The 114,178-nt window shown below is 71.5% G+C and carries 99 protein-coding genes, 1 tRNA gene and 3 pseudogenes (2 of these 103 running past the window's edge); 32 read left to right on the forward strand and 71 right to left on the reverse strand.

Annotated features, from left to right (window positions below; translation table 11 throughout):
* A protein-coding gene (gene murA, locus AC3CF1_RS13745) for a UDP-N-acetylglucosamine 1-carboxyvinyltransferase (RefSeq protein WP_088949906.1) crosses the window boundary here: on the reverse strand, window positions 1-215 show its 5' end (the start). 1,228 nt of this gene lie to the left of the window's left edge; only the first 215 of its 1,443 coding nucleotides appear in the window; it begins with the start codon at window positions 213-215; the stop codon falls past the left edge of the window.
* Here murA and AC3CF1_RS13750 point away from each other — a divergent pair.
* A complete protein-coding gene (locus tag AC3CF1_RS13750; protein WP_088949907.1) occupies window positions 214-786 on the forward strand; it encodes a cob(I)yrinic acid a,c-diamide adenosyltransferase in 573 nt (190 codons plus the stop codon). The genes murA and AC3CF1_RS13750 overlap by 2 nt on opposite strands.
* A 339-nt stretch (window positions 787-1,125) precedes the next feature.
* Here the strand turns inward: AC3CF1_RS13750 and AC3CF1_RS13755 are convergent, their stop codons facing one another.
* The 13 genes from AC3CF1_RS13755 to AC3CF1_RS13815 all read right to left on the reverse strand — a co-directional run bounded on the left by AC3CF1_RS13755 (window position 1,126) and on the right by AC3CF1_RS13815 (window position 12,124).
* Complete coding sequence (locus tag AC3CF1_RS13755; protein WP_088949908.1) at window positions 1,126-1,581, reverse strand: DUF2550 domain-containing protein; 456 nt, start codon at window positions 1,579-1,581, stop codon at window positions 1,126-1,128.
* A 12-nt stretch (window positions 1,582-1,593) separates the two neighbouring features.
* Window positions 1,594-1,875, reverse strand: a complete 282-nt coding sequence (locus AC3CF1_RS13760; protein WP_099848180.1) for a F0F1 ATP synthase subunit epsilon — start codon at window positions 1,873-1,875, stop codon at window positions 1,594-1,596.
* Window positions 1,876-1,963: 88 nt separating this feature from the next.
* The gene (locus tag AC3CF1_RS13765) at window positions 1,964-3,100 is read right to left on the reverse strand and encodes an LCP family protein (RefSeq protein WP_354982324.1); all 1,137 of its coding nucleotides are present in this window, start codon (window positions 3,098-3,100) and stop codon (window positions 1,964-1,966) included.
* A 228-nt stretch (window positions 3,101-3,328) separates the two neighbouring features.
* The gene (gene atpD / locus AC3CF1_RS13770) at window positions 3,329-4,765 is read right to left on the reverse strand and encodes a F0F1 ATP synthase subunit beta (RefSeq protein WP_099848184.1); all 1,437 of its coding nucleotides are present in this window, start codon (window positions 4,763-4,765) and stop codon (window positions 3,329-3,331) included.
* The gene (locus AC3CF1_RS13775) at window positions 4,765-5,694 is read right to left on the reverse strand and encodes a F0F1 ATP synthase subunit gamma (protein WP_088949912.1); all 930 of its coding nucleotides are present in this window, start codon (window positions 5,692-5,694) and stop codon (window positions 4,765-4,767) included. The genes atpD and AC3CF1_RS13775 overlap by 1 nt, the downstream gene beginning before the upstream one ends.
* A 4-nt stretch (window positions 5,695-5,698) precedes the next feature.
* Window positions 5,699-7,351 (reverse strand): F0F1 ATP synthase subunit alpha, encoded by a 1,653-nt coding sequence (gene atpA / locus AC3CF1_RS13780; protein WP_488450604.1) that lies wholly within the window; start codon window positions 7,349-7,351, stop codon window positions 5,699-5,701.
* A 143-nt stretch (window positions 7,352-7,494) separates the two neighbouring features.
* Entirely contained in the window at window positions 7,495-8,316 is an 822-nt protein-coding gene (locus AC3CF1_RS13785) for a F0F1 ATP synthase subunit delta (RefSeq protein WP_210795256.1), read from the reverse strand.
* Window positions 8,316-8,855 (reverse strand): F0F1 ATP synthase subunit B, encoded by a 540-nt coding sequence (locus tag AC3CF1_RS13790; protein ID WP_179780741.1) that lies wholly within the window; start codon window positions 8,853-8,855, stop codon window positions 8,316-8,318. The genes AC3CF1_RS13785 and AC3CF1_RS13790 overlap by 1 nt, the downstream gene beginning before the upstream one ends.
* Window positions 8,856-8,881: 26 nt before the next feature.
* Window positions 8,882-9,115 carry an ATP synthase subunit c family protein gene (locus AC3CF1_RS13795; protein ID WP_067312849.1) on the reverse strand — a complete coding sequence of 78 codons (234 nt, stop codon included), beginning with the start codon at window positions 9,113-9,115 and terminating at the stop codon, window positions 8,882-8,884.
* 66 nt (window positions 9,116-9,181) lie between these two features.
* Window positions 9,182-9,979, reverse strand: a complete 798-nt coding sequence (atpB, locus tag AC3CF1_RS13800) for a F0F1 ATP synthase subunit A (RefSeq protein ID WP_433649263.1) — start codon at window positions 9,977-9,979, stop codon at window positions 9,182-9,184.
* 11 nt (window positions 9,980-9,990) lie between these two features.
* A complete protein-coding gene (locus AC3CF1_RS13805; protein WP_433649262.1) occupies window positions 9,991-10,227 on the reverse strand; it encodes an AtpZ/AtpI family protein in 237 nt (78 codons plus the stop codon).
* Window positions 10,228-10,416: 189 nt separating this feature from the next.
* Window positions 10,417-10,842: a hypothetical protein gene (locus AC3CF1_RS13810; protein ID WP_488450605.1), complete on the reverse strand. Its 426-nt coding sequence runs from the start codon at window positions 10,840-10,842 to the stop codon at window positions 10,417-10,419.
* A complete protein-coding gene (locus tag AC3CF1_RS13815) occupies window positions 10,835-12,124 on the reverse strand; it encodes a serine hydroxymethyltransferase (protein ID WP_488450606.1) in 1,290 nt (429 codons plus the stop codon). The genes AC3CF1_RS13810 and AC3CF1_RS13815 overlap by 8 nt, the downstream gene beginning before the upstream one ends.
* Window positions 12,125-12,159: 35 nt before the next feature.
* On the opposite strand from AC3CF1_RS13815, the gene AC3CF1_RS13820 reads away from it, so the two are divergent.
* A complete protein-coding gene (locus AC3CF1_RS13820) occupies window positions 12,160-13,623 on the forward strand; it encodes an SDR family oxidoreductase (RefSeq protein ID WP_088949920.1) in 1,464 nt (487 codons plus the stop codon).
* A gap of 12 nt (window positions 13,624-13,635) precedes the next feature.
* On the opposite strand, the gene AC3CF1_RS13825 is transcribed toward AC3CF1_RS13820, so the two are convergent.
* The 4 genes from AC3CF1_RS13825 to prmC form a co-directional block, all read right to left on the reverse strand.
* Window positions 13,636-15,750, reverse strand: a complete 2,115-nt coding sequence (locus AC3CF1_RS13825; RefSeq protein ID WP_355160504.1) for a transglycosylase domain-containing protein — start codon at window positions 15,748-15,750, stop codon at window positions 13,636-13,638.
* A 107-nt stretch (window positions 15,751-15,857) separates the two neighbouring features.
* Window positions 15,858-16,469: an arsenate reductase/protein-tyrosine-phosphatase family protein gene (locus tag AC3CF1_RS13830; protein ID WP_354982333.1), complete on the reverse strand. Its 612-nt coding sequence runs from the start codon at window positions 16,467-16,469 to the stop codon at window positions 15,858-15,860.
* Entirely contained in the window at window positions 16,470-17,117 is a 648-nt protein-coding gene (locus tag AC3CF1_RS13835; RefSeq protein ID WP_088949923.1) for an L-threonylcarbamoyladenylate synthase, read from the reverse strand. It lies immediately after the preceding gene.
* On the reverse strand, window positions 17,117-18,064 hold the full coding sequence (prmC, locus tag AC3CF1_RS13840; RefSeq protein ID WP_488450607.1) for a peptide chain release factor N(5)-glutamine methyltransferase: 948 nt from the start codon (window positions 18,062-18,064) through the stop codon (window positions 17,117-17,119). The genes AC3CF1_RS13835 and prmC overlap by 1 nt, the downstream gene beginning before the upstream one ends.
* 71 nt (window positions 18,065-18,135) lie before the next feature.
* Here prmC and AC3CF1_RS13845 point away from each other — a divergent pair, with 71 nt between their 5' ends.
* Entirely contained in the window at window positions 18,136-19,683 is a 1,548-nt protein-coding gene (locus AC3CF1_RS13845; RefSeq protein WP_088949925.1) for a GGDEF domain-containing protein, read from the forward strand.
* Window positions 19,684-19,799: 116 nt separating this feature from the next.
* Here AC3CF1_RS13845 and prfA read toward each other — a convergent pair whose 3' ends face one another.
* Together prfA and rpmE are read right to left on the reverse strand one after the other, a co-directional pair.
* Entirely contained in the window at window positions 19,800-20,888 is a 1,089-nt protein-coding gene (gene prfA / locus AC3CF1_RS13850) for a peptide chain release factor 1 (RefSeq protein ID WP_355160507.1), read from the reverse strand.
* A gap of 127 nt (window positions 20,889-21,015) precedes the next feature.
* Window positions 21,016-21,240, reverse strand: a complete 225-nt coding sequence (gene rpmE, locus AC3CF1_RS13855; RefSeq protein WP_030333150.1) for a 50S ribosomal protein L31 — start codon at window positions 21,238-21,240, stop codon at window positions 21,016-21,018.
* 276 nt (window positions 21,241-21,516) lie between these two features.
* Here rpmE and AC3CF1_RS13860 point away from each other — a divergent pair, with 276 nt between their 5' ends.
* Window positions 21,517-22,413, forward strand: coding sequence for a phosphatase domain-containing protein (locus tag AC3CF1_RS13860; protein WP_488450608.1), 897 nt, complete (start codon window positions 21,517-21,519; stop codon window positions 22,411-22,413).
* Between the two features lie 43 nt (window positions 22,414-22,456).
* On the opposite strand, the gene AC3CF1_RS13865 is transcribed toward AC3CF1_RS13860, so the two are convergent.
* The 10 genes and pseudogenes from AC3CF1_RS13865 to argS form a co-directional block, all read right to left on the reverse strand.
* Window positions 22,457-25,951, reverse strand: a complete 3,495-nt coding sequence (locus tag AC3CF1_RS13865) for a phosphodiester glycosidase family protein (protein WP_488450609.1) — start codon at window positions 25,949-25,951, stop codon at window positions 22,457-22,459.
* A gap of 142 nt (window positions 25,952-26,093) precedes the next feature.
* Window positions 26,094-28,280 (reverse strand): transcription termination factor Rho, encoded by a 2,187-nt coding sequence (rho, locus tag AC3CF1_RS13870; RefSeq protein ID WP_488450610.1) that lies wholly within the window; start codon window positions 28,278-28,280, stop codon window positions 26,094-26,096.
* A 295-nt stretch (window positions 28,281-28,575) separates the two neighbouring features.
* A pseudogene (gene thrB / locus AC3CF1_RS13875) lies at window positions 28,576-29,519 on the reverse strand (homoserine kinase).
* Window positions 29,520-29,643: 124 nt separating this feature from the next.
* Window positions 29,644-30,876, reverse strand: coding sequence for an MFS transporter (locus AC3CF1_RS13880; protein ID WP_355162858.1), 1,233 nt, complete (start codon window positions 30,874-30,876; stop codon window positions 29,644-29,646).
* Window positions 30,877-30,887: 11 nt separating this feature from the next.
* Window positions 30,888-31,706 (reverse strand): polysaccharide deacetylase family protein, encoded by an 819-nt coding sequence (locus AC3CF1_RS13885; protein WP_488450611.1) that lies wholly within the window; start codon window positions 31,704-31,706, stop codon window positions 30,888-30,890.
* A gap of 157 nt (window positions 31,707-31,863) precedes the next feature.
* Window positions 31,864-35,139, reverse strand: coding sequence for an efflux RND transporter permease subunit (locus AC3CF1_RS13890; RefSeq protein ID WP_488450612.1), 3,276 nt, complete (start codon window positions 35,137-35,139; stop codon window positions 31,864-31,866).
* Between the two features lie 142 nt (window positions 35,140-35,281).
* Entirely contained in the window at window positions 35,282-36,331 is a 1,050-nt protein-coding gene (gene thrC / locus AC3CF1_RS13895; RefSeq protein ID WP_357411042.1) for a threonine synthase, read from the reverse strand.
* A gap of 137 nt (window positions 36,332-36,468) precedes the next feature.
* A complete protein-coding gene (locus tag AC3CF1_RS13900; RefSeq protein WP_172862230.1) occupies window positions 36,469-37,779 on the reverse strand; it encodes a homoserine dehydrogenase in 1,311 nt (436 codons plus the stop codon).
* An 8-nt stretch (window positions 37,780-37,787) separates the two neighbouring features.
* A complete protein-coding gene (lysA, locus tag AC3CF1_RS13905; RefSeq protein WP_328370774.1) occupies window positions 37,788-39,173 on the reverse strand; it encodes a diaminopimelate decarboxylase in 1,386 nt (461 codons plus the stop codon).
* Between the two features lies 1 nt (window position 39,174).
* Window positions 39,175-40,842 carry an arginine--tRNA ligase gene (argS, locus tag AC3CF1_RS13910; protein WP_355162429.1) on the reverse strand — a complete coding sequence of 556 codons (1,668 nt, stop codon included), beginning with the start codon at window positions 40,840-40,842 and terminating at the stop codon, window positions 39,175-39,177.
* Between the two features lie 97 nt (window positions 40,843-40,939).
* Between argS and AC3CF1_RS13915 the strand changes: the two genes are divergently transcribed.
* From AC3CF1_RS13915 to AC3CF1_RS13930, 4 genes are all read left to right on the forward strand, one after another.
* Window positions 40,940-41,749 (forward strand): thioredoxin-like domain-containing protein, encoded by an 810-nt coding sequence (locus tag AC3CF1_RS13915; RefSeq protein ID WP_141910951.1) that lies wholly within the window; start codon window positions 40,940-40,942, stop codon window positions 41,747-41,749.
* Window positions 41,750-41,757: 8 nt separating this feature from the next.
* Entirely contained in the window at window positions 41,758-42,426 is a 669-nt protein-coding gene (locus AC3CF1_RS13920; RefSeq protein WP_210795228.1) for a DUF305 domain-containing protein, read from the forward strand.
* A gap of 395 nt (window positions 42,427-42,821) precedes the next feature.
* The gene (locus AC3CF1_RS13925) at window positions 42,822-43,517 is read left to right on the forward strand and encodes a winged helix-turn-helix domain-containing protein (protein ID WP_088949940.1); all 696 of its coding nucleotides are present in this window, start codon (window positions 42,822-42,824) and stop codon (window positions 43,515-43,517) included.
* Between the two features lie 92 nt (window positions 43,518-43,609).
* Window positions 43,610-43,684, forward strand: a tRNA-Arg gene (locus tag AC3CF1_RS13930).
* A 98-nt stretch (window positions 43,685-43,782) separates the two neighbouring features.
* Here the strand turns inward: AC3CF1_RS13930 and AC3CF1_RS13935 are convergent.
* Window positions 43,783-44,751, reverse strand: a complete 969-nt coding sequence (locus AC3CF1_RS13935) for a helix-turn-helix transcriptional regulator (protein WP_488450613.1) — start codon at window positions 44,749-44,751, stop codon at window positions 43,783-43,785.
* 107 nt (window positions 44,752-44,858) lie between these two features.
* Here AC3CF1_RS13935 and AC3CF1_RS13940 point away from each other — a divergent pair, with 107 nt between their 5' ends.
* Window positions 44,859-45,284, forward strand: a complete 426-nt coding sequence (locus AC3CF1_RS13940) for a VOC family protein (protein WP_354982341.1) — start codon at window positions 44,859-44,861, stop codon at window positions 45,282-45,284.
* 57 nt (window positions 45,285-45,341) lie between these two features.
* On the opposite strand, the gene AC3CF1_RS13945 is transcribed toward AC3CF1_RS13940, so the two are convergent.
* On the reverse strand, window positions 45,342-47,477 hold the full coding sequence (locus AC3CF1_RS13945; protein WP_488450614.1) for an ABC transporter permease: 2,136 nt from the start codon (window positions 47,475-47,477) through the stop codon (window positions 45,342-45,344).
* A 124-nt stretch (window positions 47,478-47,601) separates the two neighbouring features.
* On the opposite strand from AC3CF1_RS13945, the gene AC3CF1_RS13950 reads away from it, so the two are divergent.
* Entirely contained in the window at window positions 47,602-48,228 is a 627-nt protein-coding gene (locus AC3CF1_RS13950) for a TetR/AcrR family transcriptional regulator (RefSeq protein ID WP_488450615.1), read from the forward strand.
* 8 nt (window positions 48,229-48,236) lie between these two features.
* Here the strand turns inward: AC3CF1_RS13950 and AC3CF1_RS13955 are convergent, their stop codons facing one another.
* The 5 genes and pseudogenes from AC3CF1_RS13955 to AC3CF1_RS13975 form a co-directional block, all read right to left on the reverse strand.
* The gene (locus AC3CF1_RS13955) at window positions 48,237-50,618 is read right to left on the reverse strand and encodes an ATP-binding cassette domain-containing protein (protein ID WP_488450616.1); all 2,382 of its coding nucleotides are present in this window, start codon (window positions 50,616-50,618) and stop codon (window positions 48,237-48,239) included.
* A gap of 28 nt (window positions 50,619-50,646) precedes the next feature.
* Window positions 50,647-51,057: a VOC family protein gene (locus tag AC3CF1_RS13960; RefSeq protein WP_088951985.1), complete on the reverse strand. Its 411-nt coding sequence runs from the start codon at window positions 51,055-51,057 to the stop codon at window positions 50,647-50,649.
* A 5-nt stretch (window positions 51,058-51,062) separates the two neighbouring features.
* A pseudogene (locus AC3CF1_RS13965) lies at window positions 51,063-51,541 on the reverse strand (helix-turn-helix transcriptional regulator).
* 41 nt (window positions 51,542-51,582) lie between these two features.
* Window positions 51,583-52,542: a DNA polymerase domain-containing protein gene (locus AC3CF1_RS13970; protein ID WP_088949946.1), complete on the reverse strand. Its 960-nt coding sequence runs from the start codon at window positions 52,540-52,542 to the stop codon at window positions 51,583-51,585.
* Between the two features lie 31 nt (window positions 52,543-52,573).
* The gene (locus AC3CF1_RS13975) at window positions 52,574-54,058 is read right to left on the reverse strand and encodes an MFS transporter (RefSeq protein ID WP_355160512.1); all 1,485 of its coding nucleotides are present in this window, start codon (window positions 54,056-54,058) and stop codon (window positions 52,574-52,576) included.
* Between the two features lie 123 nt (window positions 54,059-54,181).
* On the opposite strand from AC3CF1_RS13975, the gene AC3CF1_RS13980 reads away from it, so the two are divergent.
* From AC3CF1_RS13980 to AC3CF1_RS13990, 3 genes are all read left to right on the forward strand, one after another.
* A complete protein-coding gene (locus tag AC3CF1_RS13980; RefSeq protein WP_354982373.1) occupies window positions 54,182-54,568 on the forward strand; it encodes a winged helix-turn-helix transcriptional regulator in 387 nt (128 codons plus the stop codon).
* Between the two features lie 100 nt (window positions 54,569-54,668).
* On the forward strand, window positions 54,669-55,256 hold the full coding sequence (locus AC3CF1_RS13985) for a TetR/AcrR family transcriptional regulator (RefSeq protein ID WP_354982347.1): 588 nt from the start codon (window positions 54,669-54,671) through the stop codon (window positions 55,254-55,256).
* Window positions 55,256-57,457: an MMPL family transporter gene (locus AC3CF1_RS13990; protein ID WP_354982348.1), complete on the forward strand. Its 2,202-nt coding sequence runs from the start codon at window positions 55,256-55,258 to the stop codon at window positions 57,455-57,457. Before AC3CF1_RS13985 ends, AC3CF1_RS13990 begins: the two co-directional genes overlap by 1 nt.
* A gap of 100 nt (window positions 57,458-57,557) precedes the next feature.
* Here the strand turns inward: AC3CF1_RS13990 and AC3CF1_RS13995 are convergent, their stop codons facing one another.
* On the reverse strand, window positions 57,558-58,814 hold the full coding sequence (locus tag AC3CF1_RS13995) for an erythromycin esterase family protein (RefSeq protein ID WP_488450617.1): 1,257 nt from the start codon (window positions 58,812-58,814) through the stop codon (window positions 57,558-57,560).
* Window positions 58,815-58,941: 127 nt separating this feature from the next.
* On the opposite strand from AC3CF1_RS13995, the gene AC3CF1_RS14000 reads away from it, so the two are divergent.
* Window positions 58,942-59,133 (forward strand): DUF2795 domain-containing protein, encoded by a 192-nt coding sequence (locus AC3CF1_RS14000; protein ID WP_088949951.1) that lies wholly within the window; start codon window positions 58,942-58,944, stop codon window positions 59,131-59,133.
* A gap of 28 nt (window positions 59,134-59,161) precedes the next feature.
* Here the strand turns inward: AC3CF1_RS14000 and AC3CF1_RS14005 are convergent, their stop codons facing one another.
* A complete protein-coding gene (locus tag AC3CF1_RS14005; protein ID WP_185755410.1) occupies window positions 59,162-60,064 on the reverse strand; it encodes a Gfo/Idh/MocA family protein in 903 nt (300 codons plus the stop codon).
* A 600-nt stretch (window positions 60,065-60,664) separates the two neighbouring features.
* Here AC3CF1_RS14005 and AC3CF1_RS14010 point away from each other — a divergent pair.
* Window positions 60,665-61,057: a hypothetical protein gene (locus tag AC3CF1_RS14010; RefSeq protein WP_488450618.1), complete on the forward strand. Its 393-nt coding sequence runs from the start codon at window positions 60,665-60,667 to the stop codon at window positions 61,055-61,057.
* Window positions 61,050-61,466 carry a hypothetical protein gene (locus tag AC3CF1_RS14015; protein WP_488450619.1) on the forward strand — a complete coding sequence of 139 codons (417 nt, stop codon included), beginning with the start codon at window positions 61,050-61,052 and terminating at the stop codon, window positions 61,464-61,466. Before AC3CF1_RS14010 ends, AC3CF1_RS14015 begins: the two co-directional genes overlap by 8 nt.
* 54 nt (window positions 61,467-61,520) lie before the next feature.
* Here the strand turns inward: AC3CF1_RS14015 and fabG are convergent, their stop codons facing one another.
* Together fabG and AC3CF1_RS14025 are read right to left on the reverse strand one after the other, a co-directional pair.
* Window positions 61,521-62,279 carry a 3-oxoacyl-ACP reductase FabG gene (gene fabG, locus AC3CF1_RS14020; RefSeq protein WP_210795204.1) on the reverse strand — a complete coding sequence of 253 codons (759 nt, stop codon included), beginning with the start codon at window positions 62,277-62,279 and terminating at the stop codon, window positions 61,521-61,523.
* Between the two features lie 43 nt (window positions 62,280-62,322).
* Window positions 62,323-63,975, reverse strand: a complete 1,653-nt coding sequence (locus AC3CF1_RS14025) for an alpha-amylase family protein (RefSeq protein WP_179780778.1) — start codon at window positions 63,973-63,975, stop codon at window positions 62,323-62,325.
* Window positions 63,976-64,055: 80 nt separating this feature from the next.
* On the opposite strand from AC3CF1_RS14025, the gene AC3CF1_RS14030 reads away from it, so the two are divergent.
* Entirely contained in the window at window positions 64,056-64,670 is a 615-nt protein-coding gene (locus tag AC3CF1_RS14030) for a DUF1349 domain-containing protein (protein ID WP_210795200.1), read from the forward strand.
* A 69-nt stretch (window positions 64,671-64,739) separates the two neighbouring features.
* On the forward strand, window positions 64,740-65,411 hold the full coding sequence (locus AC3CF1_RS14035) for a DedA family protein (RefSeq protein ID WP_088949957.1): 672 nt from the start codon (window positions 64,740-64,742) through the stop codon (window positions 65,409-65,411).
* Window positions 65,412-65,461: 50 nt separating this feature from the next.
* Here AC3CF1_RS14035 and AC3CF1_RS14040 read toward each other — a convergent pair whose 3' ends face one another.
* The 4 genes from AC3CF1_RS14040 to AC3CF1_RS14055 all read right to left on the reverse strand — a co-directional run bounded on the left by AC3CF1_RS14040 (window position 65,462) and on the right by AC3CF1_RS14055 (window position 69,632).
* Window positions 65,462-66,847 carry a chitinase gene (locus AC3CF1_RS14040; protein ID WP_488450620.1) on the reverse strand — a complete coding sequence of 462 codons (1,386 nt, stop codon included), beginning with the start codon at window positions 66,845-66,847 and terminating at the stop codon, window positions 65,462-65,464.
* A gap of 152 nt (window positions 66,848-66,999) precedes the next feature.
* The gene (locus AC3CF1_RS14045) at window positions 67,000-68,409 is read right to left on the reverse strand and encodes a carbohydrate-binding protein (protein WP_355160517.1); all 1,410 of its coding nucleotides are present in this window, start codon (window positions 68,407-68,409) and stop codon (window positions 67,000-67,002) included.
* 71 nt (window positions 68,410-68,480) lie between these two features.
* Complete coding sequence (locus AC3CF1_RS14050; RefSeq protein WP_488450621.1) at window positions 68,481-69,236, reverse strand: YidC/Oxa1 family membrane protein insertase; 756 nt, start codon at window positions 69,234-69,236, stop codon at window positions 68,481-68,483.
* 102 nt (window positions 69,237-69,338) lie between these two features.
* On the reverse strand, window positions 69,339-69,632 hold the full coding sequence (locus tag AC3CF1_RS14055; protein ID WP_354982355.1) for a DUF6412 domain-containing protein: 294 nt from the start codon (window positions 69,630-69,632) through the stop codon (window positions 69,339-69,341).
* 173 nt (window positions 69,633-69,805) lie between these two features.
* On the opposite strand from AC3CF1_RS14055, the gene AC3CF1_RS14060 reads away from it, so the two are divergent.
* Genes AC3CF1_RS14060 through AC3CF1_RS14070 form a run of 3 tightly spaced genes read left to right on the forward strand, consistent with a single transcriptional unit; the run spans window position 69,806 to window position 73,393 of the window.
* Complete coding sequence (locus AC3CF1_RS14060; protein WP_354982356.1) at window positions 69,806-70,942, forward strand: carboxylate-amine ligase; 1,137 nt, start codon at window positions 69,806-69,808, stop codon at window positions 70,940-70,942.
* Between the two features lie 24 nt (window positions 70,943-70,966).
* Complete coding sequence (locus tag AC3CF1_RS14065; protein ID WP_488450622.1) at window positions 70,967-72,346, forward strand: FAD-dependent oxidoreductase; 1,380 nt, start codon at window positions 70,967-70,969, stop codon at window positions 72,344-72,346.
* 27 nt (window positions 72,347-72,373) lie between these two features.
* Window positions 72,374-73,393 (forward strand): LacI family DNA-binding transcriptional regulator, encoded by a 1,020-nt coding sequence (locus AC3CF1_RS14070; RefSeq protein ID WP_370453044.1) that lies wholly within the window; start codon window positions 72,374-72,376, stop codon window positions 73,391-73,393.
* Window positions 73,394-73,403: 10 nt separating this feature from the next.
* Here the strand turns inward: AC3CF1_RS14070 and AC3CF1_RS14075 are convergent, their stop codons facing one another.
* The 4 genes from AC3CF1_RS14075 to AC3CF1_RS14090 form a co-directional block, all read right to left on the reverse strand.
* Entirely contained in the window at window positions 73,404-74,357 is a 954-nt protein-coding gene (locus AC3CF1_RS14075; RefSeq protein ID WP_488450623.1) for a carbohydrate kinase family protein, read from the reverse strand.
* Window positions 74,354-75,619, reverse strand: coding sequence for an AGE family epimerase/isomerase (locus AC3CF1_RS14080; RefSeq protein WP_488450624.1), 1,266 nt, complete (start codon window positions 75,617-75,619; stop codon window positions 74,354-74,356). Before AC3CF1_RS14080 ends, AC3CF1_RS14075 begins: the two co-directional genes overlap by 4 nt.
* A 235-nt stretch (window positions 75,620-75,854) precedes the next feature.
* Entirely contained in the window at window positions 75,855-76,280 is a 426-nt protein-coding gene (locus AC3CF1_RS14085) for a nucleoside deaminase (RefSeq protein WP_088949965.1), read from the reverse strand.
* A 76-nt stretch (window positions 76,281-76,356) separates the two neighbouring features.
* Window positions 76,357-76,575: an LLM class oxidoreductase gene (locus tag AC3CF1_RS14090; RefSeq protein ID WP_354982361.1), complete on the reverse strand. Its 219-nt coding sequence runs from the start codon at window positions 76,573-76,575 to the stop codon at window positions 76,357-76,359.
* Between the two features lie 76 nt (window positions 76,576-76,651).
* Here AC3CF1_RS14090 and AC3CF1_RS14095 point away from each other — a divergent pair, with 76 nt between their 5' ends.
* Window positions 76,652-77,518, forward strand: a complete 867-nt coding sequence (locus AC3CF1_RS14095) for an aminoglycoside phosphotransferase family protein (RefSeq protein WP_488450625.1) — start codon at window positions 76,652-76,654, stop codon at window positions 77,516-77,518.
* Window positions 77,519-77,579: 61 nt separating this feature from the next.
* Here AC3CF1_RS14095 and AC3CF1_RS14100 read toward each other — a convergent pair whose 3' ends face one another.
* Window positions 77,580-78,389 carry an Fpg/Nei family DNA glycosylase gene (locus AC3CF1_RS14100; protein ID WP_488450626.1) on the reverse strand — a complete coding sequence of 270 codons (810 nt, stop codon included), beginning with the start codon at window positions 78,387-78,389 and terminating at the stop codon, window positions 77,580-77,582.
* Window positions 78,390-78,553: 164 nt separating this feature from the next.
* Here AC3CF1_RS14100 and AC3CF1_RS14105 point away from each other — a divergent pair, with 164 nt between their 5' ends.
* The 3 genes and pseudogenes from AC3CF1_RS14105 to rocD all read left to right on the forward strand — a co-directional run bounded on the left by AC3CF1_RS14105 (window position 78,554) and on the right by rocD (window position 81,784).
* Window positions 78,554-79,438, forward strand: coding sequence for a thrombospondin (locus AC3CF1_RS14105; protein ID WP_488450627.1), 885 nt, complete (start codon window positions 78,554-78,556; stop codon window positions 79,436-79,438).
* Window positions 79,439-79,755: 317 nt separating this feature from the next.
* On the forward strand, window positions 79,756-80,571 hold the full coding sequence (ddaH, locus tag AC3CF1_RS14110; RefSeq protein ID WP_172862232.1) for a dimethylargininase: 816 nt from the start codon (window positions 79,756-79,758) through the stop codon (window positions 80,569-80,571).
* Window positions 80,571-81,784: pseudogene (gene rocD / locus AC3CF1_RS14115) on the forward strand (ornithine--oxo-acid transaminase). Before ddaH ends, rocD begins: the two are co-directional and overlap by 1 nt.
* 165 nt (window positions 81,785-81,949) lie before the next feature.
* On the opposite strand, the gene AC3CF1_RS14120 reads toward rocD, so the two are convergent.
* The 7 genes from AC3CF1_RS14120 to AC3CF1_RS14150 form a co-directional block, all read right to left on the reverse strand.
* Window positions 81,950-83,104: an FHA domain-containing protein gene (locus AC3CF1_RS14120; protein ID WP_179780792.1), complete on the reverse strand. Its 1,155-nt coding sequence runs from the start codon at window positions 83,102-83,104 to the stop codon at window positions 81,950-81,952.
* Window positions 83,101-83,394 carry a 4a-hydroxytetrahydrobiopterin dehydratase gene (locus tag AC3CF1_RS14125; protein ID WP_354982376.1) on the reverse strand — a complete coding sequence of 98 codons (294 nt, stop codon included), beginning with the start codon at window positions 83,392-83,394 and terminating at the stop codon, window positions 83,101-83,103. The genes AC3CF1_RS14120 and AC3CF1_RS14125 overlap by 4 nt, the downstream gene beginning before the upstream one ends.
* Before the next feature lie 194 nt (window positions 83,395-83,588).
* A complete protein-coding gene (locus AC3CF1_RS14130) occupies window positions 83,589-84,641 on the reverse strand; it encodes a fatty acid desaturase family protein (RefSeq protein ID WP_210794400.1) in 1,053 nt (350 codons plus the stop codon).
* Between the two features lie 137 nt (window positions 84,642-84,778).
* Window positions 84,779-88,177, reverse strand: coding sequence for an SCO7613 C-terminal domain-containing membrane protein (locus tag AC3CF1_RS14135; RefSeq protein ID WP_488450628.1), 3,399 nt, complete (start codon window positions 88,175-88,177; stop codon window positions 84,779-84,781).
* A gap of 48 nt (window positions 88,178-88,225) precedes the next feature.
* Window positions 88,226-88,546, reverse strand: coding sequence for a divalent-cation tolerance protein CutA (gene cutA / locus AC3CF1_RS14140; RefSeq protein WP_354982378.1), 321 nt, complete (start codon window positions 88,544-88,546; stop codon window positions 88,226-88,228).
* 83 nt (window positions 88,547-88,629) lie between these two features.
* Window positions 88,630-89,634: a 1-acyl-sn-glycerol-3-phosphate acyltransferase gene (locus AC3CF1_RS14145; protein WP_488450629.1), complete on the reverse strand. Its 1,005-nt coding sequence runs from the start codon at window positions 89,632-89,634 to the stop codon at window positions 88,630-88,632.
* Window positions 89,634-90,467 carry a patatin-like phospholipase family protein gene (locus AC3CF1_RS14150; RefSeq protein ID WP_088949977.1) on the reverse strand — a complete coding sequence of 278 codons (834 nt, stop codon included), beginning with the start codon at window positions 90,465-90,467 and terminating at the stop codon, window positions 89,634-89,636. The genes AC3CF1_RS14145 and AC3CF1_RS14150 overlap by 1 nt, the downstream gene beginning before the upstream one ends.
* 166 nt (window positions 90,468-90,633) lie before the next feature.
* Between AC3CF1_RS14150 and AC3CF1_RS14155 the strand changes: the two genes are divergently transcribed.
* Window positions 90,634-92,058 carry a serine/threonine-protein kinase gene (locus tag AC3CF1_RS14155; RefSeq protein WP_488450630.1) on the forward strand — a complete coding sequence of 475 codons (1,425 nt, stop codon included), beginning with the start codon at window positions 90,634-90,636 and terminating at the stop codon, window positions 92,056-92,058.
* Window positions 92,059-92,085: 27 nt separating this feature from the next.
* Here the strand turns inward: AC3CF1_RS14155 and AC3CF1_RS14160 are convergent, their stop codons facing one another.
* The 9 genes from AC3CF1_RS14160 to AC3CF1_RS14200 all read right to left on the reverse strand — a co-directional run bounded on the left by AC3CF1_RS14160 (window position 92,086) and on the right by AC3CF1_RS14200 (window position 101,432).
* On the reverse strand, window positions 92,086-93,141 hold the full coding sequence (locus tag AC3CF1_RS14160; protein ID WP_488452080.1) for a glycosyltransferase family 4 protein: 1,056 nt from the start codon (window positions 93,139-93,141) through the stop codon (window positions 92,086-92,088).
* Between the two features lie 157 nt (window positions 93,142-93,298).
* The gene (locus AC3CF1_RS14165) at window positions 93,299-93,970 is read right to left on the reverse strand and encodes a BON domain-containing protein (RefSeq protein WP_488450631.1); all 672 of its coding nucleotides are present in this window, start codon (window positions 93,968-93,970) and stop codon (window positions 93,299-93,301) included.
* Window positions 93,971-94,153: 183 nt separating this feature from the next.
* Window positions 94,154-95,716: a trypsin-like peptidase domain-containing protein gene (locus AC3CF1_RS14170; protein WP_354982382.1), complete on the reverse strand. Its 1,563-nt coding sequence runs from the start codon at window positions 95,714-95,716 to the stop codon at window positions 94,154-94,156.
* A 62-nt stretch (window positions 95,717-95,778) separates the two neighbouring features.
* Window positions 95,779-97,341: a sensor histidine kinase gene (locus AC3CF1_RS14175; RefSeq protein ID WP_488450632.1), complete on the reverse strand. Its 1,563-nt coding sequence runs from the start codon at window positions 97,339-97,341 to the stop codon at window positions 95,779-95,781.
* Window positions 97,338-98,039 (reverse strand): response regulator transcription factor, encoded by a 702-nt coding sequence (locus AC3CF1_RS14180; protein WP_030336721.1) that lies wholly within the window; start codon window positions 98,037-98,039, stop codon window positions 97,338-97,340. Before AC3CF1_RS14180 ends, AC3CF1_RS14175 begins: the two co-directional genes overlap by 4 nt.
* Before the next feature lie 86 nt (window positions 98,040-98,125).
* The gene (locus AC3CF1_RS14185) at window positions 98,126-98,737 is read right to left on the reverse strand and encodes a PadR family transcriptional regulator (protein ID WP_488450633.1); all 612 of its coding nucleotides are present in this window, start codon (window positions 98,735-98,737) and stop codon (window positions 98,126-98,128) included.
* A complete protein-coding gene (locus tag AC3CF1_RS14190) occupies window positions 98,734-99,558 on the reverse strand; it encodes a DUF4097 family beta strand repeat-containing protein (protein ID WP_354982385.1) in 825 nt (274 codons plus the stop codon). Before AC3CF1_RS14190 ends, AC3CF1_RS14185 begins: the two co-directional genes overlap by 4 nt.
* Before the next feature lie 141 nt (window positions 99,559-99,699).
* Entirely contained in the window at window positions 99,700-100,641 is a 942-nt protein-coding gene (locus AC3CF1_RS14195) for a lysophospholipid acyltransferase family protein (protein ID WP_488450634.1), read from the reverse strand.
* A complete protein-coding gene (locus tag AC3CF1_RS14200; RefSeq protein ID WP_488450635.1) occupies window positions 100,638-101,432 on the reverse strand; it encodes a GNAT family N-acetyltransferase in 795 nt (264 codons plus the stop codon). Before AC3CF1_RS14200 ends, AC3CF1_RS14195 begins: the two co-directional genes overlap by 4 nt.
* A 158-nt stretch (window positions 101,433-101,590) precedes the next feature.
* Between AC3CF1_RS14200 and AC3CF1_RS14205 the strand changes: the two genes are divergently transcribed.
* From AC3CF1_RS14205 to AC3CF1_RS14215, 3 genes are all read left to right on the forward strand, one after another.
* Window positions 101,591-102,238 carry a hypothetical protein gene (locus AC3CF1_RS14205; protein WP_354982388.1) on the forward strand — a complete coding sequence of 216 codons (648 nt, stop codon included), beginning with the start codon at window positions 101,591-101,593 and terminating at the stop codon, window positions 102,236-102,238.
* A 141-nt stretch (window positions 102,239-102,379) separates the two neighbouring features.
* Entirely contained in the window at window positions 102,380-103,315 is a 936-nt protein-coding gene (locus AC3CF1_RS14210) for an ABC transporter ATP-binding protein (RefSeq protein WP_354982389.1), read from the forward strand.
* The gene (locus tag AC3CF1_RS14215; protein ID WP_354982390.1) at window positions 103,312-104,136 is read left to right on the forward strand and encodes an ABC transporter permease; all 825 of its coding nucleotides are present in this window, start codon (window positions 103,312-103,314) and stop codon (window positions 104,134-104,136) included. Before AC3CF1_RS14210 ends, AC3CF1_RS14215 begins: the two co-directional genes overlap by 4 nt.
* Window positions 104,137-104,193: 57 nt before the next feature.
* Here the strand turns inward: AC3CF1_RS14215 and AC3CF1_RS14220 are convergent, their stop codons facing one another.
* Together AC3CF1_RS14220 and AC3CF1_RS14225 are read right to left on the reverse strand one after the other, a co-directional pair.
* Window positions 104,194-104,589, reverse strand: a complete 396-nt coding sequence (locus AC3CF1_RS14220; protein WP_354982391.1) for a hypothetical protein — start codon at window positions 104,587-104,589, stop codon at window positions 104,194-104,196.
* Window positions 104,586-104,924: a hypothetical protein gene (locus AC3CF1_RS14225; protein ID WP_088949990.1), complete on the reverse strand. Its 339-nt coding sequence runs from the start codon at window positions 104,922-104,924 to the stop codon at window positions 104,586-104,588. Before AC3CF1_RS14225 ends, AC3CF1_RS14220 begins: the two co-directional genes overlap by 4 nt.
* 280 nt (window positions 104,925-105,204) lie before the next feature.
* On the opposite strand from AC3CF1_RS14225, the gene AC3CF1_RS14230 reads away from it, so the two are divergent.
* Together AC3CF1_RS14230 and AC3CF1_RS14235 are read left to right on the forward strand one after the other, a co-directional pair.
* Window positions 105,205-108,963, forward strand: a complete 3,759-nt coding sequence (locus tag AC3CF1_RS14230) for a multifunctional oxoglutarate decarboxylase/oxoglutarate dehydrogenase thiamine pyrophosphate-binding subunit/dihydrolipoyllysine-residue succinyltransferase subunit (RefSeq protein WP_354982393.1) — start codon at window positions 105,205-105,207, stop codon at window positions 108,961-108,963.
* Window positions 108,964-109,077: 114 nt separating this feature from the next.
* The gene (locus AC3CF1_RS14235; RefSeq protein ID WP_088949992.1) at window positions 109,078-109,257 is read left to right on the forward strand and encodes a DUF6104 family protein; all 180 of its coding nucleotides are present in this window, start codon (window positions 109,078-109,080) and stop codon (window positions 109,255-109,257) included.
* Window positions 109,258-109,337: 80 nt separating this feature from the next.
* On the opposite strand, the gene AC3CF1_RS14240 is transcribed toward AC3CF1_RS14235, so the two are convergent.
* From AC3CF1_RS14240 to AC3CF1_RS14250, 3 genes are all read right to left on the reverse strand, one after another.
* A complete protein-coding gene (locus AC3CF1_RS14240; protein WP_354982394.1) occupies window positions 109,338-111,500 on the reverse strand; it encodes a bifunctional polysaccharide deacetylase/glycosyltransferase family 2 protein in 2,163 nt (720 codons plus the stop codon).
* Window positions 111,493-112,158 (reverse strand): hypothetical protein, encoded by a 666-nt coding sequence (locus AC3CF1_RS14245; protein ID WP_488450636.1) that lies wholly within the window; start codon window positions 112,156-112,158, stop codon window positions 111,493-111,495. Before AC3CF1_RS14245 ends, AC3CF1_RS14240 begins: the two co-directional genes overlap by 8 nt.
* Window positions 112,159-112,285: 127 nt before the next feature.
* Window positions 112,286-113,404: an FAD-dependent oxidoreductase gene (locus AC3CF1_RS14250; protein ID WP_488450637.1), complete on the reverse strand. Its 1,119-nt coding sequence runs from the start codon at window positions 113,402-113,404 to the stop codon at window positions 112,286-112,288.
* A gap of 101 nt (window positions 113,405-113,505) precedes the next feature.
* On the opposite strand from AC3CF1_RS14250, the gene AC3CF1_RS14255 reads away from it, so the two are divergent.
* Window positions 113,506-114,178, forward strand: the 5' portion of a protein-coding gene (locus AC3CF1_RS14255) for a TetR/AcrR family transcriptional regulator (RefSeq protein WP_488450638.1). Its footprint extends 20 nt past the window's final position; 673 of the gene's 693 nt are visible here — the first part of the coding sequence; the start codon lies at window positions 113,506-113,508; its stop codon lies off the right edge, out of view.

Here is a 114,178-nt window from a genome sequence, read left to right on the forward strand (position 1 = left end):
AGCAGCGCGGCGGCCATCAGCTTCAGCGCCGAGTTCTTGGCACCGACCACGTGCACGGTGCCGGCCAGGCGGGCGTCACCGTGGACCCGGATGACGTCGACGTCGTTGACCGCCGTGTCGCCCGCGTCGCCGGGGCCCACCACCACAGGCCAACTGGCGGAGCTGTCCGGCCGCGCCGGGATCGTCAGGTCGGGAATCCGTAGGCTGTGCGTCATGGCCGTCCACCTCACGCGCATCTACACCAAGGCCGGCGATGCCGGCATGACCAGGCTGAGCAACAACGAGCAGGTGCCGAAGACCGATCCACGCATCGCCGCGTACGCGGATGTCGACGAGTGCAACGCGGCGATCGGCGTCGCGATCGCCATGGGCGAGCTCGACGAGGTGCTGCGGGGAGTGCTGGGGTCGGTGCAGAACGACCTGTTCGACGTCGGCGCCGACCTGTCCACCCCGGTCGAGCCGGAGCCGAAGTACCCGCCGCTGCGGGTGACCGAGGAGTACGTCGAGCGCCTGGAAGGCTGGTGCGACGAGTACAACGCACGCCTGAGCAAGCTCGACTCCTTCATCCTCCCCGGCGGCACCGCAGGCGCGGCGCTGCTGCATGTGGCGCGAACCATCGCCCGGCGTGCCGAACGGGCGGCGTGGGCGCTGGTGGCCCACGATCCGGACCGAACCAGCACGCTCCCGGCAAAGTATCTCAACCGGCTCTCCGATCTGCTCTTTATCCTGTCAAGAACGGCAAATCCGGCGGGAGACGTGCTATGGGTGCCAGGCGGCAAGCGCTGACCAGAGGGCTCTGCACCACGTCGGGCAGTGACTTCCCGATCTGACCGCCCCCACGCCTACGTGAACCGAGTGGGCGACGTGATCGACTCGGTTAAAGAAAAGCGGGGCACCCAGACCAGCAGGACACCCGACATCAAGAAAACCGAGTCGATCACCCGAACAAGCGACGCAAAAGGCGAAACCCAGCCTCACCGGTAACGGCAGGTGACAAAAACCGCGCCAGAACGACGCAGGGTGCCCACGAAGGGTTTCCGGGGAGCCCGCCCGGCGCAGGGATCAAGCCTGACCGCCCGGAGCCGGGCGGGCTCCCCGGAAACCCCAACGGCGACCAGAGACGGCTCAGGCAGCCGGCCAGTCCTGGGAGGCCAGACGCGGCGAGACCGCCCCCGGAGGGGCGGCCTCGAGCCAGGACAGGAAACCGGTCACTGTCGATCGCGCCATGGCGATCTCCACCGGTGCGTGGTGACTGGTACAGCGGAGGATCACCCAGTCGGCCGGCATGGAGAGCCGTTCCTGACCTTCGGGCAATCGGCGGCGCTCCACCGCCAACCCTTTGCGCGACAGCACCCGCTTGGGGCGGATCGCGAAGCTGAACATCCGGTACCAACGAAGCTCGTCATCGGCGAACCGACCGAAGCCGGGCGACCAGCCGCGGCCGTCGAGCATGGTGGAGACCCGGACGCTGAGCCGGATGATGCCACCGCTGCGGGTGACCAGAGCTCGCCGGACGAAGAGAATGAAAAGCGCGCCGAGGATGACGACTACGCCGATCCCGAACCCTTCGACGATCTCCATCCCCGGTGTGACTCAGCGGCTCGGTGCGGAAACCGGGGTTGCGCTCTCGGCCAGCACGGTGACACCGTCGGCGCTCACCGAGAGGAAGCCGCCGGCCACCTCGTAGGTGACCTGCTCACCACCGGCGAGCTTGATGCGCACCTGGCCGGGCTCGGCGAGCTGGCCGAGCAGCGGCGCGTGCCCCGGCAGAACACCCAGCTCGCCCTCGGTCGTGCGAGCGACGACCATCTCGGCGTCACCCGACCAGACCTTCTCCTCGACGGCGACGAGCTCGACGTGAAGCTGCTGTGCCACGCTGTCTCCTTGCTGCGGCTACGGATTGCCGAAAGTCTAGCCTGACGCCGGCGCGCGCCCCACGCGGGTGGGGAGAACCGCGCCCCGGCTACTTGGTCTTGTTGACGAAATCGGGGTGCTCCAGCAGGAACGGGTCGAGTTGCTCGTTCTTCAGCGCGGCGAAGAAGTCCGGAACCCCCGGCTGGAACTGCTCACCCAGGTATCTCTTGCCGTCGTACACGCCACCACCGGGCAGTTTGATCATCTGGATCGTGTTGGGGCGGATGTCCTTCAGGGCGAGCCCGAAGTCGACGACGCTGTTGCCCCGCCCGTTGAAGATCAGCGACTGCCCGGCGGCGCGGAGCACCTTGTCCAACTTGATCGGGTTGGACACCACGTCGGCGCTGAAAGCCTGGCCGACCATGGCCTTGACGAACTGCTGCTGGTGGCGCTGCCGGCCGTAGTCGGAGTCCGGAACGCCGTTCTTCGGGTAACGCTGCCGAACGTAGTCCAGCGCCTGCCACCCACTCAGGTGCTGGTTGCCCTTCTTGTAGACCGCCTGCGGCCCGACGTAGCCCTCGCCGCGAGTGTTGCCCGGCCGGGCCTTGCCGTCCGGCTGCTTGTGCTCGGACTTCACGTCCCGCTCGACGTACATGTTGACGCCACCCATGGCGTCGACGATCTTCTGGAAGCCGGTGAAGTTGATGATCGCGCCGGCGTCGAAACGCTTGATGCCCGTCACGTTCTGCACGGTGGTGGCCAGCAGCTCGAAGCCCCGGGCGGCGTCGGGGTTCGCCCCCGGCACCTGGCTGCCGAACGACATGGCGGCGTTGATCTTCGTGGACTCGCCCGAGAAGTTGGCCTTCTTGAACGCCGGGATGTGCACGTAGAGGTCGCGCGGCAGTGAGAAGAGGTAGGCCCGGTCCATCGTCGCCGGCACGTGCAGCACCATGATCGAGTCGGCCAGCGGTGCCGCCGTCGCCGTACGCGGGTCGATGCCGACCAGCAGGATGTTGAGCGGGCCCTTGATCTCGCTCTTCTTCGCCTGGGCACCGGCCGCCTGGTCGCCGAACAGGTCCGCCTTGCCCACCGCCCCCTCGTAGCGGGCCATGAGCACCTCGGAGCCGACGAGCACGGCACCGCTGAGCACTGTCAACACGGTGCCGAACACCGTGCAGATCCTGGCCCAGCGCGGCACACCCCGCCAGACCGACGACTTGCGGCCACTCTTGCCGGCCTTACCCACGAGTTCTCCGTTCGTTACGCCCCACGGGAGGAAGACGGGCGCACGTCGCCGAAAGGTTGCAAAGATCAAAGCTCTTTCACATAAGAGCGCGGATCGACCGTATCTCGGGTGGCACGGCACTGCCGACCACGAGTAACGGACCGCGACGATGATAGGACGCGAACATGAACAAAAGACTGCCCCGGCATTGCCGGGGCAGTCTTTTTGTTGCAGATCCGATCGAGCTGGTCAGTCCTTCATCAGCTCCGCAGCCTTGGCCTCGAGGTCCTCGAGACCGCCGCACATGAAGAACGCCTGCTCGGGGAAGTGATCGTACTCACCCTCGCTGATCTTGCGGAACGCCTCGATGGTCTCCTTGATCGGGACCGTCGAGCCCGCCACGCCGGTGAACTGCTCCGCGGCGTACGTGTTCTGCGAGAGGAAGCGCTCGATCCGCCGGGCCCGAGCCACGGTGATCTTGTCTTCCTCGGAGAGCTCCTCGATACCGAGGATGGCGATGATGTCCTGCAGGTCGCGGTAGCGCTGCAGGATCCGCTTCACCTCGGTGGCGACCTGGAAGTGCTCCTGGCCGACGAACTCCGGGGCGAGGATCCGGGACGAGGACGCCAGCGGGTCCACGGCCGGGTAGATGCCCTTGTCGGAGATCGACCGCTCCAGGTTGGTGGTCGCGTCCAGGTGGGCGAACGTGGTGGCCGGAGCGGGGTCGGTGTAGTCGTCCGCCGGCACGTAGATCGCCTGCATCGACGTGATGGCCTGGCCCCGGACGGAGGTGATCCGCTCCTGGAGCTCGCCCATCTCGTCGGCCAGGGTCGGCTGGTAACCCACGGCGCTCGGCATACGGCCGAGCAGGGTGGACACCTCCGAACCGGCCTGGGTGAAGCGGAAGATGTTGTCGATGAAGAGCAGCACCTCCTGCTTCTTCACGTCCCGGAAGTACTCCGCCATGGTCAGCGCGGAGAGGGCCACCCGCAGCCGGGTGCCCGGCGGCTCGTCCATCTGGCCGTAGACCAGCGCGGTCTTGTCGATGACGCCGGACTCGGTCATCTCGGCGATGAGGTCGTTGCCCTCACGGGTGCGCTCACCCACGCCGGCGAACACCGAGGTACCACCGAAGTTGCGGGCAACACGGGTGATCATCTCCTGGATGAGCACCGTCTTGCCCACGCCCGCGCCGCCGAACAGACCGATCTTGCCGCCCTTGACGTACGGGGCGAGCAGGTCGATGACCTTGATGCCGGTCTCCAGCATCTCGGTCTTCGGCTCCAGGTCCGCGAAGGCCGGGGCCTTGCGGTGGATGCCCCACCGGTCGTCGGCCTCGAAGGTCTCGCCCTCTTTGAGGTTGAGCACCTCGCCGATCGCGTTGAACACCTTGCCCTTGACCGCGTCGCCCACCGGCACGGTGATCGGCTCGCCGCGGTCACGCACCTCAGCGCCGCGAACCAGGCCGTCCGTCGGCTGCATCGAGATGGCACGGATCAGGTTGTCACCCAGGTGCTGGGCGACCTCCAGGGTCAGCGTCTTCTCACCGCCGGACAGCTTCACGTCAACGTTGAGCGCGTTGAACAGGGCCGGCATGGCGTCGCGCGGGAACTCGGCGTCGACGACCGGGCCGATGACCCGGACCACGCGACCCGTGGCCGTCTTGGTCTCTACTGGTGCAGTCATCACACTTCACTTCCCGACGCGGCCAGCGCGTTGGCGCCGCCGACGATCTCGCTGATCTCCTGGGTGATCCCGGCCTGGCGAGCCGAGTTCATCTCGCGCGTGTACTTCTCGATCATCTCTTCGGCGTTGTCGGTGGCGCTCTTCATCGCCCGCCGCCGTGCCGCCGACTCACTCGCCGCCGACTCGATCAACGCCGCGTAGATCCGCGTGTTGATGTACCTCGGCAGGAGCGCGTCGAGCAGCGCCTCCGCCTCCGGCTCGAACTCGTACGCCGGCAGCAGCCCCTCGGAGCGCGGCCGGTCCTCCACCTGCATCGGACCGATCACCTTGGTGACCGGGTTCTGCGTCATCAGCGAGTGGAACTCGGTGTAGACGATGTGCAACTCGTCGACGCCGAGCACCCCGTCCGCTCCGGCACCGCCGTCGACGTCGTCCGCACCAGCCGTGAACGCCTTGATCAGCGTCTCACCGACGGTGCGGGCGTCCTCGAACGACGGCTGCTCGCTGAACCCGGTCCAGTTGGCCTCGATCGGCCGTTCGCGGAACCGGTAGAACCCGACGCCCTTACGCCCGATGACGTAGAGCACCGGCTCCTTGCCGTCCGCCTTGAGCCGCGCGACCAGCGACTCCGCCATCCTGATCGCGTTGGAGCTGTAACCGCCGGCCAGGCCACGGTCGCTGGTGACCAACAGGACGCCGGCCCGCCGCACCCGCTCGCGCGGGGTGAGCAGCGGGTGGTCGATCCGCGCGTTGGACGCCAGCGCCGTGAGCACACCGGTGATGGCCTGGGCGTACGGCAGGGACGCCTGCACCCGGGCCTGAGCCTTGGCGATCCGGCTCGTCGCCACGAGCTCCATCGCCTTGGTGATCTTCTTCATCGACTTCGCCGAGCGGATCCGTTGACGAAGAACGCGTACCTGGGCCGCCACGGGATCAGCTCTCGGCCGGGCGGTCGGTCGCGCTGTCGCGGAAGCGGGTCACCGTCTCGCGGTTCTCGTCGCCCTCAAGCGGTGCGGCCGGCGCGTCGTTGACCCGACGCTCGTCCTCCTTGTTGAGGAAGACCTGCTTGAACTCGGCGATCGCGCTGTCCAGGGAGCCGATGATGTCATCGTTCCACTGGTTGTCGGCGATGCCGGCCAGCACACCCTGGTGCTTGTGCCGCAGGTACTGGAGGAACTCCGACTCGAAGCGCCGGACGTCACCCACCGGGATGTCGTCCAGCTTGCCCTCGGTGCCGGCCCAGACCGAGACGACCTGCTCCTGCACCGGGAACGGCGAGTAGTTCGGCTGCTTGAGCAGCTCGACCAGGCGCGAACCGCGGTCCAGCTGGGCGCGGGAGGCCCGGTCCAGGTCGGAGGCGAAGGCGGCGAACGCCTCCAGCTCGCGGTACTGCGCGAGGTTGAGCCGCAGCGAACCGGCGACCTTCTTCATCGGCTTCACCTGCGCGGCGCCACCGACCCGGGAGACCGAGGTGCCGACGTTGATCGCCGGACGAACGCCCTGGTTGAACAGGTCGGTCTCCAGGAAGATCTGGCCGTCGGTGATCGAGATGACGTTGGTCGGGATGAAGGCCGAGATGTCGTTGGCCTTCGTCTCGATGATCGGCAGACCGGTCATCGAGCCGCCACCCAGCTCGTCGGAGAGCTTCGCGCAGCGCTCCAGCAGGCGGGAGTGCAGGTAGAAGACGTCACCCGGGTACGCCTCACGGCCCGGCGGGCGACGCAGCAGCAGCGACACGGCCCGGTACGCCTCGGCCTGCTTGCTCAGGTCGTCGAAGACGATCAGAACGTGCTTGCCGCCGTACATCCAGTGCTGCCCGATGGACGAGCCGGTGTACGGGGCGAGGTACTTGAAGCCGGCCGGGTCGGACGCCGGGGAGGCCACGATCGTCGTGTACTCCATCGCGCCGGCCTCTTCCAGCTGCCCCTTGATCGAGGCGATGGTGGAGGCCTTCTGACCGATGGCGACGTAGATGCAGCGGACCTGCTTCTTCGGGTCGCCGGTGCGCCAGTTGTCCCGCTGGTTGAGGATGGCGTCCAGGGCGACAGTGGTCTTGCCGGTCTTGCGGTCACCGATGATCAGCTGCCGCTGACCCCGACCGATCGGGGTCATCGCGTCGATGGCCTTGATGCCGGTCTGCAGCGGCTCGTCGACGGACTGCCGGGACATCACGTTCGGAGCCTGAAGCTCCAGCTCGCGGAAGCCCTCGTTGGCGATGTCGCCGAGCGCGTCGATCGGATCGCCGAGCGCGTTGACCACGCGACCGAGGAAGGCGTCGCCGACCGGAACGGAGAGAACCCGCTCGGTGCGCTTGACGCGCTGCCCCTCCTCCAGCTTGGCGGAGTCGCCGAGGACGACGACACCGATCTCCCGGACGTCGAGGTTCAACGCCACGCCGAGCGTGCCGTCCTCGAACTCGAGGAGCTCGTTGGTCATGGTCGAGGGCAGGCCCTCGACGTGGGCGATGCCGTCGCCGGTGTCGGCGACGGTGCCGACCTCCTCGCGGGAGACGTCGGACGAGTAGGAGGAGACGTAGCGCTCCAGGGCGCCGCGGATCTCCTCCGTCGAGATGGTCAGCTCGGCCATCCTCTGCTTCCTTAAAATTCAGGGGCCCGGGATACCTAGTACCAACCGGTCCGAATGGCGTCTGTCAATCCGGGCGCTGGGCGGCGGAACCGCCGCCCCGATGCTGGGCGGCGAGGCCGCTCAGCCGCTGGACGGCGAGCCGTTCAGCGCTTCGCGAGCGCGTTGCGGGTCTCGTTGAGGCGGCGCAGGATGGTGCCGTCGTACAGGTCGGAGCCGACCCGGACGCTCACGCCACCGAGGACGGCGGGGTCGACCGTCTGCTTGACGGAGACCTCTCGACCGTATATCGCGGTGAGGCTCGCGCCCAGCCGACGCTCGTCCTCATCACTCAACGGGGCCGCGACGGTCACGTACGCCACCTGCCGGTCACGCCGGTCGGCGGCGAGCTCGACCAGTCGGGTGAGCGCTCCGTTGAAGGAGCGTCCCCCGAACCCGCCGAGCGCCGCCTCGACGAGGCGGACGGTGACCGGGCGGGCCTTGTCGGTGAGCAGCTCACGGGCCAGGGTGGCCCGCTGCTCGACCGGAGCGACCGGGTCGGCGAGCGCGTTGCTCAGCGCCGACTGACCGGCCACGACCTGACCGAAGCGGAACAGCTCGTCCTCGACCTCGCCCAGCTCGCCGGCCTTGTCCGCGCTGGCGAGCAGCGCCTCCACGCCCAGTCGCTCGGCGCCGCTGAGCAGCTCCGACGGTGCCGACCAACGGCCGGACACCAGGACCACGAGCAGGTCGAGCGCGTCCGCGCCGATCCGCCCACCCAGCATGTCGCCGAGCAGGGCGCCACGGTCCTCGCCGGACCGCGACGGCTCGGAGAGCGCCCGGCGCAGCCGCGGCTCACGCCGCAGCAGGGTCGCCACGGAGAGGATGGCGTCGGCGGTGGAGGCCACCGCCGACGGCTCCGCGCCGCGGACGTACGCGTCGAGGCGCTCGGCCGCGACCTTGTACGACTCCCGGCTGGCGGCCTGCATCAGCGGGCCCCAGTGCTCTCGAGGCCGCTCAGGAACCGGTCGACGGTGCCCTTGCGTCGCGCCTCGTCGGCCAGCGACTCGCCAACGATCTTGCTGGCGAGGTCCACCGCGATCGTGCCGACCTCCGTGCGCAGCTCGCGCACGATGGTGGCCCGCTCGGCGGCGAGCGCGTCCTTGCCGGCCTGGATGACCCGGTCGGACTCCTCCCGCGCCTTGGCGAGGATGTCCTGCCGGATGCCCTCGGCGTCGGCCCGCGCGTCGTCACGGATCTTGGCGGCGTCGGTCCGAGCCTCAGCGAGCTGGGCACGGTACTGCTCGAGCAGCTGGTTCGCCTCGGCCTGGGCGGCCTCGGCGCGCTTGATGCCGCCCTCGATCGCGTCGACCCGAGCCTGGAACGTCTGCTCCATGCGGGGGAAGACGAACTTCATCAGCACGAAGCAGAGCACGGCGAAGGCGACCGACCCGACCACGATCTCCTGCCAGAGCGGGATGATCGGGTTGTGGGTCGACTCACCACCCTCAGCGGCGAGGAAATACATGGTTACCTCCCGGTCTAAGGGCGGGATCAGCCGGCCCAGATGAAGCCGAAGGCGATGCCCAGCAGAGCAAGCGCCTCGATGACGGCGAAGCCGATCCAGACGTACGGCAGGGTCATCCGGGACGACTCCGGCTGACGGGCGGTCGACTGGATGTAGGCGGCGAAGACCAGGCCGACGCCGATGCCCGGGCCGATGGCGGCGAGACCGTAGCCGATGGCAGCGGTGCTACCGGTGACCTCGGCGAGAACGCTAGCGTCCATTGGTGTGGTTCCTCCTGGTTATCACGCGTGACTCTCACGCGGGACGACAACGGATGGTGCGGTGGATCAGTGCTCGTCGGCGAGCGCGCCCTGCACGTAGCTGGCGGTGAGGACGGTGAAGACGTATGCCTGCAGGCAGATCACCAGGAACTCCAGGAAGGTGAGCGCGATGGTCATCACCCAGGAGAGCACCGAAACCGGGGCCAGCCAGGCGTTTGCGCTCAGCATCGCGAAACCGCCGAGCGTGAAGACCAGCAGGAGCATGTGGCCGGCGAACATGTTCGCGAAGAGACGAACCGCGAGGGAGAACGGCCGGACGATGAAGGTCGAGAAGAGCTCGATCGGGATCAGCAGCGGCAGGATGTACCAGGGTGCCGGCGGGATCAGCGAGTTCTTGAAGTATTTGACGAACCCGTGCTTCTTGATGCCGATGTAGTTGAACAGCACGTAGCTGATGATCGCGAGGATCGCCGGGAAGGCGATGTGCGAGTTCGGCGAGATCTGGAAGAACGGGATGATCGCGAACGCGTTCGTCAGCAGCACGAAGCAGAACAGCGTGGTGAAGTAGGGAGCGAAGCGCACCCCCGCGTGACCGATCATGTCGACCGCGATGTTGTTGCGCACGAAGCCGTAGATCGACTCGGCGAACCACTGCTTCTTGGTCGGCACCAGCTGCGGGTTCCGGTAGGTCGCCAGGAAGAAGATGATCAGGACGCCGACCGCGATCCAGACCATCGCCGTGATCTTGGTGAACCAGTACGAGTCGTGCGCACCCCAGGGCAGGATGCTGGGCAGGTAAAAGTCCTCCACCGTGGGTGGGAATGCCGCCTGGCCCGCTGCCAGAACGTTCGCCTGTCCGAACACCGCGTCCCTTCCTAAGTAGGCGTGCCGAGCCGGCGGATGACGAGGATGATGCCCCCGGCCATACCGAGCACGACGCCGATCCCGGTGGCAACGCCGCCGGTGTCGAGCCACTGGTCAATCAGCCAGCCGATGAAACCCCACACGAGCATGCCTCCGATGAGGTAGCTGAGCGCGGTCCAACCCTGACCGGCGCCGGACGGAATGTCGTCCGGTTCACCGGCGGGACGGGGGGTTTGGTCACCAGCCATGACGGGGCGAACGATATCAGCCGGGAAGACGAGGCTGTGCCTCACCCCCCGCACAACCAACGTTGTGTGGGCTTCTCGTGGGCGCCGTCGTCTGTGGGCACGCTACTCCCCTTCCGCCCGTCGGAAAATGACCGGAGGCCGACACATTGCGGCGCGTCCGCTGGTTGGGACGACCGGCCAACGGCCAGGTCAGGCCTGCGGCCGACGGGCGTGCACCGTGGTCAGCCACCAGATGTGCACCGCCGTCCACACTGCCACCCCGGCGACGATGCCGAGGCAGAGCGGGACCAACCCGGCCCAGCCGGTCGACGCTACCGCCACCATCACCACGCCCAGCAGGGTGAACTTCAGCACGTACAGGCCCAGCCCGAGCGGCAGCAACAACTGCGGGTTGACCTGGTCGGCCCGGGCCAGCACCACCGTGGTCAGGGTGTAGCTGAGCACCGTGACGCCCACGCCGGCCGCCGCGCCGAGCGCCGCCGTCGCGCCGCCGGTCACCGCACCCACCACCGCGGCGACCACCGCCAACGCCGCCGACGTGGCCAGCAGCACCGGCAGGTGCCGCAGCCGCCACCGCCGGTCGGCGTCGGGCTCGACCACCCCGGGCTCAGCCACGGGGGTACGCCGGAAACGCCGCGACCAGCTCGGCCACCTCGGCGCCGAGCCGGATCAGCTCGTCGGCGCCTCCCGGTGCCCCGGGATCGGTGCGCACCGCACGGGCGATCAGGGTGGCCACCTGCCGCATCTCCCCCTCGCGCATGCCCTGGGTGGTGACGCTCGGCGTGCCCACCCGGATGCCGGAGGCCACCATCGGCGGCTGCGGGTCGTACGGGATGGCGTTCTTGTTCAGGGTGATCGACGCGGCGTCGCAGCGTCGCTCGGCCTCGGCGCCGGTCACCCCCAGCTCCCGCAGGTCGATCAGGGCCAGGTGGGTGTCGGTGCCACCGGACACCGGGCGCATGCCCTCGTCGGTCAGCCCGGCGGCGAGCGCCTGGGCGTTGGTGACGACCTGCCTGGCGTACGTCTGGAACTCCGGCTGGGCGGCCTCGCGCAGCGCGACCGCCTTGGCCGCGACGGCGTGCATCAGCGGGCCACCCTGGGTGAACGGGAAGACCGCCTTGTCGATCCGCTGGGCCAGCGACTCGCGGCACAGGATCATGCCGCCGCGCGGACCGCGCAGCACCTTGTGGGTGGTGGCGCAGACGACGTCGGCGTACGGCACCGGGGACGGGATGGCCCGGCCGGCGACCAGGCCGATGAAGTGCGCGGCGTCCACCATCAGGTACGCGCCCACCTCGTCGGCGATCTCCCGGAACCGGGCGAAGTCGATCAGCCGGGGGTACGCGGTGGCACCACAGATGATCAGCTTGGGTCGGTGCGCCCGCGCCAGGTCCCGTACCTCGTCGTAGTCGATCTGCTCGGTGTCCGACCGCACCGGGTAGCCGACCGGGTGGAACCACTTGCCGGAGAAGTTCACCCGGCTGCCGTGGGTGAGGTGCCCGCCGTGCGGCAGGTCCATCGCCAGCACCGTGTCACCCGGCTGCACCAGCGCGGCGTACGCGGCCAGGTTGGCGCTCGCACCGGAGTGCGGCTGGAGGTTGGCGTGTTCGGCCCCGAAGAGCTCCTTGGCCCGGGCGATGCCGATCTCCTCGGCCCGGTCCACCTCGGCACAGCCGCCGTAGTAGCGCCGGCCCGGGTAACCCTCGGCGTACTTGTTGGTCAGGGTCGAGCCGAGCGCGGCCAGCACCGCCGGCGAGGTCAGGTTTTCGCTGGCGATGAGCTGCAGGCCACCCCGCAACCGGTCCAGCTCGCCGAGGACCACCCCGGCGATCTCCGGGTCGGTGGCCCTGAGCTGCGCGAAATCCGGCCCCCAGAAGGTGCTCGTCTCGGTCTCCACAGCGAACGAGTCTAGGGGGCCGCACACTGGGACCTGTGAGATGCCTCGTCACGGGAGCCACCGGATACATCGGCGGGCGGCTGACGCCGCTGCTGCTGGCCGACGGGCACACCGTCCGCTGCCTCGCCCGCAAGGCGGTCCGGCTGCGGGACGTGCCCTGGGCCTCGGCGGCCGAGATCGTCGAGGGGGACCTGAGCCGGCCGGAGACGCTGCCCGCCGCGTTCGCCGACGTGGACGTCGCCTACTTCCTGGTGCACTCCCTGGGCCGGCCCGACTTCGAGGAGGCCGATCGCACGGCGGCGACCAACTTCGCGGCGGCGGCCCGCGCTGCCGGCGTACGCCGGATCGTCTACCTGGGCGGGCCGGAGCCGGCGTCCGACGCGGAGGTCCCGTCCCCCCACCTGCGGTCCCGGGCCGAGGTGGGCCGGATCCTGCTGGCCAGCGGGGTGCCGACGGCCGTGTTGCGGGCCGCGGTGATCATCGGATCCGGCTCGGCGTCGTTCGAGATGCTGCGGTACCTGACCGAGCGGCTACCCGCCATGATCACCCCGCGCTGGGTCCACAACCGGATCCAACCGATCGCGGTCCGCGACGTGCTGCGCTACCTGGCCGGCTCCATCGCGCTTCCGCCGGACGTCAACCGGGGCTTCGACATCGGCGGGCCGGACGTGCTGACCTTCCTCGACATGATGCAGCGCTACGCCCGGGTGGCCGGGCTGCGCCGACGGATCATCGTGCCGGTCCGCGCGCTCACCCCGTCGCTCTCGTCGCACTGGGTCGGCCTGGTCACCCCCGTGCCGAATGCCATCGCCCGTCCCCTGGTGGAGAGCCTGATCCACGAGGCGGTCGCGCACGAGCACGACATCGCCCGGTACGTGCCGGACCCACCCGGTGGGCTGACCGGCTTCGACGACGCGGTGGCGCTGGCGCTCGCCAAGGTGCGCGACGCCCAGGTGGAGACCCGCTGGTCGAACGCGAGCGGCCCGGACGCGCCCGCCGAGCCGTTGCCCACCGACCCGAAGTGGTCCGGCGGCACCGCCTACACCGACGTCCGCGAGAGGGTGGTGGACGCCCCACCGGCGGCGCTCTGGCGGGTCGTGGAGGGCGTCGGCGGGGAGCACGGCTGGTACTCGTTCCCGCTCGCCTGGTCGATCCGGGGCTGGCTGGACCGGCTGGTCGGCGGGGTCGGGCTGCGTCGGGGCCGACGCGACCCGCACCGCCTCCAGGTCGGCGAGGCGCTGGACTTCTGGCGGGTCGAGGAGATCGTCCCGGGCGAGTTGCTCCGGTTGCGCGCCGAGATGCGGTTGCCCGGCCGGGCCTGGCTGGAGATGCGGGTGCTGCCAACTGACGACGGCCGCAGCCGCTACCAGCAACGCGCGGTCTTCCTGCCACGCGGGCTGAGCGGCCACGCCTACTGGGGGTCGGTGGCGCCCTTCCACGCGGTGGTCTTCGGCGGGATGGCCCGCAACATTGCGCGCAACGCCGAACAGGCCCCCTGATTCCCGCAGGTCTCAGTTGCCGGTGCGGGCTCCGGTGACCTGGAGGGCGGTTCGTTCGCTCGGCGGGACGAAGTCGCGTACCGGCTGGTCGCGCAGGGCGACGGCGAGCACCTCGCCGATCGCGTCCACCATCCGGGCCTGCACCGCCTGACCGACCGCGTCCCGGGGATCCTCCGGGTTCGCCGCCATCGAGGCGACCGCCAACTGCGGCGTGAACGCCACCACGGTCTCCGTCTCGTACCGCTCCGAGCTGCCCGTCTTGCCGGCCACGGGACGGCCGAGCCGCGCGCGCAGCCCGGGTGCGGTGGCGCCGTCGCAGCGCCCGTACATCGACTGGTCGCCGACCGGGCAGCGTGCCGCGTCGGTGGCCGCCCGGGCCACGTCCGGGTCGAGCACCTGCCGGCAGTCCGGCTTGGCGGCGTCGACGGGTCGGCCGCCCGAGTCGGTGATCGAGACCACCGGCAGCGGTGCGCACCAGGTCCCCTCGGCCGCCACGGTGGCGTACGCGGTGGCCAGGTCCAGCGGCGTCGTCGCGGCCACGCCCAGGGTGAACGGGCCCCAGTTCTTCGCGCCGTAGCGGGCCAGCTTGGCGTCGGAGTCGGCCCGCAGCACGATGCCGAGCCGCTCGGCCATCTCCACCACCCGGTCGGCGCCCACCTTCTCGGTGAGCCAGGCGAAGTACGTGTTCACCGAGCGGCCGAACGCGCTCCACATGGTGCGGGGGCCGTCCATCGACGAGGGGCTGGCGTTCGTCGGGCACCAGTGACCGTCACAGCTCGCCTCCCCGGTGACCGGGAAGCGGGTGAGCAACTGGGTAGGCGCCACGAAGTCGGTCGACAGCGGCAGGCCGGACTCCAGCGCGGCCAGCATGGTGAAGAGCTTGAACGTCGAGCCACCCTGGTAACCCTCGATCGCCCCACCGCCGGCGACCAACTGGTTGACGGTGTTGGGGCGGTTCTTCTGCCCGACCGGGTTGTCCTGCACGCTGTAGGCACGGTTCACCGACATCGCCAGCACCCGCCCGGTGCCCGGCTGCACCACGGCGGTCGGCACCGCCTCGGCGTCCGTCGGCCGATAGATCTTCAGCACCTGCTCGGTGGTGGCCCGCTGCACCCCCGGGTCCAGCGACGACACGATGGAGAACCCGCCCCGGCGCAGCGCGCGCTGCCGCTCGTCGGCCGTCGCGCCGAACGCGGACTGGCTGCTCCACCAGCGGGTGAACCAGTCGCAGAAGAAGCCCCAGTCGTTGTGCGCCTCGGGCACCCCGGTGCAGTCGTTCGGGGTCTCACTGGGCTGAAGCTGCAACGGTTCGGCCCGGGCCGCCGCCGCCGCGTCCGCCGGCACCTGCCCCGACTCCACAAGCCGCTCCAACACGTACGACCGTCGGGCCAGCGCGGCGTCGGCGTCGCCGTTGATCGGGTCGTCGCTGTCCGGTGACCGGACCAGACCGGCCAGCAGCGCCGCCTGGGACAGGGTCAGGTCGGCCGGAGACCGGGAGAAGTAGCGCTTGCTGGCCGCCGCGATGCCGTACGCCCCGGCGCCGAAGTAGGCGATGTTGAGGTAGCGGGTGAGGATCTGCTCCTTGTCGAGCTCCCGTTCCAGCGCGAGCGCGTAGCGCATCTCCTGGAGCTTGCGCACTGTGGTGACCTCGGTGGCGGCCACCCGCTGCGCCTCGGTCAGCCGGGGGTCGCTGCTGAGCACGTTGCGGACGTACTGCATGGTCAGCGTGGAGGCGCCCTGCCGCGTCCGCCCGTCCCGCTTGTTGACGGTGAACGCGCGCACCACGCCGCGCAGGTCCACGCCGCTGTGCTGGTAGAACCGGACGTCCTCGGCGGCCACTATCGCCTGGCGCATCACCGGGGCCACCTCGTGCAGCGGCACGTCCACCCGGTCCTCCTGGTAGAAGGAGGTGATCACTGTGGTGCCGTCGTTGGCGTAGAGGTTGGAGCGCTGGGCGGTCGGCGGCGTACGGAGTGTGTTCGGCAGCTCCGAGTACGGCGTGGACAGGTTGCTGAACCCGATCCCGAAGGCCAGGGCCGCCGGCAGGGCGGCTGCGGCCAGCACCAACCCGGCCAGCACTCCGGCGATCACCACGGTCAGCAGTTTGTCGAGATGGGCCCGGATCATCAGCTCTCCCCGCAGGAGCCGGTCACGCTAGGACCCGTTCAGGATGACCCGAAACGCCCCTTTCGCCCCTGGTTTTCCCTAAACCCGGAGGAAACTCGCACCGAGGCTCAGGGCAGCAGTGCGCCGGCCAGCGGGTGCACCGTCTCCTCGATCTCGTCGGCGACCCGGCTGAAGCACTGGTCACCGCGACCCCACGGGTCGTCCAGATCATCGGTCGGCAACGCCGAGGCGCCCAACCGGACGTCGTGGGCCGCCGCCACCAGAGCCACACCCCGGGCGTACACGGCCTCCGGGGTCGCGTCACCCGGCGGCAACGCGGTGGCGTCCACCGCGGCCAGCAGCCGGCCGAACTCCCCCAGCACGAACGTGCGGGCCGCAGCGTCCGGCCGCAGCGCCACCACGTACTCCTGCTGGTCCGCCGTGGCGGTCAGGACCAGGTCGGCGGCGTCGATGTGGTCCGAGCGCAACTTGCGGGCTGCGAACCCCTCAACGTCCCCACCCCGGCCGGTCACCTGCCGCGCCGCCGGCGGGTTCATCTCCTCGCCCGCGTGCCAACCACCCGTCCCGGCGCTGTGGCTGTGCACCAGCTCCTCGGCGCGGGCCGGGTCCTCCGCACGCCGCGTCAACCGCTCCTGCACCGCCAGGGCGAGCAGCCGCTCCGCCATCGGCGAGCGGCAGATGTTGCCCATGCACACGTGCAGCACCGTGAACGGGGGCACTCAGACCGCCCGACCGTCGATGAGGTCCGGTACGACATCGCGCAGCTTCTCCAACGGGATCGCCCCCGCCCGCAGCAGTTGCGGCACCTCACCGGTCAGATCCACGATCGTGCTGGGCACCGGGTCCGGGCAGGGCCCGGCCTCCAGGTAGGCCCGCACGGAGTAGCTGAGCTGGTCACGCGCCTCCTCGGCGGTCACCGCGGCGGGCTGGCCGGTCTTGTTGGCCGACGAGACCGCCATCGGGCCGGTCTCGCGCAGCACCTCCAGCGCCACCGGGTGCAGCGGCATCCGCACCGCCACCGTGCCCGTCTTGTCGCCCAGATCCCACTGGAGGCTCGGCGAGTGCTCGACGACGATCGTCAGGGCACCCGGCCAGAACGCCTCCACGAGATCCCGTGCGGCGGTGGGCAGCGAGAAGACCAACCCGTCCAGGGTGTGCCGCGAGCCGATCAGCACCGGCGGCGGCATCTGCCGACCCCGGCCCTTGGCATCGAGCAGCGCCTTGACCGCGTACGGGGTGAACGCGTCCGCGCCGATCCCGTACACGGTGTCCGTCGGAAGGACGACCAGCTCGCCGTTCTTGACCGCCTCGATCGCCGCAGCGATGCCGCGGTCCCGATCGGCGGGCGACCGGCAGTCGTAGAGCATCACGAGGAGTCAGTCTGCCACGCCGCCCCGATCGGGGCGTGCTGGCCGTCCGCCCGTCGGGACGCGGTGGCGAAGCGGGGCCGTCCGGTGAGGTCCCGATGCTCCGTGACAGCGGTGAACCCGCCGTGCCCGGCGAGCAGCCCGGGCACCGCCGCGCCGTGCGTGTCGTCGTGCTCGACCCCGAACGCGCCACCGGGGCGCAGCAACGCCGCCGCCCGGGTGACGACCGGCCGGATCACCGCCAGACCGTCCGCGCCGCCGAAGACCGCCTCCGCCGGGTCGTGCCCGGCCACCTCCGGGGGGACCACCACATCGTCCGGCACGTACGGCGGGTTGCAGAGCAGCACGTCCACCCTGCCCACCAGGTCCGCCAGCAGATCCGGCGCAGTCACGTCGGCCTCGACCACCTCGATCGGCCGGTCCCCCGCCGCGGCCCGCTCCGCCGCGTTGCGCCGCAGCCAGGCCAACGCCGCCGGGGACCGCTCCACCGCGATCACCCGCGCCCCCGGCAGCTCCTGGGCGACCGCCAGCGCGATGGCGCCCGAGCCGCTGCACAGGTCGACCACCACCGGGTCGGGCCGGCCCTGGGCCTGCTCGACGCCCCACCCGGCCAGCAACTCGGTCTCCGGCCGGGGCACGAAGACACCCGGGCCGACCAGCAACTCAAGGTGCCGGAACCCGGCGCGACCGGTCAGATGCTGCAACGGCTCCCGCCCGGCGCGACGACGCGTCAGGTCGTCGAGCCGCGTCAGCTGGTCGTCGCTGAGGTCGTCGGCGAGCGCCAGCCGACCCCGGGGCACCCCGAGCACGTATGCGGCCAGCAACTCGGCCTCCACCCGGGCCGAGCCGACCCCGGCGGCGGCGAGCACCCGGGCCGATCGGGCCACTGCGACGGACGGACGGATGGGGCCTGTCCCTCCGGGGGGGTGTTGCGGCAGAGTACTCACGACATAATCATGAAGCGTCGCGGGCGACGCGACGAACAGGTGCGCCCAGGCGCACGGCAGGAGGTTGGCGGGTGGGCTGGCTCGACCGGGTCGATGACCAGGTTGATGTCCTCACGCACGCCCGTGCACTGCAGGAGGCCAGCCGTTCTGCGGAGTCGTACGTCCTGCTGGAGCGTGTGATCCGCACCACGGCCGACCCGGCCGCACGTGCGGACGCGCTGGTGCAGCGCCTCTCCGCACTGATCAATCTCGGTCGGACGGCGGAGTTCACCCGGGCCATCGAGGAGGCATCGGCGGCGGTTCGCGACCTCGCCGAGCCATACCTGCACGGGCACCTCAACGCGCTGGCCGCGCTCGCCGCCCACCACCAGGGCGCACTGGACCGCTGCGTCATGCACCTCGTCCGAGCCGCCCGCGCCCTGGGCGCGGTGGAGGACCCGGACCGGGACACCGCCTGGGGTTGGCACGACCTGGCGATGGCCTACAGCTACCTCAGCTTCCACGGCTACGCCCTCGGCGCCATCGAGCGGGCCCGGCAGCTCGGGCTGACCGCCGGCATCCCCGAGGAGACGTTCGCCGCGCCGGGCATCCGGCTGCGCAACGCGGTGGCACTGGACCACAACGGCGACAGCGACGGGTGTCTGCGGGTGCTTCGGGACGTGGCCGCCGACCTGGCCCGCTTCGTCCGCACCGGGCGGGCCGGCCAGCTCCGCCCGAGCAGCCTCGCCGCGTACGGCTACGCGGCGGCTCGGCAGGCGGCGCTCGGCGACCAGGTGGCGACCACCGGGGAGGCCGAGCCGGCCCGGTTGATCAGCCACGGCGGGGACAGCGCCCGCGCCCGCGACATGCGCCAGCTCGGGCAGGTGTGCCTTGCCGTGGCCGCCGGGCGGCCGATCGAGGCGGTCACCCGGTTGGACACCGTCCACGTGTCCACCGAGACGCTCGGAGCGGCCGAGCCGGCCCGGCTGCGCAGCATCGCGCTGACCCGCGCCGGAGACCACCCGGCGGCGCACCGGGCCGACCGCCTGGCGTTCCGGCTCGCAGCCCAACGCAACGACCGGCTGCGGGACGTCTACATCGACGGCATCGCCGCCCGCATCGACCACGAGGAGATGCGCCGCGAGGCGGCGCGGTTCGAGGGCGAGGCGTTGACCGACCCGCTCACCGGGCTGCCCAACCGACGCCGGCTGGAGCGGTACATCACGGCAGTGGTCACCCGGGGCGAGCGGGTGGTGATCGGCGTCTGCGACCTGGACGGCTTCAAGGCGGTCAACACCCGGCACGGCCACCACTCCGGCGACCTGGTGCTCCAACGCATCGCCGGGGTGATCAACCGGGTGATGCGCCGGGGCGACTTCGTGGCCCGCTACGGCGGTGACGAGTTCGTCGTGGTGCTGCCGGACACCGGCATGACCGAGGCCGCTGAGGTGGCCCGCCGGATCGAGGCCGCCGTCCGACTCGAGGACTGGGAGTCGCTGGTGCCGGGCACGCCGGTCGGGGTGAGCATCGGCTTCGCGGAGGTCTCCGGCGGCAGTGGGCTGCGTGACGCGCTCAGCGTCGCCTTCGAGCTGGCCGACAGGGAGATGCTGCGCGCCAAGTCCCGTCCCCGCGCGAGCTGACCGCCAGGGCTCGCGTCGATCAAGGAGTTGTGGTGCCTCACCAAAGGCCCACGACGCGACAAACCACCCACCACAGTCCCGTGATCACGGCGACGGGTCGCGCGCGGCCGGGCTGCTCAGCGGCGGGTCAGCTCGGTGTCGCCGGCCAGCCGGGCGGCGCGGTCCGCCTCCGTCAGGGCGTCCAGCACCCCGTCCAGCTCGCCGGCGAGCGCCAGGTCGAGGTTGTACGCCGTGTAGCCGATCCGGTGGTCGGTGATCCGGTTCTGCGGGTAGTTGTAGGTGCGAATCCGCTCCGAGCGGTCCACCGTGCGCACCTGGGCCTTCCGGGCGTCCGAGGCGGCGGCGTCGGCCTGCTCCTGGGCGGCGGCCAGCAGCCGGGCCCGCATGATCCGCATTGCCTGCTCCCGGTTCTGCAACTGGGACTTCTCGTTCTGGCAGGAGACGACGATGCCGGTCGGCAGGTGGGTGATCCGCACCGCCGAGTCGGTGGTGTTGACCGACTGGCCGCCCGGGCCGGACGAGCGGAACACGTCGATGCGCAGGTCGTTCGCGTCGATGGTGACGTCGACGTCCTCGGCCTCCGGCAGCACCAGCACCCCGGCGGCGGAGGTGTGGATCCGGCCCTGCGACTCGGTGACCGGGACACGCTGCACGCGGTGCACGCCGCCCTCCCACTTGAGTCGGGACCAGACGCCGCTGCCGCCCTCCGGCACACCCTTGGTCTTGATGGCGAGCGAGACGTCCTTGACCCCGCCGAGGTCGGAATCCTGCGCGTCGATCACCTCGGTGACCCAGCCGTGGCGCTCGGCATAGCGGGTGTACATCCGCAGCAGGTCGCCGGCGAACAGCGCCGACTCCTCGCCACCCTCGCCCGCCTTGATCTCGACGATCACGTCCTTGGCGTCGTGCGGGTCGCGCGGGATGAGCAGCTCGGCGAGGCGTTCCTCCAGCACGGGCAGGGTCGCGGCGAGCGACTCCGCCTCGCTCGCGAAGGACGGGTCCTCCGCGGCAAGCTCGCGGGCCGCCACCAGGTCGGCGCGGGCCTGTTGCAGCTCGTCGGCGGCCTTGTGCAGCGGCACCAGCTCGGCGTAGCGGCGGCCGACCCTGCGCGCGGTCGCCTGGTCGGCGTGGATGGCCGGATCGGCCAGCCGCTTCTCCAGCTCCGCGTACTCGTCGAGGAGGCCGGCCAGACGCTCGCTGCTCATGCTGCGGATGCTCCTTCGACGGTGCGAGCCGGGAGAGCCGGAAGGCCGGCGGCCGGGCGGAAACTGGGGGAAATGCGGACGGCGCCCGCGTCCGGCGAAAAACCGGACGCGGGCGCCGAACGTGGAACTACTTGGCCTTCTTGGCCTGAACCTTGGCGTACTTCTGCTGGAACTTCGCGACCCGGCCGGCGGTGTCGAGAACGCGCTGCTTACCGGTGTAGAACGGGTGGCAGGCGCTGCAGGTCTCGGCGTGGATCGCCCCGCCCTTGGCGGTGCTGCGGGTCGTGAACGTGTTGCCACAGGAGCAGCTGACCTCGGTGGTCACGTACTCCGGGTGGATGTTTGCCTTCATCGCCTCGGTCCTCTCGTTGGTGGTCGCCGGGTCGCCGTCATCGCTCGTCGCGCCGTACGCGACGGGCTCGGGCGTGAACCGGAACCGGTGGCCGATTGACCAGTGTGCCATGGGCCTGAGCCGACCCGGTAATCGGGCCGCACACCTCGTCCGGCATCGTCAACACGTGCCTCCCCGTCCGCATTCCCACCGCCCGACGGGGCATTCGCCCACCCGGCGGACCGCCGCCAGGTACCCCGCAGGGGGTACGCACGCCGAGCCGGAGGTGCGACGTCGATGACCCGCCTGATCGCCACCCGGGGACTGCCCGCCTCGGGCAAGACGACGTTCGCCCGCACGCTCCAACCCTCCGTGGTCCGGGTCAACCGGGACGACCTGCGCCGGATGCTGCACGGCGAGCGGCTGTTCACCCAGTGGGCCGAGGCCCAGGTGACAGTCGTCCAGCGTGCCCAGGTCGAGGCGTTGCTGAGGGCCCGCGCGGACGTCTGCGTGGACGACACCAACCTGCGCTCACGAACGTTGCGGGACTGGGCTGAGCTGGCCGCCCGCCACGGCGCGGACTTCGAGGTGCACGACTTCACCGACGTGCCGCTGGCCGAGTGTCTGCGCCGCGACGCCGCGCGCCCGGTCGCCGAACAGGTCGGTGCCGAGGCGATCCGTCGGCTGCACGAGCGGTACCTGGAGGGGCGGACCCTGCCGCTGCCGGTGCCGCAGGCCCGCACCGGGCGCCCCGCCGTCGTGCACCCGCCGTCGACCGAGCCACCCGAGATCGTGCTGGTGGACATCGACGGCACCGTCGCGCTGGCCGTGTCCCGCAGCCCGTACGACATGACCCGGGTGGGCGAGGACGAGCCGAACACGGCGGTGATCGCGGCGGTCCGGGCGATGCACGCGGCCGGGTACGGGGTGGTCTTCTGCTCCGGGAGGGACGCCTCCGCCCGCGCGGCCACCGAGTCGTGGCTGGCCCGGCACGTCCGGGTCCCCTACCTCGGCCTGCACCTGCGTGCCGTCGGCGACTCCCAGAAGGACTCGATCGTGAAGCGGGAGATCTACGACCGGGAGATCAAGGACCGTTACCGGGTGGCCGGCGTCTTCGACGACCGTGTCCAGGTGGTCCAGATGTGGCGGGCCCTCGGCCTGACGGTCTTCCAGGTGGCCGACGGCGACTTCTGAGGTGTCCGGACGGGCCCCGCGCGTGGGGGCCCGTCCGGACAGTTCACCTGGTGACGGTGATGGTGGCCTCGGCACGGGCGCCGTTGACCTCGACCGTCAGGCGTACCGGCGCGGCGGGCCGCAGTGCCGTCAGGGTGCCGGTGGCCGGGTCGAATCGGGCTGTGTGCCATGGGCGCACCCCGGCCGCCGAGCCGATGTGCACTCCCGGTGAGGCCGACCAGTCGGCGCTGACCGGTGCGGCCACCGGGACCGTACGCCCGCCGGGCTGGGCCAGCGTGGCGGTGACCGCCGCGGGGGTGCCGACCACGACGCTGGCCGGGGCGGCCACCGTGAGCCGGTCGACGTGCGCGTGGAACTCCGCGTCCACCCAGCGCGGGCCCTCGGCGAGCGGGTCACGGCGGGCCCGGTCCGCCTCGGTCGAGGTCACCGGGTCCACGCCGAACTCCGTCCAGCCGGTGAAGCCTCCCTGGTCGGCAGGGGTGGACGGCGTCTTGCCCGCATTGCCGTTGATCACGTACGGCACACCGTCGACCCGGTCGGCGTGGAAGGTGCCGACGTGCCCGCCCACGAACAGCGCTCCCTTGCCGGTGCGGTGCTGGAAGTCGGCCAGCCACTGCTCCAGCAGCGCCGCCTCCTTGCGGTCGCCGAGCTGGCTGGCCTGCGCCGGGCTGGGGTCGCGGGGCGGGTGGTGGTGCAGGACGACGACCGAACCCACACGTCGGTCGGTGGCCGCCGCGTCCAGCGTCTCGCGGAGCATCCGTACCTGGTCGAAGCCGCCGCCGCGCAGCGTCCCCGTGGACGAGTTCAGCGTGACGAACCGGGTGCCGTTGTGGTCGAACACCCGGGAGGTGGCACCGAACGCGGCAGCGAAGTTGCTGATCGGGGCGCCCATGATTTCGTGGTTGCCGGGCACGTAGTACCAGGGCAGCGCGTCGCCCAACTCCTCGTCGAGGATCCGCCGGGCCAGCGCGAAGTCGGCCGGGTAGGCGGTGTCCACGAAGTCGCCGTTGATCAGGAGGAAGTCCGGCCGGGCAGCCCGCACCTCGCGCAACGTCCGCCGGGCCTGGGCGACCAGGTCGCTGTCCGGGTCGGCGGCGACGAACTGGGCGTCGGAGAGCACCGCGAACCGCCACGGCGCGCCGTCCACAGTGCCGTCGCGGACCACCACCCGATCGGTACGCGGGGCCACCTCCGGCACGTCGACAGTCGGGGGCACCTTCGCCACCAGGTCGTCGATGATCACCTCGCTGGTGTACTGCGCGGCGGCGTTCGTCTCGGCCACGTAGAAGCGGCGTACCCGCACCGGGTACTGCACCCCGGCCGGCACCGCGAACTCCACGTACCGCCAGCCGGTCCAGGTGATCAGTGGGCCACGCAGCACGTGCTGGGTGTCCTGGGCGTCGTGCAGGTGCAGGCTGGGCCACTCCCCGGTGCCGTTGCCGTGGATCCACATCCCGAAGGCCTGCGGCTGACCGGGCACCTCGATCCAGGCGGGCGGGTCGGCGTACGCGGCCCGCGTGCCGGTGGACTGGCCGAAGTCGTACGACATGCGCAGGCCGGTGCCGGTGTGCCCCGGCGCGGGCGCGACCGACCCGCTGGCGCGGGCCTGACTGAACCGCCAGGAAGCGGCGTCGTCGAACCCGGCGACCGGCACGTCGGTCAGGCCGACGGTGACCGGCAGGACCACGCTCGTGCGGCCGACGCGAACGGTCACCAGGCCGGAGCCAGTGTCCCCCAACGCGGCGACGGACAGGTTGCCGTCCCCGGTGGGGGTGATACGCAGCAGGTCCCGGTCGTAGTCGAGGGTGAGGTCGGCCGGCTCGATCGGGGCGGTGTTGCCTTCGGCGTCGTACCCGACCACGCCGACCAGGGCGTTGCCGTCCCGCCCGGTCAGCCCGACCCGTGGCGTGGTGGTGCCGATCCGGGCCAGCGGGCCGAGCACTGTGAGGTTCAGGGAGCCGGTGACCCGCCCCCGTGCGGCGGTGACCGTGCTGGCCCCCGGCGCGCCGGCGTGGAACACGCCCTCACGGTCGACCCGGCCGCGTACCGCCGGGGTCGCCCGCCAGGTGGGAGCGCCGGCCGCCGGGCCGTACGTCTCGTCGTAGCCGGATGCGGTGAGGGTGCGGGTCAGCCCCGGGAAGACCCGGTCGGGCCGTCCACCTCGCACCGGTGAGACACCCGGGGCGGCGGTGGGGTCGCTGGCCGTCTCGACCCAGTAGCCGGTGAGTCGCCCGCTGCCCTTCGGCGCGTAGATGGCCAGGCCGTTGGGCACGGCCCGCTCGCTGCCGTCGGAGGGGCCGTTCTCCACCTGCACGGCGGGCGCGCCCGGCTCCCGGGCCAGCAGCGTGGACGATCCGCCGCCATCCAGGTTGAGCGCGTGGTGGGCGCCCAGCTCGGCCATCATCCGGCCCATCTCGGTCTGGGTCACACCGCGGCTGTCGACCTGACGACCGTCCACCGTCAGCATGATCATCTTTCGACCGTCGGCGCTGAACCCGACAGCGGTGCGGGGGGCGAGGGTCGGATCGGCGATGCTCTGCACGACGCCGTCGCGGACCAGGACGTTGCCGCCACCGACCGCCGCGCGCAGGGTGCTGCCGTCGGAGGGCTTCGGCCGCCAGGCCACCGTCACCGGGTCACCGGGGCGCAGGCCGGCCAGCGCGTCCGCGCCGAGGTCGCGGCCGAGCAGCACGGTGCTGCCTGCGGCGATCGGGCCGCTGCCGGCCACGCTTCCCACCGCGGCCACCCGACCGTTGGTCACTGTGACCTCGACCACCCGGGCCGCGCCCTCCACGGCACGCTGCCGGGTGTACGTCCCCCACAGCTCGGTGAACGCGCCGATGCCGTCGGCCTGGACCATGTTGTTGAACTGGGTCAGCGGGACCGGCCCGGTGGGCAGGGTGGCGCTGCCGTCGAAGTTCACCTCGATCACCCGGCCGAGGCCGTTCGTGGTGACCGCCACCGCGTTGCGGTGACCGCTGACCCCGGACTGGATCAGCTCCCCGTCCCGGACGCCCACGCCCTGGGCGGCACCCGAGTTGTTGATGTCGAAGAAGTCGCCGTTGACCGCGGCGACCGCGCGCGACTGGTCCACCGCCTTTCGCAGCGGCTCGGCCCGGCTGACCGCGCCGGAGTTGACGTAGTCGACCGTGGAGCCGCCGGCCAGATCGGTGGTGAGCGCGTCGGCGCGCAGCCAGCCCTCGGCGTCGTACCTGTCGAAGGACGTCAGCTGCACGCCCGGGGCGACCGGCCGGGTGGCCTTCGTGGTCTCCAGCCCGCCGGCCGGCTCCAGACCACCAGCGACGGCGGTCGGGGCGGTCGCGGCTGTCGGGGCGGCGGCCAGGCTGACCGAGCCGGCCGCCCGGGAGGACGCGGGCGGCGCGTCCTCAGCGATCGTGGGTGAGGCCAGGGACGGTGGGGCGACGGTGGACGGGGCGACGGTGGGTGCGGCAGTCGCCGGTGGCGACAGGGCCAGGGCGAGCAGCGGCGTCAGCAGCAGGACGCCGGTGCGGCGGGCGGTTCGTCTGCGGGTACGCATGGACGACAGTCAACCCGGCAATGAATAGAAGTTTCAATACCTATCGACTGAACCGAAGGAAAATTCCATCAGGTGCCGCCCGGAGACATGACGAAGGGGCACGACCGGTGTGGCCGTGCCCCTTCGTCTCACCCGGGGATGGTTACTCCCCCGGCGTCGACTTCGCGATCTGCATCAGGAACTCGATGTTGGTACGTGTCTTCTTGAGCTTGTCGAGCAGCAGGTCCATCGCCGCCTGCGAGTCCAGCGAGTGCAGGACCTTGCGCAGCTTGTGGAGGATGGCCAACTCCTCCGGCGCGAGCAGGACCTCTTCCTTACGGGTACCGGACGGGTTGACGTCGATGGCCGGGAAGGTGCGCTTGTCGGCGATCTTCCGGTCCAGCTTCAGCTCCGCGTTGCCGGTGCCCTTGAACTCCTCGAAGATGACCGTGTCCGCCATGGATCCGGTCTCCACCAGCGCCGTGGCGATGATGGTCAGCGAGCCACCGTTCTCGATGTTGCGAGCCGCGCCGAGGAAGCGCTTCGGCGGGTAGAGAGCGGTGGAGTCGATACCACCCGACATGATCCGGCCACTGGCCGGAGCAGCCAGGTTGTACGACCGACCGAGCCGGGTCACCGAGTCGAGCAGCACGACCACGTCGTGCCCCAGCTCAACCAGGCGCTTGGCCCGCTCGATGGCCAGCTCGGCCACCGTGGTGTGGTCCTGCGGCGGACGGTCGAACGTGGCCGCGACGACCTCGCCCTTGATCGACCGCTGCATGTCGGTGACCTCTTCGGGCCGCTCGTCCACCAGCACCACCATCAGGTGGCACTCAGGGTTGTTGTGCGTGATCGCGTTCGCGATCGCCTGCAGCACCATCGTCTTACCCGCCTTCGGCGGTGACTGGATGAGTGCCCGCTGGCCCTTGCCGATCGGCATGACCAGGTCGATGACCCGGGTGGTGAGGATGTGCGGCTCGGTCTCCAGGCGCAGGCGCTCCTGCGGGTAGAGCGGAGTGAGCTTGTAGAACTCCGGTCGACGCCGGGCCTCCTCCGGCTCCATCCCGTTGATCGTGTCCAGCCGCATCAGCGGGTTGTACTTGTCGCGCCGCTGGTCACCGCTGTTGCCGCCCTCGCGGGCCGCCCGCACCGCACCGGTGATCGCGTCACCGCGGCGCAGGCCGTACTTCTTGATCTGGGACATCGAGACGTAGACGTCGTTCGGGCCGGCCAGGTAGCCGGTGGTCCGCACGAACGCGTAGTTGTCGAGCACGTCGATGATGCCGGCCACGGGGACGAGAACGTCGTCCTCGCTGACCTGCGGCTCACGCCCACCGGTGTCGGCACCGGTCTCGGTGCGCTCGCCCCGCCCGCGACGACGGTCCCGGAAACGGCTGCGCCGGCCGCGCCGGCCGCCACCCTCGCCGTCGTCGTCGTCGCTGTCCCGCTCGACACGCTCGACACGCTCGACACGCTGACCACGGTCGTTGCGGTCACCGCGGTCGTTGCGGTCGGCCCGCTCCGGACGGTCGTTGCGCTCGGCACGCTCGCCCCGGTCGGAACGCTCCGCGCGGTCGTTGCGCTCGCCCCGCTCGGCACGGTCGCCCCGGTCGTTGCGCTCGCCCCGCTCGGCACGCTCGCCCCGGTCAGCACGCTCGCCCCGCTCGGCACGCTCGCCCCGCTCAGAACGGTCGCCCCGCTCAGCACGGTCGCTCCGCTCGGCACGGTCGCCCCGCTCAGAACGGTCGCCCCGGTCGGAACGCTCGCCCCGGTCGGAGCGCTCGGCGCGCTCGGCGCGCTCCGGACGCTCGGCCCGGTCCCGGCGATTCTCGCCGCGGTCGGTCCGCTCGCCGGCGCCAGCCTCTTCGGTACGCGCCTCCTCGGCGCGGGCCTCGGTCGGACGCGCCTCAGCGGGACGCGCCTCGGTCGGACGGGTCTCCGCTGCTGCGGTCCGGCTCCGCCGGGTGCGAGTGCGACCTTCGGTCTCGGCGGCCGGCTCGGCGGGCGCCTGATCGGCGCTGCGCCCCTCTGCTGCCGGCCGGTCGGCGGTTTCCCGCACCTCGGCGCGCACCCCCTCACGGGTCGGAGCGGCCGCGGCCGCGACCTCGGCCCGTGGTCGAGGGGTCCCGGCGGCGTTGCCGCCCTGCCGCTCGGAAATCGCGGCGATCAGCTCGCCCTTGCGCATGCGAGCCGTGCCGGAGATGCCGAGCGACGCAGCCAGGCTCTGCAGCTCTGGCAGCAGCATCGCCGACAGACCGGTGCCGCTACGCCGACGACGGGCGGGAGCAGCTGCGGTGGCATCGCCAGCGACGTTGGAAACATCCGACGTCACGTCGGTGGTGTCGCTCAATGGATTCCTTCCCTCGTAAGGCCGTGGCTGCCCGGAGTCGAAACTCAGGTGGCCGGGCGGCCTCGGTGCACCCGCCTCGCAAGGACGCGTCGCGGGAGTCTGTGACACAGCAGCCGGTCGGTATCCCGACTCACCAACGTCGGTGAGCAGGTCTCGCCGTCTGCGGCGACCTGTGGAAACTGCGGTGCGGCGTGGGCCTTGGCAGGGGTAGACGGGCTGACCGCCGAGAGCTTCGGGGGTGCGCCGCCCCGCAGGAGATCGCGTGCTTCGCGGCTGTGCTAGGTCTAGAGCGTAATCAACTCTTCCGACCTGCGGCAACAGGGTCCCGCTCGGCGTGTCCAAGTCTACCCCGGGCAACCCGTGCGCCGCTGACGTCTATCGGTAACTGCCAGATCTGCCAGTCTGTTCCCGCTGGGAAGCTCGCCGGAGGCTCGCTGAGCGCCAGCACAGTCGGCCCCGCCCCACTGACCACAGCCGCCACACCGGCCGCTCGCAACGCGTTGACCAGGGAAGATGTCGCTGGCATCCCGGCTGAACGGTAATCCTGGTGGAGCCGGTCGACCGTGGCCGGAAGCAGCAGGCTCGGGTCGGCGGTGAGCGCGTGCACCAGCAGAGCAGCCCGCCCGGCGGTCAACGCAGCGTCGCCGTGCGGCACGGTGGCCGGCAACGCGGCCCGGGCGGCGGCGGTCAATCCGCGTTCGGCCGGCACGAAAACGATGGGCCGCACCCCGTCGGCGACCGGCAGGGACACCGCCCGGGAACCGGTCGGCTCGGACCAGGCCACCGTGAAGCCGCCGAGCAGGCAGGGCGCGACGTTGTCGGGATGGCCCTCGATCTCGGCGGCCAAACGGAGCACGCCCGCCTCGTCCAGCCGGTGCTCCCCGTCGGTGACCAGGGCGCGGGCCAGCAACACCCCGGCGACGATCGCGGCGGACGAGGACCCGAGCCCCCGCGCCTGGGGGATCCGGTTGACACACTCCACGCTCAACCCCCGGGGTGGGCGCCGAGCACGTCGAAGGCGGCGCGCATGGCCCGCACCACGAGGTGCCGGTCATCGTCGGGCAGCTCACCGGCACCCTGCCCGGTCACCGTCACGCGGACACCGGCCGACGTGACCTCGGCGGCCAGGTCGTCGTGGAGCCCCAGGGCGAGACCCAACGCGTCGAAGCCAGGGCCCAGGTTGGCGCTGGTGGCGGGGACCCGGACGCGAACCGGCCCGGCGGTGAAGTTCGTCGGCACGCGCTCATGGTAGGGCCTGTTTCACAAGGGCGGTCGAGTCCGGGCGGCGAGCCGGCAAGGCGCGGTTTCGTCCGGATACCGGTGTTGTATCTGGACCCCCGACCGCAGCCTGGGACCGCCCGGTTCAGCCGACCGGCTCGGGGGTCACCTCGGTGAGCGAGAGCCGACGGGTGGCGATCCGCCAGCCCACCGCGTACACGAGGGTGATCAGCCCGCAGCCGGCGAGCACGACCCGTTCGTCCACCACGTCCACCACCATGGCCACCGCCAGTTGGCTCACCGAGATGGCCAGCGTGGCGAGCATCATGTCGGTGGCGAAGACGCGCCCCCGCAGGTGGTCCGGGACCTCACCCTGGAGGGCGAAGTTCGATATCACCCAGTTGCTACCGCCCGCGAAGTGCGCCAGGAAGACCAGCAGCAGCACCAGCGGAAACCAACGGACCACCGATGCGCCCAGGTAGGACAGGCCGTAGAGCGACATGGACAGCGCGAGCGCGGGCAGCAGCCAGGCTCGGTTGGTCAGCACCCGACGCATCAGGATCGGCCCCACCAACGCCCCGGCGCCCCGCACCGCGAAGAGCAGGCCGGCACCGAGCGGGCCGACGCCGTACACGCCGGCCAGCAAGGGGAACACGGTCAGCACGCCGTTGCCCAGGCCAACCGCCGACTTGACAGTGACCAGCGCGAGCACCCGGGGTCGGTGCCCGATGTAGCCGAGCGCCTCACGGACCGCCGCCCAGGTCCGCTGGGCCGGTCGGGTGGTGTCCCGGGGCGCCTGCAGGGGCCGGCGGATCCGGGTCGCCAGGCCCGCGGCCAGCGCCAGGCCCACCGCCGCCACCCAGAAGCAGACGTACGGGCCGGCGACGGTGCTGAGGACGCCGCCGAGCGAGGCGCCGACCACGGTCATGGTGCCCCAGGCGGAGCCGGCCACGGCGTTGCCGGCGGCCAGCTCGTGAGGCTCCAGCACGTTGGGCAGCGCAGCCTGGGCGGCCGGTGAGTAGAACGCCTTGGCGACCGCCACCACGCCGATCGCGACCAGCGCCAACCACGCCGTACCCGCGCCCCGGACCCCGAGCAGCAGCAACACGCCCGCGAGCGCGGCCACGTTCGCGGCGATCATGATCTTGCGCCGGTCGAACCGGTCGGCGATCGTGCCCGTGTACGGCAGCAGCAGCGCCACGATGCCGGTGTCCACGGCCAACACCAGTGCGCCCCAGACTCCGCTGCCGGTCAGGTGGGGCAGCAACACCAGCAGGGGCACCATGACGAACCAGTCAGCGCCGAAGACCACCAACTCGGCGAGGAAGAGGTTGCGGAAGCTCCGATTGCCGGTCAGAACCGAGAGGGTGGACGCCACGGAGCGCGACCCTACCTGTTCGGTACGGGGGCTACACCTGCTGCCAGCAGCGCGGAGACGGTGACGAATGTGTAGCCGCGCGACCGAAGTCCGTTGATCATGTCGGTCAGTCCGCGCAACGCGACCAGCCGCCGACGCGCTCCCACGTCGTGGCCGAGCACGATCGTTCCCGGTCGGACGTTGGCCACGATCCGTCGGGCGTGGCCGGCCGGGTCGCCGGGAAACTCACGCTCCACCATCTGCAACGACCAGAGCACGAGTCGGTAGTCCAGCCGGGCCGCCGCGTACAGCACCGCCCCGCCCAGGTGGCCGTACGGCGGGCGAAGCAGCCGGGGCGGCACCCCCGTCACGTCGGCGATCGCGTCGTGGCTGCGACGAAGATCGTCGTACGCCTCGGTGGCGTCCAGTTCGGCAAGGTCCCGGTGTGCCCAGCTGTGGTTGCCCACCTCGTGCCCGGAGAGCCGGTCACGGATGACGTCGGCGTGCCGCCGGACCTGCGTCCCGACCAGGAAGAAGGTGGCCGGGACCCGATGCTCGGCCAGGGCCTCGAGCACCATCGGAGTCCACTGTGGCGCGGGGCCGTCGTCGAAGGTGAGGGCCACCAGTCGCTGCCCGGTCGGCACCGACCAGACGACCTCCAACGCCCCGCCGCCGACGCCCTGGTTCCCGTTGCCAAAGGTGGCGCCGGCGGGGCCGCCGGCGAGCTGCGTCCGGCGATGGGTGCCCCACCACAGCTCGGACGTCGCCGCACCGATGGCCACACCGCCGACGATCAGGACGCCGCGGCGCAGGAGATCGCGCCGCGCCCACCCGCGCGCACCCTCGGCCATCCGCCCGTCCTGCGTCACCACACCCCCAGCCGCTCACCTGGAGTATGCAAGACGTGACGCGCAGTGCCGAGCGCGGCGGATCGGAGTGTCTCGACCGATCAACGTGGAAACGCCCCCGGCAGAACCCTGCCGGGGGCGTTCCGCAGTGCGGTCCGACCTACTCGGTCGGCTCGGACGGAGGCAGCGGCGAGGTGCGGCTACGGGGCAGCCGCAGCACCTCGAACTGGTCCGTGCCCTCCACCAACGCACCCGACGGGGCGGGACGCCCGGCCGGCTGCGCACCCCCGGCCGCCGCCGGGACAGGCGCGGCGCTCGGCACCGCTACCTGATTCGGAGCAGCCGCCTCGTCGGTGTCCGCCGTGGGCACCGCCGGGTCACCGGAGCGCCGCCGACTACGCCGAGCCCGCAGCGACTCCTTGGTGTTCTCCACCATCGTGTAGAGCGTCGGCACCAGGATCAGCGTGAGCAGCGTCGAGCTGAGCAGGCCACCGATCACCACGACCGCCAGCGGCTGAGAGATGAAGCCGCCCTCACCGGTCAACCCGAGCGCCATCGGCAGCAGCGCGAAGATGGTCGCCACCGCGGTCATCAGGATCGGACGCAACCGGCGCCGGCCACCCTCGACCACCGCCTCCTGGACCCCCATGCCCTGCGCACGGTACTGGTTGATGAGATCGAGCAGCACGATGGCGTTGGTCACCACGATGCCGACCAGCATCAGCACGCCGATCAGCGCCGGCACGCCGAGCGGCGTCCCGGTGACCAGCAGCAGGCCGATCGCGCCGGTCGCCGCGAACGGAATGGAGATCAGCAGAATCAGCGCCTGGGTGAGGCTGCGGAACGTGGCCACCATGATCAGGAACACGATCGCGATCGCGGCCAGCACCGCCAGACCCAGATCACCGAACGCGTCCGCCTGGTCCGCGCTGACCCCACCGATGGTGAAGGTCGCTCCGGGTACGTTGATGCCGTCCAGCCGCTTCTGCAGCTCCTGGCTCGTCGCACCCAGGTTCGAGCCGGTCGCGGCGCCGGTCACCGACACACTGCGCTCACCGTCGATTCGACTGACCTGTTGCGGCCCCTCGCCCTGCGTGACCTGCGCGATGTCACCCAGCTTGACCGGCCCGACCGGCAGTGCCCGCAACTGCTCCACCGACATCGGCGGCTGCGTACCCAACCGCAGCACCACGTTCTGCTGCTGGCCGTCGAGCGTGACCGGACCCAGCGGCGCTCCCCGGAACGCCTGCGACACGAGCTGCCCCACGGCGGCCTCGGTGAGCCCGGCCCGACCGGCCGCGACCCGGTCGACTGTCACGTCGACACGCGGCACCTGCGCGGCAAGGCTGGTGGTGACATCCTCGACGTCCGGCACGCCGGCCATCGCCGTACGGGCCTCCTCGGCGGCCCGGGTCAGCACCTCCGGGTCACTGGCCTGGACGATGACCTCCAGCTGGCTGGTCGACGCCTCCTGCCCGCCGCCAAAGGTGATCTCGCCCAGTCCGCTGCCGAGCTTGTCGAACTCCTCGCGCAGCACCTCACGCATCTGCTTCGCGTCGGTGTCGCCGTCGAGCGCCAGCGACCAGGTCGCGATGTTGTTGCCGCCGCCCCCGAACGGGTTGTCCCCGCCGCCGGCGGTCACCTGGTACGTCTGGACGCCCTCGGTACGGGACAGCACCGACTCGACCTGCTTGGCCGCCGCGTCGGTGGCCGCCAGGCCACTGCCGGCCGGCAGTTCCTGGCTCATGTTGAGGGTGTCCTGGCCGGAGTCGTCCAGGAAGTTGGTCTCCAGCTTCTGGGCGAGGCCGAAGGTGCCGAAGAGCACCAGCAGACCGAGCCCGACGGTGATCCAGCGGGTCGACCGCTTGCGGGTGGCGAACCCGATCACCGGCAGATAGGCCCGCTGCAACGGGCTGCGCAGCTCCTTCTCCTCCGCGCCGCGCCGCACCGCCTCGTCGTCCGCGGTGCCGCCGCGCGGCTTGAGGAACCAGTACGCGAGGACCGGGATCACTGTCAGCGACACCAGCAACGAGGCGAGCAGGGCCACCGTCACGGTGATCGCGAACGGCGCGAAGAGCTGGCCCACGAACCCGCCGACCAACGCGATCGGCGCGAACACCGCCACGGTGGTGAGGGTTGACGCGGTCACCGCGCCGGCCACCTCGCGGACGCCGGTGATGATGGCGTGCCGCTTCTCCTCGCCGTACTCCAGATGTCGTTTGATGTTCTCCAACACGACAATCGAGTCGTCCACCACCCGGCCGACCGCGATTGTCAGCGCGCCGAGGGTGAGCAGGTTGAGCGAGTAGTCGCCGATCCACAGGGCGATCAACGCCACCAGCACGGAGAGCGGGATGGAGACGGCGGTGACCACCGTCGAGCGCACCGACAGCAGGAAGACCAGAATGACGATGACCGCCATCACCAGGCCCAGCAGGCCCTCGGTGGTCAGCGACTCGATCGACTTCTCGACGAACGGCGCCTGGTCGAAGACCACTGTCAACTCCGCGCCGGAGGCGTCCTTCAGGTCGTCAAGCCGGTCGCGGATATCGTGCGAGATCTGCACCGCGTTGCCGTCCGGCGCCGCGGTGACCGCGATGCCGAGGCTGTCCTTGCCGTTGGTCCGGGTGATCGCGGTGGCCGGAGCCAGTTGCTGCTCGACGCTCGCCACATCAGCGAGACGCACGGGCGTCGCGCCCGGGGAGACCACGATGCCGCGCAGGTCGTCCAGGGTGGCGATCGGCGTGCCGACCTGCACCGGAAGGGACAGCGCCCCGTCGGTCACCGCGCCGGCGGGAACCGCCACGCCGTTGGTCTTCAGCGCCGCGCCGATCGCCGTCGGCTGGACCTTCGCCGCGGCCAACTTCGCCGGGTCCGGGGTGACCAGCACGACGTCGTCGCGGGTGCCGGTCACCTCGACCGTGCGAACCCCCTCGACGCCCTCCAGCTCCGGCACCACCGCCGTACGCAGCTTCTCGGCCAGCGCCCGCTCGTCCCCCGTGCCGGTCGCGGCCAGCACGACCGCCGGCAGGTCGTCGGTGCTACCGGCGATGACCTGCGGGTCGACGCCCTCGGGCAGTTGGGAGTCGATCCGGCTCAGCGCGGTCTGCATCTTGTTGACCACGTCGTCCAGGTCGGTGCCGAACTCGTACATCACCTGGACGGTGGCCGAGCCCTCGCGGGACGTGGAGGTGATCTGGTCCAGCCCCGGGATGCCCTGGAGGGCGTTCTCGATCGGCTCGGTGACCTGTGACTCGACGATCTCGGGGCCGGCACCGGGGTAGGGGGCCACGATGAACGCGGCCGGGAACTCGAGCGACGGCAGCAGTTGCTGCTTCAGCGACGGCACGGCGAACGCTCCGAACGCCGTAATCACCACCGCGATGAGGGCGACAAGCCCTCGGTTGGCGAGGCTGAATCTGGCGAGCAGCGACATCGGCCTGGTTCACTCCTGAACGAGAATGCGGGCGGGGATACGTGAAAGTGTGCCCGACACGATCACCAGAACCCCCGCCGCCCCCACGCCCGTCCCGCAAACCGGCCGGCCTCCGCCGGTCACCGACCGGGCGGTGGCGCGTTCAGGCCAGGTCGAGGGCGCGGGCCGCGGCCATCGGGTCGTTCGCGATGGTCAACGGCGCCGGCGCGGTGGAGATCGCCCACTCCGGGTCCTTCAGACCGTGGCCGGTCACCGTGCAGACCACCGTCGATCCGGCCGGCACCGCGCCCGCCGCGGCCTGCTGGAGCAGGCCGGCCACGCTGGCCGCGCTGCCCAACTCGACGAAGACCCCCACCTCGCGGGCGAGCAGCCGGTACGCGGAAAGGATCTCCCGGTCGGTCACCGCGGCGATCAGGCCACCGGAGGTGTCCCGGGCGTCCAACGCCTTGGTCCAGCTCGCCGGGTTGCCGATCCGGATCGCCGTGGCGATGGTCGACGGCTCCGGCACGACCTGGCCGGTCACGATCGGGGCCGCCCCGGCGGCCTGGAAGCCGTACATCTTCGGCGTCCGGGTGGTGGTGCCGGCGTCCCGCTCCTCCGCGTAGCCCATCCAGTAGGCGGAGATGTTGCCGGCGTTGCCGACCGGCAGGCAGTGGATGTCCGGGGCGTCACCGAGCGCCTCGACGATCTCGAAGGCGGCGGTCTTCTGACCGTGCAGCCGATCGATGTTGACCGAGTTGACCAACGCCACCGGGTGGTCCTGGGCCAGCTTCGCGGCGAGCGACAGGCAGTCGTCGAAGTTGCCACTCACCTGGAGGAGCTTCGCGCCGTGCACCAACGCCTGGGCCAGCTTGCCCAGCGCGATCTTGCCCTGCGGCACCAGCACCGCGCAGGTCAACCCGGCCCGGGCCGCGTACGCCGCGGCGGAGGCGCTGGTGTTGCCGGTGGAGGCGCAGATGATGGCCTTGTTGCCGGCCTCGACCGCCTTGGACACCGCGAGGGTCATCCCCCGGTCCTTGAACGAGCCGGTCGGGTTGGCGCCCTCCACCTTGAGGTGCACGTCACAACCGATCCGGGCGGACAGCACCGGCGCCGGCAACAGCGGGGTGTTCCCCTCGTGCAGCGTGACGACCGGCGTGGCCGCGGTGACCGGCAGCCGATCCCGGTACGCCTCGATCAGACCCCGCCACATGTCGTTCTCCTCGCCTCTACCGCCGCGCCGACCCGCATCAGGGTCACCTTGGACCAGCCTGCCCGAGCCGTCTGTCGCACACCCCGGCTTACCCACCTGGCGGGACGCGTGAGCCGTCCCGTCGATGGTCCAACGACTCAGGCGCCGCCCTCGACCCGCAGCACGCTGGTCACCGACCGGACGATGTCCAGACCACGCAGCTCACCGACGGTCGCGGCGAGCGCGGCGTCCGGCGCGACGTGCGTGACGATGACCAGCTCGGCGTCGCCGTCCCGGCCCGGGGACCCGCCCGCCGAGCCCTGCCGTACGGTCGCGATCGACACGTCGTGCCGGGCGAACACGCTCGCCACCGAGGCCAGCACACCCGGGCGGTCGGCCACGTCGAGGCTGACGTGGTAGCGGGTCAACGCCTCGCCCATCGGCCGGACCGACAGGTCCGCGTATGCGCTCTCGCTGGCCGCGCGCACCCCGGCGAGCCGGTTGCGGGACACCGCGACCACGTCACCGAGCACGGCGCTCGCGGTCGGCGCACCCCCGGCGCCCCGGCCGTAGAACATCAGCTGCCCGGCCGCGTCGGCCTCCACGAAGACCGCGTTGAACGCGTCGCCCACGCTGGCCAGCGGGTGGCTGCGCGGGATCATCGCCGGGTGCACCCGGACACTGACGGTCTCCCGACCGCTGGCATCGACGCCTCGGGCCGCGATGCAGAGCAACTTGATCGTGCAGCCCATCGCCTGGGCGCTGGCCATGTCCGCGGCGGTCACCTCGGTGATGCCCTCGCGGTGCACGTCGGCCGCGCCGACCCGGGTGTGGAACGCCAGCGAGGCGAGGATCGCCGCCTTCGCCGCCGCGTCGAAGCCCTCGACGTCGGCGGTCGGGTCGGCCTCCGCGTACCCCAGGGCGGTGGCCTCCTCCAGTGCCTCGGCGAAGCCGGCGCCGGTCGCGTCCATGGCGGAGAGGATGAAGTTGGTGGTGCCGTTGACGATGCCGGTGACCCGGTTGATCCGGTCACCGTGCAGCGACTCCCGCAACGGGCGCAGCAGCGGGATGGCCCCCGCCACGGACGCCTCGTAGTAGAGGTCGCCGCCACCCTCGGCCGCCGCCTCGTGCAGAGCGACGCCGTCCTCGGCGAGCAGCGCCTTGTTGGCGGTGACCACGCTCTTGCCGGCGCGCAGCGCCTCGACCAGCCAGCCTCGGGCCGGCTCGATGCCGCCGACCACCTCGATCACCACGTCCACGTCGTCACGCTTGATCAGGCCGAGCGCGTCGGTGGTGAACAGGTCCTCGTCGACCGGCAGGTCACCCCGGTCACGGCCGAGCCGACGGACGGCGATGCCGGCGATCTCCAGCGGAGCGCCGATCCGCGCGGCCAGGTCGGCCGACTGCTCGTGCAGCAGACGGACCACCTCCTGGCCGACAGTGCCGCAGCCGAGCAGCGCCAAGCGCACAGGTGACGTCATCCCACATCCAAAGCGAGCAGGTCCTCTTCGGTTTCCCGCCGGACGATCAGGCGCGCCTGGCCGTCGCGTACCGCGACCACCGGTGGCCGGGGCACGTGGTTGTAGTTGCTGGCCATGCTCCGGCAGTAGGCACCGGTGCCGGGCACCGCGACAAGATCTCCGGCCTGCACGTCGGCGGGCAGGAATTCATCCTTCACCACGATGTCCCCGGACTCACAGTGCTTTCCCACCACGCGGGCGAGCAACGGCTGCGCGGTCGAGGCCCGCGAGGCCAGCGTCGCCGAGTAGGACGCGTCGTACAGGGCGGTACGGATGTTGTCGCTCATCCCGCCGTCGACGCTGACGAACGTCCGGATGCCGTCGAGCTCCTTGACCGTGCCGACCTCGTAGAGGGTGAACACGGCCGGCCCGACGATGGCCCGCCCCGGCTCGATCGACAGGTGCGGCACGGCCAGGTTCTCCGCCGCGCACTCCGAGTCGACGATCTTGCGGAGGCGCTTGGCCAGGTCCTGTGGTGTGGACGGGTCGTCCTGGGAGGTGTACGCGATGCCGAAGCCACCGCCGAGGTCCAGCTCGGGCAACTCCACGCCGCGCGCGTCGCGGATCTGGGCCTGGAGGGCGAGCACCCGGCGGGCCGAGACCTCGAAGCCGCTGGCATCGAAGATCTGCGAGCCGATGTGCGAGTGCAGACCACGCAGCTCCAGCACACCCTCGTCGAGGATCTTGAACGCGGCGTTCGCGGCGGCGCCGCCGGCCAGCGAGAAGCCGAACTTCTGGTCCTCGTGGGCGGTGGCGATGAACTCGTGGGTGTGCGCCTCCACGCCGACAGTGACCCGCACCAGCACCCGCGGCCGAACCCCCCGCTCGCGGGCCAGCGCGGTGAGCCGGTCGATCTCGGTGAACGAGTCGACGATGATCCGCCCCACCCCGGCGTCCAGCGCCCGGGACAGCTCGGAGACCGACTTGTTGTTGCCGTGGAAACCGATCCGCTCCGGTGGCATCCCGGCCGACAACGCGGTGGCCAGCTCACCCCCGGTGCAGACGTCCAGGTGCAGGCCCTCCTCGGCGATCATCCGGACCACCGCTCGGCACAGGAACGCCTTGCCCGCGTAGAAGATGTCCTCGGTCGGGAAGGCCGCCCGGAAGTCGCGGCAGCGCGAGCGCAGGTCGGCCTCGTCCAGGACGTACACCGGGGTGCCGAACTCGGCCGCGATGTCGCGGACGCTCAGGCCCGCGACGGCGACCGCGCCGTCGGCCCCCCGCGTCACGCTGCGCGGCCACAGCGCCGGCATCAGGGCGTTGACGTCCTCGGGGGTACGCAGCCAGGCCGGCCCCTGCTTGCTGATGTCCGCGTGCAGCGCACCAGCCTCATGAGCCCGCATGTCACATCCTCTCGGGAGCGGAGACGCCGAGCAGGTGCAGACCGTTCGCGATCACGGTGCGGGTGGCGTTGTTGAGCCACAGCCGGGCGCGGTGCAGGTCGGTGACCTCCTCGTCGCCCAGCGGCAGCACCCGGCAGTTGTCGTAGAACCGGTGGTAGGAGGCGGCGACGCTCTCCTCCAGGTAACGGGCCACCCGGTGCGGTTCCCGCAGCTCGGCGGCCGTGGCCACCACGGCGGGGAACTCGGCGAGCGCCTTGAGCAGCTCGTTCTCCTTCTCGTGGTCGAGCAGCTCGGGACGGAACGCGTCCCCGTCGCCCGGGACCAGCCCCACCTCGGCGGCGTTGCGGGCCACGCCCGCGGTCCGGGCCGCCACGTACTGCACGTAGTAGACCGGGTTGTCGCGGGTCGCCCGGGTCCACAGCTCGATGTCGATGTCGATCGGGGAGTCGCTGGAGTAGCGGGCCAACGCGTACCGGGAGGCGTCCACGCCGATCGCCTCGACCAGGTCCTCCAGGGTGATCACGGTGCCGGCCCGCTTGCTCATCCGCATCGGGGCGCCGTCGCGCAGCAGGTTGACCAGCTGCCCGATGAGGATCTCCAGGTTGCGCTCCGGGTCGTCGCCGAAGCAGGCGGCCATCGCCTTCATCCGGCCGATGTAGCCGTGGTGGTCGGCGCCCAGCATGATCACGACCCGCTCGAAGCCGCGTTCGCGCTTGTCCAGGTAGTAGGCGCAGTCCGCAGCGAAGTACGTCCACTCGCCGTTGGACTTGCGCAGCACCCGGTCCTTGTCGTCGCCGAAGTCGGTGGTGCGCAGCCAGGTCGCGCCCTCGGACTCGTAGAGGTGCCCCTGCTGACGCAGCCGGTTCAGCGCGAGGTCCAGCTCACCCCGGTCGTGCAGGTCCTTCTCGTTGAAGTAGGTGTCGAACTCCACCCCGAAGTCACGCAGCGAGGAGCGGATCTCGTCGAACATCAGCGCGACGCCCTCGACCCGGAAGACCTCCTGGGCGGCGGCGTCGTCGAGGGTCCGCACCTCCGGCCGGCGGGCCTGCACCTCGGTGGCGATCTCGGCGATGTACGCCCCGCCGTAGCCGTCCTCCGGCGCCGGCTCACCCTTGGCGGCGGCGAGCAGCGACCTGGCGAACCGGTCGATCTGCGAACCCGCGTCGTTGAAGTAGTACTCCGTGCCGACGTCGGCGCCGGTGGCCCGCAGCAGCCGGCTCAGCGCGTCACCGACGGCCGCCCAGCGGACCCCGCCGATGTGCACCGGCCCGGTCGGGTTGGCCGAGACGAACTCCAGGTTAATCTTCTCGCCGGCCAGCCGGTCGCTGCGCCCGTACTCCGCGCCGGCCTCGACGATCACCCGGGCCAGCTGACCGGCCGCAGCCGCGTCGAGCCGTATGTTCAGGAAGCCCGGCCCGGCGATTTCAACCGATTTGACGCCCGATGCCCGGCCCAGCTCGTCGGCCAGGGCCGCCGCCAGCTCCCGAGGCGGGACGCCCACCTTCTTGCTCAACTGCAGCGCGAGCGTCGAGGCGTAGTCGCCGTGCTCGGGGTTGCGCGGTCGCTCCACCACCGTGCTCGCCGGCAGCGCGGCGCGGTCGAGCCCACGCTGCTCGAAGACGGCGTGGGCGGCGGCGAGGACGACCGAGGCTAGTTCTGCAGGAGTCACCCAACCATGTTATCGGGGGTAGACTCGGGCACTCGGCGGCTCCCCTGCGCGTCTACCGGCCCGCCACTCCCCTGACCGACCGACTTGACGAGGCACGATGAGCATCAGCACCCCGGGTGGCCCTGAGCGCCGCCCGACCGTGGTCAGCACCGGCAAGAAGCCGGCCGCCGGCCGGCCCGCCGCCGGCGCCAAGGCCGGTTCCGGCAAGCCGACGGGCAAGCCGGCGGGCTCCCCCCGGGCAGGTGGCAAGGGCCCTCGTAAGCCGGTCACCCCGGTCAAGGTGAGCCAGGGCCGCGCCTGGGGCCCCATCGCGCTCTTCGTCGCGGTGGGCGTGCTCGCGGCCGGCATCATCGGCTACGGCGCCTGGGCGTCGTTCCAGGGCTCCAAGCCGTGGGACAAGCGGGCCAACGCCATCGACGGCATCGCCAACATCCGCAAGTCCGACCCGGACAGCCTGAAGTACGAGTCGCACAAGTCGGGCCCGCTGACCTGGAACTACTCGCCGCCCGTGGGTGGGGTGCACAACGCCGCCTGGCAGAACTGCATGGGCGACGTCTACGACGCCCCGATCGCCAACGAGCACGCGGTGCACAGCCTGGAGCACGGCGCCGTGTGGATCACCTACCGGCCCGACCTCCCCAAGGACCAGGTCGACAAGCTCGCCGGCAAGGTGCGCGGCGTCGAGAAGACGCTGATGAGCCCGTACGAGGGCCTGGACAAGCCGATCTCGCTGCAGGCCTGGGGCTACCAGCTCAAGGTCGACAACGCCGACGACTCGCGGATCGACGAGTTCATCAAGGACCTGCGGGTCAACGCCTCCGTCGAGGGCCCGACGGCGCTCTGCAACACGGGTATCACCGCCACCGGCACCACGCCGCGTGAGCTCCAGCAGCAGCCCACTCAGTAAGGACGGCGATGACTGCCCCCGCCACCACCGACAACGAGTACGACGACACCCCGGCCGTCCCGGACGAGGACGGCCGGGCCCCGGCGTCGCGCTACGGCGTGCTGGCGCTCGCCGTCATGGTGGTGGTGGGGTTGCTCCTCGGGTACGCGGGCGGTCTGCTCACCCCACGCCTCACCCGACCCGGCGATGCGTCGGTCGAGGCGGGCTTCGCCCGGGACATGACGTCCCACCACGCGCAGGCGGTGGAGATGAGCCTGATCGCGTACCGGTCGGCCACCCTCCCCGAGGTGCGACAGATCGCCGTCGACATCGCCACCGGGCAGCAGGGCGAGATCGGCGCCATGCAGACCTGGCTGCGCGAATGGGACCTGAGCCCCACCGGGTCACAGCCGCCCATGTCGTGGATGTCCGACGGAGCCACGGTCAAGAACGGGCTGATGCCGGGGATGGCCACCCCGCAGCAGATGGCCGCCCTGCGCGACGCCAAGGGCATCGAGGTCGACCGACAGTTCCTGGCCCTGATGTACGCCCACCACCTCGGCGGCATCCACATGATCGACGCGGCCCTCGGCGAAACCGACAACGACGAGGTGCTGCGGGTGGCTCGGACGATGAAGGCCACCCAGCAGACCGAGCTGAACAACCTCCGGCAGCTCCAGGCGCAGGCCAAGGGCTGACCGACCCACGGGCACACCGGGCCCGCGTCACCGCCACACGATGGTGGGACGCGGGCCCGCTCCATACGGCCCCACCCATGCCCCGGCCCACGCCCACGTGCAGCCCATGCCCGGCCCAGCCCATGCCCGGCCCAGCCCATGCCCGGCCCAGCCTCGCCCACGCCCGGCACCGCCCATGATCGACTCGGGTTTCAGCAAACCGGGGTGTCAAGGCGACCGGGACACCACGACTTCCAGGAACCCGAGTCGATCAAGACGAAACACGTTGGCTTGCGCCCTGAAACATGGCCTTTGTCCGTTGTGGGGCAATGGCGAGGCACGGGCGATTACGTTGCTTAGAGAGTTTTCTCCGCACATATCGTGACCAGTTGCGATTCGGGCTCGTTGCCCAAGACGTGGGGGTTGCACTCAGAGACGCACGGCGTTCGGTCACCAGTTGGTGCCGACGCCACACCATTGGCGGTGACGGGGCGGTGGCAGCCGTCCGTCGCGGACAGCGGCAGGGCGAGCCGGGAATGCTCAGCCGCGAACAGGAACTCGAACTGATCGACACACTGCGGGGCGTCCACCCCGACGAGTTCGGCTTGGACGAGGAGCTGTGGACGCGGCAGAGCCTCACCACGCTCATCCAACGGCGCTTCGACCTGCCGTTGGACCCTGGCGCGGTCGGGGCGTACCTGCGGGCCTGGGGGTTGGGTCCGCGCGAGCCGCGCGAGCGCGCCTGCGGGCTCTGCGTCAGCGCGGTCGAGCGCTGGGTCCGCAGTGAGTACCCGGCGATCACCCGGGCCGCCCAGGAGCACCTCGCGGAGGTCTACTGGATCGGCCGGGTCCGACTGCGCGGCACCATGCCGGCGGCGGACGTGATCTCCGCGGTCTCGTCCCGTGGTCGGGTGCGCTTCATGATCACCACGCCGACGGTGGACCCGCCGCTCCCCCGTGACTTCGTGCTGCGCCTCAGCGGCGAGGAGCAGCGCACCGTGCACCTGATCGTGGACGGCTCCTGGCCGCGCAACGAGTGGCCACGCCGGCTCCCCCGGCGAATCGTCCTGCACCCGCTGCCCAGTTGCGGGCGGGCGATCGCGGCGGCCTGAGCACCGGGTGGGCCGGTTACCGACACGATCGGCTCACCCGATACCGATTCGGCGTACGGGGGGAGGGTTTGCTAGTCTTCTCCAGTCGCTGAGCCCCCGTAGCTCAGGGGATAGAGCACCGCCCTCCGGAGGCGGGGGCGCAGGTTCGAATCCTGCCGGGGGCACCAAGAAAGATTTCACCCGACAGTGCCGGGCGCAGGAGCGAGTTTGGCTCCCGCGCCCGTTTTGCGTTTCCGGCGGCCCTTCCGCCGCCGCGACCCTGTCGTCATCCTGCTGCTTCGGCGTAGCGGCGGGCGAGCCCCGCGAAGGCGTCCTTGAGTTCGGCGGGCCCGATCACCTCGATGTCGGCGTCGAACCTGCCGAGCGCGGCTGCGAGGCCGACCCAGGACCAGGAGCCCTGCACGAGCTTGCAGCGGTCGGGGCCGAGTTCTTCGACAAGCCCGTCGCGGGTGTACGTGGCGACGACGGCGGCGGGAAGGTCGAGGATGACCTCCCCCACGCAGGGCCACGCCGAGGTGTCGGTGGAACCTCGGAAGCGGCCCGTGACGTATGTGGCCACGTCTCCCATGGGCAGTTGTCGTGGGGTGAAGCGTGGCCCGGTCGGGGTACGCGGGCTGACCCGGTCACAGCGGAAGGTCCGCCAGTCGTCCCGGTCGAGGTCCCAGGCGACGAGATACCAGCGACCCTTCCAGGTGACGAGGTGGTGGGGCTCCACGCGGCGGGGCGGTGCGTCGGTGGCGGGGCTCGTCGAGGCGTAATCGAAGCGCAGAACCTCGTGGGCGTGGACGGCCGCGCCGATGGCTGTCAGCACTGTGCTGTCGACCGGGGTGTCCGGCCCGGTGGCGGGTTGTCCGACGGCGGTGACCTGGAGGGCGTCGATGCGGTGCCGCAGTCGGCTGGGCATGACCTGCCGCATGGTGTTCAGCGCTCGCGCCGCGCCCTCCTGGATTTCCGCCCCGGAGAGGGCTGCCACCTGGAGTGCGACGGCGATGGCGACGGCCTGCTCGTCGTCGAACAGCAGGGGTGGCAGTTGGGCGCCGGCGTCGAGCCGGTACCCGCCGTCCGGCCCCTTGAAGGCTCTGATCGGGTAGCCGAGCTCGCGCAGCCGGTCGACGTCGCGTCGCACCGTTCGCGTGCTCACGTCCAGCCTCTCGGCCAGGAGGCCGCCCGGCCAGTCACGCCGGGCCTGGAGGAGCGAGAGCAGCGACAGCAGTCTCGCGGAGGTCGGGGCCATGCATCCGAGTCTGCCCCCAATAGCGGCCACAACCTGACCGCTACCCCTGCCATCGTCGGCGTTGCACCCGGGCACCAGCCACGGGTCATGTCACACGAGGAGCAGCAATGAGCATCAACACCGTCGCGCACATCAACCTTCGGGGCAACGCGCGGGCCGCCCTCGATTTCTACCGGGCCGTCTTCGGCGGGGACCTCGTCGCGGTGACCTACGCCGACGCCCGGAACGTGCAGAACCCGGACGAGGCCGACCAGGTCATGTGGGGTCAGGTCACGTCCGCCGAGGGCTTCCAGATCATGGCGTACGACGTGCCGTCGGCGCGGCCGTGGAGCCAGGGCGATAGCCCGTTCTTCGTCTCGGTCCGGGGCAGCGACGCCGACGAGATCACCGACTACTGGAAGAAGCTGAGCGAGGGCTCAACCGTCCTGGTCGACCTCGCGCCCGCCGGCTGGGCTCCCCTCTACGGCATGCTCACCGACCCGTTCGGCGTCACCTGGGTGCTCGACGTCGCCGTCGAGTACGACGCCGCCTGACCAGAAGGAGCAGCCCACCGCCGATCCCGAGGGATCGGCGGTGGGCTTCGGTGCCGCTCAGTGCGCCTCGGCCGGCACCAACCTCAGGTGCGCCTCGGGTGTCGTACCCACGTCCGGGCCGCCGGAGTCCGAGCGGCGCTCGCGGCGTTTGAGCCACCGGTCGATCACGAGGTTTCCGACGAGCCCGACAGCGCCCCAGATGGCGATGACCAGCAGGTTCTGTCCGACGCCGACGCCGTCGAAGTACCGCAGCGATCGGGCGATGTCGACCGCCGCGGGCAGTGGCAGCACGTCCTGGAGAGGGCGGAACACCTCGGGGACCAGGTACACCGACATGCCACCGCCGGAGGCGGGTACGCCGGCCATCATGAGCACCACCATCATCGGGATGATTCCCGCCAGGCCGACGGTGCGGGTGAGCACTCCGGTGGCCAGGGAGACCGAGAAGATGGTCAGGGTGCCGTAGGCGATCGTCTCCAGGGCGTTGCCGCTGATCGCGCCGATGAGGACGTCGAAGAGGAACCACAGCCAGACGGACATGCCGATCGCCCAGCCGCCCAGCAGCGGCAGGAACTGGCGCAGGCGGCGCACGTGCGGGGCACCGCCACGCAGGACGGCCAGGAACAGGAAGCCGGCCATGATCCAGGACATGCCGACGTACATGCTGTTGCTGCCGCCGGTGTCGGTCTCGCTCAGGGGTTGCACGTCGGTGAGCGTGAGCGGGAGGCCCTGGGCCGCGGTGATCGGCTGGAAGATCGCGCGGATCGCGGACTGCTGGCTGGCGTTCGCGGCGGACGCCGAGTAGAGCGTCGCCGGGGTGTCCGGTGCCGACGGCAGAACGAAGGCGGCGACCACCTCGCGGGACCGAATCTGCTTGGTGGCCTCATCCACGGTGCCGGCGACGGTGACGTCGAGGATGCCGTCGAGCTGCGCGTTGAGACCGGCAGCGGTCTGCTGAGCCTGCCCCGGGGCGGCGGCGACCACGGCGACCGGGATGTCGTGCGGTTGCGGTTTGTGCATGGAGAACCCCATGGCGCCCACGACGACCACGAGGATGGCCAGCGGGAAGCCGGCCGCGGCCACGTACCGGAACCGCTTGGAGCGCGGCGGCCCGCCGGCCAGAGCGGGGGCCTTCGAGTCGGGGTCGGTGATCGGGGGGACGCCGGGGATGATCTTCCCGCTCGCGCTGCGCTCCTTGAGCAGGCAGAGCGCGAGGGCGACCACGATCCACACGGCCAGGACGATCAGGTGGGTGCCCAGACCGTTGCCGTCGAAGTACAGGACCGAGCGCAGCGCCTCACCGGCCGCCGGGAGCGGCAGCACGCCATGCAGGAACTGGAAGAACCCGGGCATGTTGTGCACGGACAGGGCCAGGTTCGACGCGGGCATGCCGAACACGACCCAGAGCAGCATGCCGGGCAGCACCGCGAGAGGCCCGACCACCTTGGAGAGCAGCAGCTGGGCCAGGCCGACGGCTGCGGTGGCGAGCATGCCGACGCCGAGGAAGGTGAGGTAGTGGCCCTCGACGGCGCCCACGACGGGCCCGAGGATGAGCCAGATGATCGAGCTGGTGAGCGCGGACCAGCCGGCCAGCACGGGCAGGAACCGTCGCAGCCGCAGCAGGTGGGGGACGCCCATCACCATGATGCTCAGTGGCACGTACCCGGCCAGCATCATGCCCATCGCGGCGAACAGGACCGCGATGCCGGCCGAGTCACCGGCCGGTAGCGGTGCGACGTCCTCGGTGGTGGTCTGCCAGCTGTTCTGGAAGGCCACCGGCGCGAGCAACTGCTGGACGGTGGCGTTCTGTGAGGCTCCGGCCGCCGACGCGGTGAGGATGGTGGCGTTGGCGCCGCCAGCGGTGGGCAGGATGAGCGCGCCGGTGGCTTCCTGGTCGTGCAGCAGGTCGACCGCGTCGTCGCGGGTGGCCACCAGTGTGGCCTCGGTGCTGTCAGCGGCGTTGAGCCCGTCGACGACGGCCTGCGCCGTGGCGCCGCTGCCGACGACCGCGACCGGCATGTCCCGGGGGTGCGGTGAGTGCATGGTCGACATGTAGGTCGCGAACATCATGGTGACCATGAGGAACGGCATCACGAACAGGGCGACCATTCGGATGATCTGTTCCTTGCGGTCCGCGCCGGGCGGGCGGCCGTCCACCACGTCGGCAGCCTCGATCACGGCTTCGGTATCCATGCACGCTCCAGCTCATGTTTGTACGCCAGTTGACTTACAAACTGTAGGCGGCGGATGCCGGGACCGGGAATCCGGCTAGGTTGACCTGAGTCACATCCGGGCGAGAAACACGAGGGGGCCGGTCATGAGGCGCTCCGAGGCGGCCCGCACCGCGCTGCTGGACGCGGCGGAGCGGCTGTTCGCCGAGTCGGGAGTCGCCGAGGTCTCCGCCCGCAGGGTGGCTGAGGCGGCCGGTAACACCAACCACTCGGCGGTGCGCTACTACTTCGGCGGGCGCGAGGGCCTGCTGAAGGCGCTCATGGCCCGCCACGTACACGACGTGACGGAACAACGCGCCGGGATGCCCCCACCCGAGGACTCCGTCCTCGGCGACATCCGCGGTCTCGTGGAGCCGAGCATGCGCGCCCTCGACCAGCTACCGCGCCCGAGCTGGCGGGCCCGGTTCCTGGAACACATGCTGCACAACCCCACCACCTTGCCGATCGTGCGGGAAGCGCAGGACACCACGCCGCAGGCACTGGAGCTGCGCGAGTCACTGGCCGCGCGGCTACGGCACCTCGACCCGGAGGTGGTCGCCGGCCGGGCGCTCCTGATCACCCGCATCGTCAGCACCACGACGGCCGAGGTCGAGGCACGCGCCGAACGCTACGGCGAAGACCCGCGATGGCCCGAGGTCGGCGACTTCCTCGTCGACGCCATCACCGGAATGCTCAGCGCCCCCATCAGCCGGCCACGCCGAGCGGACAGCTGATCGCCGGCTCACCTGCTGACGTACGCCGCCAGGTGCTCGCCGGTGAGGGTGGAACGACCGGCCACGAGGTCGGCCGGGGTGCCCTCGAAGACGATCCGGCCACCGTCGTGGCCGGCGCCCGGACCGAGGTCGATGATCCAGTCGGCGTGCGCCATGACCGCCTGATGGTGCTCGATGACGATCACCGACTTGCCGGAGTCGACGAGGCGGTCGAGCAGGCCGAGCAACTGCTCGACGTCGGCCAGGTGCAGGCCGGTGGTCGGCTCGTCGAGGACGTAGACGCCGCCCTTCTCGGCCATGTGGGTGGCCAGCTTGAGCCGCTGCCGCTCGCCGCCGGACAGGGTCGTGAGCGGCTGCCCCAGGCTGAGGTAGCCGAGCCCGACCTCGGCGAGCCGGTCGAGGATGGCGTGCGCGGCGGGCGTACGCGCCTCGCCTGCACCGAAGAACTTCTCGGCCTCGGTCACCGACATCGCCAGCACCTCGCTGATGTCACGACCGCCGAAACGGTATTCCAGCACCGACGCCTGGAACCGCTTGCCCTCGCAGTCCTCGCAGGGAGCGGCGACGCCGGCCATCATCCCCAGGTCGGTATAGATGACACCGGCACCGTTGCAACTCGGGCAGGCACCCTCGGAGTTGGCGCTGAACAGCGCCGGCTTCACACCGTTGGCCTTCGCGAACGCCTTACGGATCGGGTCCAACAGCCCGGTGTACGTGGCCGGGTTGCTCCGCCGTGAGCCCCGGATCGCGCCCTGGTCGATCGACACCACGCCCGCTCCGGCGGGGATCGACGCGTGCACCAGGGAGCTCTTGCCGGAGCCGGCGACGCCGGTGACGACGACGAGCACGCCGAGCGGCACGTCGACGTCGACATCGCGCAGGTTGTTGGCCGACGCGCCACGGATCTCCAGCTTGCCGGTGGGCCTGCGGACCGTCTCCTTGAGCGTCGCCCGGTCGTCCAGGTGGCGCCCGGTGATGGTGCCGCTGGCGCGCAGACCCTCCAGGGTGCCCTCGTAGCAGACGGTCCCGCCGTCCGTGCCTGCGCCGGGACCGAGATCGACGACGTGGTCGGCGATGGCGATGGCCTCCGGCTTGTGCTCCACGACCAGCACGGTGTTGCCCTTGTCGCGCAGTTGGAGCAGCAGCTCGTTCATCCGCTGGATGTCGTGCGGGTGCAGCCCGATCGTCGGCTCGTCGAAGACGTAGGTGACGTCGGTGAGCGAGGAGCCCAGGTGGCGGATCATCTTGGTGCGCTGTGCCTCGCCACCGGAGAGGGTGCCCGACGGCCGGTCGAGGGACAGGTAACCCAGGCCGATCTCCTCGAACGAGTCGAGGAGGTGTTGCAGCCCCGCCAGCAACGGGGTCACCGAGGGCTCCTTGATCCCGCGCACCCAGGCGGCCAGGTCACTGATCTGCATCGCGCAGGCGTCGGCGATGTTCTTTCCCTTGATCTTCGACGACAGGGCCTCCTTGCTGAGCCGGGTGCCGGCACAGTCGGGGCAGGTCGTGAAGGTCACCGCCCGCTCCACGAAGGCGCGGATGTGCGGTTGCAACGCGTCGATGTCCTTGGAGAGGAAGGACTTCTGGATCGACAGGATCAGGCCCGCGTACGTCAGGTTGATGCCGTCGATCTTGATCTTGGTCGGCTCCCGGTGGAGCAGGTCGTGCTGCTCCCGCTTGGTGAATTTGCCGATCGGCTTGTCCGGGTCGAAGTAGCCGCAGCCACGGAAGATCCGGCCGTACCAGCCCTCCATGCTGTAACCCGGGATCGTGATCGCGCCCTCGTTGAGCGAGAGGCTGTCGTCGTACAGCGCCGACAGTTCGATGTCGGTGACCGCGCCCATGCCCTCGCACCGCGGACACATGCCGCCGAGACGGGTGAAGGTCGCCTTCTCGGTCTTCGTCCTGCCAGCGCCACGGTCGACGGTGATCGCACCGGTCGCCTTCACCGAGGGGACATTGAAGGAGTATGCGTTGGGCGAGCCGATCTGCGGTTGCCCGAGCCGACTGAACAGGATGCGCAGCATCGCGTTGGCGTCGGTGGCGGTGCCGACGGTGGACCGGGAGTTGGCGCCCATCCGCTCCTGGTCCACGATGATCGCCGTGGTCAGGCCGTCCAGCAGGTCGACCTCGGGCCGCGCCAACGTCGGCATGAAACCCTGCACGAACGCGCTGTACGTCTCGTTGATCATCCGCTGCGACTCGGCGGCGATGGTGCCGAACACCAGCGAGCTCTTGCCGGAGCCGGAGACACCCGTGAACACCGTCAGCCGCCGCTTCGGGATCTCGACGCTGACGTCCCTGAGGTTGTTGACGCGTGCGCCCTGCACCCGGATCAGGTCGTGGCTGTCGGCAACGTGCGGCGCGGACGGCTGGGTGGCCGTGCTCATCGTGTCTCCATCTGTCGGGCGGGACGACTCAGCGCACTTCCTGGATGCGGATCATATTGCCGGCGGGGTCCCGGAAGGCGCAGTCGCGTACGCCGTACGGCTGCTCGGTCGGCTCCTGGACGACCTCGGCGTCGCTGGCCTCCAGCTTCGCGAACGTGGCGTCCAGATCGGTGGTGGCGAGGTTGACACCGAAGTAGCTGCCCTTGGCCATCAGCTCAAGGATGGTCTGCCGCTCGGCGTCGGTGATGCCCGGGTTGGCGGTCGGAGGGTGCAGGACGATGGCTGTGCTGGGCTGGCCGACCGGCCCGACCGTGATCCAGCGCATCCCCTCGTAACCGACGTCGAGGCGGACCTCGAAGCCGAGGATGTCGCGGTAGAAGGCCAGGGAGGCGTCCGGATCGGTGTGCGGAAGGAAGCTGGAGTGAATCGTGATGTCCATGGCCGTCACGCTAGTTGCGGCTCCGTGACCCGCGCTTCTCGATTCCTGATCGGTCTGGTCACCTGCTTCGCCACGCACGACGGCATCCCGGCCGTCGCCTGCGCCGCCTGACGGCGGTAGACGCTGGGCGGCACGCCGACCAGCTCGGTGAAACGGGTGCTGAAGGTGCCCAGCGACGAACAGCCCACCGCGAAACAGACATCGGTGACGCTCAGGTCGCCACGACGCAGCAGCGCCATGGCCCGCTCGATCCGTCGTGTCATGAGGTAGCTGTATGGGACTCGCCATAGGCGAGCCGGAACTCGCGGCTGAGGTGCCCCGCCGACATGTGCGCGCCACGCGCGAGCGCCTCGACGTCCAGCGGTTGCGCGTACTCCCGGTCGATCCGGTCGCGGACCCGGCGCAGCCGCGCCAGGTCGCCCAGTCGCTGGGTCGCGTCGGGTTTGCTGCTCACCTGGAAAATCGTGCCACAACCCACCGACATTCGGCCGGTCGCCGGGCGCGAGCGGGGGCCGACGAGCCTGGTCAGCCGGCCTCGCGGCGGGCACGGGCCCGGCGCTTCCCCTCGTGCATGGCCTGCACCCGGGCCACCGGGATGGTCCGGCCCTCGGCGACCAGGTCGGCGGGGAGCGGCTGCGGGGCCGGCATCAGCGCGGCCCAGGGATCGCCGTCGGCGACCAGCGACGGCACCGTCCGGATGGTGAAGTCGGCGGGGGTCACCTCGGTCAGGTCGGCCCAGTCGACAGGGAAGGAGACCGGCATCCCGGGGCGCAGTCGAGGGCTGTACGCGGCGGCCACGGTGGCCCCGCCCGCGCGGGTGGCGTCCACGAAGACCCGGCCACCCCGGTCCTCCTTGATGTACGCCGTGGTCGCCAGCGCCGGGTCGAGCCGCTCGGCGCGGACGGCGAGCGCCCGGGTGGCGGCGGCCAGCTCCTCCGCCGTGGGTTCGTCGGCCACCGGGACGAACACGTGCACGCCCTTGGCCCCGCTGGTCTTGACGGCGCCGGCGAGGCCGGAGTCGGCCAGCGCCTGGCGGACCAGCAGGGCGGCGGCGACCGCCGCGCGGAACCCGTCGCCCTCCGGCGGGTCCAGGTCGAGCACCAGGTGGGTCGGGCGGTGCGGGTCCGCCGCGGTGGCCAGCGTCGGGTGGTACTCCACCGCCCGCTGGTTGGCGAACCAGAGCAGGGTACGGCGGTCGTCGCAGAGGGCGTACGAGATCTCCCGGTGCGACGCCTCCGCCCAGACCGGCACCCGGCGAACCCAATCCGGCGTGTAGCGGGGAAGGTTCTTCTGCATGAACGGTGGCTGGCCGGGGCGGACCCTGATCACCGACAGCGGGCGGCCCCGCAGTTGCGCGAGGATCGGGTCGTGGACCGCGTCGAGGTAGTCGACCAGGTCGCGCTTTGTCGCGTCGTCGCGGTCGGACAACGGCTGGTCCAGGTTGGTCAGGGCCACGCCGTCCCGGGTCTCGTCAGCCTCGCTCACCCGACCACCCTCCCGGCCTGAGTGCCGTCGGTCAACCGGACGCGGCGCTTCGGTGCGGATCGTTTCCGGCCCCTGCGCCGACCGGGTCCGCAGGACCGGCGTCGGGCGCGGCGCCGGCCGGGTGTCGGGGCAGCGTCGTCACCGCGACCAGCAGCGCGGCGACCACCAGGCCGGCGGCCACGGCGAACGCGGTCCGGTAGCCGCCGGCGAGCGCTGCCGTCTCGGCCCAGCCGGAAGCCCGCAGAGCGTCGCTGCCCGCGGCGGCCAGGGTGGCCAGCACGGCCAGGCCGACCGCGCCGCCGACCTGCTGGGTGGTGTTGGCGAGGCCGGAGGCGAGCCCGGCGTCCGTGTCGGTCGCGCCGGCCATCGCGAGGGTGGTGACCGCCGGCAGGGTCAGGCCGCCGGCCACCCCGAAGACGAGCATGGCGGGGAGTACGTCCACGGCATAGCCACCGTCGGCGGGCAGCCGGGCGAGCAGCAGGAACCCGACGGTCGCCAGGCCGAGCCCGGCCAGGAGCACGCTCCGGGCACCCCAGCGGGCGATCAGCCGACCGGCGAAGCCGAGCGACACCACCGCGATCACCACCGGGGTGGGCAGGAAGGCCCAGCCGGTGGCCGACGCGTCCAGCCCGAGCACCAGTTGCAACTCCACGGCGAGCAGGAACTGGAAGCCGAAGTACGCGGCGACCATGAGGAACTGCACGGTGTTCGCCGCGACCAGGCCCGGTACGCGCAGCACCCGGGCCGGCAGCAGCGGGACGGCCGCGACTCGCTGACGTACGGCGAACCCGCCGAGCAGCAGCACCGCGAGCACCGCCGTACCGAGGGTGCGTGGGCTGGTCCAGCCGTGCTCGGCGGTGCCCACGATGCCCAGCACGGCGACCATGAGGCCGGCGGTGGCGAGCAGCGCGCCGGGCACGTCCAGGCCGGACCGCAGGCCGATGCCCCGTTCGGCGGGGAGCCGGCGGACGGCGGCGAGCAGGATGACCGCCCCGATCGGCAGGTTGACCAGGAAGATCGACCGCCAGCCGGCAGCCTCGGTGAGCACCCCACCGGCGACCGTGCCGATCGACGCGCCGGCCGCTCCGGTGAAGCTGAACACGGCGATCGCACGGGCCCGCTCGGCCGCCTCGGGGTAGAGCCGGACGATCATGCCGAGACTGACCGCCATGGCGAGCGCGCCGCCGACGCCCTGCCCGAAGCGCGCGGCGACCAGCAGCGCCGGCCCGGTGGCGACCGCGCAGGCCAGCGAGGCCACTGTGAACAGTGTGATGCCGGCCAGGAAGACCCGCCGTCGGCCGAGCAGGTCGCCGAGACGGCCGGCGAGCAGCAGCAGCCCGCCGAACGCGACCAGGTAGGCGTTGACCACCCACGCCAGGCCGGCGGCGGTGAAGCCCAGGTCGCGTTGTACGGCGGGCAGTGCCACAGCGACCACGCTGCCGTCCAGGATGATCATCAGGCTGCCGGCGCAGAGCACCAGCAGCGCTGGCCAGCGGGACGCGACGACACGGTCCATGGAACCCCTCCTTGGTGCACGGTTTGTTACCGAGGTCATCGTCTGTGACCATGAGCCGGAGCGGAAGGAGGCACTGTTGTGTCCCAGAGGAACAGCGATGTGTCCGCGCAGGTGAAGGCCGAGTTGACCTGCGCGGCCGAGAACGTGCCGTTCACCCCGGGTCAGGCCCGGGCCTGCACCGTCCGCGAGGTGCTCGACCGGGTCGGCGGCAAATGGAGCATCAGCATCCTGGTGTCCGCCTCACACGGCCCGGTGCGCTTCACCGAGCTGGAGCGGAACGTCGAGGGGATCAGTCGGCGGATGCTCACGCTGACGCTGCGCAACCTGGAACGGGACGGCCTGCTGCACCGCACGGTCTATCCGACCGTCCCACCCAAGGTCGAGTACACGGCGACCCCTATGGCCTTGGAGCTCTACGAGTCGCTGGTGGCACTCACGAGCTGGGCCGAGCGGCACCGCCGGGCCATCGCCGAGGCGCGGACCAGGTACGACACCGAGCACGCCGGTTAAACCGCGCACCGGTGTGGGGAACGCCACCACGCCAATCTGACCGATCGGTCAGGGTCTGACCGATCGGTCAGGCATGCTGGTCTGCGGAGGTGGACCAGTGATGGCCAGAGCAGTGTCCGAGACGCACGGCGAGATCCTCGCCGCGGCGGCGCGGCAGTTCGCGGTGACCGGTTACCGGGGCACCTCGCTCCAGGACATCGCCCGCGAGGTCGGCTGTTCCAAGGCGACCGTGCTCTACCACTTCGCCAGCAAGGAAGCCCTGCTCGCCGAGCTGATGGCCCCGGCGATCGCGGTGCTGCGAGACCTCGACGACCAGCTCACCGGGCTGACCGGAGCGGTCGCCCAGCAGGCGGCCGCCGTCGGCTTCGTCGACCTCGCGGTCCGGTTCCGGGGTGAGATCGCGCTGCTCCGCGGCGAGTTCGCAGAACTGCTCTGCCAGCCGGCCTTCGCACACATCCAGCAGATCTCGGAACGCCTTCGGGACGCGTTGGCCGGCCACTCGGACCGGCCGGTAGCCCGGGTCACGGCACTGGTGCTACTGGCCGGCATCCCCGAGGCGTGCGCCGAATTCGTCGACATTCCCGACGACGACCTGCGCTCCGCCCTGCTCACCCTCGTCCGGCGGGCCGTCGACCCCGTCGACGCAGCCCTGCCCCAACAACCCACGACCGAGGACAAGGACTCCTGATGGCCACCCTGCTCTACCGGCTCGGCCGGGGCGCGTTGCGCCGGCGACGGCTAGTCGTCGCGCTCTGGCTCGTCGTACTCGTCGTCGCCGGCCTGGCCGCGGCGACCCTGCGCGGCCCGACGGCGAGCAACTTCACCATGCCCGGCACCGAGAGCCAGCGCGCGCTCGACCTGCTCAGCGAGCAGTTCCCCGCGGCCAGCGGCGCCACCGGCACCATCGCGGTCAAGGCGCCGGCCGACGGTCAACTGGCCACCCCCGAGGGTCAGGCCGTGGTGCAGGAGCTGGTCCAGGAGGCCTCGACACTGCCCGGCGTGGTCGGCGCGGTCAACCCGTTCCAGGTCGGCGCGGTCTCGCCCAACGGCCGGTACGCGCTGGTCCAGGTCCAGTTCGCCACCGGCGGCGACGAGGTGACCGACGAGCAGCGCACCGCGTACGAGGAGGTCGGCGCCGCCGTCGAGGCGAAGGGTTGGCAGGTCGCCCCGGGCGGCGAGGTGCTGGGTGGTGAGCCGGAGATCGGCTCCACCGAGGCGCTCGGCGTACTGGTCGCCGCGATCGTCCTGATCATCACGTTCGGTTCACTGGTCGCCGCTGGAATGACCATGCTCAACGCGCTGATCGGCGTCGGCGTCGGCATGGCCGGTCTGTTCGCGCTGAGCGGCGTCATCGAGTTGACCAGCACCGCGCCGATCCTGGCGCTGATGCTCGGCCTCGCCGTCGGCATCGACTACTCGTTGTTCATCACCTCCCGGCACCGACAGAACCTGCTCGAAGGCCTGTCACCGGAGGAGGCGGTCGGCCGCGCGGTGGGCACCGCCGGTTCTGCCGTGGTCTTCGCGGGTGCCACGGTGGTCATCGCCCTCGCTGGCCTGGCCGTGGTGAACATTCCGTTCCTCACCGTGATGGGTCTCGCCGCCGCCGGCACTGTCACCATCGCCGTGCTCGTGGCGATCACCCTCCAGCCCGCACTGCTCGGCTTCGCCGGCAACCGGGTGCTGCCGCGCCGCCTGCGTTCCACGGTCGATGCCGCGGCGCCTGGTGAGCCGGTGGGCGAAGAGACGGTGCCGGCCGAGGACCGCTCCGGGTTCGGCTTCCGCTGGGCGCGGTTCGTCATCCGCTTCCGGGTGCCGGTCATCCTGGTCTCGCTGCTCGGCCTGGGCCTGCTCGCGCTGCCCACGCCGGACATGCGGCTGGCCCTGCCGGACGCCAGCACGGCGACGGTGGGCTCACCGGCCCGGGTGGCGAGCGACCTGACCACCGAGGGCTTCGGTCCGGGCTTCACCGGCCGACTTGCGGTGGTCGTGGCGGGCGACGACGCGCAGGCGACGGCGGCCGCAGTGCCGCAGGTGACCGCGATGATCCAGCGCACCGAGAACGTCCTCGCGGTGGCACCGCCGCAACTGAGCCCGGACGGTCGGACCGCGCTGCTCGGCGTGGTGCCGAAGACCGGCCCGACCGACGAGGCCACCGAGACCCTGGTGCACGAAGTCCGCGACGCGGTCGGCGGGGTCCAGGGCGTCGAGGTGCTGCTCACCGGCGCCACCGCGGTCGGGATCGACGTCTCGGAGAAGCTCTCCGATGCGCTGCCGATCTACCTGCTGCTGGTCGTCGGGCTCTCGGTGCTGCTGCTGATGCTGGTGTTCCGCTCGCTGCTGGTGCCGCTCAAGGCGGCGCTGGGCTTCCTGCTCACCGTGGCCGCTACGTTCGGCATCACGGTGGCGATCTTCCAGCAGGGCCACCTCGCCAACCTGGTCGGCCTGGACACCCCGGCCCCGCTGGTCAGCTTCCTGCCCATCTTGCTGATCGGCATCCTGTTCGGGCTGGCCATGGACTACGAGGTGTTCCTGGTCTCCCGGATGCGGGAGGACTTCGTGCACGGCGACACCGCGCGTGAGGCCACGATCAGCGGCATGGGCCACGGTGCCCGGGTGGTCACCGCCGCCGCGCTGATCATGATGTCCGTCTTCGGCGGCTTCGTTTTCCTCGAAGACCCGATCATCAAGTCGATGGGCTTCGCGCTCGCCATCGGCGTGGCCATCGACGCGTTCGTGGTCCGGATGACCATCGTGCCGGCGGTGATGTCCCTGCTCGGCGACCGTGCCTGGTGGCTCCCCCGGTGGCTCAACCGCGCCCTGCCCAACGTGGACATCGAGGGCGAGGGCCTGCGCGAGCACCTGGAGGACCGGACCCCCACTCGGGTCTGAGCCCCACCTGGTCGATCATGGAGTTGTGGTGTCCGCCGTGCCTCGGTCCGGGGCGTTGGTCGGGCACCACAACTCCATGATCGGCACGACCGGGGTCGGGTCAAACCCCGGCCGGGTACGTTTCCATCTCGCCGGGGGCGGCCGGGACCGGCAGCGGGTGCAGGGCCGTCGTCTCGTCACACCAGATGAAGGCGTCGTACCGGTCGCCGAGCCGCGTCGGCACGTAGTTGCCCCAGGACTCGAAGGACGGGTCGTAGACGACCCCGATCGCCCGGTGATCGACGGTCTCGGTGACCCAGCCCGGCTGGTCGTCGCCGCCGAAGATCAGGACCGCCCGCTCCGGCATCAGCTCGTGCAACCGCCGCTCGACCGACCCTTCCCGCGCCGGAGGCACCACCATCGCCTCCGCGGGCGAGCCCCAGCGGGGAGCGGCGATCACCGTGCCCCGGTAGCTACCGAAGCCGATCAGGGCCACCGCGTCGTCGCCGTGCCGTTCCCGGGCCAACTGACCGATGTTGACCATCCCGTCGGCGGCCATGTCGGTGGCCCGGGCATCCCCGACGTGCGTGTTGTGGGCCCAGACGATCCCCCGGGCGTCCGGCCCGTACCGTTCCAGCAGCCGGTCCAGAGTGTCCTGCATGTGGGTGTCGCGGATGTTCCACGAGTCCGGCCCGCCGGCCACCATCGCGCGGTAGTACCGCTCCGCGCCGGCCACCACCTCCGCGTTCTGCCAGGCCGAGAAGCGATCCGGACCGTCGGAGAGGGCGTGTTCGCGGGTGCGGGCGAGCAGCCGGACCACCTCCTCCTCGCAACGGGCGGAGACGAACCTGCTGGCCGCGCCGTACTCCTCGACCCTCTTGCCGTACGGCTCGAAGCAGCGGTAGGCGTCCTGCGCCGCCTCCAGCGACGTCGGATCCTCCTCCCCCAGGTAGTCGAAGATCGCCTGCATCGACTCCCAGAGGCTGTACACGTCGAGCCCGTGGAACCCGGCCCGTTGATCCTCCGGCCGCTCCACGTTCCAGGCCCGCAGCCAACTGGCGAACCGGGCCACCTCGGCGTTGGCCCACATCCAGGTCGGCCACCGCTCGAACTGCTCCAGGGCGAACTGCGGTTCGAGTGCGCCACCCGGCGCGGCCGTCACCGAGCGGTGCACCCGGTCACAGTCCGGCCAGTCACCCTCCACGGCCACGAAGGAGAACCCGCACTCCGCGATCAACCGGCGGGTGAGCTGCTCACGCAACCGGTAGTAGTCGTAACTGCCGTGGGTGGACTCTCCGATCATCACCACCCGGGCGTCGCGAACGCGCTCCAGCAACGGGTCGAAGTCGCTCGGCGCGCCGAGCCGCTGAACCAGCATGCCAGCGGCTACCCGGCCGCCGCTGCGGCAAACCGTGGGCGCGCCGCGGCCCGACACGCCGGCCGCCGGGCCGCCGGGGTGCCGACCAAGCCGGTGTACGGCCACCGCGATCGGGTAGCCGGCCGACATGACCGTCACCGGCGTTCAGTTGCAGGAGTACCTGGCCGGGCTCGACTACCCGGTCTCCCGGGAGGATCTGGTCCGCTGGGGCCAGGAGAACGGGGCCAGCACGGCGATGTTGCAGATGTTGCAGGCGTTGCCGGCGGATCAGTTCGACTCACCGGACGAGCTGAGCGCCGCGCTGACCACCCTCTCCTGAGCTGTCCTCCAGCGCCGCGACCCTCGGGTTACGCGAGGGCGACGGTGCGGGATTCGGCGCGGGCGGTTTCGGCGGCGGCGAGGATGCCGACGACCTCACGGCCGAAGCGGACGTCGCAGCGGTGGTCACGGGTGCCGGCCCGCACCTGCTCGACCAGTTGGTCGATCGCGACTCCGAACGCGGTGGCGGCGTCGTTTTCGCCGAACGGGACGTTCTCGATGCCGTTCTCGCCGTAGAACACGAACTCCCGGGCCATCGACTCGGTCGGGGCATCCAGGGAGAGCGAGGCGCTGCTGGTGGCACCGCCCTCGTGGGTGAGCAGCAGGTGCACCATGCCGCTCGGCCCGTCCATCGCCGCCACCTGGGTCACCCGACCCAGCACGGGCAGGAGGATGGAGAGCGCGTGCGGGGCGATGTCCCAGAGCGCGCCGTGCTCCCGGCGCCACAACGAGCCGCCGTACGGGCTGCCGTCCTGGAAGATCGAGGCGAAGGCGGTGGTCCGGCCGTGCTGCCACCCCCCTGCGGCAGCGGTGGCGGCGAGGAACGCCGTCACGTTCGGCTGGAACCGCTGGGTGAAGAAGACGACCGAGGCGACCCCGGACTCCTCGGCGGCGGCGACCACCCGGTCGGCGTCGGCCACGCTGAGCGCCAGCGGCTTGTCCAGCAGCAGGTGCCGTCCGGCGGAGGCGGCCCGGACCGCGATATCGGCCTGGACGTCCGGCGGCAGCGCGACGGCGACCGCCTCGCACTGCTCGATCAGGGCATCGACGTCGGCGTAGGCCGGCACCCCGTACCGCTCGGCCAGCGCGGAGGCCCGCTCCGGGTTACGCCCCCACACTCCGACCAACTCCGCGTCCGGGTGTGCGTGCAACGCCTTCCCGTGCGTCTCGATCGCCCAGTGACCGGTGCCGAACAAACCGAACCGCAGCACGTGTACCTCCGCTGTTTCCCCACCCCGCGGCAACGCCACGGACGCGATCCACGCTAGTCGCCCCACCAGGGGCATCGGCGGCGGGTCGACCAACCGGAGCAGCTCACATCCTGTGCCACCGGGCGTGGCCGGGATCCGGTCGGCGCCTGTCGAGCTGCCCCACTCGTGGGGCGGAGCTTGGGCTTGGGCTTGGGCCTGGGTCTGGGTCTGGGCCTGGGCCTGGGTCTGGGTCTGGGTCTGGGTCTGGGTCTGGGTCTGGGCTTGAGCCCGGGCGGGAGGTCGGGACGGGCCGCCGGACGCGTGATCGACTCGCATTCCTTGATTCCGGGGCATCCGGAGGCTCGCGACACCCCGCTTTACAGAAAGCCGAGTCGATCATGGAGCCTCTCGCCGCGCCCCACGCGGGGGTGACCCTCGACCACGACAGCCGACCCGCCGCGCCCCACTCACGGGGCAGCTCTACAGCGAGCGGCGGACACCCTGCCGTCCGCCCGAGGTCGGCGGCGGCGAGGGCGAGGGCGAGGGCGAGGCAGGGTCATCCCGTTACTACGACGGTTAGTAGGCTGTGCCGGTGACCGAGGCAACGACCGGGCGGGTCCGGTGACCAGCGTGAGCGCCGACTCACCGGTGGACGGGATCGTCGCGACCGTGTCGATCGTGCTGTCGCTGCTCGTCGCGGCGCGGGCGCTGGTGGGGGCGGTTCGCCAACGGCCGCCGGACCGGGCGCAGTTCGTCGGTCTGGCCGTACTCGAAGTGGCGTTGCTCGTCTTGGGTGTGCTGGCGCTCGTCGCGGTCGGCGGCGGGGATCGGCCCGGCGAGCCCGGCGCCTTCTTCGGTTACCTGGTCACGCTGGTCTGCCTGCCGCCGCTGGCGTGGGTGCTGGCCCGGATGGAGCCGACCCGATGGGGTTCGGCGATCGTGTGCGCAGTCTGCCTGGTGACCCCGGTGGTGGTGGTCCGGTTGCAGCAGACCTGGGAGGTGCTCGGTGGTTGAGACACAACCGGTCCGGCGTCGCACGAACACCGGGCCTGGTCGGCTGCTGATCGCGGTCTACCTGCTCTTCGCCATCGCGGCGACCAGTCGGGCCGGCCTCCAGATCGCCACCAAGTTCGACGAGGCGCCGGTGGCGTACCTACTGTCCGCGCTGGCCGCGCTCATCTACATCGTGGCCGCGGTGGGGCTCGCCCGTGCCGGGCACACCGGGCGACGGGTCGCGCTGGCGTGCTGCTCCGTGGAGCTCGTCGGGGTCGTCGCGGTCGGCGTCCTCAGCCTGGTCGACAAGGATCTCTTCCCGGACGAGACGGTCTGGTCGCAGTTCGGCAGCGGGTACGGCTACATCCCGCTGGTGCTGCCGGTGCTCGGCCTGATCTGGCTCTGGCGCACCCGCCGCGACCCCGCCTGACCCGGCGACGAGGGCGTCCCCTGCGCGAAGGAACGCCCTCGTCGGGACAACCTGTCAGTCCCGTGGGCCGCCGGCGACGTAGATGACCTGGCCGGAGACGAAACCGGCACCCTCGCTCGCCAGGAACGAGATGGTGTGCGCGACGTCCTCCGGCCGCCCCGGTCGACGGACCGGGATCTCGGCCGCGGCGTGCTTCTGGAAGTCCTCGAAGTCGACCTTCATGCGGGCGGCGGTGGCAGCGGTCATGTCGGTGACGATGAAGCCGGGTGCGACCGCGTTGACGGTCACCCCGAACGGCCCCAGCTCGATGGCGAGCGTCTTGGTGAAGCCCTGGAGGCCGGCCTTGGCGGCGGCGTAGTTCGCCTGGCCCCGGTTGCCCAGCGCGGAGGTGCTGGAGAGGTTGACGATCCGCCCCCACTTGCGGTCCACCATGTGCTTCTGCGCGGCCTGGCTGAACAGGAACGCACCGCGCAGGTGCACGCCCATCACCGTGTCCCAGTCGGCGTTGGTCATCTTGAACAGCAGGTTGTCGCGCAGCACGCCGGCGTTGTTGACCAGGACGGTGGGCGCGCCCAGCTCGGCGGCGACACGGGCCACCGCCGCCTCGACCTGATCGCGGTCGGAGACGTCGGCGCCCACACCGAGCGCCCGGCCACCGTCGGCGGCGATGGCGTCCACCGTCTCCTTCGTGGCCGACTCCTCGATGTCGACCACGGCGACGGCCATCCCGTCGGCGGCCAGCCGCCGGGCGGTGGCCGCACCGATACCGCGTGCGGCTCCGGTGACGATGGCGACGCGGGGCTCCTCCGACATGATTACCTCCCAGTAACGTGCGGTCGATCGGAGGAGCTTAACGTCAACAGGCCGACCCTCGGCATAGGCGAATCCACCGGTATCCGTACCCGGAGACCTTCACCGCGCCGAGCTTGCCCAGCTCGCCGTAACCCCGGTCGGTGAGCACGTCGATCGGGAGGTCGGCCTCCGGCTCCAGGCTGCTCAGGTCCACCTCGACGTCGTCGGTGCCGAGGTTGTGCACGAAGACCATGGTCCCGGTCGGCCCGTCCGCGCGGTGCGCGAGCACTCCGGCCGGCATCGCCACGTCGATGTGGGTCGTCGAGCCGGAGCCGATCTCCGGAGCCTCCCGCAGCGTACGGATCATGCGCTCGAACCAGGCGAGCAGTGACTTGGCGTCGCTCCGCTGGGCGGTGACGTTGACGTTCTGGTAGCCGAACTCACCCTTGTCGATCACCGGGCGGACCAGCTTCTCCGGGTCCGCCGTGGAGAAGCCGGCGTTCGGCTGGAACGACCACTGCATCGGGGTACGGATCGCCTCCCGGCCGGGCAGCGACAGGTCCTCGCCCATCCCGATCTCCTCGCCGTAGCGCAGCACCGGCGTGCCGCGCATGGAGAACTGGAGGGCGTACGCCAGTTCGAGGCGACGCCGGTCGTTGCCGAGCATCGGGGCGAGCCGGCGACGGATGCCCCGGTCGTAGATGCGCATGTTCTCGTCCGGGCCGAACTGCTCGTACACCTGGTTGCGTTGTTCGGTGGTCAGCCGGGACAGGTCGATCTCGTCGTGGTTGCGCAGGAAGGTGGCCCACTGCCCGCCGACCGGCAGCTTCGGGGTGTCGTGCAACGCGTCGATCAGCGGCTCCGGGTCCTGCCGGGCCAGGGCGAGCATGAGACGACCGTTGAGCATGAAGTCGAAGAGCATGTGGATCCGGTTGCCGGAGCCGCTGCCGTCGCCGAAGAACGTCGGCAGCTCGTCGGGCTCGACGTTCGCCTCGGCCAGCAGGACGGCGTCGCCGCGGCGCCACTGCACGTGCTGGCGCATCTCGGTGAGGAACTCGAAGTCCTTCGGCGAGTTCGGGTTGCCCGGCTCGGTCAGCTCGATGATGAACGGCACCGCGTCCATCCGGAAGCCGGAGACGCCGAGCTGGAGCCAGAACGACATGATCTTCTTGACCTCGGCCCGGACTTCCGGGTTGGCGAAGTTGAGATCCGGCTGGAACTTGTAGAACCGGTGGTAGAACCAGGCCTTGGCGGTGCGGTCGTAGCTCCAGGTCTCCTTCTGCTCGCCGGGGAAGACCATGCCCTGGTGCCGGTCGTCCGGCTCGGTGTCGGACCAGACGAACCAGTCCCGGTACGGCGAGTCCGGCGAGGAGCGGGCGGACTGGAACCACGGGTGCTCGTCGGAGGTGTGGTTGACCACCAGGTCGATGATCACGCGGATGCCGCGGTTCTGTGCCTGGTGCAGCAGCTCGGCGAAGTCGCCCAGCGTGCCGAAGCGCGGGTCGACGTTGTAGAAGTCGGTGACGTCGTAACCGTCGTCACGGTTGGGCGACGGGTGGATCGGGTGCAGCCACAGGCAGGTCACCCCGAGACGGGCCAGGTAGTCCAGCCTCCCGATCAGCCCACGAATGTCACCGACGCCGTCGCCGTCGGAGTCGGCGTACGTGTCGATGTCGAGGCAGTAGACGACGGCTTCGGAATACCAACGGTCACCCATGCCGGAGGAACATCTCCGTTCGATCACCGCGGCAAACCAGCCCGGCGGGCCGCACCTCGTGGTGGGCTACCGTGCCGGTCATGGAGATCGACCTCGTACCGCCGAGCGAACCGATGGACTGGTCCCGGGGCAGCTGGCTGCACCCGCCGGTACGCGTCGAGGAGGGCCCGGCCGGTGAGCTGGTCGTCGAACCGGCCGCGGAGAGCGACTTCTGGCGGCGGACCAGCTACGGCTTCGTCCACGACGACGGCCCGGCCCTGCTGGCACCGCTGCCCGTCGGCGCGGCCATGGAGGTGAGCTTCCGGCTCGACTTCTCGGCACAGTTCGACCAGGCCGGTGTGCTCGTCCGCGTCGACGAACGGACGTGGACCAAGGCCGGTGTCGAGATGAGTGACGGCGAGTCGCAGCTCGGCGCGGTGGTGACCCGGGAGTTCTCCGACTGGTCGGTGGCGCCGGTGCCGCAGTGGGCGGGCCGGGAGGTGACAGTGCGGGCCAGTCGGGCCGGCGACGCGCTGACCGTCCGCGCCCGGGTCGATGAGGAGCCGTGGCGACTGGTCCGGCTCACCCCGCTGGACCCGGCGGCCGAGGCGCTCGCCGGACCGTTCTGCTGCGCACCGTCCCGCGCCGGCCTGACCGTGGTGTTCACCGGGTGGCGGCAGGGGCCGGCGGACACCGCGCTGCACCCGGAGCACTGAGCGCAGGTGTAGCGCGGGTCCTGCTGGGTATGACCCTCCGATCCCCCGAAGCCGACCGGAAGGACGACCATGGCGTACGCCCAGAGTGGCGACCCGTCCGAGTTCACCGGGCTGACCGGTTGGGTGGCCTCGGTGATCGAGGCGATGGGCCCGGTGGGCGTGGCGCTGCTGGTGGCGTTGGAGAGCATCGTCCCGCCGATTCCCAGCGAGATCGTGTTGGCGCTTGCCGGCTTCCTGGCCCACGAGGGCCAGTTCAACGTCTTCCTCGTGGTGCTGGCCGCGACGGTCGGCTCCCTGGTCGGCGCGTTGGTGCTCTACTGGCTCGGCGCGGCGCTCGGCGAGGAACGGCTGAAGCGTTGGCTGGACCGCATCCCGTTGGTGGACCGCGACGACCTGGAGAAGGCCGACCGCTGGTTCGAGCGGCACGGCCGGTGGGCGGTGCTGATCGGCCGGGTGGTGCCGGTGGTCCGCAGCCTGGTCTCCGTGCCGGCCGGGGCCAACCGGATGCCGCTGGGCGAGTTCATCCTGCTCACCACCATCGGCAGCGGGGTGTGGAACGGTCTCATCGTCGGGGCCGGCTACGCGCTGGGGAGCCGTTGGCAGAACGTCGAGCGCTACAGCGACTGGTTCAACTACGCGATCGTCGCGGTCTTCGTCGTCATGGTGGTCATGTGGGTGATCCGTAAGGTCCGCCGCCGCCGCGAGCGCGACGACCGGCGGTCGGTGACCGCCGGTCGCTGATCCGCGTTTACCGCTCACGGGGCGTCCTGGCCGGACGCCGGCGAGCATGGTCAGGGCAGGGTGTCCAGGTGCGGCCCCACCGCGTTGGCGAAGCCGTTGCCGTTGCTGACGTCCCAGTTCACCGACCAGGTCATCGCGCCCCGGATGCCGGGGTAGGTGCGCGGCGGCCGGAAGCTGCCGCAGTTGGTGCCCCGGGCCAGGCAGTCCAGGGCGGCGTTGACCACGCTGGGCGCGACGATGCCGCCGCCGGCCGCCCCCGGCCCCGCCGGCAGACCGAGACCGACCTGGTCGGGGCGCAGCCCCGCCTCCAACTGGATGCAGGCCAGCGCGACGATGAAGTTCACGGTGCCCTGCCCGTAGGCCGCGTTCTGGTCGCAGCCGAGCATCGCCCCCGAGTTGTAGAACTGGGTGTTGACGACGGTGAGGATGTCCTTGATGTCGAGCGCCAGCTTGAAGTAGCCGCCGGCCGGGTTCTGCATGTCGATGGTCTGCGGTGCCATCGCGATGATCAGGCTCGACCCGACCTTGGCCCGCAGCGCGCGCAGCGCCTGCGCCATGTACGTCGGGTTGAGCCCGTTCTCCAGGTCGATGTCGATCCCGTCGAAGCCGTGGCGGGCGATCAGCGCGGCGGCGGTGTCGGCGAACGCGGTGGCCGAGGCCGCGTTGTTGACGGTGACCCGGCCGGTCTCGCCGCCGACCGAGAGGATCACCCGCTTGCCCCGGCTGTGCAGGGTGCGCACGTCGGCGGTGAAGTCCGCTTCGGTGTAGCCGCCGAGCGCGGCGGCCAGGCCGGGGTCGATGCCGAAGGTGAGCGCGCCGGGCGTCGCGGTTGCCTCGGCGAAGGCGACCGCGACCAGGTCGTACTCGTTGGGGACGTCGCGCAGCCGCAGCTCGACGGCGGGGTTGTCGAAGTTGTGCCAGTAACCGGTGAGCAGGTGCTTCGGCAGGTCACCGGTGGGCGGGTCGGTCGGCGGCGGGGTCGTCGGGGGCGGCGTGGTGGGCGGTGGGGTGGTGGGCGGCGGCGTGGTGGGCGGGGTGCCGCCACCGCAGGCCGCGCCGTTGAGCTGACAGCCGCTCGGCGAGCCGGAACCGCTGGCCAGGAAGCCGAAGGAGACCGAGGCGCCCGGGGCGATGGTGCCGTTCCAGGACCGGTTGGTGAAGGTGTGCCGCTGGCCGGCGGAGGTGAGCAACGCGTCCCAGTAGCTGCCGAGGGTGGTGCCGGACGGCAGGTCGAAGGCGAGGCTCCAGCCGTTGATCGTCGAGCTGCCGCCGTTGGTGATGGTGTACTTCCCCTCCCAGCCGGAGCCCCAGTCTGCGGTCTTGACGAAGCTGGCGGTCGGTCCGGCGGCGAACGCCGGCAGCGCCACCCCGGCCGCACCGAGCGTCGCGGCGAGCGCGGTGACCAGGGACAGGACTAGGGATCTGGCAGGCTTCATGCGACCCTCCGCGCCCGGGAGAACGGGCATCCATGGACGTCAACGTCGCTGGTAATTATTAAGACAGTTAACTGTTTCTGTCCAGGGGTGGCCCGGATGAGCGGCCTCCCGTCGCGCGGGGCGGCGCGACGGGAGGCCGCAGAGCGTCCGCCTCAGCGGCGGAAGGTGAACCAGTTGACGTTGACGAAGTCGTTCGGCTGGCCGCTGGTGAAGGTGAGATAGACGGTGTGCCGGCCCGTCACCCCGCCGCCGACGTTGCCGGGCACCGAGCGCCAGCTCTGCCAGCCGCCGGTGTTGCCGACCGCGAAGCTGCCGATGGGAGTCGCGGTTGGACTGCCCAGCCGCACCTCCACCAGACCGCTCACCCCGCCCGCCGCGCCGGACGCGACCCGGGCCACGAAGTCGCGAGGCGCGCTGGAGCCGAACTCGACGCCGTCGTAGCGCGCCCAGTCCCCGTTACGCAGCGCCGCGATGTTCTGTCCGCCCTCGGCGCACGCCTCGACGGCCACCCCGTTCTGGGCGTTGAACGACTCGGCCTGGAGCTGCCCGTACGCGTCCCTCGTCCCGCTCGGCGGCGGGGTGGTCGGCGGCGGGGTGGTCCCGCCACCCCGGCGGTAGACGGCCACGTAGTCGACCAGCATCGGACGACCCGGGACGGTTGCCGCGGTCGGTGTGCCGCTGCCGGCCACCCCGTTCGGGAAGGCGCCACCCATCGCCACGTTGAGCAGCAGGAAGTAGCCGGCGTGCGAGGTCATCTGCGACCAGGCGGACGCACCGACCTGACTCTCCGTGACAGTGTGGTAGAGCTGCCCGTCGACGTACCAGCGCAGTTGTTGAGGGCTGCTCGAGGCGTCCCACTCGAACCGGTACGTGTGGAACGCCGACTGGCAGCTGGCGCCCGGGCAGGCCCGGGACGCGCCGAGGCCGTTCGACTCGTTGCACGGCCCGCCCGGCGCGACGCCGCAGTGCAGCACGCCCCAGACGGAGTTGATGCCGTTGACGTTCTCCATCACGTCGAACTCGCCGATGCCCGGCCAGTTCTGGTAGTTGCCCCGGTAGGGCGCGCCCAGCGCCCAGAACGCCGGCCAGTAGCCGGCCGCCGCCGCGCCGGTGACATTCGGCATCTGGATCCGACCCTCGATCGCCAGCACGCCGCCGGCCGGGGCCTTGAAGTCGCTGCGCACGGTCTCGATCCGGGCGGAGGTCCAGCCTCCCCCACCGTCGCGCAGCGGTGTGATCCGCAGGTTGCCGCCGCCGTCATGGCTGACGTTGGCGGTGCTGGCGGTGTAGTTCTGGATCTCGCCGGTGCCCCAGTTGGCCGGGCCGCCCGGATAGTTGTGCCCCGTGTCGATGATCCAGTTGGCGGCCGAGGGCAGGGTGCCGGCCGCGCCGGTGAAGTCGTCGCTCCAGACCGTGCTCCAACCGGCGGGTGGCGATGGCACGGCGGCCTGCGCGGTCATGGTGACACCGGCCAGTGCGGTGGTGGTTGCGACGAGCAGGACGGACGCCAGCAGGCGGCGTCGGACGGGTGGGGCGGCGGTGGCCGCCAGGGGAGGTGGCATGGACATGCCTCTCTGCGGGGACGGATCGAGAGAGCGCTCTCTCAGAGTTGTACGTCCCATCCACACAGTTGTCAACGTCGATCTGTCTCGGCGGATACCGGAGGTGCCTGGGGTCGGCGCAGCACCGCCTGCTCGGCCGCCGACCACACACTCGTGGTGACCAGGTAGATCACCGCGGCGAGCGGCAGCACCAGCGCCACCAGCACCGTCGTGAACGGCAGCAGGGGCAGCAGCCGCCCGAGCACGGCCGCCCCCGGCCCCTCGGTGGGCGTGCCGGCCACCGTTCCGACCGCTGCCGACGCCCGACGGGCCCGCCGCGACGACCACCACGCGACCGCCAGCAGCACCGCCAGCAGGACGGCGAAGAGCGGGCCGGCCGCCCCGCCCACCCCGTCGCTGAGATGGTGACCCAGCGGCACCCCGGCGAGCCGCTCGTCGAGCAGCCCGGTGCCACCCTCGCTCGTGGTGAACAGCCGGTACAGGACCAGCAGGAAGGGAGCCTGGAGCAGCAACGGCAGGCAGCCTGCGATCGGGTTCGCCCCGGCCTTGGAGTACAACGCGAACACCTCGCGCTGAAGCGCCGCCGGGTCGTCCGCGTACCGCTGCTGTAGATCACGCACCTGTGGAGCGAGCGCCGCGCGGCGCCGCTCGCCGCGGACCTGCGCGACGGTGAGCGGCGAGATCAGCAGTCGGACGGCGACGGTGAAGAGCACGATGGCGGCGGCGGTCGCCATCCCGCCGGCCAGTGGTTCGAGCAGGTCGGTGAGCCAGGACAGTGCCGTGCCGGCGGCGCCGACGACGTCGTGCAGTGGTGCGAAGGCAAGCATGGAAAACCCCTCGGTCCGATTCCGGTGGGGTCCTCCCCCGGGCGGTGTCCGCTCGACAGGGGGGACCGGTGACGGCGGGATCGGCCGCGCGGCGGCGTGGCGCTACGCGGCCGAGGGGTGTCCGGGAGCGCGGGGACGAGGTCGGCCGGCGGCGTCCGGGTCGATCTGCCGGGGCACCCGTCGACCACGGGAACGGGCCCGCAACCCGGCCCACCGGGGGCCGGCGCCAGGCGTACCCGCGCGGTCGTGCACCCGAGCCGCCAGCACCACGGCGAGCAGCACCAGGGCGGTCATCGCGGCGCCCGCGAGCAGGTCGGCCGGCCGGCCCGCGAGCAGGGTGAGCTGGGCGAACGCGTACAGCCACGCGAACCCGACGAATCCCAGCGGCACCGGCACGGGCTCAGCATAGGACCCGGTGTCACGCCGTCCGGGCGAATCGCGACCCCCGGCCGCCGGCACGCCGAGGACGACGCGCCACCGCCACGTTTCCCGGCATCACCACGTTGGGTAACCAGACGACGGACCGACGCGGATGGGCCGCGATTCGGCAGAAACGGGCGGTGGTGTCGATGACCGGTCAGGTGGCGGAGGCGCTCAGCGAAGAGGCTGCGGCGACCGGATTGCTCACCGTGGGTGTCGAGGAGGAGTTCCTGCTCGTCGACCCGCACACCGGAGCCGCGGTCCCGGCCGTCGATCTGGTCATGGAACAGGTGCCGGCTGAGCTGCGAGGGCAGGTGGAACGGGAGTTTCAGACCAGTCAGATCGAGATCGGCAGCCCGCCCGGCCTTGAGCTCTCGTCGATCCGGCACTCCCTCGGCGTGTTGCGTCGGGCGCTCGGCGAAGCCGCCGAGCGGGCCGGCGTGACACTGCTCGCCATCGGCACCGGCCCGGTGGACGGCCCGGTGCCGCCGGTGGTGGACAAGCCCCGCTTCGACCGGATGATCGAGCGGTTCCGACTGCTCGTCCCCGGCCCCGGCAACAACGGCATGCACGTGCACGTGGGCGTGCCCGACCCGGACACCGGCGTGCAGGTGCTCAACCACGTACGGCCGTGGCTGCCGATGCTGCACGCGATCACCACCAACTCCCCGTTCGCCCGCGGCGAGGACACCGGCTACGCCAGCTGGCGATCGGTGGAGTGGGAGCGCTGGCCGTCGGTCGCGCCGACGCCGTTTCTGGAGTCGCACGAGCACTATCAGCGGCTGATCCGCCAGTTGATCTCCAGTGGGGTGATGCTCGACGAGGGGATGCTCTACTGGTACGCCCGGCTGTCGGCCAAGTATCCGACGGTGGAGCTGCGGATCGGCGACGTCTGCCCGTCGGTGGACGACGCGGTGCTGGTCGCCGCACTGGTCCGGGCCCTGGTGGCCACCGCCATGGCGGATGTCGAGGCCGGGCGCCCGGCGTTGCAGACCGACCACCACCTGCTGGTCGGCGCGCACTGGCGGGCCGCCCACGACGGCCTGGAAGGCGAGGCCGTCGACGTCACCACCGGTGAGCTGCGCCCGGCCTGGGAGCTGTTGGACCGGTTCGTCGAGCGGATGCGACCGGCGCTGGAGCAGCATGGCGACTGGGCCGAGGTGACCGATCTGCTGGGTGGGCTGCGCCGGCACGGCACCGGTGCCGCACGGCAACGCGCGGTGTACGAGCGCACCGGACGACTCATCGACGTGGTGCAGGACGTCGCACGGCAGACCCGTGGCTGAACACCGTCGTGACAGGATGAGCCTGTGGCGCAACGCCTGATCGTCATCGGCGGGGACGCCGCCGGAATGTCGGCGGCGTCCCAGGCCCGACGCCGCCGCGACCGCGACGACCTGGAGATCGTGGTCTTCGAGCGGGGCCACTTCACCTCCTACTCGGCGTGCGGCATCCCGTACTGGATCAGTGGCCTGGTGCCGGGCCCGGACGCGTTGATCGCCAGGGATCCGCAGACGTTCCGCACCGAGTACGCGATGGACGTCCGGATGCGCCACGAGGTCACGAGCATCGACCTGGAACGCCGCGAGGTGGTGGCCCGGGATCTGGAGGGCGGCGGAGAGGTCCGCGAGCGCTTCGACGACCTGATGTACGCCACCGGCGCGATGCCGGTCAAACCGCCGTGGGCGGCCACCGACGCCGGTGGCGTGTTCGGCATGCAGACCCTCGACGACGGGGCGGCACTGCGCGAGTGGTTGGACGCCGAGCCGAAGCCGCGCCGGGCCGTGGTGGTCGGCGGCGGCTACATCGGCGTCGAGATCGCCGAGGCGCTGATCCAGCGCGGCCTCTCGGTGACCCTTGTCGAGGCGGGCGACCAGCCGATGGCGACGGTGGACGCCGACATGGGCGAGCTGGTGGCCGAGGCCATGCGCGGCCTCGGCATCACGATCCGGACCGGCCTGCCGGTGACCGGCCTGGAGCAACGGGACGGCCGGGTGTCCGCGGTGGTCACGGCCGAGGGGCCGATGCCGACCGACGTCGTGGTCCTGGGCCTCGGCGTACGCCCCAACGCCGCGCTCGCCGAGGCTGCCGGGCTGCCGATCGGGCCGACCGGTGGGGTCCGGGTGGACCGCCGGATGCGCGTGCCGGGGCTGCCTGGGATCTGGGCTGCCGGTGACTGCGTGGAGACCCTGCACCGGGTCAGCGGAATGCCGGTGCACGTGCCGCTGGGCACGCACGCCAACAAGCAGGGCCGGGTTGCGGGGATCAACATCGGTGGCGGGTACGCCACGTTCGCCGGCGTGATCGGCACGGCGGTGACCAAGGTCTGTGACCTGGAGGTGGGTCGGACGGGCCTGCGCGAGGGCGAGGCCAGGACGGCCGGCTTCGACTTCGTCTCGGTGATCGCCGAGTCGACCAACCGGGCCGGCTACTACCCCGGTTCCCGGCCGATGACGGTGAAGCTGCTCGCCGAGCGTCCCAGCGGCCGGTTGCTCGGCGCGCAGATCGTCGGCTGGTCCGAGGCGGCCAAACGGATCGACACGCTGGCCGTGGCACTCTGGAACGGCATGACGGTGGACGATATGACGTCACTGGACCTGGGCTACGCTCCGCCGTACGCGCCGGTGTGGGACCCGGTGCTCATCGCCGCCCGAAAAGCGGTCGATGCGCTCGCCGCGCTCGCCCGCTGACCCGCGTCCGCCGTGGAGGACCACCCCGTGACCCAGACCCCGACCCGGCCGACAGCGCGTCGACGCCCGACGATGGTCGACGTGGCCCGGCGCGCCGACGTCAGCCTGAAGACGGTCTCCCGGGTGGTCAACGACGAGCCGGTGGGGCAGGAACTGGTCAACCGGGTGCTGGCCGCCATCGCCGAGCTGGGCTTCCGGCGCAACGACATCGCCCGCAACCTGCGCTCCCGGCAGCTCAACGCCACCGTCGGGTTGCTCATCGAGGAGATCGCCAACCCGTTCTACGCGACCATCGCCAGCGTCGCCGCCGAGATCGCCGCCGCTCACGGCACCATGCTCATCACCGCCTCGTCAGAGGAGGACCCGGAGCGGGAACGCGCCCTGCTCCAGGACTTCACCCAGCGCCGGGTCGACGGGCTGCTGGTGGTGCCGGCGGGCCTCGACCACTCGTTCCTGCGTCGTGAGGTCGAGCTGGGGATGCCGGTGGTGTTCCTGGACCGGCCGCCGCAGGGGCTGCACGCCGACGCCGTGCTGTTGGACAACCGGGGCGGCAGCCATGCCGGGGTGGGCGCGCTGCTCGACGCGGGGCATCGCCGGGTGGGCCTCCTGCTGGGCGCGCCGAGCGTGCCGACGATGCGCGAGCGGCTGGTCGGGGCGCGCGCGGCGCTGGAGGCGGCCGGGGTCGAGCCGGACGAGTCGCTGGTCCGCGAGAGGCTCATCGCTCCCGAGGAGGCCGGTCGGGCGGTCGCCGCGCTGCTCGACCTGGCGGACCCGCCCACCGCGTTCTTCTGCGCCAACAACCGGCTCACCGTCGGCGCGCTCCAGGAGCTGCACCGGCGGGGCAGTGACGCCGCGCTGGTCGGTTTCGACGACTTCGAACTGGCGCACCTGATGCCCCGGCCGCTGACCGTCGTCGGGTACGACACCCGGGAGCTGGCGAGGGTAGCCACCGAGCGACTGTTCCAGCGCATAGCCGGCGACGATTCCGCACCGACGACCACAGTGCTCCCCACGAGGCTCCTACCCCGCGGCCTGACCCGCCCCTGACCCCTCCTCCCTAGCTCGCGGCGGCTAGCAGGGTTTCGACCTCGGTGCGACTGGGCGGGTCCGCGCCTCGGCGTCCGCAGGTCAGCGCGGCGACCGTGGCGGCCTGCCGGAGCACCGCAGCCCACTGCGGCGCGGTCACCGCGGTGAGCCGGTCGGCCGGCCGGTCGCCGAGTGCGTCGAGGTCGGCCAGCGCGGCGAGCAGACCGCCGGTGAACGAGTCGCCGGCGCCTACCGTGTCGACCACCGTGGTGCGTACCGCCGGTTGTTCGTGCAGCGTGCCGTCCGGGGCGAGCAGCCAGGCGCCCTCACCGCCCCGGGTCACGACCGCACAGCACACCTCGGCCGCATGCCACTCCGCCATCACGTCGGCCACCGACCGGTCCGGGTAGAGCCAGGCCAGGTCCTCGTCGCTGGCCTTGACCAGGTGCGCGAGGGGCACCTGCCGGCGTACCCGCTCCTGCTCAGCGGCCCGGTCCGTGACGATGCTCGGACGCAGGTTGAGGTCGATCGAGAGGGTGAGCGCGTCCCGGTGACGTTCGGAGGCGAGCAGGTCCTCCAGCACCTGCGCCCCGGGGGCCAGCGCGAGCGCGAGCGACCCGGTGTGCAGGGCGGTCGCCGGGGAACCGGCCAGCTCGGGCAGCTCCTGCGGCGTCCACTGCCAGTCCGCCGCGCCGGCCAGCCGGAACTCGTAACTGGCCTGCCCGCTGGCGTCCAACGTGGCCACCGCCACCGACGTGGGCTCCTCGGCGCGGACCGCCCACCCCAGGTCCACCCGGTTGGCCCGCAGGTGCTCGGCGACCTGCCGGCCGTACTCGTCGGTGCCGAGCCGGGCCAGCAGTCGTACCGGCTGGTCGAGCCGCGCCAGAGTGACCGCCACGTTCGCCGGGGAGCCCCCCGGCACGGCCCGCTGGCCGTCGGCGGTGACCACCAGGTCGATCAGTGCCTCACCCGCGACCACGATCACTCGGGCACCTCGCCCGGTGCGAGCGGGCCGGCGCCGCCGAGCCCGTCGGGCGCGCGGGACAGCAGCACCGCCTGGTACGCGTGGTAGACGTCCGGCCGGCCGTGCCAGACCGTGTCGGAGGGCAGGTTCTGTGCATCCAGCTCGTGCCGCCACCCGGTGCCGTCGATCAGGGTGCGCCGGGCGTACGCCCAGAAGACCCGGTACCAGTCGGCGTAGACCGCGTCCCCGGTGCGCCGGTGCAGGGTGATGGCCGCGCCGACCGCCTCGGCGAGGACCCAGTGCATCCGGGAGCGGACCACCGGTTGGTCATCCCAGTCGATCGTGTAGACGAAGCCGTCGGCGCCGTCGACCGCCCAGCCCCGTCGAACGGAGGCGGCGAACAGGGCACGGGCGTCGGCGAGCAGCCATCGTGGAGGCTGCGGAAGGACAGCCTCCAGTTCGAGCAGCAGCCGGGCCCATTCCAGCCAGTGGCCGATGGTGGAGCCGTACGGGCGGAACGGGTCGGCGGGCTGGTCCCGGTTGTAGTCCGGCAGCGGCGTCCAGTCGGCGGTGAAGTGCTCGGGCAGCCGCCAGTCGTGCCGGGCGGCCTCGCCGTGCACCAGGTGGGAGGCGATCCGCAGGGCCCGGTCGGCCCAGCTCGCGTCGCCGGTGGCGGCGGTGGCGGCGAGGAACGCCTCGACCATGTGCATGCTGCTGTTGGCGCCGCGGTAGTCCTCGGTGACCGTCCAGTCCCGGTTCCACGATTCGCGGACCGCGCCGGCGTCGTCGTCCCAGAACCGGCCCAGCACCACGCTCAGCACGTCGGCGAGCAACCGCTCCGCGCCCGGCCGGCCGGCCCGCGCGGCGCTGGACGCGGCGAGCAGCACGAACGCGTGGTCGTAGCCGGCCTTCCGATCGTCGACGGGTGCCCCCTGCTGGTCCACCGCGCTGAACCAACCGCCGTACCGGTCGTCGCGCAGCAGGGTGCTGAGCGCCGCGATCCCGTGGTCGACGAGAGCGGCGGCGTCCGGGTCGCCGTGGAGGTGGGCGAGGGCGGCCACGTGGGTCATCCGGCAGGTGATCCAGGTGAACACCGGCTCGCCGCGGTCCGGGGTGCGGTCATCGGTGAGCCACCAGAAGCCGCCCTCGGGCCGAACCGACCGGCGGGCCGTGTCGAGCAGTGTGCGGGCCTGATCGGCGAGGAACTCCTCCAGGTCGGGCAGGTCGGGTGACCCGGCGGGAGCGGGCGTCTTTGCGGCGTCGGATCGGGGCACGTCGGTCATCTCAGCTGGTCACCGTCGGGTAGGAAAGGGACATACGGCCAGGATCGGCGGACGGACCGGGTCCGCGCCGGAAAACCGCCAGCGGGACGCCCCGAGCTGCGGGTGCGATCGGGAGTGATCATGCGTACGATTCCCCCCTTTTGCCCGTTGACATCGTTGTCACTTACCAACCCTGCTCCGGTGATCGGTCGACTGTCAATTCCGGTTGCGTCACACCGCTCCGGGCCGGATCGGGTCAGTAATAGTCGTCGATCGGCTGGCGCGCCTCGTCGAAGAGCGCCGGCCCCTCGTAACGAACCGGAGGCAGCGGCGGTGTGGCGGGCTTGACCTCCTCGAACTGCTCGCTGGACAGCGCGTACACCACGCGTCCGAGGCCGGAGCGGTCGATGGCGGTCGCGCACATCGGGCAGGGCTGGCAACTGGTGAACATGGTGGTGCCGGCAGCCTTCTCGGCGGGAAGCTCCCGAGCCGCCCAGCGGGCCAGCTTCAACTCCGGATGGGCGGTGATGTCCGCCTCGGAGACCACTGTGTTGTGATCCTCGATCAGGACGACGCCCTCGGCATCGACCAGCAACGAGCCGAACGGCCGTTCGCCGGAAGCCCCCGCCTGACTGGCGAGTTCCACGGCGCGGCGGAGAAACTTCTCGTCGTCGGGTGTCATCGGCCCTCCTGGGATCTGTGATGTGCGGCCACCGCCGCCAGTGTCTGCCAGGCACGCTCGGGCTGGCGGATCTCGGTCAGGTCGCCGTTGAACGGGTCGAGGCCAGCCAGGACAGCGTGGTGAACGGCTCGTAGAACGGCGCCGGGTACTGCTCGGCCACGTCCGGGGTCACCGCGATGTGATCGGAGACCATCAGCAGATCGAAGCCGAGGCCCTCGACCGTCTGCGCCCACCGACGCAGCACGTCGGGGTCGGTGCCCGGGGCGAAGTTCGGTACGTTCACGCCGATCTGCACTGCCTTACGCTAGCCACTGCGGACCCGGCATGGGAACAGGCCACCAACGCAACGGTGGACGGCCCAGGATGGTCGGATGGATCTCCCCGAGGGCCTCGACTGGGTCCGTACGACACCGGCGGGCCGGACCTGGCTCGGCACCCTCCCGACGTGGCTGGCGGAGTGCACCGAGCGGTGGTCGCTGCGACTCGGCCCGCCCTTCCGGTACGCCTACGCATCCCTGGCACTGCCCGCGGACCTGCCCGACGGCACGGCGGCGGTGCTCAAGCTCCAGTACCCGGACGAGGACAGCCGGCACGAGGCCGACGCCCTGGCCCAGTGGAACGGCGACGGGGCGATCCGGCTGCTCGCCCATGATCCGGAGCGACGCGCCCTGTTGGTGGAACGCTGCCAGCCCGGCACTCCGCTGCACGAGCTTCCGATGGACCGCGCGCTGGACGCGGTGACCGCCCTGCTGCCCCGGCTGTGGCGACCGGCCGGCGCCCCGTTCACCCCGTTGGCCGAGGAGGCCGCCGGCTGGATCGACCGGCTGCCTGACAACTGGGAACGGGCCGGCCGGCCGTACGAGCGACGGCTGCTGGACACGGCACTCGACCTGCTCGCCGGGCTGGCGTCGAGTCAGGGCGAGCAGGTGCTGGTCAACCAGGACCTGCACGCCGGCAACGTGCTCGCCGCCGACCGGGAACCATGGCTGGCGATCGACCCGAAGCCGCTGACCGGCGAGCGGGAGTTCTCGGTCGTGCCGATGGTGCGCGGTCGGGAGTTGGGTCACTCGCCAACGGCCGTCCGGCACCGGCTGGACCGGCTCACCGCCGAGCTGGGGCTGGACCGCGAGCGGGCCCGGGGTTGGACGATCGGGCACACGCTGGCCTGGAGCATCGACGGTGCGGTCGTCTTTCCGCACCAGGTCGAGGTGGTCCGCTGGCTGCTCGACGCCGGCTGAGGTCCGGCAGCGCCGCGGGTCGCCCGAAGGGCGGGGCGGTGCATGCGTCGGGGCGGGCGGCTCAGACGGCCTGGCAGGTCCGGCACCAGTACAGGTTGCGACCGGCCAGCTCGCCCCGGCTGACTTCGGTGCCGCAGACGTGGCAGGGCGCGCCGGGGCGGCGGTAGACGTACACCTCGCCACCGTGGCGGTCCACCCGCGCCGGCCGGCCCATCGCCTCCGGCAGGTGCGCGTCACGCACGGTGTCGATGCGGCCGTGCTCGACCGCGAGTCGCATCAGCCCGACCAGGTCGGCCCAGAGCGCGTCCCAGTTGACCCGCGTGAGCCCTCGGCCGGGCATCGTCGGCGGCAGGCCGGCCCTGAACAACGCCTCGGTCACGAAGATCAGCCCGGTGCCGGCCACCACCGACTGGTCCAGCAGCAGCGCGGCGAGGGGCGTGGGGCTGCGCGAGATCCGGGCGTACGCCCGCTCCGGGTCGGCGTCGGCGCGCAGCGGATCCGGTCCGAGGCGGTCCCGCAGTGCGGCCACCTCGGGTGGGGTGATCAGCTCGCAGGCGGTGGGTCCGCGCAGGTCGAGCCAGTGCCGATCGCTGGCGAGTCGCAGCCGCACCTGACCGACCGGCTCCGGCGGCTCCCCCGGGCCGTCGGTGAACTTGCCGTACAGCCCGAGGTGTACGTGCAGGGTCAGCTCACCGGCGTAGTGGTGCAGCAGGTGCTTGCCGTACGCCTCGGTGCTCTCCAGCACCGTCCCGGTGAGTCGGGCGGCGCCGTCGGCGAAGCGGCCCTGCGGGCTCGCGGCGTGCAGCTTGTCCCCGGCGAACAGCTCGGCGTGCCGGGCCGCCAGGCGATGGATCGTGTGTCCCTCTGGCACGGGTGCCAAGGATAGCCAGCCGCCGTGCCCAGTCGATCAAGGCCGAGCGTCGAGCCCGTACCCAGGATTGGTGTCAGGAAACGCCCAGGTGGGTATTCGAGGGTCGACACCGCGTGGGTGCCACCCGTTTCGTCGGCCACCACGCATTCATCAGGAGGTGTGTAGTGGTCAGGATTCCTTCGCTGTCCCGCCGGTCCGAGCCGGCACCGACGCGGGACGAGAACCTCGACGGTCGCATCGACGACCGGGACACCCCGGTCGCCAGCGGCCGGGACAGCGCAACCCAGACCGACGTGGACCAGCCCGGGGACGGCGAGCGCAGTCGCCCGGTGGTCACCGATCGGGACGCAGATCAGACGACGTACCGGAGCGCCGCCGCAACCGACGACCAGCCCGGCGATCAGGCCGGCGACCAGCCCGGCGAGGCCGAGCGGCGGGCCGCCGCGCGGGCCGCGGTCGCCCGCGCCGCCACCGCCCGACCCGCGGAGAGCACAGCTGCCACCGCCAGTCCGGTGGAGACGGAGCCGCGCAGCGGCGCCGCCAGCCCGGTCGTGACCGAGCCCCGGCCCGGCACCGACCCGACCACGGGGCGCACGGCCGACCGGGACGCCGACCTCGACGGCACGACCCGGCGACCCGACACGACGGACCGGGTCACCACCGACCGCCCGGTCGACCCGACCCCGGGCACGACCGCGCCCGAGCCGCCGGTGACGCGCGGCCCGAAGCCGCGGGCCAGCCTGCTCGCCACCCTCGGCCTGATCGTCGCCGTGGCCGGTGCGATGTTCGTGCTGACCGGCACCCTGGCCGGGTACGGCATCGGGCTCGGCGCGTTCGGCGCGGTGCTCTCGGTGCTCGGCCTGATGGCCACCCGCCGCCGGCACGTCGCCGGCAAGACCGACGCGCTCTTCGGCGTGCTGATCGGACTGGCCGCCGTGGTGGTCGGGGTGCTGGCGATGACCGGGCAGTTCGACTGGCCGACCACCGACGGTGACTGGGTGCAGCGCTTCCGTGAGTGGCTTGACTCACAGTTTGTCGATCGTTTCTAGCGGGCACTGTTCCGCTCGCCGGTGATGCACCGGCGAAAAGCCGGCGGTTCGCCGGCAGCCCGAACACTCCGGTGGTTCACCGGCCGGGCGACACCCTTTCAGGGGCGGCGGTTCGCCGCCCCTGAAGTGTTTCCGGGGTCGGGCACGCCTGACACAACGAATCGCTCCCGGCAGTCGCTCAGACGCAACGAATGTTCGGTCCGCGCAACTCTCAGTGGTGGATCCTGCCGCTGGCGCCGCATACCGTTGAGCAACGGCGCCAGCCCGTGGGCCACGGTGGCCGGGCGCGCCCGACCCCTGGGAGCAGGACAATGACGATGGACGCCACCAGCCAGCGCCTGTTGATGTGCCGGCCGACGTACTTCGCCGTCGATTACGCGATCAACCCCTGGATGGACCCGACCGCGCCGGTCGACGCCGCGCTGGCCGTCCGGCAGTGGGAGCAGCTGCGCCAGACGTACCGCGACCTGGGCCACACCGTCGAGGAGATCACTCCGGTACCCGGCCTGCCCGACATGGTCTTCGCCGCCAACGGTGGCACCGTGATCGACGGCAAGGCGATGGCCGTGCAGTTCCGCGACCCGCAGCGGGCCGACGAGGCACCGGCGTACCGCGCCTGGTTCGAGGACGCTGGCTTCGAGATGTACGACCCGAAGCACGTCAACGAGGGCGAGGGCGACGTCCTGCTGGCCGGTGACCACCTGCTGGCCGGCACCGGCTTCCGCACGGCGCACGCCTCGCACGCCCAGTTGCAGGAGGTCTTCGGCTACCCGGTGATCACCATGCAGCTGGTCGACCCGCGCTTCTACCACCTGGACACCGCGCTGACCGTGCTCGACGAACGGACCGTGGCGTACCTGCCCGAAGCCTTCTCCCCCGGCAGCCAGGCCGTGCTGCGCCGACTCTTCCCCGACGCGGTGCACGCCACCATGGCCGACGCCGAGGTGCTGGGCCTGAACGCGGTGAGCGACGGCCGGCACGTGGTGCTGCCCGCGCAGGCCACCGACCTGGCCGCCAAGCTGCGCGACCGGGGCTACGAAACCATCGGGGTCGACCTGTCCGAGCTACGTAAGGCCGGCGGCGGACCGAAGTGCTGCACGCTGCGACTCCGTCAGGGAAAGGCAAGCAAGTGATCGTGGATGACAAGCTGCGTACGCCGGGCGCGGTCCGGGACGCCGAGCGCTGGACGGCGCACAACTACCACCCGCTGCCGGTGGTGATCTCGTCCGCGGAGGGTGCCTGGCTCACCGACGTGGACGGCCGGCGTTACCTGGACTGCCTGGCCGGTTACTCGGCGCTGAACTTCGGCCACCGGCACCCACAGCTGATCGCCGCCGCGCACGCGCAACTGGACCGGCTCACGCTGACCAGTCGCGCGTTCATCCACGACCAGTTCGCCGACTTCTGCCGGGAGCTGGCCGAGCTGTGCGGCAAGGACCTGGTGCTGCCGATGAACACCGGCGCCGAGGCGGTCGAGACCGGGATCAAGGTGGCCCGCAAGTGGGGCTACCAGGTCAAGGGTGTGCCCGCCGGGCAGGCCAACATCGTGGTCGCCGAGGGCAACTTCCACGGCCGGACCACCACCATCGTGAGCTTCTCCACCGACGAGGACGCCCGCGCCGACTTCGGGCCGTACACCCGGGGTTCACTGTCGTGCCCTACGGCGACCTGGACGCGCTGACCGCCGCGATCGACGAGAACACCGTTGCCGTGCTGCTGGAGCCGATCCAGGGCGAGCAGGGCGTGGTGGTGCCGCCGGAGGGCTACCTGCCGGGCGTACGCCAGGTCTGCACCGAGCGCAACGTGCTCTTCATCGCCGACGAGATCCAGTCGGGTCTGGGGCGTACCGGCAAGACCTTCGCCTGTGACCACGAGGGCGTCGTGCCGGACATGTATCTGCTCGGCAAGGCGCTCGGCGGCGGCATCGTCCCGGTCTCCGCGGTGGCCGCGAACGCCGACGTGCTGGGCGTGCTCAAGCCCGGCCAGCACGGCTCCACCTTCGGCGGCAACCCGCTCGCCTGCGCGGTCGCCATCGAGGTGGTACGGCTGCTCGCCACCGGCGAGTTCCAGCGCCGCTCCGCGGAGCTGGGTGAACGGCTGCGGGCCGGCCTTGAGGGTCTGGTCGGCAAGGGTCTGGTCGGGGTACGCGTCCGCGGCCTGTGGGCCGGTCTGGACATCGACCCGGCGCTGATGACCGGCCGGGAGGCCTGTGAGCGGCTCGCCGCGCGCGGTGTGCTCGCCAAGGACACCCACGGCTCCACCATCCGGCTCGCCCCGCCGCTGGTGATCACCGAGGACGAGATCGACCTGGCGGTGGCCCAGCTGGCCGAGGTGCTGGCCAGCTGACCGACCCCCGCTGGTCAAGATCTGCGCAACTACAGGGAAAGTGCTGCCTCGACACCGTCCGAGGCAGCACTTTCCCTGTTCTTGTGCGGATCTTGGCCCGCCGCCGGGCCCCGCGCCGCCCCCGGCGGCCGGGGGCGGCGCGGGCGCGGCGCGGCGCGGCGCCTGTCAGGGACGGGGTAGGCGCATGGCCATCGTCGGAGCCTCGGCCATCACCGACGTGGGGGTGAACGGGGCACCGGTGGGCAGTTCCTCGGCCCGACCGATCTGCACCCCGGGGTACAACTCCACCATGTCGTTCTCGCCCAACACCCGGGACTGCTGAGGTGCCAGGGGGATCCGGTCCGACTCGGCCATCGAACCGGCCGGCCGGATGCCCGAGCCGTTGGTGCTGACGTCGGTCACGATGACCTCACCGACCCGCAGCTCGAAATGGACGTGACCACGGCTGATCCATCGCCGTGCCTCGTCGTTGAGCCACTGCCCGAGCATGATCCCGCCGTCCTGCTCGGGTGCCCGGCCGGCCACCACCGGCTGGTCCTCGCTGAGCACGAACCGCCGCCGGACCAGGCCGCCGACCCGCACCGCGAGCACCTCCGAACGTGGGCGAGGGCCGCCGTCACCGAGCCGTACGCCGTGTCGGGGGCAGGTTGGTACGCCGTTACGCAGCGCGGGCGGCGGCTGCGCGGCGGGGCTGCGGTCGGCGCCCCCGGCCAGGTCGGCGAACGCGCCGCCCCCACCACCGCCGCCGAACAGCGCGCAGCCCGACTCCGGGCAACGCCACTGGCGGGCCAGCAGCTTCACCCCGGTCGGCGAACGCTTGCCGGCGACCGGCGAGTGCCCACCACCGACGTGCGCGATGAACACCGGCCCGCCGGCGCCCGGCACCGGCGCGACCACCCGACCGGGCTGCTCGACCAGCCACGGGAACCGACCGCGCAGCCCGTCGAAGCGCACCCGGCTGAGGACCGGCAACCCGAGCAGGTCGGCGACCTCCAACATCCGGTCACCCGGGTTGTCGAGCACCTCGACGAGCCCGTCGTCGGCCCAGCGGCGGACGACCATCCGCTCGTTGGAGGTGAGGTCGGCGTCGGAGAGCAACGCCCGGTGCACCACCGCGTAGACTTGGACGCTGTCCTCCTCCAACTCGCGGGAGAGCGCGTCGATGACCATGCCGAGGCGCAGCAGGCTGGCCGGCCGTCCGCCGTCGATGTCCTGATAGCGGATCACCTCGGCCAGGTCGATGACTGCCCTCGCCAGCGACGGGTCGGTGCAGACCCGCCCCTCGATGGCGTCCAGAACCTTGCTGATCTCGAATCTCATGCCGCGCTCCGGACGATGTCGTCGATCCGCCGAGCCAGCTCGATGTCCCGGTGGGTGACCCCACCTGACGAGTGCGTGACACAGCGGAAGGTCAGGGTCCGCCATCTGATGTCGATGTCGGGATGGTGGTCGAGCTCCTCGGCCACCGTCGCCACCCGGTCCACCACCGCGATGGCGTCCGGGAAACTGCCGAGCTGGACCGTGCGACCGATGCCGGTCGGGTCGCCCGACCAGTCGGTCAGCCCGCCCAGCTCTTCTCGCACCGCGTTCGCGGTGAGCAGGTCTGCCATGACCAGACCCTACCGGTGACGCGTACGACGGGCCGTACGCGCCACCGGTGGCCAGCTCAGCGGGCGATCAATCTCTTACAGCCGCAGACGCTCTGCCAGAGCCCTGACAGTGGGTGCCAACACGATGGGGCGGGCATCATCAGATGCCCGCCCCACCGCTCAGTCCTCGCAGCCGCGCAGCGGCCGTTTCCTTCTCAGCCGCGCAGCGGCTGTCCCACCTCGTGCAGGTGACCGAGCGCCTGCCGGTACGACTCGACCAGCCCGGTCTCCGCGTACGGGATGCCCTGCTCCGCGCAGTAGGCGCGGACGATCGGTTGCGCCCGCCGCAGGTTGGCGCGGGGCATGTTCGGGAACAGGTGGTGCTCGATCTGGTAGTTGAGCCCGCCCAACGTGGCGTCCACCAGCCAGCTACCCCGCACGTTGCGGGAGGTCAGCACCTGCTTACGCAGGAAGTCCAGCTCGTCCTCGGCGGTCGGCATCGGCATGCCCTTGTGGTTGGGCGCGAACGAGCAGCCCATGTAAAAACCCCACAGCGCCTGGTGCACGACGGCGAAGAGCAGCGCCTTGACCGGCGACATGACCGCCAACAGCAGTGCCACGTAGGCGGCGGTGTGTGCGACGAGCAGCACGGCCTCGACCGCCCGGCGCCGCATCGGGGTGGTGTACCGGCCGTCCGAGTCACGCCCGACGATCGCCCGGATGCTCGCCACGTGCAGGCTCAGACCCTCCAGAAGGAGCATCGGGAAGAAGAGGTACGCCTGTCGCTTGGCCATCCAGCGGTTGATCCCACGGGTCTCCAGGGCCTGCTCGGGCGTCCACACCAGCGCGCCCGCGCCGACGTCCGGGTCCTCGTCCTCGTGGTTCGGGTTGGCGTGGTGCCGGTTGTGCTTGTCGACCCACCAGCCGTAGCTGATTCCCACCGCCACGTTGCCGGCGAGCAGACCCACCAGGTCGCTGGGACCACGCCGACGGAACATCTGGCGGTGCCCGGCGTCGTGACCGAGGAACGCGACCTGGGTGGTGGCCACCGCCATCAGGGCCGCGAGCGGCAGCTGCCACCAGGAGTCGCCGAGCAGGAACACGGCCACCCAGCCGGCCACGAAGGCTCCGAGGGTGAGCACGATGCGGGCGACGTACCAGCCGGGGCGCCGCTCCAGCAGGCCCGCCTGGCTGATCCGACGGGACAACTGTGCGTAGTCACTGCCTCGCCGTTGTACCGGCGGTTCCGCCACCGCTCCGAGCGCCATTGCTGCTCCCGTTCCGCTTACGCCCGTACCGGGGTGGTTCGGGCTTAATGTCAAGTCTCCCGGTCACGGTAGCGGTGAGTAACCCCGACAACCCCCGAATGGGGGGTAGGGCAGGCCCTACCCCCCACTGGTTCGACTCAGCCGAGCCGGCCCACCGCGGCGCGCAGCCGAGCCACGTCACGCCGCCGCCGCTCGTAGGTGGCGGCGAGCCCGACCAGCGCCAACCCGCCGATCCCCAGGTAGATCCACCGGGGCAGCAGATCCCACCCCCGGGCCAACTCGTGCAGCGCCAGCAGCGTCAGCACACCGCCGCCGAGCAGCACCGGTGCCTGCCATCGGCGGGTCGCCCCGGCCAGCACCGCGCCCAGCGCCGCCGCGCCGAGGAGCAGTCGCCGCACCGGCTGCGGGTCCGGCCCGGTCAGCACCGACACGAGGCTCGGCAGCAGCGCCGCGACCAGCCCCGGGCCGAGGGCCGGCCAGCTGGTCAGCCCCGGCCTGGTCCGCAACGCCAGCAGGCCCGCGCCGAGGGCGAGCGCCGCAGCCGGCAGGGTGTACGCCTCCAGCACCGTCACCCCGCCGGCGGCCAGCAACACCCATGCCCCGAGCAGCTCGCTGGCGGCGGCGATGCCGGCGAACGCCCACCGCCGGCCGGCCGGCTCCCCCCGGCGCAGCAGCCGCAGCGCCACGGCGGCACCCCAGAGCACGCAGACCGTGGCGAGGTGTCGCGCCGCCTCGACGGTGAGCACCGCCGCCACCAGTGCCACCGCCTGCGCGGCTGCGTCCAGCACCCGCCCGACCAGACCCCGCGCCGGGGTGGTCGCGGCGGCGACAGCCAGCACCAGCGCGGCCACCGCCAACAGGGGGTACGCGGCGGCCCGCAGCGGCAGCCCTCCCACCAACGAGGCGGTAACCGCCAACGCGGACGCGGCACCCACCGCCGCGAGACAACCGGCGACCCGCACCTCGACGGTGCGCCCCCCGACGGCGACGACCACCGCCACCACCAACAGCACTCCCTCGGCAGCGAGCGAACCGGCTCGGGTGGCGAGCAGCCCCGTCACACCGGAGGCGACCAGCACCACACCCAGCGGTACGGCGATCGGTGCGAGCCCCGGGCGAGGCGCGGCCAGAGCGGCGAGCAGCAGCGCGGCCGATCCGGCGAGCAGCACGGCGGCAGGCAGCACCGGCCACGGCGCGCCGACCGCGACGAGCAGCACCGGCAGCGCCGCCGCGGCGAACGGCAGCGCGGGCAGCACCGGTGGGCGGACCCGCCGGCCGGTGACCACGGCGGCCACCGCCAGCACGACCAGCGCCAACCCGACGGGCAGCGCTGCCGGCTCGGCGACGACAGTGGGCACCCCCGACCAGACCCGTCCCGGGTCGCCGTACGGCGACACGAGCGCGGTCAGCACCCTCGGCAGAGCCGCCAGCACGGCGACCACCGCCAGAGCGCCGGCCGCCACCACCACCGGGACCTCGTCCTCCTGTCGGGCCCAGCGGACGACGAGGGCGACCCCCAGCGCCGCCAGCGCGGCGTACAGCGCGATCGGCTCGTTCCCCGCCACGACCAGCGGGGCGAGGCCGGGCACGGTCATGGCGACCAGCGCGCCCGTCACCGCGTACCCGATCAGTTCCACCCGCTGGCGACGCGCCGCGAGCACCGCGACCAGCGGCAGCCCTGCGGCGATCAGCGCGAACCGCGCCTGCCACCAGGGCGGCGCGCCAACGGCGAACGACGCCACCACCGCGATCCCGGGCAGCGCGAGCTGCGCGACCAGCAGACCGCCGCCGGCCACCCGCCGGTACGGCCCGGCGCCCCGCCGGACGGCCAGTGCCAGCCCGACCACGGCGATGACGCCGAGCGTCACCAGCACACCGGCCGGGGCAGCCAGGGCTACCAACAGCCCGTGCCCGAGCAGGACGGCACCGCCGAGCGCGCGGGTGAGCAGGGAGGCCAGGTGGGTCGCCGGGCGGATCAGAACGGCGAGCAGCAGCGCGACCCCGCCGACCAGGTCGACGGCGAGGACCTGCGGCCAGGTGGCCGACCACCCGGCCGGCAGGGCCAGCAGCACCGCCACCGCGCCGGCCGTGGCGAGCGCCGCTCGGGCCCGCCGGGGCAGCAGCAGCACCGTCGCGCCGACCCCCAACGCCACGGCGGGTGCGAGCTGCCAGCCCCAGTCCAGGTCCGGTCCCCTGCCGGCCCCCCGCCACGGCGGCAGCGACCGGCCTGCGGCGGCGACCGCCAACGCGACGGTGACCAGCGCGGCCACCTGGGCCGTGCCCGCCGCGACCAGCAGCGCCCCGGCGCCCGGGCCGGTCCGCCAACCACCGGCGCCCGCCACCTCCGCTCCTGACCTGACCGGCAGGATCCGCACCGCGGCGGCCAGCCCGAGCGCCACCGCCGCCGACGCGAGCAGCAGCAGGGACGGCCGCAGCTCGGCCACCGGGCGCAGCAGGGCGGCGGCGAGCACCGGCACCAGCAGCCCGGCGGCCACCGCCCGCAGCGCCAGCCCGCCGACCAGCCAGGCCGCACCGAACCCGGTCAACGCGACCAGCAGCAGCGGCAGCCCGGCCAGCAGTGGCGACCCTGCCGCCCGTCCGAGGATCAGCGGTGTCAGGGCGCAGCCAGCGGCACCGACGAGAGCGGCGACGTGACCGATCCCGGCCGACACCCTGCCGACGAGCAGCGCCACCCCGTCCCGGCCGCGCAACGCGGCCAGCACGGCCAGGTTCACCAGTGCCACCCCGAGCAGGACCAGTGACCAACCGGCGGCACCCGGTTCGGCCCCGACGGCGAGCAGCGGCAGCACCGGCTGGGCGGCCAGCAGCGCGGCGAACCAGGGCCCGGTCAACCCGCTCCACCGGCCGTACGCGACGGCGACCGCCGCGCTGGCCCCCCCGACCAGCGCGGCGTACCGGCTGCCCGGCCAACCGGCCACCCCGGCCAGGTCCACCGACCAGGCCGCGTAACCGTCCAGCACCACCAGCAGCAGACCCACCGCGGCGAAGGTCTCCGCCGTGCCCCGCAACCCTCGACGGACCGCCAGCAGCGGCACGGCGAGCGCGAGCGCGGTGAGCGCGGCCAGGATCGACGCCCGTCCGCCGACTCCCACCGCCGCCCAGGCCACCGCGGTGAACACGACCGCCGCGGTGCCCAGCAGGAGTCCACCGAGGACGAAGAGCAGACCCTGGACGGTCCGGGTCGAGGTTTCGGCCGCGCTCGGCGCCGCGACCGGGACGAGAGCTGGCACCGGCCCGACGAGGGGCGCCGGGCGTGCCCCGGCGGAGGCGGCCAACCCGGCACGGACGACCGCCGCCAACTCGGACCGCCGCCGCGACAGGGTCGACAGGCGACCGGCCAGCTCGGTGTACGCGTGACGAGCCCGTTGCACCTGCGGCTCAAGCTGGGTGATCTCGCGGCTCAGCCGGACCACCTCAGCGGCGGTCGGGTCGGGCGCACGGGAACAGCCGGTGCAACCGACGGTCAGGTCGGCCGGAGCACCGCAGGCGGGGCAGGGATAGCGGGTGTCGTCCACCCGGTCATCATCGGAAGCCGACCGGGGTGCGGCACAGAGTGCGCGTACTCAGGGCCGCGTGTGCTCGTGCACCCAGGTGGCGTACGCCGGGTCGCCGCTCTCCACAGTGGACACCAGGATCTCCGGCACCTCGTACGGATGACTGACCCGGATCTGGTCCACCAACGCGGAGAGCCGGTCGGGTGCGGTCTTGAACTGCACCGACCACTCGGTGCTGGTCTCCACACCGGACCTCCACCAGTAGGTGCTGTCCACCTGACCACCCACCTGGGAGCAGGCGGCGAGCCTGCCGGCGACGGCCGCAGCCGCCAGCACGTCGGCGACCGAACGCGCATCCACCACCGTCGTCACCACGCAGATCTGATCCACGACCGCACCCTACGCGGCATTGTGGTGCTGAGCCCGCCTTTCGATCGCGACTGCGGGGCTCCGCTGCGCTGCACTCCTCGCGCTCACCGATTGGACGCGATCCAGGTATCGATCCGCGCCCACCAGTCGAAGAGCCAGTCGATGCGTTCCTGCCGCCCGGCCGGCACCTCCTCCGGTGGCACCGACCAGAACCGCATCACGATCCGCTTGTCCATGGGCAGTTCCCGCCAGACATCGGCGACGGTTAGCATCCGGTCCAACCCGGTGTGGGCGACGAAGATGACCCCGGCGTCCGGGGCGGCGTCCAGCGCGGCGAGCATTCCGCCGGGCTGCGGGGCGAGCACGTGACGCATCCGCTCGGCGCGCAGCGCCATCCGTTCCAACCCGAGGGAACGCAGCCGGGCGATGGCACGCAGTCGTCGCTTGGGGGTGAAGTTGCCGCCCTCAGGGAAGATCACGAACGCGTCGTTGTCGTCAAGGCCGGCGGCCAGGTGCCCGACCTGGCGTACGGTCTCCTCGCCGCGCTCCGGCGTCGGCGCGATGAACCGGTTGGGCAGTCGGTTGAGCAGCACGTCGATCGCCGGGTCCCACTGGAGGGTGTCCTTGAGGACGATCCGTGGCTCCCGGTTGAACCAGTTGACCAACCCGTGGATCAGGATGAACGAGTCGCCCGGCCCGGCGTGCCGACAGAGCACCACCTCGGGCCGGCCGGGCAGCGCCGTGTCCGGGTCGGTGCCCACCACGTCGATGCGCAGCCGCAGGGCCCAGCGGGCCTGCCAGAACAGCACCCGCAGGAACCAGCCGGCCAGCACGTAGTGCGCGCGCTGGAAGGCCGGGGACCGGGTCCGCCAGCCGAAGCCGGAGACGACCCAGAGCAGGAACAGCGCGAGCAGCGCGGCAGCATCCCAGACCAGGTAGACGCAGCCGATCCAGAGCAGCCGCAGCGGACGCAACCGACCCGGGAACAGCGGGGACACGGCAGCGGCGAGCAGCGCCCAGATCGGCAACGTGGTGACCACGACGAACGCGAGCGCCACCACGGCGGGGGCGAACAGCAACCGACGCAGCCACCTGGGGGGCAGCGGCATCATCGCTCCAGATGGGTGGCGAGGTAGCGCCGCGAGGCGGTGTACGCCCGGCTGATCCGCCGCCCCACCGCCGCCATGTCCCGGTACGCCCACGGTGTGTCGTCGCGGGGGTTCAGCCCTCCGGTCGGCAGGACGTGCACCTCAACCCCCTCGGGCAGTGCCGCCATCTCCCGGAAGAAGCGGTGCCGGCGGGAGATCTCGAACGCGACCTGCGCGATCTCCCACGGCCGGCGGGGCGGTGTCAGCTCCCGTTCGATCCGACCCACCTGGAGGACGTAGATCCGGCGGGCGCCGACGGCCACCGCCTCGCCGATGGGGATGGAGTTGACGATGCCCCCGTCCACGTAGTGCGCGCCGTCGATCTCCATGGGTGGGAGCAGACCCGGCACCGACGCCGACGCCAGCACCGCCGGCACCACCGGGCCGCTGTCGAACCAGTGCTCGGCCGCCCGCTCGATGTGGGCGGCGCAGCAGCGGAACGGCACCCGCAGGTCGGCGAAGGTGGTGTCCACGCCCAGCTCGGTCTCCAGCAGCCGGCGCAGCGGCCGGCGAGAGTGCAGGTGGGTACGGGCGGCGAAGCGGCGCAACTGCCGGGCGACCGAGTCGCCGTACACCTCGCTGGCCTCCGGCGAGGCCCAGAGCCGGACCAGCCGGTCGGTCACCGCCTCCGTCGGGTCGGCGGCGACCAGCGCGCCGTTCACCGCGCCGATCGAGGTGCCGAGCACCATGTCGGGTGTGATGCCGGCGCGGAACAGCGCCCGCAACATGCCCACCTCGACCGCGCCGAGCACGCCCCCGCCGCCGAGCACGAATGCCACAGGTCCCGCCGCCATGCCTCTCATCCTGGCACGGGCGCGCAGCCGACCTGCCGGCCACCGGCACCGGGCGGTCGGCGCACGGCAGGCACCGCCCGTCGACAGCTGACCGATGACGGCGTTGACAGGCCGGAGACATTCGCGCAACCTGATACCGCTCCCACCCCTGAGGCAGGTGCGATCGGTGAAGGCAGCACTGCATCCGGGCCGGTTACTGGCTCGCAGATACCGACTTCTCGACCAGATCGGCGCCGGCGGCATGTCGGTCATCTGGCGTGCCCGGGACGAGGTGCTGGACCGGCTCGTCGCGCTCAAGGTGCTCGCCCCCTCGCTGGCCGCCGACGCGCGGTTCCGGGGCATGGTGCGCGAGGAGGCCCGGGCCGCCGCCCAGTTGGTGCACCCGCATCTGACCTCGGTGCACGACTACGGCGAGACGGTCGACCCGGACGGCTCGATCACCTCGTTCGTGGTGATGGAGCTGCTCAGCGGCGAGGAGTTGGAGCTGCGGCTCACCGAGGGGCCACTGCCGTGGGCCGAGGCGATCGAGGTGGGTGCCCAGGTCGCGGAGGCGCTGGCCGCGGCGCACCGGCTCGGCATCGTGCACCGGGACGTCACCCCGGCCAACGTGATGATGACCGCGACGGGCGTCAAGGTGCTCGACTTCGGCATCGCCACCCGGATCGGCGCGCCCGACGAGGACGAGGACGGCGAGACGTTCGGCACGCCGGCGTACGTCGCCCCGGAACGCCTCGACGGCGCGCCGGCCCAGCCGTCCACCGACGTGTACTCGCTCGGCGTGCTGCTGCACGAGGCCCTCACCGGCCGGGTCCCGTACCCGGCGGACACCTGGGAGCAACTCAGCGCCGCGCTGGCCGACGGCCCGCCGCCCACGCTCGCCGACCTGCCGGACCTGCCCCCACCGGTGGCCCGGATCTGCCTGCGCAGCCTCGCCCGCAACCCGGCCGACCGGCCGACCGCACGGCAGGTCGCCGCCGTGCTGCGCGACCAGTTGCTGCCTCCCGATCCCCCGGCCGCGCCCATCCGGGTGCCCACCCAGCCCCTGCCGCCGCAGCCGGCCGCCGTGCCAGCGGCGGTGGGAGGGACAGCCCCCGATTCGGGCTGGTCACGCCGACGGCTGGTGCTGCTGCTCGTCCTGGCCGTCGGTGTGATTCTGGCCGGAGTGGCCCTTCTGCCCGAGGATGAGCCGACACCCCGGACGCAGCCCTCGGTCGCCCCGGCGACCACCCCGCCGAGCGACAGGCCGGTCCCCGCGTCGTCCCAGCCGAGCGCGTCCCCGCCGCCGACGAAGCCGAGCACCGGCTCGCCCACCTCGAATCCGGGCACCCTCGTCGAGGCCGCCAACCGGGTCGACGGACTGATCAGCGCCGGGCTGGGCGCCGGGGAGATCCGCGACGACGTGGGTCTCGACCTGCGCAACGAGCTGCGCAACCTGACCGTCGCGGTCAGCTCCGGCCGCGACGAGCTGGCGCCACCGGTGGCCCGGCTGCGCGAGAAGGTCGCGGTCCGCCTCGGCGAGGGCGGCATCAGTCCGGCGTACGCGTCTCGGCTCGACGCCGCCATTGTGGAGCTGGGCGGTGCCGAGGTCTGACCGCGCGGACAGGCCGGGGTGGGCGGGTCAGCGGGCCGGGACCCGGGCCGATTCGCGGATGTCGTACCGGCCGGTGGCGAAGCGTCGGAAGATCGCCGCGTAGCCGTCCGCCATCCGCTCGACCGAGAAGTTCTCCGCCACGTGCGCCACGCAGTCCTCCGGGTCTAGCCGCTCCGCCGCGAGCACCGCCGCGGCCAGTTCCTCCGGCCGTTCACACACCAGCCCGGTCAGCCCGGGCCGGACCAGCTCCGGCACGGCCCCCCGGTTGAGGGCGACCACCGGTGTACCGGTCGCCATCGCCTCCAGCATCACCATGCCGAACGGCTCGTCCCACTGGATCGGCATGATCAGGCAACGGGCGTCGACGAGCATCCGCAGCGTCTCCGCGCGGCCTGCGTTGAGCACGACTGTCACGTTCTCGTCGACCAGCGGCGCGACGACCTGCTCGTAGTAGCGGCGCTCGGCCGGCTCGTTGCACTTGCCGGCCAGCAGCAGGGGCACCCCTGCCTCCCGGCACGCCCGGATGGCGACCTCGGGGCCCTTGTCCGGGCTGAAGCGGGCCAGCCACAGCACCGGTCCCGTCCCGGGTTTGGTCTTACGCGGAAAGCCGCGGATGTCCAGCGCGTTGTGCACAGTGCCGGCCCAGGGCAGCTCGGTGTTCAGCCGACGTTGGGTGTGCGAGATCGCCACCAGGGCGACGCCGGAGTCGATGTCGCTGAGCACGTCCCCGTACTCCCCCACGGGGTTGCCGTGCACGGTCGCGACCGTCGGCACCGCCCGGCGGCCGGCGACCAGCGGGCCGATCGTGGTGTGGTCGTGGATGACGTCGAAGTCGGCCGCGGTGATCAGCCGATTCACCCGGGCCAGGTGAGCCAGCTCCGGCAGTGACTCGCCGAGCCGCTCGTACTGGACCTCGGGGACGGTGGAGACGAAGCCGTGGGCGGCCGTGCCGTGGTCGTCACCGGCACCGAACAACGTGACCTCGTGCCCCTGCCGGCAGAGCGCGTCCACAAGGGCGGCGACGACCTGTTCGAGGCCGCCGTAGCCGGGTGGCGGCACGGACAACCAGGGTGGAACCACCATCGCGATGCGCAACGACCGCTCTTCCGGGCGGCCCGCTGGCGAGTGGTTCACGGCCACGAGTCCTCCCCGTTGATCCCCGGTGCGGCGTCACCGCCGGTCCGGACGGTCGGCGGCGATTTCCCAGTGACGTCCCCGGTAAACCGGACAAGGCGGACGCTCACCCGCCCACCAGGATCTGGTCGTGGACTGCCCGCACTCCGGGGGCGGACCAGGCCACCCGCTCGACCTGCTCGCGTTCCCACCAGGATCGGACCACCCCGGCGAGGACGAGCGTGTCGCCGTCCACCTCGACGGTCACCCGCTCCGCACCGAGAGTGCGCATCAGTGCCCGCTGCACGTCCCGTCGCAACCTGTCAGCGACAGCTGCTGCCGGAGGTCGCACCTCGATCAGGTTGGTGAGACCCCGTACGCCGTCGAGCCGGCGCAACTCCCCCTCGGCGGCGCGCCGCTGCCAGCCGAACTCGACCTCACCGCGCAGCATCAGCCAGCCGTTGGCCACTGTCACGTCCAGCCGCTCGGCGGGCACGAAGCTGTCCCACTCCAACGCCCGGGACGCGGCGAGGGCAACCTCGGCGTCGGTACGCCCGGGCGTACCGGGCAGCCGCACCTCGATCTCGTCGGCCACCGCCCGGACGCCCCGGACCCGCTGAGCGGACCGGGTCGCGGCCCAACTGCGAGCGGCACCGTCCACGAAGCCGGTCAGGGTGACCACTCCCTGGTCGACGCTCACGCCGATCTCGTTCGGTTGCAGCTGGGCGTCCCAGGCCAACTGCGCCAGGACGTCGCGTTGGATCCGCTGGTCCTCGCGGACATCCACCACCCCGGTCATGGCACCCACCCCCGGTTCCCCCTCGCCGAGACTCGCCCGCCGAACGTGCCGGAAACCGGGGTGACGGCGGTTCACCCGATCCGGGTGAACCGCCGCCGGGCGGAAAAAAGCGGCGGGTGACGGAGCCGACCCCCTCGGCCCCGCCACCCGCCGCCAGAGGGAGGAAGCAGGTTCAGTTGTCCGTCAGGACGTCTCGGCGAGCGTCACGGTTACCGACTTCTCGGCGCCGTTCCGCTTGAACTGCACCTCGACCCGGTCGCCGACCTTGCCGGCCTGCACCGCGCCGACCAGGTCGTCCGAGTCGTTGACCGGCTTGTCGCCGAAGCGGGTGACGACGTCGCCACGCTGGAGGCCGGCCTTCTCGGCTGGGCTGCCCGGGGTGACCGACGCGACGAGCGCGCCGCCGCCCTCGGCCTGGTTGACGCCCACCCCGAGCGACGGGTGGCTGACCTTCTCGCCACGCTGGAGCTTGCCCGCGACGTCCTTGGCCTTGTTGCTGGGGATGGCGAAACCGACGCCGATGTTGCCGGTGCTCTGCCCGGAGGTGGCGATGGCGGTGTTGACGCCGATCACCTCGCCCCGGGTGTTGACCAGCGCGCCGCCGGAGTTGCCCGGGTTGATCGGCGCGTCGGTCTGGAGCAGGCCGGAGATCGAGCTGACGGCCTGGCTCTGCTGCTGGCTCGGGTCCTGCGGCTGCCCCTCGCCGGCCCGGATGGTGCGGTCCCGGGCGCTGAGGATGCCGGAGGTCACCGAACCCTGGAGGCCGAGCGGGCTGCCCAGGGCGAGCACCTGGTCGCCGACCTGCATGGCGTCGCTGTCGCCGAACTTGGCCGGCTTGAGGTCGCTGACCCCGTTGGCCTTCACCACGGCCAGGTCGGTCTTCGGGTCGGTACCGATGACCTTCGCGTCGGCCTTCTTGCCGTCGGCGAAGATCACCTGTACGGCGCCACCGGCGGCGTTGGCGACCACGTGGTTGTTGGTCAGCACGTACCCGTCGGCGCTGAGCACCACCCCGGAGCCCTCACCGCTGTCGGTGGTGATCGAGACGACGCTGTCCTGCACGGAAGCGGCGATCTTCGGGAGGTCGGCGCTGTTGATGACCGGCGCCGCCGAGTAGGTGCGGGTGATGCCGCCGCCGTCCCCGTCGAGGGCGAGGGCGAGGGCGCCGCCGGCGACGCCCGAGCCGAGCATCAGGGCGAACACCGCGACGCCCGCTCCGGCGAACTTGGCGATCCGACTCGGCCGGGGGCCACTGCCGGGCGGCGCGACCTGCGGACCCCACGGCGGGACCGGCTGGCCCGGCTGCTGCCCGAGGTGCTGGCCGTGCTGGCCGAGGTGCTGGGTGTGCTGCTGGTGCTGCGGGTAGGCGCCCGGCTGGCCCCCGCCCGCCCAGCCGGACTGCTGGCCCGCGTACCAGGGCGCGCCGGGGTGGTGGCCGGCGTTCGGCTGCGGGTAGCCGTGCTGGCCGGGCGCCGGGTAGCCGGAGACCGGGTACGGCGGCGCGGACGGGGTGGCCGCCGGCGGCTCGTACCCGGTCAGCTGGGGGGTGGCCGGCTGAGCGGCGGGCGCGGCGGAAGTGACGGCCGTGGCCTCCGTGTCGTCACCGGCGGTTGGGACGACCTGGACGGGGGTGGTCGGGGAGTCGGACTGCGCGCGCTCGTCACGCGGCAGCTCGGCGGTGGGGTGCGACGGCTCGGCGTCGGTGGGGGCCGGCCGGCGCTGCGGGTCGGACTCGAACTCGGTCATGGAACTACCTTCTCCCTCCGCACTGCGATCAACCTGGAACCGTCCTGGAAGTTGGCTGAAAGTCACTCGTCCGCCGCGTCGGTCTGTGCCAGCAGCGGGATCCGGACCCGGAAGGTGGCGCCACCACCGGGCGTCTCGGCCACCGAGACCGAGCCGTGGTGGGCGGCGACGAGCGCCGCCACGATGGCCAGGCCGAGCCCGGTGCCGGTGTTGCCGTCGGCTCGCCGCGTCCGTGCCGCGTCGGCCCGGTAGAACCGTTCGAAGACCCGTTCGGCCTGCTCCGGGGAGAGGCCCGGGCCGGTGTCGGCGACCTCCACCACGGCGAAACCGCCCGGTTCGCTGTGCAACCGCACGCGGATCTCGGCGTCCGGCGGGGTGTGGGTCAGCGCGTTGGTGACCAGGTTGCCGATCACCTGGCGCAGCCGCGCGTCGTCGGCGGACACGACGAGCGGGCCCGAGTCCGGCTCGATCTCCAGCTCGATCCGCCGATCCGGGGCCATGGCCCGGGCGGCGTGCACGGCGTCGGAGGCGAGCACCGGCAGCTCCACCGGGGTCAGCGACAGCGGCCGCTCCCGATCCAAGCGGGCCAGCAGCAGCAGGTCCTCCACCAGCAGCCCCATCCGGGCCGCCTCGTCCTCGATCCGGCGCAGCAGGCCGGCGGTCTGCTCCGGTGCCCGCGCCGCACCCTGCCGGTACAGCTCGGCGAAGCCGCGAATGGTGGTCAACGGGGTCCGCAGCTCGTGCGAGGCGTCCGCGACGAACTGCCGCATCCGCTCCTCGGAGCGCCGGGCCCGCGCCTCCGACGCCTGGGCGGAGGCGGCGGCGTCCCGGGCGGCGCTCTCGGCCCAGCGGGCCGACGTCTCTGAGGCGGCTCGGGCGGTGAACGCCGCCTCGATCTGGGTGAGCATCGCGTTCAGCGCGCGCGACAGCCGACCCAGTTCGGAGGTGGGATGCTCCTGGCCCTGCTCCGGGTCGGGCACCCGGCGGGTCAGATCACCACCGGCGATCGCGGCGGCGGTGCGCTCGATCTCCACCAGCGGCTTGAGGCTGGTCCGGACGATCGCCGCGCCGACCGACGCCAACATGATCAGCACCGCACCGCCGACCAGCAGGTCGATCCAGGCCAGCCGCCTGACGGCGGAGTCGACGTCGGTCAGGTGCTCGCCGATCGCCGCCATCTGGCCGTCCGGCCGCTCGATGTAGAACATCCGCCAGCGCACCGAACTGTCCCGCCCGCGGACCGTGCGTGGCTTGCCATCCTGGGCCTTCTCCTGCGCTTCGAACCCGGCCGCGTCGCTCGGCCAGGGCGGTAGATCCGCGGTCTTGAAGCGGGACGTGTCGTAGGCGAAGTCCTGCACCTTGCCTGTCGACGGGCTGGTCAGCACGACCACGTAGTCGCTGGGCAGCGAGACGACGTTCGACGACGGCATGATCGACTGGATGCGGCTCGCCGAGTCGCGCAGCTCCAGGTCGATCTGGCCGACCAGGTAGTTGTGCAGGAAGTACGCGGTCGAGACGCTGATCACCACCAGGGCGCCGGAGACCAGCGCGAGCACCGAGGCGACCAGCTTGACCCGCAGCGGGACGCTGCGGACCCGCCCCTTCGCCTGCTGGACCCGGTTCACGCCGCCGGCTTGCGCAGCACGTATCCGACGCCGCGAAGGGTGTGGATCAGCCGGGGCTGGGTGGTGTCGACCTTGCGTCGCAGGTAGGAGATGTAGGACTCGACGATGTTGTCGTCACCACGGAAGTCGTAGTTCCAGACGTGGTCGAGGATCTGCGCCTTGGACAGCACCCGGTTGGCGTTGAGCATCAGGTAGCGCAGCAGCTTGAACTCCGTCGGCGAGAGCTGGACACGCTGGCCGGCCCGGTGCACCTCGTGGGTCTCCTCGTCCAACTCCAGGTCGGCGAAGGTGAGCCGGGACGGGGCCTGCTCGCCGGTAGTGGTGCGGCGCAGCACGGCGCGGATCCGGGCGGTCAGCTCCTCCAGGCTGAACGGCTTCGTGACGTAGTCGTCGCCGCCCAGGGTCAACCCACGGATCTTGTCGTCGGTGGCGTCCCGGGCGGTCAGGAAGACCACAGGCGTACGCGTGCCGCCCTCGCGGAGCATCCGGATGACCTCGAAACCGTCGAGATCCGGAAGCATCACGTCGAGCACCACCAGGTCGGGCCGGTGGTCCTTGGCGGCGTTGAGCGCCGCGCTCCCACTGGTCGCGGTGGCCACGTCGAAGCCCGCGAACCGCAGGCTCGCGGAGAGCAGTTCGAGGATGTTGGGGTCGTCCTCGACGACGAGGAGTCGCGCCTCGGTCTGGGTAGCGGGCATGGGCCCATCATCGGTGACGTCACTGCGCCGCCGCTGGATGGTTCCTGGAAAATGCCTGTGAGTCGTGGCCGGACCCTTGACCCTGCTCAGCGCAGCAGGCGGCGCAGCCCGTCCAGGGCGCCGTCGAGCAGCCGGATCGCGGTGCTCAGCTGGGTTTCGCTGAACTGTCGGGCGCGCACGAGCCGGCCCACCTCGGCGGTGAACGCGGCCAGCCGCTGGTCGAGTTCGTCGAGCAGCGCGGCCTGCGGCCCGGCGGCAGGCGCCGGCCGGGGCGGTGCCGCGGGGGCCTCCCACCGGTTACGCCGGGTCTGCCGGGTGGCCTCGCTCAGCTCCCGCTTGAGGTCGCGTACCGACCCCCGCACCTCGCTGCGGATCTCGCCGGCCAGGCTGGAGAGGTCGGCCACCGAGGCCGCGATGTCCGATTCCAGCTCCGTCAGCTCACCGGCGCGCTGGTGCAGCTCGGCACGGCCGGCGTCGGTGATGTCGTACGTCTTGCGGCCGCCGGCAGCGGTGTGGCTGACCAGCCCTTCGGCCTCCAGCCGTTGCAGACGGGGATAGATGGTGCCGGCGCTGGGCGCGTAGAGCCCGAGGAACCGGTCCTCCAGAAGGCGGATCAGCTCGTACCCGTGCTTCGGGCCGTCGTCGAGGAGCTTGAGGAGATAGAGCCGGAGCCGTCCGTGGCTGAACACGGCGGTCACGGCAGCTCCTCGGAATCGTTGTCGACCGCTCGGGCGAGCAGGGCGATGCTGCCCGAGGTCGCGGAAGCCCAGAGCTTACCTTCGCCGGCACCGAGCACTCCCTCGCTGCTGCGCAGTGGGAACGTCGAGGTGCGGACCTGCGGAAAGCCGCTGGTGATCCGGCCGGAGGCGGTGTGCATCTGGACGGCGAGGTCGCTGTCCTCGCGGACCCGGACGGTGATGCTGCCCGAGATGGTGGTCAACCGGATCTCGCTGCGCCGGGGGTTGTCCAGGTCGCAGGTGATCGCCCCGGAGACGGTCTGCGCACGCACCCGCTCGGCGGCGCTGTCGGCGAGGATCACCTCCCCGGAGACCGTCTCCAGAGTGAGGTCGCCCCGGACGCCGAGCGCCTCCACCGGCCCGGAGGTGATCGTCGCGGAGGTGTTGCCGCGCAGGCCCATCAGGGTGATCTGACCGGCGGTGACGTGCACAGCGGTCTGCCGGCGCAGACCGGAGGCGACCACCGAGCCCGCGACCAGCCCCAGGTCGGCCAGGACGTCGGCGGGCACGGCGAGCGAGACGTCCACCCGGGGGTAGCGGTGGATCATCCGGAACCAGCGCAGGACGTCCGTCCAGCCGTGGCCGCGCTCCTGACGGACCGTGAGCCGGCCGTCGGAGTGGTCGATCAGGACCGGCCGGCGACCGACCTGGGTGACGTCGATCCGGGTCGGGCCGTCGGTGGCGACCACGTTGAGCCGGCCGCTCACCAGGCGGACGTCCAGCCGGGTGACCGGGCCGTCCACGGTGAGCCGCTGCGGGCTCTCGACCGTCCATCCGGCCATGGGTTTCCTCCCCTTCGACGACGCGCGGACACGCGCCTGACAGGGAGGACAGTAACGCGATACATCGCGATAGCACAAGACAGGTCGCGTGTTGATCGCCCCTGCGCCGGGCGGGGTCGCCGAACGGCGACCCCGCTCCCCTCAGGCCGCCAGGTCGAGCTCCCGGCCGGACGCCTGCACCGGCACGGGCACGGCGACCGCCGGGGTCACCGTGGGCACCGGACGCAGCCGGGTCCGCGCCATGCCGCCTGCCGGCAGCAGGTGTACGGCCGACTCGGCCGCCCGGGCCAGCAACCGCCGGTCGGCAGCACGGGCCGGGTGCAGCGCGGCGGCGATCGTCACCGACACCACGATGTCCCGCGCCGCGACCACCCGGGCCACCGAGCGCAGCAGGGTGTCCGCACCGAGGAAGGCCGTTGCCGTGGTGGTGGAGCCGATGGCCTCGCAGCGGTAGGCGAGCCGCAGCGGCACCACCGGGCTGCCCGCGTCGATGGCCGCCTGGAACATCGCCGGCCGGAAACCGCCGCCCGGGCGGCAGTCGGCAGCGCCGTCACCAGCGCACCAGGTCGTACCCTCCGGAAAGACCGCCACCGACCGGCCGGCGCGCAGCGTCTCGGCGACCCGCCCGACGCTCGTCGGCAGTGCCCGCGGCCGGGACCGGTCCACGAAGACCGTGCCCGCCGCCGCGGCCAGCAGCCCGACCACCGGCCAGGAGCGGATCTCCCGCTTCGCGACCATCCGGGTGGGCGCGACCGCCAACACCGCGAGGATGTCCAGCCAGGAGACGTGGTTGGCGACCAGCAGCGCCCGCCGCCGGGGCAACCGACCCCGGATCACCAGCCGGACGCCGAACGCCCGCGTGGTCGCCCGGGCCCAGCCGCGTACCGCCGCCTGCCGCTCCCGGGTCGGAAGCACGGGCAGCAGCAGCACCAGGCCGACCCCGGCGACCAGCATTCCGGTCGCGGCGACCAACCGCAGCACCCGGCGGGCCACCGGCACCGTGGGCACCTCGCCGGCCGCCGGCAGGCAGTCGTCGTCACAGCCCGAGGAGGGCCGCCACAGATCGTGCGCCCCGATGGTCACCGCTGCTCTCCGCCCAGGAAGTGGCGCAGGTAGCGCGGGTTCATCCGGTCCAGGGAGAAGAGCACGTAGAAGTCCGCGCACCCGAAGTCGGGGTCGTACGCCGGCTCGCCGCAGATCCACGCGCCGAGCCGGAGGTAGCCCCGCAGCAGCGGTGGCACCACGACGCGCCGAGCCGGTCCGACAGCGGCCACCGGCGCGGCGGCGGCCGGGCCGGGAGCCGTGGCCGACTCGGCGAACCAGGGTCGCCGTGGGCGGACCCGCAACGGCGGCGGCGACAGGTGCCGGGCCTGGGCCTGGCTCCACACCTCGGCGACCGTCCGCCCACCGTCGGCCACTGGCACCGAGGCACAGCCACCGAGCCAGCGGGAGCCACGCAGGTGCAGGTACCGGGTGATGCCGGCCCACATCAGATTGATCACCGCGCCCGAGCGGTGGTCCGGGTGCACGCACGACCGACCTGCCTCGACGAGGTCGTCGCGGAGCGGGTCGAGCGCGGAGAGGTCGAACTCCTCCTCGGCGTACCGCTGGTCGGTGCGTCCGGGCGGTAGCAGCCGGTAGGTGCCGACCACCTCGCCGGTGCTGTCCTCGCGGACGATCAGGTGGTCGCAGTACGCGTCGAAGGGGTCCACGTCCAATCCGGCCTCACCGGGAAGGAGGGTGGCGCCGAGCTCGGTGGCGAACACCTCGTGGCGCAGGCGTTGCGCGGCCGCGACCTGGGTGGGGTCGTCGGCGATCAGCAGGGTGTATCCGCTGGTCTTCAGGGATGTGCCAGCGGCATGCAGAACGGCCATGGGATCTGTGTAGGTGCCCGGGTTGCCATCCACGGGGACCACCGGTGTCGATCGGGTGAACGCCGGCCGGCGAGACCGCTGACGGCACCCCGCGAAGACCGTGCGAGGCTGCCCGGGCAGGCCGGCGAAGGCGCCGGCACGCCCACCGGAGGTCGACGATGCGCATCGAGTCCCGCTACAACGGGCCCCCCGGTTCCGGCAACGGCGGCTGGAGCGCGGGAGTGTTCGCCACCGAGGCCGGCGGCAGCGAACCGGTCGAGGTGACGCTGCGCCGGCCACCACCGCTGGAGACCGAGTTGACGCTGGTCGACGGTGCGGTCCGTGACCCGTCCGGCGAGCTGGTGGCCGAGGTGCGCCCGGCCGGGGTCGTCGATGCCGTCGTACCCCCGGTGGACCTGGCCACGGCGGTGGCCGCGGCGGCCCACTTCCCCGGCCTGGTCGAGCATCCGTTCCCCGGCTGTTACGTCTGTGGGCCGCAGCGGGCGGACGGGTTGCGGATCTTTCCTGGCCGGCTGCCCGATGGGCGGACCGCGGCGCCGTTCCGGGCACCCGAGCAGGTCAGCGAGGCCACGGTCTGGGCGGCGCTGGACTGCCCCGGCGGTTGGGCGGTGCTCGCGCCCGGTCGCCCGTACCTGTTGGGCCGGATCGCCGCCGTGGTCACGGCGCTACCCGGACCGGGCGACGAGTGCGTGGTGACCGGCGAGCTGCTCGGCGTCGACGGACGCAAGGCGCTCGTGCGGACCAGCCTGTACGGCCCGGACGGCGCACTGCTGGGCGCGGCCCGGGCGACCTGGATCGCGTGCTGACCTCGGCCGTAGTCCCCAGGGATGAGTCGCCTCCACCCCGCGACGGAGGCAAACGTACCGACCGCGCCTGATTGACCTTGTTGCCACGGGCCGTCACGCTGTGCCACGGCGTACCTCGACGCCACACACGGGAGGAGAACGATGTCTGACGGGCAGAGAAGCCCCACCAGCGACGGTCAGATCGTGGTGTCCGGTCTGACGAAGCAGTACAAGAGCGTCCGGGCGGTGAACAACCTGTCCTTCACCGTGGCGCCGGGGCGGGTGACCGGCTTCCTCGGCCCGAACGGCGCCGGCAAGACCACCACGCTGCGCATGCTGCTGAACCTGGTCACCCCCACCGCCGGCACGGCCACCATCAGCGGCCACCGGTACGCCGACCTCGCCGACCCGCTGCGGCACGTCGGCGCGGTGCTGGAGGCCTCCAGCGCGCACAAGGGCCGCACCGGCATCAACCACCTGCGGGTGATCTGCGCGGCGGCCGGGCTGCCGAAGCAGCGGGCCGACGAGGTGTTGGCCCTGGTCGGGCTGAGCCCGGCGGCGAAGCGCAAGTTCAAGGGTTACTCGCTGGGCATGAAGCAGCGGCTCGGCATCGCCGCGGCGATGCTCGGTGACCCCCGGGTGCTGATCCTCGACGAGCCGGCCAACGGGCTGGACCCGGAGGGCATCCGGTGGATGCGCGGGTTCCTCAAGAACCTCGCCCACGAGGGCCGCACCGTCCTGGTCTCCAGCCACCTGCTGTCGGAGATGCAGTTGCTCGCCGACGACGTGGTGATCATCGCGGCCGGTCAGCTCGTCCGGCAGGGGCCGGTCGACCAGGTCCTCGGGTCGATGGCGCAGGGCGCCCTGGTCCGGGTCCGCACCCCGCAGGCCGAGGCGCTGACCGCCGCGCTGAAGGCGCAGTCGGCCACCGTCGACACCGACGAGCACGGCACCCTGCTGGTCGCCGGGGTCGACGCACCCACTGTCGGCCGGGCCGCCCTGGCCGCCGGGGTGGAACTGCACGAACTGTCCACCGAACGGCCCGACCTGGAACGGGTCTTCCTGGAGCTGACGGCCGGAAAGGCGGGCATCCGATGAACCTGGTCCGATCCGAGCTGCTCAAGATCCGTACCACCAACACCTGGTGGGTCTTCGCGCTCATCTCACTGCCGCTCTGGGCGCTCACCCTGCTGATCAACTGGTTGCAGGCCGACACCCTCACCAACGGCAACCTCGGCGAGGTGCCGGCCGACCAGACCGACACCCTGGTGGCCGCGTCCAGCGCGGACGCACTCTCGTCGAACCTGTTCACCACCGGGCAGTTCTTCGGGCTGCTCATCGTGATGCTGCTCGGCATCATCGTGGTGACCAGTGAGTTCTTCCACCAGACGGTCACCACCACGTTCCTCACCCAGCCGCACCGCACCGCGGTGATGAGCGCCAAGCTGGTCGCCGCCGGCGTGCTGGCGCTGCTGTTCTGGCTGGTCACCACCGCGTTCAACCTGATCGCCGGTTCGGCGGTGTTGAACGCGATCGGGCTGGGCTCGCAACTGGGCAACGACGCGGCCTGGCGGGCGATCGGGTTGAACCTGCTCGCGTACCTGCTCTGGGCGGTGTTCGGCGTCGGCATCGGCGTGCTGATCCGCAGCCAGATCGGCGCCACCGTGACCGGCATCCTGCTCTACCTGGGCGGCTCGATCGGTGCCATCTTCGTGATCGCCATCCTGGCCGACCGTTGGGGCGACTGGATCAACAACCTCCAGTTGCTGGTGCCGTCGCTGGCCTCGTCGCTGATGGTCACCGGGGCGGACATCCCCGGCAACCCGCCGCGCTGGGCGGGCGCCGCCGTGCTGATCGGCTACGCGGTGGTCACCGGCGTGGTCGGCTCGCTGCTGATGCGCCGTCGCGACATCTCCTGAGTCGACCGGTCCGGGGTGGCGCCGACACAGGCCGCCACCCCGGAACGCCGGCCAGGCTCACCCTCCAGGGCAGCCCCGGCCGCCGCTGCGCGGAATGCACTGGGTGACCGCCGGAGCGGGCTCGTCGTCGGCGGGCGTGTGGCCGATCAGGACGCCGGTGGCCATCCGGCCGACCAGAACGACCATCAGATACACCACCACCATCCCGCCGACCGCCCAGCGAAAGTGCCGGCGCCAGTCCGCCTCGCCCGCCAGCCACAGCCCGACGATCGGCAGCGCGTTGAGCAGGAGAGCGGCGATCAGCACGGCGTCGGTGCCGGTGCCGAACCCCTGCGCCGCCTCGTGGGTCGGCGCGTACGGCTTCGAGGTGCGCCGGATCAGGCCCACCAGGAGCAGGAACGGCACCCCGTACAACCAGACGAAGAAGAGCCCTCCGAGGCCGAGCCGCTTCACGAGCGCCCCGCGTACACGGCTGCGCAGATCGTGACGGTGACCAGGGCGGACAGGGTGCCGGCGAGCACCGCCGAGGGCACCAGCCGGACGACCAGCGCGGCCACCAGCGCCGTCACGACGAGCAACCCGGCCAGCACCGGCCCACCCCACACCAGCATGACCAGAGCCAGAGACTCCCCCGGCGACAGGCAACTGAACCAGGCCGAGCAGTCCGTCGGCGGCGGGCTCGGCACACTCGCCAGGCCTACCGCCACTGCCGCACCGACCGTCACGTACCAACCGGACGCCACCGCCACACTCCGGCCGTAGCGCCCCCGTACCCCGTTGTGATCCATGCGAAGGATCCTCACCGGAATCGCGGCGCGGAGACATCGGCATCCGTACTCAGTTGCCTGCCGTCACGCTCCCGGCGGCCCACCTAGCAGTTGGCGGCCGACCACGCAGCGGTTGGTGAACTTCTGGCATCTTCTGTGAAACCGGCCACGGGACCGAGGCGGAAATGCCTGCGGGATCGGTACGGCGTAGCCTGGGAGCCGTACCCTCCGTGCCCCTGACCGGGCGGGAGGAACACACCGCGTGCCACACAAACCCGCGTGAAAGAGGCGATTACCGGCCGTGTCGACCCAGCAGACTTCGCAGGAGAACCCACTAGCGGGTTTCGGCCCGAATGAGTGGATCGTCGAGGAGATGTACCAGCGTTACCTCGCCGACCCAACGAGCGTCGATTCGGCCTGGCACGACTTCTTCGCCGACTACCGCCCGGCGCCCGGAGCGGCCACCCCGCGCGGCACCGAGTCGTCGAACAAGCCAGCCGCCGCTCCCGAGCCCGACGGCCAGCCGGAGGCAGCCGCCGAGGTGAGCCAGCCGAGCGCCAAGGCGAAGCCGGCGACCGCCACGAAGCCGGCCGCCGCGCAGTCGGCACCGGCCAAGCCCGCTGCCGCTGCGGCCACGGCCAAGGCCGCACCGGAGAAGGCCGCACCGGCCAAGCCGGCCGCCAAGGCCGCCGCGCCGGCCACTGACGGTCCGCAGACCACGCCGCTGCGTGGCGTCGCCGCGAAGATCGTCCAGAACATGGACGCCTCGCTGAGCGTGCCCACCGCGACCAGCGTCCGCGCGGTCCCGGCGAAGCTGCTGGTCGACAACCGCATCGTGATCAACAACCACCTCGCCCGGGGGCGCGGTGGCAAGGTCAGCTTCACCCACCTGGTCGGTTACGCGCTGGTCCGGGCGCTGGTCCAGCACCCGGAGATGAACAACTCCTTCGCCGAGGCCAACGGCAAGCCCGCCGTGCTCCGGCCGGCGCACGTCAACCTCGGCATCGCGATCGACCTGGCCAAGCCGGACGGCAGCCGCAACCTGGTGGTCCCCTCCATCAAGGGCTGCGAGACGATGGACTTCCGGCAGTTCTGGCAGGCGTACGAGGACGTGGTCCGGCGGGCGCGGCGCAACGAGCTGACCATGGAGGACTACTCCGGCACCACGATCTCGTTGACCAACCCGGGCGGCATCGGCACCGTGCACTCGATGCCGCGGCTGATGCAGGGCCAGAGCGCGATCATCGGCGTCGGCGCGATGGAATACCCGGCCCCCTACCAGGGCATGTCCGAGACCACCCTGGCCGAGCTGGCCGTCAGCAAGATCATCACGCTGACCAGCACGTACGACCACCGGATCATCCAGGGCGCACAGTCCGGCGAGTTCCTCAAGGTGATGCACGAGCTGATCCTGGGTGAGCACGGTTTCTACGACCAGGTCTTCACCTCGCTGCGCATCCCGTACGAGCCGGTGCGCTGGGTGCGCGACGTCGCCGTCAACTCCGAGGGTCAGATCAACAAGACCGCCCGGGTGCACGAGCTGATCCACGCGTACCGGGTGCGCGGTCACCTGATGGCCGACACCGACCCGCTGGAATTCAAGATCCGCAAGCATCCCGACCTGGACGTCCTCCAGCACGGGCTCACCCTGTGGGACCTCGACCGCGAGTTCCCGGTCAACGGCTTCGCCGGCCGGCAGCGGATGAAGCTGCGCGAGATCCTCGGCGTGCTGCGCGACTCATACTGCCGCCGGGTCGGCATCGAGTACATGCACATCCAGGACCCAGAGGAGCGTCGCTGGGTCCAGGAGCGGATCGAGCGCAAGTACGAGAAGCCGGCCGCCGACGAGCAGAAGCACGTGCTCAACCGGCTGAACGCCGCCGAGGCGTTCGAGACCTTCCTGCAGACCAAGTACGTCGGCCAGAAGCGCTTCTCGCTGGAGGGCGGCGAATCGCTCATCCCGCTGCTCGGTGAGGTGCTGGAGTCCTCGGCCGAGAACGGCCTGGACGAGGTCGTCATCGGCATGGCCCACCGGGGTCGGCTCAACGTGCTGGCGAACATCGTCGGCAAGCCGTACGAGAAGATCTTCTCGGAGTTCGAGGGCCACCTGGACCCGCGCTCGACGCAGGGCTCCGGCGACGTGAAATACCACCTGGGTCAGAACGGCAAGTTCACCACTCCCGACGGCGAGCACTCGGTCAAGGTGTCGGTGGTGGCCAACCCGTCGCACCTGGAGGCCGTGGACCCGGTGCTGGAGGGCATCGTCCGGGCCAAGCAGGACCGGATCGACCTCAAGCTCGAGGGTTACACAGTGCTGCCGCTGGCGGTGCACGGTGACGCAGCGTTCGCCGGGCAGGGCGTGGTCGCCGAGACGCTCAACCTGTCGCAGCTGCGCGGCTACCGCACCGGCGGCACCGTGCACGTGGTGGTCAACAACCAGGTCGGCTTCACCACCGCCCCGGAATACAGCCGGTCCAGCCTCTACAGCACCGACGTGGCGCGGATGATCCAGGCGCCGATCTTCCACGTCAACGGCGACGACCCGGAGGCCGTGGTCCGGGTGGCCCGGCTGGCCTTCGAATACCGGCAGACGTTCAACAAGGACGTCGTGATCGACATGGTCTGCTACCGGCGGCGCGGGCACAACGAGGGCGACGACCCGTCGATGTCCAACCCCCAGATGTACAAGATCATTGACTCGAAGCGCTCGGTCCGCAAGCTCTACACCGAGGAGCTGATCGGCCGCGGCGACATCACCGTGGAGGACGCGGAAGAGCTGCTGCGCGACTACCAGGCGCAGCTGGAGAAGGTCTTCAAGGCCACCCGGGACGCAGCGGCGGCACCGCGCCAGCTCAACCGGCCGCGCCGCGAGGAGGAGCCGGAGCCGCAGGTCGACACAGCCACCGACGCGTCAGTGGTCAAGGCGGTCGGCGAGGCGCACATCAACCTGCCGGAGGGTTTCACCCCGCACAAGCGGATCCAGCAACTGCTGGACCGGCGGGCGAAGATGTCCGTCGAGGGCAACATCGACTGGGGCTTCGGCGAGATCATCGCGCTCGGTGCGCTGCTGCACGACGGGGTCACGGTCCGGCTGGCCGGCCAGGACTCGCGTCGCGGCACGTTCGTCCAGCGGCACGCTTCGGTGGTCGACTCCCGTACCGGCGAGGACTATCTGCCACTCAAGTCGCTCACCGGCGACGGCGAGCGCTCCCGGTTCTTCGTGCACGACTCGCTGCTCAGCGAGTACGCGGCGATGGGCTTCGAGTACGGCTACTCGGTGGAGAACATCAACGCGCTGGTCGCCTGGGAGGCCCAGTTCGGTGACTTCGTCAACGGCGCCCAGTCGGTGATCGACGAGTTCATCTCGTCCGGCGAGGTGAAGTGGGGCCAGCGCTCCGCCGTCACCCTGCTGCTGCCGCACGGCCACGAGGGCCAGGGCCCGGACCACACCTCCGGCCGGCCGGAGCGGTTCCTGCAGATGTGCGCCGAGGACAACATGCGGGTGTCCATCCCGACGACCCCGGCGAACTACTTCCACCTGCTGCGCCGCCAGGCACTGTCGCCCAAGCGCAAGCCGCTGGTGGTGTTCACGCCGAAGTCGCTGCTGCGGCACAAGCTCTGCGTCTCGTCGGTGGAGGACTTCACCACCGGCACCTTCCAGCCGGTGCTGCGCGACACGGCCGCCCCGGCACCGGAGGCGGTGAAGCGGGTGCTGCTCTGCTCGGGCAAGGTCTACTACGACCTGTTCCAGGCCCGGCAGGAGCGCGGCGTCACCGACACCGCGATCCTCCGGATCGAGCAGCTCTATCCGCTGCCGGTGGAGGAGATCCGGGCCGCCCTCGCGCAGTTCCCGAACGCGGAGGACTTCGCCTGGGTGCAGGAGGAGCCGGCCAACCAGGGTGCCTGGTCGTTCGTCGCGCTCAACCTGCTGGAGCACCTCACGGACGTCCGGCTGCGGCGGATCTCCCGCCCGGCCGCGGCCGCCCCGGCGGTCGGCTCGGCCAAGACCCACGAGGTCGAGCAGAACGCGCTGATCGAGGCGGCTCTCCCCCGCCCGTGACCTGACCGCACCGCGAGAGCCGGGGCAGGGCCGTTCACCACGGTCCTGCCCCGGCTCCGTCGGTCCACCTGACCACCCGCCCGGCCCTGCCGGGCCGAGTAAGAGGACGTACCCATGTACTTCACCGACCGTGGCATCGAGGAGCTGGTCGAGCGCCGGGGCGATGAGCAGGTGACCCTGGAGTGGCTGGGCGAGCGGCTGCGCGACTTCGTCGACCTCAACCCCGACTTCGAGACGCCGATCGAGCGGTTCGCCACCTGGCTGGCCCGGCTCGACGACATCGACGAGGACTGAGCCACCCGGTGCCGGGAAGCGCCGCCCGGCTGGGCATCTGACGGGCCGCTGGCCGCTGGCGGCTGGCCGGCGCCTGCCGGTCAGCCGGTACGGGAGGCGACCGGCTCCAGGCCGGTGCGTCGCAGTTTCTGCCAGCCCAGCCGGCCGCCGGTCAACGCGGTGACCACGGCCTGGATCATCACCAGATACATCAACTGCCGGTAGACGAACTGCTGGAGCGGCAACACCCACAGCACGCCCAGCTTCTCCCGGTCCAGCCGGAACGCCACCACCGCGGTGACCAGCTGCACGCCGAGCATGACCAGCCAGGCCACCGCCGTGGCGGTCCGGTCGAGGAAGAAGAGGCCGTACAGGGCCAGCAGGTCGATCACCGGCGCTAGCAGCGGCAACAGCACGCCGAAGAGGCTGAGGAAGAACAGGCAACGCCGGGTGAACCGGCCCGACGCACCCCTGTCGAACACGGAGCGGCGATGCTTCCACATCGCCTGCATGGTGCCGTAGCTCCACCGGTAGCGCTGCTTCCAGAGCTGGCCGATGCTCGTCGGCGCCTCGGTCCAGGCTCGGGCCGTCTCCTCGTAGACGACCTTCCAGCCGGCCCGGCCGAGCGCCATGGTGACGTCGGTGTCCTCGGCCAGGGTGTCATCGGTCATTCCCCCGGCGTACCGCAGCGCCTGCCGCCGGAAACCACCGATCGCCCCTGGCACCGTCGGCATGCAGCGCAGCGTCTCGTAGAGGCGCCGGTCCAGGTTGAATCCGATCACGTACTCGATGTGCTGCCACTTGGCGATCAGACTGCGCCGGTTGCCGACCTTCACGTTGCCTGCCACCGCGCCCACCTGCGGGTCGGCGAAGGGCTGCACGAGCCGGCGGACGGCGTCGGGTTCGAAAACGGTGTCCCCGTCGACCATGACGATCAGGTCGTGCCGGGCAAGCGCCACGCCGGTGTTCAACGCGCTGGGTTTGCCACCGTTGGGCTTGCGCACCACCCGGACATTGGGCAGGCGGAGGGCGTCGACGATGTCCGCGGTCCCGTCGGTGGAGCCGTCGTCGACGACGACCACCTCGATTCCGCCGGGATGGTCGCCGCCGGCGAGTGAACGGACCGCCGCGGCGATCCCCTCCTTTTCGTTGTACGCCGGGACGATCACCGACACCGGCGCTGTGACCGGCGGCCCCCACGTCCAGTCCCCGGCCCGACGGCGCCGGGCGTGTCGCCCGGCGAGCAGGAACAGCACGGCGGTACGCCCCAGCGTGAGCACCCCGACGAGCACGAAGAGGATCCCGAACACGCTCAGCACGTGGTCGGCGCCCCGTACCGCCCAGACCAGCATCCGGCCCCGCCAGCGGTCCCCCGCGGTGGCTGCGGCACCGGATTCCGCCCGGTGGTCGACACCGGCGGCGGCGAAGGCGAGGTTCAGTCCCTCGGTCGCGGTGACGAAGCGGTATCCCCTTTCCTTCATCATGGGGATGAAGCGGTCGAGGGCGGCGACGGTCTGTGCGCGGTCGCCGCCGGCGTCGTGCCAGAGGGTGATCGCGCCCGAGGCACCGTCCGGGGTGGCGTTCTCGACGATCCTGTCGACGCCGGGCAGCGCCCAGTCCTGGCTGTCGGTGTCGTTGAGCACGGTCAGGTACCCGAGGTCACCGGCGGCGATCAGCACCGGCCAGTCCTGGTTGTCGATCGCGTCGGCATGCGAGGAGTACGGAAACCGGACCAGTGAGGTGCGCACGCCGGTGACGGCGGCGAGGGCGAGCTGGGTCTGGGCGTACTCCAGGTCTCGCCGCCATCCGGACAGCTCGCTGAGGTCGGGGTGGGTGAACGTGTGCACGCCGAGCTCGTGGCGGCCCTCGACCAGGTTGCGGGCCATGTCGGGGTGCCGGGCGACCTGCGAACCCAGCACGAAGAACGTGCCCTTGACCTGGTGGGCGTCCAGGACGCGCAGAACCTCGGGGGTCCAGACCGGGTCGGGGCCGTCGTCGAAGGTGAGCGCGATGGTCCGTTCCGGCAGGCGGTAGGAGCGGACCTGCTCGCTGTTGGCGCTGATGATCGGCCCCCCGTTCACCACCGAGGTGGGGACCTCGCGTTGCCCCTGGTTGCTGTGCTGGTGGTCCGGGGTGAAGGAGGCGTTGGTGTACGCGTTGACCAGGAGCACGCCGGTCAGGACCGCCAGAAGCATGCCGAGCAGGACCCAGCGCGGTGGCGGTACGGCCCGGCGGCGGCGGGCCGTGATCGCCGGCTCAGCCATCGGCGGGGAGTCCGTCGGTGGGGGAACCGCCGGGCTCGATGTCGATGGTTTCCTCGGGCGGGGGCGGCGGGTCCTCGGTCGAGGGTGAGTCTGCGGGTGTCGGAGCCGCCGAGGTGGTCCGCCCCGGGCTGGGCGAGGTCGGCACGCCGGCGGGGTCACCGCTCGCCGGGCGGGTGGCGCTCGGTGACCGTGTGGGGGCCGGCGAACGGGGAGCCGGGGCGACGGTGGGTGCGACCGTGGCCGCCGGCGTACGGGGGACGGCTGTCGAGGGCTCGGGGATGGCGGTGACCGCCTCGGCCTGCGGCGACTGGGGCCGTTCGGATTGCTCGACCTCGTCCAGGAAGGGGAGCACCGTGTGCGGCTCCACCATGCCGCCGGCGAAGCTGACGGCCACCAGCCCGGTGTAGGTCAGGCCCAGCAGACCGACGACGTACGCGAGCCAGCGCAGGCGGGAGCGGCGTCGGCCGCTGGGGTCGACGAAGACCGGAGGCGGTTGGGGCACGGCGGCGATCAGCGCGGTGGGGTCGTCGGAACGGTTGACCACCATGGTGGGCTCGTCGAGCGGTGCCGCCGGGAGGGCCCGGGAACCGTCGGCCATGCCTGCCGGCGTCAGCTTCCCGGTCGGCGTATCGTCGCTGCTCAAGCCCCGGGTGGTCATGGGGTGGGAGTCTAAGCGTGAATTTTTCTCAGCTCTGACGATGGCTCACTGAATGAGACGCCGACCGCACCGTCGGGCCGCGCCGGGTCGCCGCGACCACCCTGCCCGGCAGCCGGACGAGTCAGTGTCAGCCTCCGATGAAGGCGTTGATCAGCTTGTGGGGTGTGCCGTCGCCCAGCATGTCCTCAAGGTCGGGGCCCTCGGCGTTCGCCCCGACGCTACGCACGAACATTGCCTGCTCGTATTCGGCGAGCGCCGTCTCCACGTCGTCGGGGTACGCGGCGATGGCCTCGCCCAGTTCTGCGCCGTCCAACAGGGCCAGGTTGGCACCTTCGCCGTTGGGGGCCGCCAGGTGTGCGGCGTCGCCGAGCAGGGTCACCCCGGGCGTCCGGTCCCACCGGTGCTCGGCGGGCAGGGTGAAGATGTGGCGCAGGACCGGTGGGGTCTCGCCGTCGGTGACCAGAGCGGTGAGCTCAGGCGCCCAGCCGTCGAACTCCTGCACGATCCGAGCGGCGGCGACGTCGGGGTCGGTGAAGTCGATGGTGGCGAACCAGTCCTGCGGCCTGGCGAGCATCACCCAGGTGTGCAGGTTCCCGTCGCGCTCCCGGTGGGCCAGGATTCCCTTGCCCGGCTCCAGCACCATCATCGCTCCGCCGCCGACGGTTTCCGCGCTGGTCGGGTGCCGGGCATCCCCGTCGAACAGGTGGGTCTCGATGAAGGAGAAGCCGGTGTATTCGGGTGTCGCGTCGGAGAGGAACGGTCGGACCCGGGACCAGGCGCCGTCCGCGCCGACCAGCAGGTTCGTGACGACGGCAGCGCCGTCGGCGAAGGACACCTCGTGGCGGCACTCACCGAGGGTCCGGACGCCGCTGACCTTGTGGCCCCAGCGGACGGTGCCGGCGGGAAGTGAGTCGAGCAACATCTGCCGCAGTTCACCGCGCTGCACCTCGGGGCTGCCACCCGTACCGTCGTCGGGCACGTCGAGCAGGAGGGTCCTGCGCCGGTCCAGGATCCGCATCGCCTGACGCCCGTCCAGGATGAGTTTGCGGAACTCCCCGGCCAGGCCCGCCATCTCCAGCGCCGGTTGGCCGTTGTAGTCGCGGATGTCCAGCAGGCCGCCCTGGGCGCGCGTCGTCGGGGACGTCTCCGCCTCGTAGACCGTGCACGGGACGCCGCGCAGGTGCAGCACGCGGGCCAGCACCAGGCCGCCCAGACCCGCTCCGATGATCGTGACCGGTGTCGTCATGGTGGTCCTCCAGACCTGTTGGGCAACCCTGTTGGATTGCCGCTCCAAAACGACGTTAACACGCTATTGGAGCGGCGATCCAACGGGTGCGACACTAGGGCATGGCAAAGAGAACGGCGAACGGATCCGCGCAGTCCCGGCGGCGCACGGACAGCCTGTCCAGGGAGCTGATCATCCAGACCGCGATCGAGATCCTGGACAGCGACGGCGAGAGCGCCCTGACGCTGCGTGCGCTCACCGTTCGCCTGAAGACCGGCTACGGCGCGATCTACCACCACGTCGCGGACAAGGGCGACCTGCTCGCGGCCGCCACCGACGACGTCATCACCCGCGTCCTGTCCGGCACGGCCACCGCCGCAGGCCCGCGAGGCACCCTCCGCCTCCTCGCCCAGGGCCTGTTCGACGCGATCCACACCCACCCCTGGGTCGGTGCGGAACTCTCCCGGCAACCGTGGCGGCCCGCGCTGTTGGACTTCTACGAGAGCATCGGCAGGCTGCTGGACGCGCTCGCCGTCCCCGAGGACGCGCGCTTCGACGCGGCCGGGACGCTCGTGAACTATGTCCTCGGCGTCGCCGTGCAGAACGCCGCGAACGCCCGACACCTCACTGGCAGCGACGCGGACCGGCAGGCGTTCCTCAACACCACCGCCGCGCAGTGGGCGCAACTGGACCCCGCCAGGTACCCGTTCGTGCACGCTACGGTGACTCAGCTACGCGAACATGACGACCGTGAGCAGTTCCTGGCCGGCATCGACATCTTCCTGGCCGGCATCG

It is taken from the genome of Micromonospora sp. MGP-C2 (assembly GCF_057766525.1).

Excerpts from the sequence above, each read along its gene's own strand:
- AC3CF1_RS13755 (WP_088949908.1), bottom strand. The coding sequence starts at position 1,581 with ATGGAGATCGTCGAAGGGTTCGGGATCGGCGTAGTCGTCATCCTCGGC.
- ddaH (WP_172862232.1), top strand. The coding sequence starts at position 79,756 with ATGGACGCCACCAGCCAGCGCCTGTTGATGTGCCGGCCGACGTACTTC.
- AC3CF1_RS13960 (WP_088951985.1), bottom strand. The coding sequence starts at position 51,057 with ATGGACATCACGATTCACTCCAGCTTCCTTCCGCACACCGATCCGGAC.
- AC3CF1_RS14205 (WP_354982388.1), top strand. The coding sequence starts at position 101,591 with ATGCGCATCGAGTCCCGCTACAACGGGCCCCCCGGTTCCGGCAACGGC.
- AC3CF1_RS14245 (WP_488450636.1), bottom strand. The coding sequence starts at position 112,158 with ATGACCACCCGGGGCTTGAGCAGCGACGATACGCCGACCGGGAAGCTG.
- AC3CF1_RS13945 (WP_488450614.1), bottom strand. The coding sequence starts at position 47,477 with ATGGATACCGAAGCCGTGATCGAGGCTGCCGACGTGGTGGACGGCCGC.
- AC3CF1_RS13995 (WP_488450617.1), bottom strand. The coding sequence starts at position 58,814 with ATGCTGGTTCAGCGGCTCGGCGCGCCGAGCGACTTCGACCCGTTGCTG.
- AC3CF1_RS14125 (WP_354982376.1), bottom strand. The coding sequence starts at position 83,394 with ATGGCAGACCTGCTCACCGCGAACGCGGTGCGAGAAGAGCTGGGCGGG.
- atpA (WP_488450604.1), bottom strand. The coding sequence starts at position 7,351 with ATGGCCGAGCTGACCATCTCGACGGAGGAGATCCGCGGCGCCCTGGAG.
- AC3CF1_RS13990 (WP_354982348.1), top strand. The coding sequence starts at position 55,256 with ATGGCCACCCTGCTCTACCGGCTCGGCCGGGGCGCGTTGCGCCGGCGA.
- AC3CF1_RS14035 (WP_088949957.1), top strand. The coding sequence starts at position 64,740 with ATGGCGTACGCCCAGAGTGGCGACCCGTCCGAGTTCACCGGGCTGACC.
- AC3CF1_RS14060 (WP_354982356.1), top strand. The coding sequence starts at position 69,806 with ATGACCGGTCAGGTGGCGGAGGCGCTCAGCGAAGAGGCTGCGGCGACC.
- AC3CF1_RS14160 (WP_488452080.1), bottom strand. The coding sequence starts at position 93,141 with ATGGTGGTTCCACCCTGGTTGTCCGTGCCGCCACCCGGCTACGGCGGC.
- AC3CF1_RS14085 (WP_088949965.1), bottom strand. The coding sequence starts at position 76,280 with ATGACACCCGACGACGAGAAGTTTCTCCGCCGCGCCGTGGAACTCGCC.
- AC3CF1_RS14095 (WP_488450625.1), top strand. The coding sequence starts at position 76,652 with ATGGATCTCCCCGAGGGCCTCGACTGGGTCCGTACGACACCGGCGGGC.
- AC3CF1_RS14025 (WP_179780778.1), bottom strand. The coding sequence starts at position 63,975 with ATGGGTGACCGTTGGTATTCCGAAGCCGTCGTCTACTGCCTCGACATC.
- AC3CF1_RS13890 (WP_488450612.1), bottom strand. The coding sequence starts at position 35,139 with ATGTCGCTGCTCGCCAGATTCAGCCTCGCCAACCGAGGGCTTGTCGCC.
- AC3CF1_RS14210 (WP_354982389.1), top strand. The coding sequence starts at position 102,380 with ATGTCTGACGGGCAGAGAAGCCCCACCAGCGACGGTCAGATCGTGGTG.
- AC3CF1_RS13915 (WP_141910951.1), top strand. The coding sequence starts at position 40,940 with ATGAGCATCAGCACCCCGGGTGGCCCTGAGCGCCGCCCGACCGTGGTC.
- AC3CF1_RS13860 (WP_488450608.1), top strand. The coding sequence starts at position 21,517 with ATGACCCGCCTGATCGCCACCCGGGGACTGCCCGCCTCGGGCAAGACG.
- AC3CF1_RS14200 (WP_488450635.1), bottom strand. The coding sequence starts at position 101,432 with ATGGCCGTTCTGCATGCCGCTGGCACATCCCTGAAGACCAGCGGATAC.
- lysA (WP_328370774.1), bottom strand. The coding sequence starts at position 39,173 with ATGCGGGCTCATGAGGCTGGTGCGCTGCACGCGGACATCAGCAAGCAG.
- AC3CF1_RS14080 (WP_488450624.1), bottom strand. The coding sequence starts at position 75,619 with ATGACCGACGTGCCCCGATCCGACGCCGCAAAGACGCCCGCTCCCGCC.
- AC3CF1_RS14165 (WP_488450631.1), bottom strand. The coding sequence starts at position 93,970 with ATGACCGGGGTGGTGGATGTCCGCGAGGACCAGCGGATCCAACGCGAC.
- AC3CF1_RS13950 (WP_488450615.1), top strand. The coding sequence starts at position 47,602 with ATGAGGCGCTCCGAGGCGGCCCGCACCGCGCTGCTGGACGCGGCGGAG.
- AC3CF1_RS14150 (WP_088949977.1), bottom strand. The coding sequence starts at position 90,467 with ATGGCGGCGGGACCTGTGGCATTCGTGCTCGGCGGCGGGGGCGTGCTC.
- AC3CF1_RS14000 (WP_088949951.1), top strand. The coding sequence starts at position 58,942 with ATGACCGTCACCGGCGTTCAGTTGCAGGAGTACCTGGCCGGGCTCGAC.
- AC3CF1_RS13825 (WP_355160504.1), bottom strand. The coding sequence starts at position 15,750 with ATGATCCGGGCCCATCTCGACAAACTGCTGACCGTGGTGATCGCCGGA.
- AC3CF1_RS14180 (WP_030336721.1), bottom strand. The coding sequence starts at position 98,039 with ATGCCCGCTACCCAGACCGAGGCGCGACTCCTCGTCGTCGAGGACGAC.
- AC3CF1_RS14030 (WP_210795200.1), top strand. The coding sequence starts at position 64,056 with ATGGAGATCGACCTCGTACCGCCGAGCGAACCGATGGACTGGTCCCGG.
- AC3CF1_RS14250 (WP_488450637.1), bottom strand. The coding sequence starts at position 113,404 with ATGACGACACCGGTCACGATCATCGGAGCGGGTCTGGGCGGCCTGGTG.
- AC3CF1_RS13835 (WP_088949923.1), bottom strand. The coding sequence starts at position 17,117 with ATGCTCTACGACTGCCGGTCGCCCGCCGATCGGGACCGCGGCATCGCT.
- AC3CF1_RS14050 (WP_488450621.1), bottom strand. The coding sequence starts at position 69,236 with ATGCTTGCCTTCGCACCACTGCACGACGTCGTCGGCGCCGCCGGCACG.
- atpD (WP_099848184.1), bottom strand. The coding sequence starts at position 4,765 with ATGACTGCACCAGTAGAGACCAAGACGGCCACGGGTCGCGTGGTCCGG.
- AC3CF1_RS14120 (WP_179780792.1), bottom strand. The coding sequence starts at position 83,104 with ATGAGATTCGAGATCAGCAAGGTTCTGGACGCCATCGAGGGGCGGGTC.
- thrC (WP_357411042.1), bottom strand. The coding sequence starts at position 36,331 with ATGTGGCGGGGTCTGATCGAGGCGTACCGGGATCGGCTGCCGGTCACC.
- AC3CF1_RS14215 (WP_354982390.1), top strand. The coding sequence starts at position 103,312 with ATGAACCTGGTCCGATCCGAGCTGCTCAAGATCCGTACCACCAACACC.
- AC3CF1_RS13985 (WP_354982347.1), top strand. The coding sequence starts at position 54,669 with ATGGCCAGAGCAGTGTCCGAGACGCACGGCGAGATCCTCGCCGCGGCG.
- AC3CF1_RS14170 (WP_354982382.1), bottom strand. The coding sequence starts at position 95,716 with ATGACCGAGTTCGAGTCCGACCCGCAGCGCCGGCCGGCCCCCACCGAC.
- rpmE (WP_030333150.1), bottom strand. The coding sequence starts at position 21,240 with ATGAAGGCAAACATCCACCCGGAGTACGTGACCACCGAGGTCAGCTGC.
- AC3CF1_RS13805 (WP_433649262.1), bottom strand. The coding sequence starts at position 10,227 with ATGGCTGGTGACCAAACCCCCCGTCCCGCCGGTGAACCGGACGACATT.
- AC3CF1_RS13975 (WP_355160512.1), bottom strand. The coding sequence starts at position 54,058 with ATGGACCGTGTCGTCGCGTCCCGCTGGCCAGCGCTGCTGGTGCTCTGC.
- AC3CF1_RS13955 (WP_488450616.1), bottom strand. The coding sequence starts at position 50,618 with ATGAGCACGGCCACCCAGCCGTCCGCGCCGCACGTTGCCGACAGCCAC.
- AC3CF1_RS14235 (WP_088949992.1), top strand. The coding sequence starts at position 109,078 with ATGTACTTCACCGACCGTGGCATCGAGGAGCTGGTCGAGCGCCGGGGC.
- AC3CF1_RS13865 (WP_488450609.1), bottom strand. The coding sequence starts at position 25,951 with ATGCGTACCCGCAGACGAACCGCCCGCCGCACCGGCGTCCTGCTGCTG.
- AC3CF1_RS13935 (WP_488450613.1), bottom strand. The coding sequence starts at position 44,751 with ATGGCCCCGACCTCCGCGAGACTGCTGTCGCTGCTCTCGCTCCTCCAG.
- AC3CF1_RS13920 (WP_210795228.1), top strand. The coding sequence starts at position 41,758 with ATGACTGCCCCCGCCACCACCGACAACGAGTACGACGACACCCCGGCC.
- AC3CF1_RS13750 (WP_088949907.1), top strand. The coding sequence starts at position 214 with ATGGCCGTCCACCTCACGCGCATCTACACCAAGGCCGGCGATGCCGGC.
- AC3CF1_RS13785 (WP_210795256.1), bottom strand. The coding sequence starts at position 8,316 with ATGCAGGCCGCCAGCCGGGAGTCGTACAAGGTCGCGGCCGAGCGCCTC.
- AC3CF1_RS14240 (WP_354982394.1), bottom strand. The coding sequence starts at position 111,500 with ATGGCTGAGCCGGCGATCACGGCCCGCCGCCGCCGGGCCGTACCGCCA.
- AC3CF1_RS13885 (WP_488450611.1), bottom strand. The coding sequence starts at position 31,706 with ATGGCCGAGGGTGCGCGCGGGTGGGCGCGGCGCGATCTCCTGCGCCGC.
- fabG (WP_210795204.1), bottom strand. The coding sequence starts at position 62,279 with ATGTCGGAGGAGCCCCGCGTCGCCATCGTCACCGGAGCCGCACGCGGT.
- AC3CF1_RS14040 (WP_488450620.1), bottom strand. The coding sequence starts at position 66,847 with ATGAAGCCTGCCAGATCCCTAGTCCTGTCCCTGGTCACCGCGCTCGCC.
- AC3CF1_RS14190 (WP_354982385.1), bottom strand. The coding sequence starts at position 99,558 with ATGGCCGGATGGACGGTCGAGAGCCCGCAGCGGCTCACCGTGGACGGC.
- prfA (WP_355160507.1), bottom strand. The coding sequence starts at position 20,888 with ATGAGCAGCGAGCGTCTGGCCGGCCTCCTCGACGAGTACGCGGAGCTG.
- AC3CF1_RS13940 (WP_354982341.1), top strand. The coding sequence starts at position 44,859 with ATGAGCATCAACACCGTCGCGCACATCAACCTTCGGGGCAACGCGCGG.
- AC3CF1_RS13795 (WP_067312849.1), bottom strand. The coding sequence starts at position 9,115 with ATGGACGCTAGCGTTCTCGCCGAGGTCACCGGTAGCACCGCTGCCATC.
- AC3CF1_RS14225 (WP_088949990.1), bottom strand. The coding sequence starts at position 104,924 with ATGGATCACAACGGGGTACGGGGGCGCTACGGCCGGAGTGTGGCGGTG.
- AC3CF1_RS14145 (WP_488450629.1), bottom strand. The coding sequence starts at position 89,634 with ATGCCGCTGCCCCCCAGGTGGCTGCGTCGGTTGCTGTTCGCCCCCGCC.
- AC3CF1_RS14130 (WP_210794400.1), bottom strand. The coding sequence starts at position 84,641 with ATGGCGCTCGGAGCGGTGGCGGAACCGCCGGTACAACGGCGAGGCAGT.
- AC3CF1_RS14045 (WP_355160517.1), bottom strand. The coding sequence starts at position 68,409 with ATGCCACCTCCCCTGGCGGCCACCGCCGCCCCACCCGTCCGACGCCGC.
- AC3CF1_RS13790 (WP_179780741.1), bottom strand. The coding sequence starts at position 8,855 with ATGTATTTCCTCGCCGCTGAGGGTGGTGAGTCGACCCACAACCCGATC.